Source organism: Agromyces sp. NPDC127015 (assembly GCF_042725165.1).
GTDB classification, from domain to species: domain Bacteria; phylum Actinomycetota; class Actinomycetes; order Actinomycetales; family Microbacteriaceae; genus Agromyces; species Agromyces chromiiresistens.
Genome location: NZ_JBHXDI010000001.1, coordinates 396,823 through 508,553, shown reverse-complemented (window position 1 = coordinate 508,553; position 111,731 = coordinate 396,823). Strand labels below are relative to the sequence as shown.

General features: G+C 69.4%; 115 protein-coding genes (2 of these 115 only partly in view). 39 read left to right on the top strand and 76 right to left on the bottom strand.

Going from position 1 to position 111,731, the window contains the following annotated elements:
* From ACFWGP_RS02345 to ACFWGP_RS02325, 5 genes are all read left to right on the top strand, one after another.
* A protein-coding gene (locus ACFWGP_RS02345) for a DUF1048 domain-containing protein (protein WP_231429344.1) crosses the window boundary here: on the top strand, positions 1–352 show its 3' portion. 14 nt of this gene lie to the left of the window's left edge; the window shows 352 of its 366 coding nt (coding positions 15–366); the start codon falls outside the window, past its left edge; the stop codon is at positions 350–352.
* On the top strand, positions 349–1,194 hold the full coding sequence (locus ACFWGP_RS02340) for an ABC transporter ATP-binding protein (RefSeq protein ID WP_376930039.1): 846 nt from the start codon (positions 349–351) through the stop codon (positions 1,192–1,194). The genes ACFWGP_RS02345 and ACFWGP_RS02340 overlap by 4 nt, the downstream gene beginning before the upstream one ends.
* Positions 1,191–1,955, top strand: a complete 765-nt coding sequence (locus tag ACFWGP_RS02335; protein ID WP_231429343.1) for an ABC transporter permease — start codon at positions 1,191–1,193, stop codon at positions 1,953–1,955. Before ACFWGP_RS02340 ends, ACFWGP_RS02335 begins: the two co-directional genes overlap by 4 nt.
* Before the next feature lie 83 nt (positions 1,956–2,038).
* Positions 2,039–2,395 (top strand): DUF1048 domain-containing protein, encoded by a 357-nt coding sequence (locus tag ACFWGP_RS02330; RefSeq protein ID WP_231429342.1) that lies wholly within the window; start codon positions 2,039–2,041, stop codon positions 2,393–2,395.
* 1 nt (position 2,396) lies between these two features.
* On the top strand, positions 2,397–2,723 hold the full coding sequence (locus ACFWGP_RS02325) for a DUF1048 domain-containing protein (protein ID WP_231429341.1): 327 nt from the start codon (positions 2,397–2,399) through the stop codon (positions 2,721–2,723).
* Between the two features lie 85 nt (positions 2,724–2,808).
* Here ACFWGP_RS02325 and ACFWGP_RS02320 read toward each other — a convergent pair whose 3' ends face one another.
* The 3 genes from ACFWGP_RS02320 to ACFWGP_RS02310 form a co-directional block, all read right to left on the bottom strand.
* Positions 2,809–3,291 (bottom strand): ferritin-like domain-containing protein, encoded by a 483-nt coding sequence (locus tag ACFWGP_RS02320; RefSeq protein ID WP_231429340.1) that lies wholly within the window; start codon positions 3,289–3,291, stop codon positions 2,809–2,811.
* Between the two features lie 10 nt (positions 3,292–3,301).
* Complete coding sequence (locus ACFWGP_RS02315; protein ID WP_231429339.1) at positions 3,302–3,502, bottom strand: CsbD family protein; 201 nt, start codon at positions 3,500–3,502, stop codon at positions 3,302–3,304.
* Positions 3,503–3,679: 177 nt separating this feature from the next.
* Positions 3,680–5,155: an FAD-dependent oxidoreductase gene (locus ACFWGP_RS02310; RefSeq protein WP_376930038.1), complete on the bottom strand. Its 1,476-nt coding sequence runs from the start codon at positions 5,153–5,155 to the stop codon at positions 3,680–3,682.
* 233 nt (positions 5,156–5,388) lie between these two features.
* Here ACFWGP_RS02310 and ACFWGP_RS02305 point away from each other — a divergent pair, with 233 nt between their 5' ends.
* Positions 5,389–5,556 (top strand): hypothetical protein, encoded by a 168-nt coding sequence (locus ACFWGP_RS02305; RefSeq protein WP_231429337.1) that lies wholly within the window; start codon positions 5,389–5,391, stop codon positions 5,554–5,556.
* A 171-nt stretch (positions 5,557–5,727) separates the two neighbouring features.
* Here ACFWGP_RS02305 and ACFWGP_RS02300 read toward each other — a convergent pair whose 3' ends face one another.
* The 4 genes from ACFWGP_RS02300 to ACFWGP_RS02285 all read right to left on the bottom strand — a co-directional run bounded on the left by ACFWGP_RS02300 (position 5,728) and on the right by ACFWGP_RS02285 (position 10,039).
* Positions 5,728–6,570 (bottom strand): class II glutamine amidotransferase, encoded by an 843-nt coding sequence (locus tag ACFWGP_RS02300; protein WP_376930037.1) that lies wholly within the window; start codon positions 6,568–6,570, stop codon positions 5,728–5,730.
* A gap of 122 nt (positions 6,571–6,692) precedes the next feature.
* Entirely contained in the window at positions 6,693–7,250 is a 558-nt protein-coding gene (locus ACFWGP_RS02295) for a dihydrofolate reductase family protein (protein WP_376930036.1), read from the bottom strand.
* Positions 7,251–7,255: 5 nt separating this feature from the next.
* Complete coding sequence (locus ACFWGP_RS02290) at positions 7,256–8,581, bottom strand: serine hydrolase domain-containing protein (RefSeq protein ID WP_376930035.1); 1,326 nt, start codon at positions 8,579–8,581, stop codon at positions 7,256–7,258.
* Positions 8,582–8,731: 150 nt separating this feature from the next.
* On the bottom strand, positions 8,732–10,039 hold the full coding sequence (locus ACFWGP_RS02285; protein WP_275507027.1) for an ATP-dependent RecD-like DNA helicase: 1,308 nt from the start codon (positions 10,037–10,039) through the stop codon (positions 8,732–8,734).
* Between the two features lie 234 nt (positions 10,040–10,273).
* On the opposite strand from ACFWGP_RS02285, the gene ACFWGP_RS02280 reads away from it, so the two are divergent.
* Entirely contained in the window at positions 10,274–11,320 is a 1,047-nt protein-coding gene (locus ACFWGP_RS02280) for a hypothetical protein (protein WP_231429332.1), read from the top strand.
* Between the two features lie 21 nt (positions 11,321–11,341).
* Here ACFWGP_RS02280 and ACFWGP_RS02275 read toward each other — a convergent pair whose 3' ends face one another.
* The 18 genes from ACFWGP_RS02275 to ACFWGP_RS02190 form a co-directional block, all read right to left on the bottom strand.
* Entirely contained in the window at positions 11,342–13,321 is a 1,980-nt protein-coding gene (locus ACFWGP_RS02275; protein ID WP_376930034.1) for a cytochrome c oxidase assembly protein, read from the bottom strand.
* Positions 13,322–13,444: 123 nt separating this feature from the next.
* Entirely contained in the window at positions 13,445–13,732 is a 288-nt protein-coding gene (locus ACFWGP_RS02270; RefSeq protein WP_231429330.1) for an HU family DNA-binding protein, read from the bottom strand.
* A 187-nt stretch (positions 13,733–13,919) separates the two neighbouring features.
* Complete coding sequence (locus tag ACFWGP_RS02265) at positions 13,920–15,305, bottom strand: PxKF domain-containing protein (RefSeq protein ID WP_376930033.1); 1,386 nt, start codon at positions 15,303–15,305, stop codon at positions 13,920–13,922.
* Positions 15,306–15,534: 229 nt separating this feature from the next.
* Positions 15,535–15,840, bottom strand: coding sequence for a 30S ribosomal protein S14 (gene rpsN, locus ACFWGP_RS02260; RefSeq protein ID WP_231045429.1), 306 nt, complete (start codon positions 15,838–15,840; stop codon positions 15,535–15,537).
* Between the two features lie 3 nt (positions 15,841–15,843).
* A complete protein-coding gene (gene rpmG, locus ACFWGP_RS02255; protein WP_021760158.1) occupies positions 15,844–16,011 on the bottom strand; it encodes a 50S ribosomal protein L33 in 168 nt (55 codons plus the stop codon).
* Positions 16,011–16,247, bottom strand: coding sequence for a 50S ribosomal protein L28 (gene rpmB / locus ACFWGP_RS02250; RefSeq protein WP_231429328.1), 237 nt, complete (start codon positions 16,245–16,247; stop codon positions 16,011–16,013). Before rpmB ends, rpmG begins: the two co-directional genes overlap by 1 nt.
* A 240-nt stretch (positions 16,248–16,487) precedes the next feature.
* Positions 16,488–17,180 carry a hypothetical protein gene (locus ACFWGP_RS02245; protein ID WP_231429327.1) on the bottom strand — a complete coding sequence of 231 codons (693 nt, stop codon included), beginning with the start codon at positions 17,178–17,180 and terminating at the stop codon, positions 16,488–16,490.
* A gap of 43 nt (positions 17,181–17,223) precedes the next feature.
* Positions 17,224–18,036 carry a trimeric intracellular cation channel family protein gene (locus ACFWGP_RS02240; protein ID WP_231429326.1) on the bottom strand — a complete coding sequence of 271 codons (813 nt, stop codon included), beginning with the start codon at positions 18,034–18,036 and terminating at the stop codon, positions 17,224–17,226.
* A 100-nt stretch (positions 18,037–18,136) separates the two neighbouring features.
* On the bottom strand, positions 18,137–19,678 hold the full coding sequence (locus tag ACFWGP_RS02235; RefSeq protein WP_275507025.1) for an amino acid permease: 1,542 nt from the start codon (positions 19,676–19,678) through the stop codon (positions 18,137–18,139).
* Between the two features lie 12 nt (positions 19,679–19,690).
* Positions 19,691–21,064 (bottom strand): glutamate decarboxylase, encoded by a 1,374-nt coding sequence (locus ACFWGP_RS02230; protein ID WP_275507024.1) that lies wholly within the window; start codon positions 21,062–21,064, stop codon positions 19,691–19,693.
* Positions 21,065–21,345: 281 nt separating this feature from the next.
* On the bottom strand, positions 21,346–22,239 hold the full coding sequence (locus ACFWGP_RS02225; RefSeq protein ID WP_275507023.1) for a glycine betaine ABC transporter substrate-binding protein: 894 nt from the start codon (positions 22,237–22,239) through the stop codon (positions 21,346–21,348).
* Between the two features lie 151 nt (positions 22,240–22,390).
* Positions 22,391–23,353, bottom strand: a complete 963-nt coding sequence (locus tag ACFWGP_RS02220) for a proline/glycine betaine ABC transporter permease (RefSeq protein WP_275507022.1) — start codon at positions 23,351–23,353, stop codon at positions 22,391–22,393.
* Positions 23,350–24,711, bottom strand: coding sequence for a glycine betaine/L-proline ABC transporter ATP-binding protein (locus ACFWGP_RS02215; protein WP_275507021.1), 1,362 nt, complete (start codon positions 24,709–24,711; stop codon positions 23,350–23,352). The genes ACFWGP_RS02220 and ACFWGP_RS02215 overlap by 4 nt, the downstream gene beginning before the upstream one ends.
* Positions 24,712–25,032: 321 nt before the next feature.
* Positions 25,033–25,455, bottom strand: a complete 423-nt coding sequence (locus ACFWGP_RS02210) for a Fur family transcriptional regulator (protein ID WP_275507020.1) — start codon at positions 25,453–25,455, stop codon at positions 25,033–25,035.
* Positions 25,452–26,294 (bottom strand): metal ABC transporter permease, encoded by an 843-nt coding sequence (locus ACFWGP_RS02205; protein WP_231429319.1) that lies wholly within the window; start codon positions 26,292–26,294, stop codon positions 25,452–25,454. The genes ACFWGP_RS02210 and ACFWGP_RS02205 overlap by 4 nt, the downstream gene beginning before the upstream one ends.
* Positions 26,294–27,283 carry a metal ABC transporter permease gene (locus ACFWGP_RS02200; protein ID WP_275507019.1) on the bottom strand — a complete coding sequence of 330 codons (990 nt, stop codon included), beginning with the start codon at positions 27,281–27,283 and terminating at the stop codon, positions 26,294–26,296. The genes ACFWGP_RS02205 and ACFWGP_RS02200 overlap by 1 nt, the downstream gene beginning before the upstream one ends.
* A gap of 46 nt (positions 27,284–27,329) precedes the next feature.
* Complete coding sequence (locus ACFWGP_RS02195; protein WP_231429317.1) at positions 27,330–28,112, bottom strand: metal ABC transporter ATP-binding protein; 783 nt, start codon at positions 28,110–28,112, stop codon at positions 27,330–27,332.
* Positions 28,113–28,116: 4 nt separating this feature from the next.
* On the bottom strand, positions 28,117–29,202 hold the full coding sequence (locus tag ACFWGP_RS02190; RefSeq protein WP_376930032.1) for a metal ABC transporter substrate-binding protein: 1,086 nt from the start codon (positions 29,200–29,202) through the stop codon (positions 28,117–28,119).
* 155 nt (positions 29,203–29,357) lie between these two features.
* On the opposite strand from ACFWGP_RS02190, the gene ACFWGP_RS02185 reads away from it, so the two are divergent.
* Complete coding sequence (locus tag ACFWGP_RS02185) at positions 29,358–29,846, top strand: GNAT family N-acetyltransferase (protein ID WP_231429315.1); 489 nt, start codon at positions 29,358–29,360, stop codon at positions 29,844–29,846.
* Positions 29,847–29,929: 83 nt separating this feature from the next.
* Here ACFWGP_RS02185 and ACFWGP_RS02180 read toward each other — a convergent pair whose 3' ends face one another.
* The 4 genes from ACFWGP_RS02180 to ACFWGP_RS02165 all read right to left on the bottom strand — a co-directional run bounded on the left by ACFWGP_RS02180 (position 29,930) and on the right by ACFWGP_RS02165 (position 34,740).
* Positions 29,930–31,333, bottom strand: coding sequence for a dihydrolipoamide acetyltransferase family protein (locus ACFWGP_RS02180; RefSeq protein WP_376930031.1), 1,404 nt, complete (start codon positions 31,331–31,333; stop codon positions 29,930–29,932).
* A 50-nt stretch (positions 31,334–31,383) separates the two neighbouring features.
* Positions 31,384–32,349: an alpha-ketoacid dehydrogenase subunit beta gene (locus ACFWGP_RS02175; protein WP_374201157.1), complete on the bottom strand. Its 966-nt coding sequence runs from the start codon at positions 32,347–32,349 to the stop codon at positions 31,384–31,386.
* Between the two features lie 113 nt (positions 32,350–32,462).
* Positions 32,463–33,596: a thiamine pyrophosphate-dependent dehydrogenase E1 component subunit alpha gene (locus ACFWGP_RS02170; protein ID WP_376930030.1), complete on the bottom strand. Its 1,134-nt coding sequence runs from the start codon at positions 33,594–33,596 to the stop codon at positions 32,463–32,465.
* A 16-nt stretch (positions 33,597–33,612) separates the two neighbouring features.
* Positions 33,613–34,740 carry a histidinol-phosphate transaminase gene (locus ACFWGP_RS02165; protein WP_376930029.1) on the bottom strand — a complete coding sequence of 376 codons (1,128 nt, stop codon included), beginning with the start codon at positions 34,738–34,740 and terminating at the stop codon, positions 33,613–33,615.
* An 86-nt stretch (positions 34,741–34,826) separates the two neighbouring features.
* On the opposite strand from ACFWGP_RS02165, the gene ACFWGP_RS02160 reads away from it, so the two are divergent.
* On the top strand, positions 34,827–35,210 hold the full coding sequence (locus tag ACFWGP_RS02160; RefSeq protein WP_231429311.1) for a phage holin family protein: 384 nt from the start codon (positions 34,827–34,829) through the stop codon (positions 35,208–35,210).
* Positions 35,211–35,219: 9 nt separating this feature from the next.
* Here the strand turns inward: ACFWGP_RS02160 and ACFWGP_RS02155 are convergent, their stop codons facing one another.
* The 3 genes from ACFWGP_RS02155 to ACFWGP_RS02145 all read right to left on the bottom strand — a co-directional run bounded on the left by ACFWGP_RS02155 (position 35,220) and on the right by ACFWGP_RS02145 (position 38,136).
* Positions 35,220–36,725 (bottom strand): hypothetical protein, encoded by a 1,506-nt coding sequence (locus tag ACFWGP_RS02155; protein WP_376930028.1) that lies wholly within the window; start codon positions 36,723–36,725, stop codon positions 35,220–35,222.
* On the bottom strand, positions 36,722–37,132 hold the full coding sequence (locus ACFWGP_RS02150) for a hypothetical protein (RefSeq protein ID WP_231429309.1): 411 nt from the start codon (positions 37,130–37,132) through the stop codon (positions 36,722–36,724). Before ACFWGP_RS02150 ends, ACFWGP_RS02155 begins: the two co-directional genes overlap by 4 nt.
* 101 nt (positions 37,133–37,233) lie before the next feature.
* Positions 37,234–38,136, bottom strand: a complete 903-nt coding sequence (locus ACFWGP_RS02145; RefSeq protein WP_376930027.1) for an aminoglycoside phosphotransferase family protein — start codon at positions 38,134–38,136, stop codon at positions 37,234–37,236.
* Between the two features lie 63 nt (positions 38,137–38,199).
* Between ACFWGP_RS02145 and ACFWGP_RS02140 the strand changes: the two genes are divergently transcribed.
* The 4 genes from ACFWGP_RS02140 to ACFWGP_RS02125 all read left to right on the top strand — a co-directional run bounded on the left by ACFWGP_RS02140 (position 38,200) and on the right by ACFWGP_RS02125 (position 41,627).
* Positions 38,200–38,727 carry a low molecular weight protein-tyrosine-phosphatase gene (locus ACFWGP_RS02140; protein WP_231429307.1) on the top strand — a complete coding sequence of 176 codons (528 nt, stop codon included), beginning with the start codon at positions 38,200–38,202 and terminating at the stop codon, positions 38,725–38,727.
* On the top strand, positions 38,724–40,106 hold the full coding sequence (gene purB / locus ACFWGP_RS02135; RefSeq protein WP_275507009.1) for an adenylosuccinate lyase: 1,383 nt from the start codon (positions 38,724–38,726) through the stop codon (positions 40,104–40,106). Before ACFWGP_RS02140 ends, purB begins: the two co-directional genes overlap by 4 nt.
* A gap of 150 nt (positions 40,107–40,256) precedes the next feature.
* Positions 40,257–41,087 carry a hypothetical protein gene (locus ACFWGP_RS02130; RefSeq protein WP_376930026.1) on the top strand — a complete coding sequence of 277 codons (831 nt, stop codon included), beginning with the start codon at positions 40,257–40,259 and terminating at the stop codon, positions 41,085–41,087.
* A gap of 33 nt (positions 41,088–41,120) precedes the next feature.
* Positions 41,121–41,627, top strand: a complete 507-nt coding sequence (locus ACFWGP_RS02125; RefSeq protein WP_231429305.1) for an Lrp/AsnC family transcriptional regulator — start codon at positions 41,121–41,123, stop codon at positions 41,625–41,627.
* On the opposite strand, the gene ACFWGP_RS02120 is transcribed toward ACFWGP_RS02125, so the two are convergent.
* From ACFWGP_RS02120 to ACFWGP_RS02075, 10 genes are all read right to left on the bottom strand, one after another.
* Entirely contained in the window at positions 41,628–42,101 is a 474-nt protein-coding gene (locus ACFWGP_RS02120) for an Lrp/AsnC family transcriptional regulator (protein ID WP_231429304.1), read from the bottom strand.
* A gap of 56 nt (positions 42,102–42,157) precedes the next feature.
* The gene (locus ACFWGP_RS02115; protein WP_231429303.1) at positions 42,158–42,883 is read right to left on the bottom strand and encodes a 3-keto-5-aminohexanoate cleavage protein; all 726 of its coding nucleotides are present in this window, start codon (positions 42,881–42,883) and stop codon (positions 42,158–42,160) included.
* Between the two features lie 85 nt (positions 42,884–42,968).
* Positions 42,969–43,655: an RraA family protein gene (locus ACFWGP_RS02110; RefSeq protein ID WP_275507007.1), complete on the bottom strand. Its 687-nt coding sequence runs from the start codon at positions 43,653–43,655 to the stop codon at positions 42,969–42,971.
* Between the two features lie 14 nt (positions 43,656–43,669).
* The gene (locus ACFWGP_RS02105) at positions 43,670–44,470 is read right to left on the bottom strand and encodes a carbon-nitrogen hydrolase family protein (RefSeq protein WP_231429301.1); all 801 of its coding nucleotides are present in this window, start codon (positions 44,468–44,470) and stop codon (positions 43,670–43,672) included.
* A gap of 35 nt (positions 44,471–44,505) precedes the next feature.
* Positions 44,506–45,603, bottom strand: a complete 1,098-nt coding sequence (locus ACFWGP_RS02100) for an ABC transporter ATP-binding protein (RefSeq protein WP_231429300.1) — start codon at positions 45,601–45,603, stop codon at positions 44,506–44,508.
* Between the two features lie 30 nt (positions 45,604–45,633).
* On the bottom strand, positions 45,634–46,692 hold the full coding sequence (locus ACFWGP_RS02095) for a PotD/PotF family extracellular solute-binding protein (protein WP_231429299.1): 1,059 nt from the start codon (positions 46,690–46,692) through the stop codon (positions 45,634–45,636).
* 41 nt (positions 46,693–46,733) lie between these two features.
* On the bottom strand, positions 46,734–47,522 hold the full coding sequence (locus ACFWGP_RS02090) for an ABC transporter permease (RefSeq protein WP_376930025.1): 789 nt from the start codon (positions 47,520–47,522) through the stop codon (positions 46,734–46,736).
* Positions 47,519–48,403, bottom strand: coding sequence for an ABC transporter permease (locus tag ACFWGP_RS02085; protein WP_376930024.1), 885 nt, complete (start codon positions 48,401–48,403; stop codon positions 47,519–47,521). Before ACFWGP_RS02085 ends, ACFWGP_RS02090 begins: the two co-directional genes overlap by 4 nt.
* Before the next feature lie 230 nt (positions 48,404–48,633).
* Positions 48,634–48,915, bottom strand: a complete 282-nt coding sequence (locus tag ACFWGP_RS02080) for a hypothetical protein (RefSeq protein WP_376930023.1) — start codon at positions 48,913–48,915, stop codon at positions 48,634–48,636.
* A complete protein-coding gene (locus ACFWGP_RS02075) occupies positions 48,912–49,505 on the bottom strand; it encodes a hypothetical protein (RefSeq protein ID WP_231429295.1) in 594 nt (197 codons plus the stop codon). Before ACFWGP_RS02075 ends, ACFWGP_RS02080 begins: the two co-directional genes overlap by 4 nt.
* A gap of 106 nt (positions 49,506–49,611) precedes the next feature.
* Here ACFWGP_RS02075 and ACFWGP_RS02070 point away from each other — a divergent pair, with 106 nt between their 5' ends.
* The gene (locus ACFWGP_RS02070) at positions 49,612–50,091 is read left to right on the top strand and encodes an ATP-binding protein (RefSeq protein WP_231429294.1); all 480 of its coding nucleotides are present in this window, start codon (positions 49,612–49,614) and stop codon (positions 50,089–50,091) included.
* A 64-nt stretch (positions 50,092–50,155) separates the two neighbouring features.
* Here the strand turns inward: ACFWGP_RS02070 and pntB are convergent, their stop codons facing one another.
* Both pntB and ACFWGP_RS02060 read right to left on the bottom strand, forming a co-directional pair.
* Positions 50,156–51,577, bottom strand: a complete 1,422-nt coding sequence (gene pntB, locus ACFWGP_RS02065; protein ID WP_275507003.1) for a Re/Si-specific NAD(P)(+) transhydrogenase subunit beta — start codon at positions 51,575–51,577, stop codon at positions 50,156–50,158.
* Positions 51,570–53,210 (bottom strand): Re/Si-specific NAD(P)(+) transhydrogenase subunit alpha, encoded by a 1,641-nt coding sequence (locus ACFWGP_RS02060; protein ID WP_376930022.1) that lies wholly within the window; start codon positions 53,208–53,210, stop codon positions 51,570–51,572. The genes pntB and ACFWGP_RS02060 overlap by 8 nt, the downstream gene beginning before the upstream one ends.
* 468 nt (positions 53,211–53,678) lie before the next feature.
* On the opposite strand from ACFWGP_RS02060, the gene ACFWGP_RS02055 reads away from it, so the two are divergent.
* From ACFWGP_RS02055 to ACFWGP_RS02045, 3 genes are all read left to right on the top strand, one after another.
* On the top strand, positions 53,679–53,945 hold the full coding sequence (locus ACFWGP_RS02055; RefSeq protein ID WP_376930021.1) for a nickel-binding protein: 267 nt from the start codon (positions 53,679–53,681) through the stop codon (positions 53,943–53,945).
* Between the two features lie 5 nt (positions 53,946–53,950).
* Complete coding sequence (locus tag ACFWGP_RS02050) at positions 53,951–54,199, top strand: hypothetical protein (RefSeq protein ID WP_376930020.1); 249 nt, start codon at positions 53,951–53,953, stop codon at positions 54,197–54,199.
* A 76-nt stretch (positions 54,200–54,275) separates the two neighbouring features.
* A complete protein-coding gene (locus ACFWGP_RS02045) occupies positions 54,276–56,897 on the top strand; it encodes an ATP-binding protein (RefSeq protein ID WP_376930019.1) in 2,622 nt (873 codons plus the stop codon).
* Between the two features lie 13 nt (positions 56,898–56,910).
* Here ACFWGP_RS02045 and ACFWGP_RS02040 read toward each other — a convergent pair whose 3' ends face one another.
* On the bottom strand, positions 56,911–57,483 hold the full coding sequence (locus ACFWGP_RS02040) for a hypothetical protein (protein ID WP_231429289.1): 573 nt from the start codon (positions 57,481–57,483) through the stop codon (positions 56,911–56,913).
* Between the two features lie 76 nt (positions 57,484–57,559).
* On the opposite strand from ACFWGP_RS02040, the gene ACFWGP_RS02035 reads away from it, so the two are divergent.
* Entirely contained in the window at positions 57,560–58,273 is a 714-nt protein-coding gene (locus ACFWGP_RS02035; protein ID WP_376930018.1) for an IclR family transcriptional regulator, read from the top strand.
* Positions 58,274–58,350: 77 nt separating this feature from the next.
* On the opposite strand, the gene ACFWGP_RS02030 is transcribed toward ACFWGP_RS02035, so the two are convergent.
* The 7 genes from ACFWGP_RS02030 to ACFWGP_RS02000 all read right to left on the bottom strand — a co-directional run bounded on the left by ACFWGP_RS02030 (position 58,351) and on the right by ACFWGP_RS02000 (position 64,817).
* A complete protein-coding gene (locus tag ACFWGP_RS02030; RefSeq protein ID WP_231429287.1) occupies positions 58,351–60,264 on the bottom strand; it encodes an FAD-binding monooxygenase in 1,914 nt (637 codons plus the stop codon).
* 247 nt (positions 60,265–60,511) lie between these two features.
* Complete coding sequence (locus ACFWGP_RS02025; protein ID WP_231429286.1) at positions 60,512–60,883, bottom strand: hypothetical protein; 372 nt, start codon at positions 60,881–60,883, stop codon at positions 60,512–60,514.
* A 71-nt stretch (positions 60,884–60,954) separates the two neighbouring features.
* Positions 60,955–62,448 carry an MATE family efflux transporter gene (locus ACFWGP_RS02020; protein ID WP_376930017.1) on the bottom strand — a complete coding sequence of 498 codons (1,494 nt, stop codon included), beginning with the start codon at positions 62,446–62,448 and terminating at the stop codon, positions 60,955–60,957.
* A gap of 175 nt (positions 62,449–62,623) precedes the next feature.
* A complete protein-coding gene (locus tag ACFWGP_RS02015; protein ID WP_376930016.1) occupies positions 62,624–63,547 on the bottom strand; it encodes a methyltransferase family protein in 924 nt (307 codons plus the stop codon).
* A complete protein-coding gene (locus ACFWGP_RS02010) occupies positions 63,540–64,067 on the bottom strand; it encodes a putative immunity protein (protein ID WP_376930015.1) in 528 nt (175 codons plus the stop codon). Before ACFWGP_RS02010 ends, ACFWGP_RS02015 begins: the two co-directional genes overlap by 8 nt.
* A gap of 68 nt (positions 64,068–64,135) precedes the next feature.
* Entirely contained in the window at positions 64,136–64,423 is a 288-nt protein-coding gene (locus tag ACFWGP_RS02005) for a DUF1905 domain-containing protein (RefSeq protein ID WP_231429282.1), read from the bottom strand.
* A 13-nt stretch (positions 64,424–64,436) separates the two neighbouring features.
* Complete coding sequence (locus tag ACFWGP_RS02000; RefSeq protein WP_376930014.1) at positions 64,437–64,817, bottom strand: DUF1761 family protein; 381 nt, start codon at positions 64,815–64,817, stop codon at positions 64,437–64,439.
* An 80-nt stretch (positions 64,818–64,897) separates the two neighbouring features.
* On the opposite strand from ACFWGP_RS02000, the gene ACFWGP_RS01995 reads away from it, so the two are divergent.
* The gene (locus ACFWGP_RS01995; protein WP_275506997.1) at positions 64,898–65,536 is read left to right on the top strand and encodes a TetR/AcrR family transcriptional regulator; all 639 of its coding nucleotides are present in this window, start codon (positions 64,898–64,900) and stop codon (positions 65,534–65,536) included.
* Between the two features lie 100 nt (positions 65,537–65,636).
* Here ACFWGP_RS01995 and ACFWGP_RS01990 read toward each other — a convergent pair whose 3' ends face one another.
* Positions 65,637–66,089, bottom strand: coding sequence for a YdeI/OmpD-associated family protein (locus tag ACFWGP_RS01990; protein ID WP_275506996.1), 453 nt, complete (start codon positions 66,087–66,089; stop codon positions 65,637–65,639).
* Positions 66,090–66,169: 80 nt separating this feature from the next.
* On the opposite strand from ACFWGP_RS01990, the gene ACFWGP_RS01985 reads away from it, so the two are divergent.
* Positions 66,170–66,535: a cupin domain-containing protein gene (locus tag ACFWGP_RS01985; protein WP_376930013.1), complete on the top strand. Its 366-nt coding sequence runs from the start codon at positions 66,170–66,172 to the stop codon at positions 66,533–66,535.
* A gap of 66 nt (positions 66,536–66,601) precedes the next feature.
* Here ACFWGP_RS01985 and ACFWGP_RS01980 read toward each other — a convergent pair whose 3' ends face one another.
* Complete coding sequence (locus ACFWGP_RS01980; RefSeq protein ID WP_231429277.1) at positions 66,602–67,171, bottom strand: dihydrofolate reductase family protein; 570 nt, start codon at positions 67,169–67,171, stop codon at positions 66,602–66,604.
* A 259-nt stretch (positions 67,172–67,430) separates the two neighbouring features.
* On the opposite strand from ACFWGP_RS01980, the gene ACFWGP_RS01975 reads away from it, so the two are divergent.
* Positions 67,431–67,868 (top strand): hypothetical protein, encoded by a 438-nt coding sequence (locus ACFWGP_RS01975; protein ID WP_231429276.1) that lies wholly within the window; start codon positions 67,431–67,433, stop codon positions 67,866–67,868.
* Between the two features lie 37 nt (positions 67,869–67,905).
* Here ACFWGP_RS01975 and ACFWGP_RS01970 read toward each other — a convergent pair whose 3' ends face one another.
* The 4 genes from ACFWGP_RS01970 to ACFWGP_RS01955 all read right to left on the bottom strand — a co-directional run bounded on the left by ACFWGP_RS01970 (position 67,906) and on the right by ACFWGP_RS01955 (position 72,139).
* Entirely contained in the window at positions 67,906–68,493 is a 588-nt protein-coding gene (locus ACFWGP_RS01970) for a GNAT family N-acetyltransferase (protein ID WP_376930012.1), read from the bottom strand.
* Between the two features lie 477 nt (positions 68,494–68,970).
* Positions 68,971–69,951 (bottom strand): formylglycine-generating enzyme family protein, encoded by a 981-nt coding sequence (locus tag ACFWGP_RS01965; protein ID WP_376930011.1) that lies wholly within the window; start codon positions 69,949–69,951, stop codon positions 68,971–68,973.
* Positions 69,941–71,455 (bottom strand): arylsulfatase, encoded by a 1,515-nt coding sequence (locus ACFWGP_RS01960; protein ID WP_376930010.1) that lies wholly within the window; start codon positions 71,453–71,455, stop codon positions 69,941–69,943. Before ACFWGP_RS01960 ends, ACFWGP_RS01965 begins: the two co-directional genes overlap by 11 nt.
* Positions 71,456–71,608: 153 nt before the next feature.
* Positions 71,609–72,139, bottom strand: coding sequence for a hypothetical protein (locus tag ACFWGP_RS01955; protein ID WP_376930009.1), 531 nt, complete (start codon positions 72,137–72,139; stop codon positions 71,609–71,611).
* 32 nt (positions 72,140–72,171) lie between these two features.
* On the opposite strand from ACFWGP_RS01955, the gene ACFWGP_RS01950 reads away from it, so the two are divergent.
* The 6 genes from ACFWGP_RS01950 (at position 72,172) to ACFWGP_RS01925 (ending at position 75,612) form a co-directional block, all read left to right on the top strand.
* A complete protein-coding gene (locus tag ACFWGP_RS01950; RefSeq protein ID WP_376930008.1) occupies positions 72,172–72,465 on the top strand; it encodes a hypothetical protein in 294 nt (97 codons plus the stop codon).
* A gap of 119 nt (positions 72,466–72,584) precedes the next feature.
* Complete coding sequence (locus ACFWGP_RS01945; protein WP_231429273.1) at positions 72,585–73,196, top strand: dihydrofolate reductase family protein; 612 nt, start codon at positions 72,585–72,587, stop codon at positions 73,194–73,196.
* A gap of 16 nt (positions 73,197–73,212) precedes the next feature.
* Positions 73,213–73,623, top strand: a complete 411-nt coding sequence (locus ACFWGP_RS01940; RefSeq protein ID WP_308191609.1) for an organic hydroperoxide resistance protein — start codon at positions 73,213–73,215, stop codon at positions 73,621–73,623.
* An 85-nt stretch (positions 73,624–73,708) separates the two neighbouring features.
* Positions 73,709–74,005, top strand: a complete 297-nt coding sequence (locus ACFWGP_RS01935; protein WP_376930007.1) for a hypothetical protein — start codon at positions 73,709–73,711, stop codon at positions 74,003–74,005.
* Between the two features lie 51 nt (positions 74,006–74,056).
* On the top strand, positions 74,057–74,380 hold the full coding sequence (locus ACFWGP_RS01930) for a YciI family protein (RefSeq protein ID WP_376930006.1): 324 nt from the start codon (positions 74,057–74,059) through the stop codon (positions 74,378–74,380).
* Positions 74,377–75,612: an RNA polymerase sigma factor gene (locus ACFWGP_RS01925; protein ID WP_376930005.1), complete on the top strand. Its 1,236-nt coding sequence runs from the start codon at positions 74,377–74,379 to the stop codon at positions 75,610–75,612. Before ACFWGP_RS01930 ends, ACFWGP_RS01925 begins: the two co-directional genes overlap by 4 nt.
* Before the next feature lie 1,497 nt (positions 75,613–77,109).
* Here ACFWGP_RS01925 and ACFWGP_RS01920 read toward each other — a convergent pair.
* The 3 genes from ACFWGP_RS01920 to ACFWGP_RS01910 all read right to left on the bottom strand — a co-directional run bounded on the left by ACFWGP_RS01920 (position 77,110) and on the right by ACFWGP_RS01910 (position 80,737).
* Positions 77,110–78,792 (bottom strand): MDR family MFS transporter, encoded by a 1,683-nt coding sequence (locus ACFWGP_RS01920; RefSeq protein WP_231429268.1) that lies wholly within the window; start codon positions 78,790–78,792, stop codon positions 77,110–77,112.
* 83 nt (positions 78,793–78,875) lie between these two features.
* Positions 78,876–79,541, bottom strand: coding sequence for a response regulator transcription factor (locus ACFWGP_RS01915; protein WP_231429267.1), 666 nt, complete (start codon positions 79,539–79,541; stop codon positions 78,876–78,878).
* Entirely contained in the window at positions 79,538–80,737 is a 1,200-nt protein-coding gene (locus tag ACFWGP_RS01910) for a sensor histidine kinase (protein ID WP_231429266.1), read from the bottom strand. Before ACFWGP_RS01910 ends, ACFWGP_RS01915 begins: the two co-directional genes overlap by 4 nt.
* A 176-nt stretch (positions 80,738–80,913) precedes the next feature.
* Here ACFWGP_RS01910 and ACFWGP_RS01905 point away from each other — a divergent pair, with 176 nt between their 5' ends.
* From ACFWGP_RS01905 to ACFWGP_RS01895, 3 genes are all read left to right on the top strand, one after another.
* On the top strand, positions 80,914–81,612 hold the full coding sequence (locus ACFWGP_RS01905) for an ABC transporter ATP-binding protein (protein ID WP_231429265.1): 699 nt from the start codon (positions 80,914–80,916) through the stop codon (positions 81,610–81,612).
* The gene (locus ACFWGP_RS01900; RefSeq protein WP_376930004.1) at positions 81,609–82,910 is read left to right on the top strand and encodes an ABC transporter permease; all 1,302 of its coding nucleotides are present in this window, start codon (positions 81,609–81,611) and stop codon (positions 82,908–82,910) included. Before ACFWGP_RS01905 ends, ACFWGP_RS01900 begins: the two co-directional genes overlap by 4 nt.
* A gap of 271 nt (positions 82,911–83,181) precedes the next feature.
* Positions 83,182–83,643, top strand: a complete 462-nt coding sequence (locus ACFWGP_RS01895) for a hypothetical protein (protein ID WP_231429263.1) — start codon at positions 83,182–83,184, stop codon at positions 83,641–83,643.
* Between the two features lie 357 nt (positions 83,644–84,000).
* Here ACFWGP_RS01895 and dnaB read toward each other — a convergent pair whose 3' ends face one another.
* The 7 genes from dnaB to ACFWGP_RS01860 form a co-directional block, all read right to left on the bottom strand.
* Positions 84,001–85,374, bottom strand: coding sequence for a replicative DNA helicase (dnaB, locus tag ACFWGP_RS01890; protein ID WP_231429262.1), 1,374 nt, complete (start codon positions 85,372–85,374; stop codon positions 84,001–84,003).
* Positions 85,375–85,921: 547 nt separating this feature from the next.
* Positions 85,922–86,374 (bottom strand): 50S ribosomal protein L9, encoded by a 453-nt coding sequence (gene rplI / locus ACFWGP_RS01885; protein ID WP_231429261.1) that lies wholly within the window; start codon positions 86,372–86,374, stop codon positions 85,922–85,924.
* An 11-nt stretch (positions 86,375–86,385) separates the two neighbouring features.
* The gene (gene rpsR, locus ACFWGP_RS01880) at positions 86,386–86,646 is read right to left on the bottom strand and encodes a 30S ribosomal protein S18 (protein WP_231429260.1); all 261 of its coding nucleotides are present in this window, start codon (positions 86,644–86,646) and stop codon (positions 86,386–86,388) included.
* 68 nt (positions 86,647–86,714) lie between these two features.
* Positions 86,715–87,233: a single-stranded DNA-binding protein gene (locus tag ACFWGP_RS01875; protein ID WP_376930003.1), complete on the bottom strand. Its 519-nt coding sequence runs from the start codon at positions 87,231–87,233 to the stop codon at positions 86,715–86,717.
* Between the two features lie 5 nt (positions 87,234–87,238).
* The gene (gene rpsF / locus ACFWGP_RS01870) at positions 87,239–87,610 is read right to left on the bottom strand and encodes a 30S ribosomal protein S6 (RefSeq protein ID WP_275506992.1); all 372 of its coding nucleotides are present in this window, start codon (positions 87,608–87,610) and stop codon (positions 87,239–87,241) included.
* Between the two features lie 268 nt (positions 87,611–87,878).
* Entirely contained in the window at positions 87,879–88,838 is a 960-nt protein-coding gene (locus ACFWGP_RS01865; protein ID WP_376930002.1) for a hypothetical protein, read from the bottom strand.
* A gap of 218 nt (positions 88,839–89,056) precedes the next feature.
* Positions 89,057–90,493, bottom strand: coding sequence for a CCA tRNA nucleotidyltransferase (locus ACFWGP_RS01860; protein WP_231429256.1), 1,437 nt, complete (start codon positions 90,491–90,493; stop codon positions 89,057–89,059).
* A gap of 76 nt (positions 90,494–90,569) precedes the next feature.
* Between ACFWGP_RS01860 and ACFWGP_RS01855 the strand changes: the two genes are divergently transcribed.
* From ACFWGP_RS01855 to ACFWGP_RS01830, 6 genes are all read left to right on the top strand, one after another.
* Positions 90,570–93,035, top strand: a complete 2,466-nt coding sequence (locus ACFWGP_RS01855; protein WP_376930001.1) for a DUF6049 family protein — start codon at positions 90,570–90,572, stop codon at positions 93,033–93,035.
* Positions 93,028–94,644 carry a murein biosynthesis integral membrane protein MurJ gene (gene murJ, locus ACFWGP_RS01850; protein ID WP_231429254.1) on the top strand — a complete coding sequence of 539 codons (1,617 nt, stop codon included), beginning with the start codon at positions 93,028–93,030 and terminating at the stop codon, positions 94,642–94,644. The genes ACFWGP_RS01855 and murJ overlap by 8 nt, the downstream gene beginning before the upstream one ends.
* Positions 94,645–94,786: 142 nt before the next feature.
* Positions 94,787–95,761 carry a thioredoxin-disulfide reductase gene (gene trxB / locus ACFWGP_RS01845; RefSeq protein WP_231429253.1) on the top strand — a complete coding sequence of 325 codons (975 nt, stop codon included), beginning with the start codon at positions 94,787–94,789 and terminating at the stop codon, positions 95,759–95,761.
* A 63-nt stretch (positions 95,762–95,824) separates the two neighbouring features.
* Positions 95,825–96,148 (top strand): thioredoxin, encoded by a 324-nt coding sequence (gene trxA, locus ACFWGP_RS01840; RefSeq protein WP_231429252.1) that lies wholly within the window; start codon positions 95,825–95,827, stop codon positions 96,146–96,148.
* A 142-nt stretch (positions 96,149–96,290) separates the two neighbouring features.
* On the top strand, positions 96,291–97,643 hold the full coding sequence (locus ACFWGP_RS01835) for a PLP-dependent aminotransferase family protein (protein ID WP_376930000.1): 1,353 nt from the start codon (positions 96,291–96,293) through the stop codon (positions 97,641–97,643).
* Positions 97,644–97,694: 51 nt separating this feature from the next.
* Positions 97,695–98,666: a D-alanine--D-alanine ligase gene (locus tag ACFWGP_RS01830; RefSeq protein ID WP_231429250.1), complete on the top strand. Its 972-nt coding sequence runs from the start codon at positions 97,695–97,697 to the stop codon at positions 98,664–98,666.
* 85 nt (positions 98,667–98,751) lie between these two features.
* On the opposite strand, the gene ACFWGP_RS01825 is transcribed toward ACFWGP_RS01830, so the two are convergent.
* The 8 genes from ACFWGP_RS01825 to rpmH form a co-directional block, all read right to left on the bottom strand.
* Complete coding sequence (locus ACFWGP_RS01825; protein WP_231429249.1) at positions 98,752–99,735, bottom strand: ParB/RepB/Spo0J family partition protein; 984 nt, start codon at positions 99,733–99,735, stop codon at positions 98,752–98,754.
* A complete protein-coding gene (locus ACFWGP_RS01820; protein WP_275507034.1) occupies positions 99,735–100,628 on the bottom strand; it encodes a ParA family protein in 894 nt (297 codons plus the stop codon). Before ACFWGP_RS01820 ends, ACFWGP_RS01825 begins: the two co-directional genes overlap by 1 nt.
* A gap of 4,014 nt (positions 100,629–104,642) precedes the next feature.
* Positions 104,643–105,278, bottom strand: coding sequence for a 16S rRNA (guanine(527)-N(7))-methyltransferase RsmG (gene rsmG, locus ACFWGP_RS01815; RefSeq protein WP_275506986.1), 636 nt, complete (start codon positions 105,276–105,278; stop codon positions 104,643–104,645).
* Between the two features lie 29 nt (positions 105,279–105,307).
* On the bottom strand, positions 105,308–105,805 hold the full coding sequence (locus ACFWGP_RS01810; protein WP_231429247.1) for a R3H domain-containing nucleic acid-binding protein: 498 nt from the start codon (positions 105,803–105,805) through the stop codon (positions 105,308–105,310).
* A 3-nt stretch (positions 105,806–105,808) separates the two neighbouring features.
* Complete coding sequence (yidC, locus tag ACFWGP_RS01805; protein WP_231429246.1) at positions 105,809–106,777, bottom strand: membrane protein insertase YidC; 969 nt, start codon at positions 106,775–106,777, stop codon at positions 105,809–105,811.
* 9 nt (positions 106,778–106,786) lie between these two features.
* Positions 106,787–107,233, bottom strand: coding sequence for a membrane protein insertion efficiency factor YidD (gene yidD / locus ACFWGP_RS01800; RefSeq protein ID WP_231429245.1), 447 nt, complete (start codon positions 107,231–107,233; stop codon positions 106,787–106,789).
* Positions 107,226–107,606, bottom strand: a complete 381-nt coding sequence (gene rnpA, locus ACFWGP_RS01795) for a ribonuclease P protein component (RefSeq protein WP_231429244.1) — start codon at positions 107,604–107,606, stop codon at positions 107,226–107,228. The genes yidD and rnpA overlap by 8 nt, the downstream gene beginning before the upstream one ends.
* Before the next feature lie 7 nt (positions 107,607–107,613).
* Positions 107,614–107,751 carry a 50S ribosomal protein L34 gene (gene rpmH, locus ACFWGP_RS01790; protein ID WP_022889115.1) on the bottom strand — a complete coding sequence of 46 codons (138 nt, stop codon included), beginning with the start codon at positions 107,749–107,751 and terminating at the stop codon, positions 107,614–107,616.
* A 438-nt stretch (positions 107,752–108,189) separates the two neighbouring features.
* Here rpmH and dnaA point away from each other — a divergent pair, with 438 nt between their 5' ends.
* From dnaA to recF, 3 genes are all read left to right on the top strand, one after another.
* Complete coding sequence (gene dnaA / locus ACFWGP_RS01785) at positions 108,190–109,611, top strand: chromosomal replication initiator protein DnaA (protein ID WP_231429243.1); 1,422 nt, start codon at positions 108,190–108,192, stop codon at positions 109,609–109,611.
* 460 nt (positions 109,612–110,071) lie between these two features.
* Positions 110,072–111,226, top strand: coding sequence for a DNA polymerase III subunit beta (gene dnaN, locus ACFWGP_RS01780; RefSeq protein ID WP_231429242.1), 1,155 nt, complete (start codon positions 110,072–110,074; stop codon positions 111,224–111,226).
* Between the two features lie 109 nt (positions 111,227–111,335).
* On the top strand, positions 111,336–111,731 hold the 5' portion of the coding sequence (recF, locus tag ACFWGP_RS01775; RefSeq protein ID WP_376929999.1) for a DNA replication/repair protein RecF. It continues 912 nt past the right edge of the window; the window shows 396 of its 1,308 coding nt (coding positions 1–396); the start codon lies at positions 111,336–111,338; the stop codon falls past the right edge of the window.

The window sequence follows — 111,731 nt, the reverse complement described above, 5'->3', positions numbered from 1 at the left end:
GATCGAGACCATCACCGGCTCGCTCGAGCAGAAGAAGCAGTACAAGCAGGCCAAGGCCCGCATGGAGGCCCTCCCCGAGCCGTACGCGGCCTCGGCGGGCGCCGTTCAGCGCTACCTCATGTACTCGGGCGACATCACCGACGGCGACACGATGGTGCAGATGCTCGTCGACCTCGCCGACCTCTGGGAGCGCGCGTCGATCGACGGCACCCCGGTCGGCGACATCGTCGGCGACGACCCCGTCGAGTTCGCCGAGTCGTTCGCCCAGGCCTACGGCGGCAAGCGCTGGATCGACAAGGAACGCGCTCGCCTGAACAAGGCGATCGACGAGGCCAAGAAGGAGCAGTCATGACCACCATCACCGAACCCGCCATCCGGGTGCAGGGCATCGAGAAGTCGTTCAAGGACCTGCACGTGCTGCGCGGCGTCGACTTCGACGTCGCCCGGGGCTCGATCTTCGCCCTGCTCGGCTCGAACGGAGCCGGCAAGACCACCCTCGTGCGCATCCTCTCCACCCTCCTGAAGGCCGACGCGGGCACCGCGACGGTCGGCGGGCAGGATGTCGCGGCGAATCCCGGCGAGGTGCGCGAAGCGATCAGCCTCACGGGCCAGTTCGCCGCCGTCGACGAGGTGCTCACGGGTCGGGAGAACCTCGTGCTCGTCGCGAAGCTGCGCCACATGAAGCAGCCCGGCAAGATCGCCGACGACCTGCTCGCCAGGTTCTCGCTCACCGAGGCCGGCGGCCGCAGGGCGGGCACCTACTCGGGCGGCATGCGCCGCCGGCTCGACATCGCGATGAGCCTGATCGGCAACCCGTCGATCATCTTCCTCGACGAGCCGACCACCGGGCTCGACCCGCAGGCCCGCATCGAGGTGTGGCAGACCGTCAAGCAGCTCGCCGACGGCGGCACCACGGTGCTGCTGACCACGCAGTACCTCGACGAGGCCGAGCAGCTCGCCGACCGCATCGCGATCCTGCACCGCGGCACCATCATCCAGAACGGCACCCTCGACGAGCTCAAGCGGCTGCTGCCCGCGGCCAAGGTCGAGTACGTCGAGAAGCAGCCCTCGCTCGAGGACGTCTTCCTCGCCCTCGTCGGCGAGACGGGCGAGACCGAGGGCGAAGAGACCGGCGAGCCCGCGACCGCGGGCACCCGCGCCGACAAGAAGAAGAAGAAGGAGGCCGCACGATGACCAGCCACGCCATCAGCGACACCGCCGTACTCACCGGCCGCTCGCTGCGCCACATCCTCCGCAGTCCCGACACGATCATCACGACCGCGGTCACGCCGATCGCCCTCATGCTGCTGTTCGTGTACGTGCTCGGCGGGGCGATCAACACCGGGTCGAACGAGTCGTACATCGACTACATGCTGCCCGGCATCCTGCTCATCACGATCGCGTCGGGCGTCGCGTACACCTCGTACCGGCTCTTCCTCGACCTGCAGGGCGGCATCTTCGACCGCTTCCAGTCGATGCCGATCGCGCGCTCGAGCGTGCTGTGGGGCCACGTGCTCACCTCGCTCGTCTCGAACCTCGTGTCGGTCGCGATCGTCACGGGCGTCGCGCTCATCATGGGCTTCCGCACCGGCGCCTCGTTCGGGGCATGGCTCGCGGTCGTGGGCATCCTCGTGCTGTTCACGCTCGCGCTCACCTGGCTCGCGGTGATCGCGGGACTCTCGGCGAAGACGGTCGACGGCGCGAGCGCCTTCGCCTACCCGCTGATCTTCCTGCCGTTCATCAGCTCGGCGTTCGTGCCGACCGAGTCGATGCCGGCCCCGGTGGCGTGGTTCGCCGAGAACCAGCCGGTCACGTCGATCGTCGACACGACGCGCGCACTGTTCGCCGGCGAGCCGGTCGGCAGCGACATCTGGGTCGCCCTCGCGTGGCTCGTCGGCATCATCGCCATCGGCTACGTCGGCGCCCTCGCGGCGTACCGCCGCAAGGTCAGTTGACGAACGGATGCCGCGGCGAGTCCCGCCGCGGCATCCCGTCGCCCGACCGACCGACCGACCGAACATGATCGAGGAGGACTGAGATGAACTTCTGGGACACCATCACCGGCAACGACCTCCGCAGGGAGCTGAAGGCGTTCGACGCCCGGGCCGAGGCGCTGCCGGCCGACTACCGTGCGGCCTTCGAGGAGATCAAGCTCCAGCTGTGGGGCTACGCCGACTTCACGGGCCGCAACCTGATGCCGATCCTCGACGGGGCCCTCGGGCTGCTGGAGGAGACGGCGGCCGAAGGACAGGGCATCGACGAGGTGCTCGGCGACGACATCCCCGGGTTCTGCCAGGCGCTCGCCGGCGGCGAGGGCGCAAAGGGCTTCCGCGACAAGTGGCGCGAACAGCTCAATCGGAACGTCGCGAAGAAGCTCGCAAGGCTGGGAGGCTGACATGGGAATCCACGACATCATCGAGGGCAAGCGCGAGTGGCGAGCCCACCTGGCACGCGTCCGGGCGCTGCCGAAGGACTACCAGGTCGTCTACGGCGAGATCCAGAAGTACTACTTCAAGATCGGACCGGTCGGCCTCGAGGACGGCACGCTCCTCTCGGGCATCGTCGACTTCTTCGAAGAGGGCGCGACGCAGGGCAAGGGCGCGATCGAGCTCATCGGCGACGACGTCGCAGCCTTCGCCGACGACCTCGTGAAGGACACGCCCACCTACGCCGACCGCTACCAGGCGTCGCTCATCGAGAAGGCCGGCTCGGCCGGCGAGTGACGACGACCACGGAGGGGCCGCACCACCCGGTGCGGCCCCTCCGTCGTGTCGCCTCGAGTTTCGTCGAGACGCCCGATCTCGCGCCTCAGCCCGCGATCGACTGCAGTTTCGTGCGGATCTCCTCGCTCGTGTGCGTCTCCTGGTCGAGGTTCGACTGCAGGAGGGCCGCCGCGTCGGAGGCGCCCATCGCGGTGACGGGCACGAGCAGCGCCTCGTACGCCGAGATCTCGTAGTGCTCGTTGCCGAGCGCGCTCGCGAGCGCCGCCCGGTCGCGCAGCTTCGGCGCGCTCCGCTCCAGCAAGGAGGCGGCCTGTCGGCTGATGCCCTTCGTGCTGGGCGACGGCGCGGTCGACTCGCGCAGCTCGAGCAGGCGGAAGACCTGCTGCAGGTTGGCGATCTGCTCGCGCGTCTCGTCCGCGTGATGGCGGAACAGCTTCTTGATCTCGGCGCTCTTCGCCGCCGAGGCGAGGTCGCCGAGCGCCGCCAGCGAGTCGTTCTCCATCGTCAGCGCGGTGCGCAGCTGGAAGTGCAGCAGGTCGCCCGGGCTCTCGAGGCTCTGCCTCACCACCGGTCGCTCCTCAGTCGCGATCCGTGAAGACGTCCTTGGCGCGTTCGCCGGCGTCCTTCACCTCGTCGCCGGCCTGCTTCATGTCGGCCTTGGCCTCGTCGACGTGGCCTTCGGCCTCCATCTCCTCGTTGCCGGTCACCTTGCCGACGCCCTGCTTGATCTTCGCGCCCGCTTCTTCGGCCTGGTGCTTCGCCTTGTCTCCGATACCCATCGTCCTCATCCTCCGTGTTCGAGTCTTGGATGCCGTGCCCGGCACCACGCGGTGTCGGGTCGGCACCGGTGCCGGGCGCGGCACCTGTGTTCCACGCTCGCACCGGCCCGCTGACCCCTCAAGGGATTGACAGCCTGGGAACGATGTGCCGACGCGTGCGCGCACGCGGTCGCGGACTCAGGGCTCCTGCGTCAGGTCGTCGCGTGCCGGACCCTCGAGCCGACGACCGTCGGCGGCGAACCGGCTGCCGTGCAGGGGGCAGTCCCACGTGCACTCCTCGTCGTTCCACGCGAGGATGCCGCCGAGGTGCGTGCAGACCGCCGACACCCGGCGCGTGACGCCGTCGACGGTGCTGATCGCGATCGGCGGCACGCCCCGGCCGACCCGGCCCTCGCCCTCCGCGGGCGGCTCGTCCTGTGAGCCGCCGATCGCGCGAGCCATGCCGCCGAGCAGGTGCCCCACGGCATCGGCGTTCCGTGCGACCGCGGCCGCGACGTCCGATGCCGTGCCGGGCCGGTCGTAGAGCCGCACGGCCCAGTCGGGGCGACGGCCGCTCGCGATCTCCTGCGCGAGGGCGATGCCCGAGGCGGCACCGGCGGCGAGCCCCCACTTGCCGAAACCGGTCGCGAACCACGGGCCGTCGCGACCGAGGCGACCGGCGTACGGCGCACCGTCGAGCGAGTCGTAGTCCTGCGCCGCCCACTGGTGCGCGAGCACCGCGCTCGGAAAGCGATCGGCGACCCAGCGGTGCAGCTCGCGTGCGCGCTCGGCCGTCGATCGCGCGTGCCCGACCGCATCGTCGTTGCCGGCGACGACGAGGTACTCCTGCCCGCCCCGGCGAGCGGGCCGCAGCGAACGGGTCTCGCCGTCGACCGAGAGGTGCATGCCCTCGACCAGTCGACGCCCCGTGCGGAACGCGGCGACGTGCGATCGCGACGGCGACGTGCGGGCGAACGTCAGCCCGCGGTCGACGACCGGCGTGCCCGTCGCGAGCACGAGCACGTCCGCGTGGAGCTCGCCCAGCTCGGTCTCGACCTCGTGGCCCGAATCCGACGATCGCACGTCGACCACGCGGCATCCCGCGACGACGGGCACGCCCGCCGCGCGGGCGGTGGCGACGAGGCGGCGTACCAGCACCATCGGGTCGAGCATGAACTGCCCGTCGAGCGCGACCGCCGCGCGGGCGGCGACCGGCGACTCGCGCGGAGCGGCCCATCGCACGTCGAGGCCGAGTTCGCGGGCCAGGGCGTGCTCCGCCTCGAGGCGCTCGGCACCGGCCGAGGTCGTCGCGAAGCTGTAGGCGGTCGCCTGCTCGCAGCCCTCGTCGTGCTCGGAGAGCTGGGCCCGCAGCCACGCGGCGCCGCTGCGGCACGCCTCCAGGTAGGCGGCGGCGACGTCGAGCGAGCTGCGGTCGCGCACGGCCGAGAGCCGCGTGCCCTGCAGCAGGGTCACCTTGCCGGTCGAGCTCCCCGTCGTGAGGGCGCCGGGCGCCGCGGCATCGAGCACCACCGCGCGCCGGCCCGCCTGGGCGAGCCGCACCGCGACGGTGAGGCCGACGAGCCCGGCGCAGACCACGAGGACCTCGTGCGAGGCGTCCTCGGGCAGCTCGTCGACGGCGTGCGCGTCGAGTCCGTCGCGCCAGAGCGATCCCATACCCACATCGTCGCGACGACCCGCGACGGGGGCGAGGGCTTGACACCCGGCGCGGGCGATGGCTCGGCCTGCGGATCACGTGAAGGGTTCCGCGGCTGTCGCGCGAAGTCAACCCCCTGCCGCTCGTCCGCTCGTGTCCCTAGTTTGGAAGCGTCGCGGCCCGACGGGTCGCGGCTCGACCGTACGGGGCCCGACCGAGAGGCCCCGGCGTTCCCCGAAGGAGGGACTCTCAGATGAACATCCTCTTGATCGTCATCGTCGTCATCGCCATCATTCTCGCCATCACCGGCGGGCTCGTGCAGTCGCTGAACTTCCTGCTCTGGGTCGGACTCGTACTGCTCGCGATCGCGGTGATCGCATGGCTGATCCGGGCGATCGCCGGCCGCAACAGCAGCGTCTGACGACCCGCGCGGCGGCTCGCGTGCCGTCGCGACACCGGTCGCTTTCCGACAGGGACGAGCCGGTCGGCACCCGCCACGAGCGGGCCAGCCGACCGGCTCATCCCTGTCCGGGCGGATCGACGACGGCGACGACGGGCGGCGTGCCGCCAGAGGCATCCGCCCTATTCGGGCCTATTCGGGCTCCGCGAAGAACGTCTCGTGCCGGTAGTGCCCCGCGTCGAGGATCGCGACCGTCGCCTCGGGTACCTCGACGAACACGCCGGGCATGTCGGTGAGCGGCTCCGACACGATGACTCTCGCCGCACGTCCGAAGCCCTGCAGCCGCTCGGAGTCGGGGTACATCTGCTGCAGCGTCGCCATGTCGACCGAGTGGAACAGCGTGCGGGTGCGTCCGGCGCTCGAGTACCGGAAGGCCCACACGGTCGCCCCGTCGGCGACCGCGACGGTGCCCTGCATCGGGAACTCGACGCCGTGCGCGTGGCCGACCTCCTCGACCTTGCGGATCGCCTTCGTCATGCCCGCGATCGGGTCGTCGCGAAGGCCCAGCGTGAGCGCGAGGTAGAACAGCACCTCGCTGTCGGTCGTGCCGCGGATGAGCGGGAAGAACGACTCGTCGATCGCGAGCATGAGGTCGCGCCGTACGCTCGCGAACCCCGCGAGCCCGCCGTTGTGCATGAAGAGCCAGTTCTCGTGCCGGAACGGGTGGCAGTTCGTCTGCTGGATGGGCGGACCGGCCGCGGCGCGCACGTGCGCGAAGAACAGCGGGCTCTCGATCGCCCGGGTCAGCTCGCGCAGGTTCTCGTCGTGCCACGCGGGCTCGATGCTGTGGAACAGCCACGGCTCGGTGCCGACGCTCGCCCCGGCGGGGTACCAGCCGACGCCGAATCCGTCGCCGTTGACCGTCTCGGCGCCGAGCGGCGAGTTCAGCGACTGGGCGACGAGCGAGTTCTCGGTGTCGAGGATCAGCCTTGCGGGCTGGATCGGCTCACCGGAGTAGGCCAGCCAACGGCACATGTCCCACACCTCCCCTGAGGGTTACGGATGCCTCGGGGCTGACGATACGCCGCTTCGCTTCGCCGCGACAGAGCACCTCGCGACCGGATCGGCCCCGATCGACCCGTGGGCCGGGGCCCGGCTCAGGCCAGGAGCCGATACCGCAGGTAGACGACCTCGTCGAATCGGCGCTCCTCGAGGAGCTGGAGGTCGAGGCGCACCCCGTCGGGCAGCAGCCGCGTGCCCCCGCCGACGACGACGGGGAACACGAAGACGAAGAGCTCGTCGACGAGCCCCGCGCGGACGGCCTCGGCGGCGAGGTGGGGGCCCGAGATCGACAGGTCGCGCTCCGCGGCCGCCTTGAGCCTCGCGACCTCGTCGGCATCGAATCGTCGCTCGAGCCGGGTGCGCGCGGTCGTCACCTGCTCGAGCTTCGACGAGTAGACGATCTTGTCGGTGTCGCCCCAGATCGAGGCGTAGTCGCGTTCGACGTCGGAGATCCGCGGGTCGTCGGCGAGTCGCTCCCACGCGGACATGACCTCGTACATGCGGCGACCGTAGAAATAGGTGCCGATCGGGCGCTCGAGGTCGTTCACGAACGCGTGCACCTCGGCACTCGGCATGGCCCAGTCGAATGCGCCGTCCGCGTCGACGATGTAGCCGTCGAGGGAGGCGAGCGCTCCCGTGATGAGCTTGGCCATGGCGATCAGCCCTCCGCCGTCTTCTCCGGCGTGTCGTCGCCCTGCTGCCCACGCGGGCATGCCGCGAGCGAGGTCATCTTCTCGGTCGCCTGATCGTACGACCAGGGCAGCTCGACGAGGGGCTGGTCGTGATCGGCGGTGGCCTTCGCCTTCGAGCCTGCGGACGCGAGCGCGAACGCCGCCTCGCGCACGAAGTCGGCGCCCGAGGTCGAGTTGTTGAGGGCGATCACGACCGTGAGCCCCGTCTCGGGGTCGGTGAACGCGGCGGTCAGCGCACCGGCCGACTCGCCTGCGGTGCCGCGGAGCGGGCCGTACTGGGCGCCGCCGAACCCGTACGAGTACCAGACGGGGGCGTCGCCGCCGATGGGCTGCGTCGTCCACTGCTCGCGGGCCTCGCGCTCGTCGAGCAGCGCGCCGGTGGCGAACGCCTCGCTGAGTCGGCGCGCGTCGGCGAGCGTCGACACGGCACCGGCAGCGCCGGCACCCATCGAACTCGACTGCGCCGAGTCGTCGTGGAGCGAGTCGCACACCGGCTCGTCACCCGCCCATTCCGACGCGTACGCCCCGAGCAGCCCTGCGTGGGTGGTGTCGTCGGGAGCGGGCAGCTCCGTGTCGTCGAGGCCGAGCGGCGCGAACACGTACTGCTCGGCGAGCTCGCTCCACGTGCGCCCCGTCGCCTCCTCGAGCGCGCGCGACAGCAGCAGCACGCCGGTGCGCGAGTACGACCAGTCGTCGCCGGGGGTGCCGGAGCGCTTCGTGGCCAGCCCGCCCGCCAGCAGTTCGTTCGGCGACCAGATGCGCTCGGGGTTCTGGACGAACTGGTGCTCGAGGTCGGGGTAGTAGTCGCCGAGGCCCGACGTGTGACGGCAGAGCTGTTCGAGGGTGATCCCCTCGAGCCCGGGCACGCGGTCGACGTACTCGGAGACCTGGTCGTCGAGCGAGACGGTTCCGGCCTCGGCGAGCCGCAGCAGCATCGTGCACGTGATCTCGCTCGTCACGGTCGCCAGGTGGAAACCGGTGTCGACGGTCACCGGGCGGGACTTCTCCGCGAAGTCGACGGTGCCGGAGGCGCCGCTCCACGACCCCGCCCACGGCGCCCAGACACCCGCGACCCCGCCGCTCGACCCGCTCAGCGCGACCGCCTGGTCGAGGGTCGACTGCAGCTTCTCGACGAGCGCCTCGTCGTACGAACCCTCGACCGGCTCGAACTGGCTCGATGGGTCGACACTGCCCCCGGTGCAGGCCGAAAGCGCGAGCGCCGCGGCGAGCGCGACGATCGATGCCGCGACGGCTCTCGCCGTTCGCCGCCTGCCCCCGGTACCGTCAGCCACCGTGCCCCCTCAAGCCGTGTGTCCGCAGAAATTGTAACCTGCGTAGGCGGCGGCGCCCGGGTCGACGGGCCCCGTCGGGGTGATGATGAGCGCACCCCTGTGCTACTGATATGTCCGGAGGGGGCCGAAAGGTTCCGGATCGGTCGCGATTCAGCGCGAGACGGCACCGATCTCGCGAGCCGCGCCCGCCATGAACCGCTCGACGTTGCGATCGACGATGATGTCGCTCGGCCGCAGCGGCCGCTGCAGGTAGAGCCCGTCGAGCGCGGTCAGGCGACTGAGCGCGACATACGTCTGGCCGGGGCTGAACGCGCGGGGGCCGAGGTCGACGATCGCGGCGTCGTAGCTCGCCCCCTGCGACTTGTGGATCGTGACGGCCCACGCGAGGCGCAGGGGGAACTGCGTGAACTCGGCGACGATCTCCTTCTCGAGCTTCTTGCGCACCGGGTCCCAGCTGTAGCGGTACTTCTCCCAGGTGACCGGTTCGACCTCGTGGATCTCGCCGCCGATCTCGACGTGCACCTCGCGCTTCAGCGAGGTGATGGTGCCGATCGTGCCGTTCACCCAGCGCTGCCCGTCGGGCCCGACGGCCGTGTCGTTGCGCAGGAACATCACCTGTGCGCCGACCTTGAGCTCGAGCCGTTCGTCGGCGGGGAACGCGCGGCCGCCGAAGTCGCCGTTCACCTCGGCCTCGTTGGCCTTCGACGTGCCGGGCAGCCGGTGCAGCGCCGTGGCGTTGATGCGGTTCACGGTGCTGTTGGTCGTCGCGAGCGTGATCGCACCCTGCTCCGGCACGGGGCGACGGGCACCGACCCCGTTGAGCACGCCGGCCATCTCGGCGGTCACCCGTCCGTGCCGTACGGCGTTGAGCAGCTGCTTGAACTCGTCGTCGTGCTGACGGTGGATCTCGCCGAGCTCGAAGATCTTCAGGTCGGCCTCGCGCCACACCCTCGCGTCGAAGAACCACATCGAGTCGTAGGTGTCGGCGAAGTACGCCCGCTCGTCGCCGTCGCCGGGGACGGGGGCGAGCTGGTAAGGGTCGCCGAACAGCACGACCTGGGCACCGCCGAAGGGTTCGAGCGGCCGCTGCCTGGCCTGCCGCAGCGACCGGTCCATCGCATCCATCAGGTCGGCGTTGACCATCGACACCTCGTCGATCACGAGCGTGTCCATCGCGTTGAGGATCTTGCGCACGGTGTCGTTCTGGTCGATGTCATGGTCGGCGATGACCCCGATCGGCAACCGGAACAGCGAGTGGATCGTCTGACCGCCGACGTTGAGCGCCGCGACACCGGTCGGCGCGCAGATCACGATCTGCTTCTTCGTGTGCCAGTTCAGGTGGTTCAGCAGGGTCGACTTGCCGGTGCCCGCGCGACCCGTCACGAACACGTGCTCGCGCGTGTCCTCGATCGCCTGGAACACCGCGGACTGCTCACGGGAGAGGGTCACGTTCTGCACGGCAGGTCTTTCGATGGGCGGGGCGGACGGCTCGGGGCGGGCGCCGCACGGGCGCATCGCCCGGCGCTCCCACTGTAACCACACCCAGGGGTTGACGAGGCAGTGCGGCCACCGTCGTATCCGAGGGTCGAAGAGGGGGCGGAGCGACCGTCTCGAGACCCCGCGCCCCGGCATCCCCGCGCGGCCTGTGGAGATCCTCAGGTTGGCGCGACGCGCGACCTTAGACTTGGGCGCGTGGGGAATGCGGGCGGTGAGCGGCGGCGCATCCCCGCGCGCGCGCTGATCGCATGGGGCGGGCTCACCGTCGTGCTCATCGGCGCGTTCCTCGCCGCACTCGGCGGCCTGAACCAGTCGCTGTACGGCGCGTCGAGCTTCGTCGAACGGTACCTCGAGGCGATCGCCGACGACGACATCGGCACGGCGGCCGCGACGCCCGGCGTCGCCCTCGATGCCGAGGAGCTCGAGGCCCTCGGCCTTCCGGCCGACATCTCGACGGCGATGCTGCGCTCGGGGGTCGTCGAATCGGGCCCCGAAGACGTCTCGATCGTGAGCGACGTGGCCAACGCCGACGGCAGCCATTCGGTGACGGCGAGCTACCGGCTCGACACCGAGATCGCCGAGTCGACGTTCGAGGTGCGCCCCATCGACCCGCTGTACGGGCTGCTCAACCGGTGGGAGTTCGCCGACAGCCCCCTCGCCGTCGTCGAGGTGACCGCGGCGCACAACCCGTTGTTCACGGTGGGAACGCTCACGCTCGACGCCCGGGCGACGAAGCCGCCCGAGGAGCTCGCGAGCTTCACGCAGGTCACGCCCTACCTCGCGATCGCACCGGCGGTGTACCAGTTCCACTACGAGTCGACGCTGCTCGCGGCCGCTCCCGTGCTCGTGCCGGTCGACGCGGGCGAGCAGGTCGCCGTGACGGTCGACGCCCAGCCGACGGCCGCGTTCGTCGAGCGGGTGCAGACGAAGGTCGACGAGTACCTCGCCGCGTGCGCCGAGCAGCCCGTGCTGCAGCCGGCCGACTGCCCGTTCGGCATCGAGGTCGACGACCGGGTCACGAGCGAGCCGCAGTGGAGCATCGTGACGACACCGCAGGTCACGCTCACCGCCGGCGAGACCTCGTTCGACATGCCTCCGACCGAGGGCGTCGCGCACATCTCCGTCGAGGTGCAGGACCTCTTCGACGGGCACTACTACACGCTCGAGGAGGACCGTTCGTTCAACCTCGCGCTCGCGGCGACGATCCGTCCCGACGGGTCGATCGCGATCCAGCTCAAGTAGGCTCCGCCCCGACCGCCGGCCTCAACCTGCGGAGCTCCTGTCGTGCTCGGCGATGGCCGCGAGCCGTGCGTTGTAGGCCTCGAGCTCGGCGTCGCCCGTGCGGTCGGCGTGGCGGTCTCGGCGCTTCGACTCCTTCTCGTCGCTGCGCGACCACTGGAACGCGACCGTGATCGCGAGCGCGACGGTCGGGATCTCGCCGATCGACCACGCGATGCCGCCGCCGAGCTGCTGATCGGTGAGCGCGTCGGTGCCCCAGCCCATCGCGCCGTACCAGTCGGCGAGCATGAGCCCGGTGCCCGACATGATCGCGAGTCCGAAGAACGCGTGGAAGGCCATCGTGCCGAGCAGCAGCAGCAGCCGGAACGGGTACGGCAGGCGGTAGGGCACGGGGTCGATGCCGATGAGCGACTGCACGAACAGGTAGCCGGTGATCAGGAAGTGCGCGACCATCCACTCGTGCCCGATGTGGTCGAGCATCGTCCAGCGGAACAGCGGCGAGTAGTAGAACACCCACAGCGACCCGGCGAAGAGCACGGCCGCGACGATCGGGTTCGCGATGATCGAGGCGAACTTCGAGTGCACCGCGAGCAGGATCCACTCGCGGCCGCCGCGCGAGCCGTCCTTGCGGGGCTTGATCGCCCTGGCCGCGAGCGTGACCGGGGCGCCCGGCACGAGCAGCACGGGCACCGCCATCGTCAGGGCCATGTGCCCGAGCATGTGCGCCGAGAACAGGTACTGCTCGTAGACGTTGACGCCGCCGTTCGTGACGTAGGCGAGCAGCAGCAGGCCCGACACCCAGAGCACCGCGCGGTAGACGGGCCACTTGTCGCCCCGCTTTCGCAGCCGGACGACGCCCGCGAGATAGAAGAAGATGCCGAACCCGCAGGCGAGGAGCCAGATGAGGTCGGGGTTCCACTCGGTGAAGTACCGGAAGGTCTCGGGCCACGGCGGCAACGGCGTGCCCGTGAGGATCTCGGCAGGCGTGCGGGCGAGCTCGCCCGCCTCCTCCGAAACCGGGGTCGCAGTGCGCGCGAGCGCCGCCGCGACGCCCGATGCGATGCCCATGAACGCCAGCTCGGCCACCACGAGCCACCAGAAGTTCCCCGTCGATCGAGCGGCATCGCCCCGCGACATCCGCCCGATCAGGAACCGGCGGTACATCGCGCCGAAGCACCCGAGGGCGATGAGCACCCCCACCTTCACGAGCACGAGCACGCCGTACTGCGTCATGAGCTGGTCCCACGTGCCGATGCGCAGCGCCGCGCTCGCGTAGCCCGAGATCGCGACGACGATGAAGCAGATGAGCGCGACGGTCGAGTACCGGGCGAGCACGACGGGCAGTCGCTTCGCACCGAGCTCGCGCCTCAGCAGCACGATCGTGAGCAGCCCGCCGAGCCACACCGCGACGAACACGAGGTGCAGGCCGAGGCTCGTGACCGCCGCGGCATGGCCGGCCGCGCCCGCCGCGTGGCCCTGCTGCGCCATCGGCACGAGCGACGCGACCGCGAGCACCGTCACGAAGACGAGGGCGGTGTGGTTGCGCACGGCGAAGCACAGCACTGTGACGGTCGCCGCGACGAGGGTCGTGATGAGCCACGCCTGGCCGAGTCCGATGGTCGTGACGAACTGCCCGAGCTTCTGACCGAACGCGTCGCTGAGGTCGAACGGCACGGCCGTGACGAGCACGAACGTGAACAGACCCGTCGCCGCGCTCGCGACCGTCATGACCGCGGCCGACGCTGCGGCGACGTCGAGCGCGAGGTCGAACTCGCGGCGCTTCGGGCTCAGCGCCCACACGGCGAGCGCGAGCGCGCCGATCATGCCCGCGGCACCGAGGTTCACGAACAGCTTCGCGACGGGCACCCCGTAGCGGGCGATCGGCCCGGGGTCCTGGATCAGCTGCTCGTCGGCGCCACCGCCGTAGGCGAGCGCGAGGAACGTCGCGGCGAGGGCGACGGCGATGAGCACGGCAGGGCCGAGCACGCGGACGGAGCGGGGCACCGAACCAGCCTAGACGGCGGTGACTGGATGCCTCGTGGATGCGCCGTCCGAGGCCTCCACGTGCCCCCGGAACGACGGAGGGGCGCACGGCTCTCGCCGTGCGCCCCTCCGGGAAGGCTCTGGTTACTTGGCAGCAGCCTTGAGCTTCGAACCGGCCGAGACCTTGACCGAGTAGCCGGCCGGGATCTCGATGGTCGCGCCCGTCTGCGGGTTGCGGCCGGTGCGCGCAGCGCGGTGCGTGCGCTCGACGGCGAGCCAGCCCGGGATGGAGACCTTGGTGCCCGAGCCCACGGAGTCGGCGAGCGCGTCGAACAGACCGCCGAGCACGGCGTCGACGGTGGCCTGGCTCTGGCCGGTCGACGCAGCGATCTTCGCGACGAGCTCGGTCTTGTTCAGCGACTTGTCAGCCATTGAATGTCCTCCTCGGACGTTCGCTGTATGCAACAGCATTGAGTTGAAGAACTCGGAGACGATCCTCTGATGCCCCCGTGGCCGATCAGGCCGCCTCGAATGTAACAGAGATCCGCGGAATCCCGCGGATTTCCGGCCCTCTCGGACGAATTCCCACGGCGTGTCGGGAGCTTGGAGGCTGTTCGGTCTACTTCAGGAACTTGAACTTCGCCGTGCGGGTCACCCCGTCGTCGAGCTTCAGCTCGAACGTGCCGCACCTGCCGGCCCAGCTCTTGTCGGTCTTCCAGACATAGACGTACTGCCCGGCGACCAGGTCGTAGGTCAGGCTGCTGCCGCCCGCGGTGACCGTCGACTCGACCGCGTCGACCAGTGCATTCGCGTCGCACGACGTGAACGTCGCCCTCGGGTAGCCGGCCGCGATGATGTCGAGGCCCTGGTCGCCGTCGAGGCTGAACTTCATCGGCACGGCGCTGCCCGCCTTGACCGAGTTGACCACGCCGCCCATGTCGACCGGGCGGAAGAACCCCGCGAAGTCGTAGATCACCGAGTACTCGCACGACACCGCGGCCGACGGGTTGCCGGCGTTGTCGCGGGCCGCGCCCTCGGCCGCCGTCGCCGTCTTCGTACCGACGCTCGAGGTGTCGAGCGCGATCGAACCGCTCTCGTAGCCCTCGGCCACGCCCGAACCGCCCGCCTCGTCGGTCGCCGTCCACGTCGCCTCGGCGACCGCGCCGAGCAGCACCGGACCGGTCGGGCAGGCCAACAGGACGACGGGCGGCGTCACGTCGACCACGGTGTACGTGCAGGATGCCTCGGCGGACGGGTTGCCCGCATTGTCGACCGCGGTGCCCGCTGGAGCGTTGAACGTGTGCTCGCCGAGCGTCGCCGTGTCGAGCGCGAACGTCCCGCCCTCGTAGCCCTCGGCCACGCCCGAACCGCCCGCCTCGTCGGTCGCCGTCCAGGTCGCCTCGGCGGCCGCACCACGTGGGATCGGATCGGTCGGGCACGTCAGCACCACGACCGGGCCCGTCACGTCGACGGGGTCGACGCCGCCGCAGTTCTCGACCGTCCAGCTCACCGACACGGTGGCGTCCCGGTGCTTCGTGTCCCCGTTGAGCACCTTCCCGGTCGCCCGGTAGCCGACCGATCCGGTGGCCGGGCCGTTCGTGTCGCCGGCCGCCACCGTGATCGTCGAACTGGTCTGCGCGCTGTCGACGGTCGAGTTCTGGTCGAGGGTCGCCCAGTCGCCGGGGAGCGTGATGGTCGTCGGCGACGGCTGCGACGCTTCGACGTTCGTCTGCGAGGTGCGCGAGAAGGCGATGTCGGCACCGTTCTCGAAGATCGTCGCGGCGCCGGCCCCGCCCCGGTCGAGGTTGAGCTTCACCACGATGTCCTTGCTCGCACCGCAGCCGAGCACGCCGAGGTCCACGACCGGCGTCGACACCACCAGGTCGTCGACGGTGACGACGGACTCGATGTCGTCGGCGTACGCGATCGCACCGCCGCCCAGTACGAGCACGGCGGCCGTGGCCGCCCCGGCGATCGATCCGCCCCATCCACTCCATCGCTTCATCGGGCTGCCCTCTCTCGTCGGTGATCGCATGCGCACGCATGCGTGCGGTCCGTCAACGCTAGGGGCCGGTCGGCTCGCCCCGGCAGGCCCCCGTGGTGGTGGCACCCGCACGGGGAGTCCCCCGTCGCCGGGCAACTCGTGTACCCCTCCCCGCGACGGCGGAGACGACAGAAGAGGGGCGCCCCGGAGAATCCGGAGCGCCCCTCTTCGTGAAGCGTGAAGCTACTGCTTACCAGCTCGACTTGGTGATGCCGGGCAGTTCGCCGCGGTGCGCCATGTCACGGAAGCGGACACGCGAGATGCCGAACTTCGAGAGGTTGCCGCGGGGGCGACCGTCGATGGCGTCACGCGAACGCACGCGCACCGGCGAGGCGTTGCGGGGAAGCTTCTGCAGGCCGACGCGGGCGGCCTCGCGGCTCTCGTCGGTGCCGTTGGGGTCGACGAGCGCCTTCTTCAGCTCGAGGCGCTTCGCCGCGTAACGGTCGACGATCACCTTGCGCTGCTCGTTGCGCGCGATCTTGCTCTTCTTCGCCATGTCTTAGCGCTCCTCTCGGAAGTCGACGTGCTTGCGCACCACGGGGTCGTACTTCTTGAGCACGAGGCGGTCGGGGTTGTTGCGACGGTTCTTGCGGGTCACGTAGGTGTACCCGGTGCCGGCCGTCGAACGGAGCTTGATGATGGGACGGATGTCCTGCTGCTTCGCCATTAGATCTTCACCCCACGAGCCTGCATGTCACGAACGACGGCCTCGATGCCACGGGCGTCGATGACCTTGATGCCCTTGGCGGACACGTTGATCGTGATGTTCCGACGAAGCGACGGCACGTAGTACGTCTTCTTCTGCACGTTCGGGTCGAAGCGGCGCTTCGTCCGGCGGTGCGAGTGCGAGATGTTGTGACCGAAGCCGGGAACGGCGCCGGTCACCTGGCACACTGCTGCCATTGGTTTCCTCCAATACCGAGGGGCGATGCCCCTCCCAAGGTCTCTTGTCTGCTGACGCTCACACGCCGAATCGCGCGATTTCTCGCGGTGATCTGCGTGGGATTGTCGCGGTCTGGGTAGTGGAAGTACCCAGCCAACGAGTCAGCTTACCAGACGCCCCGGTCGCGACCGAATTCCGGCCGGCGGATGCCTCGGCGCCGGCGCCCGTCGCACGTCGGCGCCGAAGCATCCAGAGCCGGATCAGGAGGCGGCGGCCGCCTCGTGCTCCTCGCGGAGCACCGTGCGTCGCGACAGCACGGCCGCGATGAAGAAGCAGAGCGCGCCGATCACCGTGCCGAGGTTCGTCCAGAACAGACTCACGAGATCGCCGGTCGTCGGGACGACGTAGGCGGCGACCGCCGAGACGCCGAAGGCGATCGAGCCGAGCAGGTTGAGGCCCGTGCCGTGCCAGGTGCGCGCGTCGCGGTCCCAGAGCCGCCCGCGGTCCCTCGTCGCGACGACCGCGAGGCCGCTCGAGACGAGGAACGCGATCGAGCCGAGTGCGTCGGGCCGCCAACCGACGCCGACCGCATCGGGATGCTGCACCGCCGCGACGAGCGCCGACCCGGTGCTCACGTTGAAGAAGAGCGTGCCGACGAACTGGATCGCCGCGGCGAACCAGTCGGCCCGGTCGGCGGCGTTCATGCCCCTCCGAGGCGGGCGGCGCCCGCTCAGGCTCAGCTGGATGAATCCCGCGGTCGTGAACAGCAGCGACCCGATGAAGAAGGTGACCGCGACGCCGACGTCGCCCGCCCACGCGGCGTACGCCGGGAGCGGGCCGACGAAGAAGCAGATCGACCCGAGCGCGAAGCCCCACGCCTCGCGGCGCAGGCGACGATCGCCCTGCGGGGTCGGGCGGGCCGGCCGATCCGGTGACGGCGCATCGCGTGCCATGCCCTCATCTTGGCCCATCCGCCCCGCCGGGGCGATCCTCGGGCTACTTCGCATCGCCCGGAGCACCGCCGTCGGCACCGGCCGGCGCCGCCGTCTCGACGACCAGGCCGAGGTCGCGCATCTCGCGCACCGACTTGCCCGCGAGCTTGCGGCCGAGCAGCGGTCGCCCGTTGCTGTGCTGGTAGACGCCCTTCGGCTCCCTCGCGAGCGGCTCCTCCCAGCCGAGGTAGAGCGCGAGCACGCGCAGGGTGAATCCGATGATGAAGGCGATCCCGGTCGCGAGCCACGTGTTCAGGCCGAACGCGTCGCAGACGATCCACACGAGCCCGGTGAGCGCCGCGATGCCGACGAACCACTCGCCGCGGATGAACTGCTTCGGCGGCACCCCGCTCGTGACGTCGATGAAGTAGCGCCCGGCGGTCGGGCCGACCACGGCGAGCGCGAGTGCGCCGAGGATGGGCAGCCCCGCCTCGACCGCCTTCTGCGCCCCGACGATCGCGTACCAGGGCAGCGAGAACGAGGTCATGAACTGGAACAGTCCCTCGCGGAACAGCTGCCCGCCCTTGAAGGCGAGCGCGTACCCGATGAGTCCCGCGACGAGGCAGAGCAGGATGTACGCCGGGTTGGTGAGCGCCGACGGCACGTCGCCGAGCAGCACGTCGCGAGCGACGCCGCCGCCGATGCCGCCTACGAGCGCCATCAGGAGGATGCCGACGATCGTGTAGTTGCGGTAGTGATCGGGACGGCGCGCGAGCAGCGCGCCGTTGAGGGCGTTCGTCGTCGCGGCGATCAGGTCGATCGTCGTGAAGTCACCGGTCCAGACGAAGTCGCCGAACGTGATCGGGGTGGCGCTCATGTCGAAGAGCATGACGGCCTTTCTGTCGCTGCGATGTTGTGATCGGGTGGGGTGCCGAACGGCCCACGGGATGCTCCCGTGGGCCGTTCGACGGGCGCGCTCAGCCGCTCGTCGCGGCGTCGCCCGGCGGTGCGGTCGAAGCGGCCGAGGCGGCCGGTGCCCCCTCGTCCTCCTGATGGGTGCCGCGCATGGCCTTCTCCTCGTCGGACCGCAGGTCCCAGGAGGGGCGGCGGAACGCGTAGAAGAGCAGCGGCGGCACTCCCAGCAGCAGGATGACGCCGAGCACCACCAGCGCGTACATGCCGGCCGACATCGAGTCGAAGCCGCTCGGCGGGATGAACGCGAGGCAGAAGGCGGCGAGGCATCCCAGGAACCCGACGCCCGCGATGAACCCCATCGCCGGCACGCGGTAGGCGCGCTTGACGTCGGGCTCCTTGCGGCGCAGCCGGATCGCGGCGGCGAACATGAGCATGTACATGATCAGGTAGAGCGCCGCGGCCATGTCGACGAGCGCGATGAACGCCGAGTTCACGTTGGGGATGAAGATGAACATCGCCGCGAGCAGCGTCACGATCGTGCCCTGCAGCATCAGGATGCCCGACTGCACCCCCTCCTTGTTGCGCTTCTGGAGTCCGCGCGGCAGCAGCCCCGACTCGGCGGCGGCGAGCAGGCCCTTCGACGGACCGGCGATCCAGGTGAGCACCGAGGCGAGCGCACCCGCCGCGATGAGCGCCGAGATGACGGGCGTCGCCCACGACATGCCGAACGTGTCGAAGTACTCCTGGAACGCGAGCATGATGCCGTTCGTGAGCCCCAGGTCCTTGTTCGGCACGGCGATCGCGATCGCGATCGTCGGCAGGATGAAGACCGCGAGGATCAGCACCGATGCGAGCAGGATCGACTTGGGGTAGCCGCGGCCGGGGTCCTTCATCTGGTTCACGTGCACGGCGTTCACCTCCATGCCCGCGTAGGCGAGGATGTTCGAGACGATCAGCACGATCGACGCGATGCCCGTGAACGGCGGGATCATGTTCGCCGCCCCGAGCGGCACCTCGCTCGGCTCGCCGGTTCCCAGCCAGATGAAGCCGAACACGATGAGCAGCGCGGCCGGGAAGAGCGTTCCGAGGATGCCGCCCCACGACCCGAGCTTCGCGAACAGGTTGCCGCCGCGGAGGGCGATGAGCGTCGACCCCCAGTACAGCACCAGGATGATGATCGCCGTGTAGAGGCCCGAGTTCGCGAGCGACGGGTCCATGAAGACGAACGCGATCGCCGCCGCGATGAAGGCGATCTGCGTCGGGTACCAGACGACGTTCTGGATCCATTGCAGCCAGACTGCGGTGAAGCCCCATCGATTGCCGAAGGCCTCCCGCACCCAGACGTAGACGCCGCCCTTCCACCCCGTCGCGAGCTCCGCCGCGACGAGCGCGGTGGGGATGAGGAAGAAGATCGCCGGGATGATGTACAGGGTCACGCTGCCGAGCCCGTAGACCGCCATCGCCGGCAGCGAGCGCAGGCTCGCGACCACGACGAGGGTGAGCAGGGCCAGCTGGCCGGCACCGAGGAATGCCGTGTGCGCCGTCTTCGGCGCAAGCGGGTGGTTCTTTCCGAGCCGTGGCGACTCGGTCGCCTGCTTGGTCATCTCAGTCGCCTCCTAGTGGTGGAACGCCGGACGGTTGCCCTCGACGGGCATCGGCGATTCGAGCTGGTCGAGGTAGGCGGTCTCGGACTGGATGTCGCGGAGCAGATCCGTGGCGAGGTCCATGCTGAGTCCGTTGCGGACGACGATGCGCTGCACCGTGCGGTCGGCCATGTTGTCGGGCAGCGGGTAGGCGGGCACGAGCCATCCCTTCTGCCGCAGGCGATCCTGCAGGTGGTACAGGTTCCAGTTGTCGGTGTGCCCCGGCTTGAGCCGCCAGGCGAAGACGGGGATGTCGGTGCCGTCGCTGATCAGGTCGAAGGCGCCGATCTCCGCGATGCCCTTGGAGAGGTACACGGCGACGTCCTGCGAGGCCTGTTGCACCGCGGCGTAGCCCTTGACGCCGAGCCGCAGGAAGAGGAAGTACTGCAGGAGCACCTGCGCCCCTGGACGCGAGAAGTTGAGCGCGAGCGTCGGCATCGAGCCGCCGAGGTAGCTCACCCGGAAGATGAGGTCGTCGGGCAGCACGTCGGCGGTGCGCCAGACGACCCAGCCGAGGCCGGGGTAGACGAGGCCGTACTTGTGACCCGAGGTGTTGATCGAGTGCACGCGCGGCAGCCGGAAGTCCCACTCGAGGTCGGGCTGGATGAACGGCGCGATCATCGCACCCGACGCGCCGTCGACGTGGATCGGCACGTCGAGCCCGGTCTTCGCCTGCAGCGCGTCGAGCGCCTCCGAGATCTGCTTGACCGGCTCGTACGCGCCCGTGTAGGTGACGCCCATGATCACGACGACGCCGATCGTGTTCTCGTCGACGTACTCCTCGAGCTGGGCGCCGTCGAGCATCGGGTACTCGTCGCTCACCGGCACGTAGCGCGGCTCGACGTCGAAGTAGTTGCAGAACTTCTCCCAGCAGACCTGCACGGCGCTCGACATGATCATGTTCGGCTTGGAGGCGTCCTTGCCGGCGGCGCGGCGGGCCTGCTGCCAGCGGCGCTTCATCGCGAGGCCGCCGAGCATCGCCGCCTCCGACGAGCCGATGGTCGACGTGCCGATCGTGCCGTCGGGGTCGGGCGAGTGCCAGAGGTCGGCGAGCATGCGCCAGCACTTCTCCTCGATCGCCGCGGTCTGCGGGTACTCGTCCTTGTCGATCATGTTCTTGTCGAACGCCTCGGTGTACAGCGCCTTGGCCTCGTCGTCCATCCACGTCGTGACGAAGGTCGCGAGGTTCAGCCGGGCGTTGCCGTCGAGCATGACCTCGTCGCGGATGATCTGGTACGCCGTCTGCGGCAGCGACTCGTTCTCGGGGATGCGGTGCCCCGTGGTGACCGTCGCCTCCCCCGGCCGTGCGAACCTCGGGGTGTACTCGTTGTCGGACTGCTCGGTCATCGTCATCCCTCCATGCGTTGCCGTGCGCGATGCCGTCGGGGCATCGCCGAGGTGCGCGAGCGAGAGGAGCCGTTCCCCCGAACGTCGCATCCGATCGCGATGCTAGACCTCGGCGGGCGGCGGCCGTGTCACGCAGATCGCATGAACCGCGCGACGGCGATGACCCTCGTTCGGGGGTGACGACGCTCCCGTCAGGATGACGCGGCGACATGACGACGGCGGGTGACGGACGCCGCGAGGCATCCACCACCCGCCGTGTCGTGTCGGCGGAGTCCGCTCCCTTACTCGGTGAGCCCGTCGACGTAGTCCTGGTTGTCGGCGATCCACTGCTCGACGACGGGCCCGTAGTCGTCGGTGTCGGCCTCGTTGAACATGGCGTTCTCGAGCGAGAAGAGCAGCTCGCTGTCCATCTCGAAGTCCTCGAGCCAGCCGCTCAGCGTCGGGAAGCTCGCCTCGAAGCTCTTGCCGCCGAACGCGTGGATGCCCTCGGCGTCGCCGAGCGCGCCCTCGGGGTCCTCGAGGTCCTTGAGCGGGAACGCGTCGTACGCCCAGTGCGGACGCCACAGGGTGACGGCGATGTTCTCGCCGGCCTTGGTCGCAGCCGTGAGCTCGGAGAGCATCGCAGGCGTCGAGCTCGTGAGGTACTCCACCTTCTCGAGGCCGTAGGTCGGGATGACCTCGTCCTCCGTCACCCGGTTGAGGCCCGACCCCGGCTCGATGCCGACGAGCCGGTTGCCGAACAGGTCGGCGTTCGCGGCGAGCTCGTCGAGCGAGTCGATCGGCGCGTCCTCGTTCACCGCGATGGTGAGCTTCGCGTCCTCGTTCCAGGCCCCGAGGTCGACGAGGTCGTCGCCGTACTGCTCGATGTAGTCGGCGTGCGTGATCGGCAGCCAGGTGTCGAGGGTGACGTCGTAGTCGTCCGACGTGAGGCCCGAGTAGACGGGAGCCGGGTCGGCGTACTCGAGCGTGACGTCGTAACCCTGCTCGGTGAGCACGGCCTTCCACAGCTCGCTCGCAGCGATGCCCTCGTCCCAGCCGTTGAACACGGCGATCGTGACGTCCTTGCGGTCGCCGTTCTCGAGGGTCTCGGCCGGTGCGCCGGCGGCGCAGCCGCTCAGGGCGAGCGTCGCGACGGCGCCGAGGGCGAGCGCCCCCGTGATGGTGCGGTGCTTCATGGTGCTTCCTTTCCTCCGCGAGCAGGGTCGCGGGTCGGGGTGAGGTCGATGCGAGCGCCGTCGGCCGGGCGGCGCTCGACGCAGGAGGACCTGTGTCGAGACGGCGGCCCGCCTCGATGCGACGCTTCGGTCATGGCGCGAGCGAGGCCGGTCAGCCGGTCGGGGCGGATGCCTCGGCGCGGGCGCCCGCCGCGACGGGCTCGGGCTGCCCGGGGCCGCGGCCCGCGTCGCCCGACCCGTGCCTCGTCGGCGCCGAGGCATCCCCTCGCTGTCGGCGCGGGCGCCGGGTCCGGGGGGCTCCGAGCGCTCCGGTGATGCGATCGAGGATGATCGCGAGGATCACGACGGAGATGCCCGCCTCGAATCCGAGTCCGACGTCGATGCGCGTGAGCGACTGCACGACGTCGCCGCCGAGTCCGCCCGCGCCGACCATGCCGGCGATGACGACCATCGACAGCGACAGCATGATGACCTGGTTGACGCCGGCCATGATGCTCGGCATCGCGAGCGGGAGCTGGATCTGGCGGAGGATGCGCCACGGCGACGAGCCGAAGGCGTGCCCCGCCTCGACCACCTCGCGGTCGACACCGCGGATGCCGAGCTCGGTGAGGCGCACCCCGGGGGCCATGGCGAAGATGATCGTCGCGACGATGCCCGGCACGACGCCGACGCGGAACAGGATGAGCGCCGGGATCAGGTACACCATCGCGGGCATCGTCTGCATGAAGTCGAGGATCGGCCGGATGACGCGCGACGCCCCGTCGGAACGGGCGGCGAGCACGCCCACCGGGATCGCCACGACGACCGCGATCGCGCTCGCGACGAGCACGAGGGCGAGGGTCGCCATCGCGTTGTCCCACTGGTCGACGCCGACGATCACGACGAGGCCGACGGCGGTGCCGACCGCGAGCTTCCAGCCCTTCGCGAACCAGGCGATCGCCGCGATCGCGAGGATGACGACCCAGAACGGCGGCGTCTGCAGCACGAACTCGACGAGGTCGTAGAAGCCGGCGAAGACATCGCGGACGACGCGGAAGAACCCGCCGAGCACCTCGGTGATGAAATCGATGAACGCGGCGACCCACTCGCCGAGCGGAAGGCGGAACTCGGTCATGCCAGGCTCCCCTCCCCCGCGACCACGGCGGGCGATGCGTCGGCCGGCACCGTCTCGACCGGCGGCGCGTCGGCGACCGCCGCCTCCGCACCCGCGGTGCGGTGCAGGGTCTCGGTGATGACGTCGACCGAGATCGTGGCCGGCGTGTCGATGATCACCTGCTCAGCGGTGTCCGTGCTGACGTTGCCGAGCGCGGCGAGCAGGGTCACCCTGGGCACGGCGCCGAGGAGGCGTCCCTCGCCGTCGACGACCGCGAGCGGGAGCTGGCTCTCGACGGCGCTGCCGAGCAGTTCGGCGAGGTGCTCGTCGACGCCCACGACCGGATGGTCGTCGCTGATCGCGAGGCCGAGATCCCGCTCGCCTCGCTGCACGAGGCGCAGCACGTCGCGGTCGTGCGCGACGCCGAGCAGGCGCCGGCCGTTGCCGACGACGAACACCATGGAGGTCTGCAGGTCGCGCATCGTGCGCAGTGCGGCACGCGGACCGGCCGAGGCGGTCGCGACCGCGCGCGGCGCCTCCATCACGTTGCCCGCGGTGAGCACGCGCGCCCGGTCGACGTCCTGCACGAAGTGGGCGACGTAGTCGTCGGCCGGATCGGTGAGGATCTCCTCGGCGGTGCCGATCTGCACCACCCGGCCGTCGCGCATCATCGCGATGCGGTCGCCGAGGAACATCGCCTCGTTCAGGTCGTGCGTGATGAACACGATGGTCTTGCCGAGCTCCTGCTGGAGTTCGACGAGCTGCTCCTGCATCTCGCGCCGGATGAGCGGGTCGAGCGCCGAGAACGCCTCGTCCATGAGCAGGATGTCCGTGTCGGCGGCGAGGGCGCGGGCGAGGCCGACGCGCTGCTGCATCCCGCCCGAGAGCGCCGAGGGAAGCGTGTCGCTCCAGCCGCCGAGGCCGACGCGCTCGAGGATGCGTTCGGCGCGGGCCCGGCGCTCGGCCGGCGGCACGCCCTGGATCTCGAGGCCGTAGGCGGCGTTCTCGAGCACCGTGCGATGCGGCAGCAGGGCGAAGTGCTGGAAGACCATCGACACCCGGCGGCGGCGCACGGCGCGCAGTCGCTTCGAGGCCACGCCGGTGATCTGCTCCCCCATCACGGTGACGGTGCCGTCGGTCGGCTCGACCAGCCCGTTGAGCATGCGGATGAGCGTCGACTTGCCCGAGCCCGAGAGGCCCATCACGACGAAGATCTCACCTCGCCGCACGTCGAAGTCGGCGTCGATGACCGCGGCGGTGCCGAGCGGCGCGAGTTCGTCGCGCCCGGCGCCCTGCCGCAGTCGCTGCAGTGCTTCGCGCGGCTTCCGGCCGAAGAACTTGGTGAGGTGGCGCACTTCGAGTGCGGTCGTGTCTGACATGGTCTGGCTCCCCGAGGGCGCGCGCCGATCACCGCGAACGCCGGGCGTTTCGCGGTCGAGTCCGGGCGCGCCGAACTCCTGGGTCACGGCCGGGTTGACGGCGAGTCGGAAGCCCGGCACTCAAGCCGGGCGCATCATGGGGGCGCCGGGCGAAACAGGGCTTCGTCGCAGCCGGCCATCGGGGCCGGATGCCTCGCCGCCGAACCATACGTTCCGATGATTCCCGTTCGGGAATATCGAACCGCGGACTGGGCGGACGGTCTTGCAGGACCGCACCCCACCGTAACGAGGTTCGTGGCGGAACCCAAACCGAGCACGGTTTTAACGGGCTCGATCAGGGCTTTCCGTCGTCGCCGCGAGTCGCGTGCAGTCGGCGCAGAGCCCGAACACGTCGACGACGTGCGCGGCCTCGGTGAACCCGTGCTCGGCGGCGATGCCCTTCGCCCAGGCCTCGACCTCGGTGGCTTCGATCTCGACCGTGAGCCCGCAGTTGCGGCAGATGAGGTGGTGATGGTGGCCCGCGGTCGAGCAGGCGCGGTACAGCGCCTCGCCGTCGGGCGACTGCAGCGAGTCGGCCTCGCCGCTCGAGGCGAGGTCGCCGAGCGCGCGATAGACCGTCGCGAGCCCGATCGGCGAACCGCTCGCGTGCAGCGCCGAATGCAGCGCCTGCGCGCTGATGAACCCCTCGGTCGTGTCGAGGGCCTCGCGCACGGCCTCGCGCTGCCAGGTGTTGCGTTTCATCATGCGATCCGTGCGCCCTCCGCGGTCTCGACGGGGATGTCGGTCCGCTTCAACGGTAGCGCGCGGAGCTTGGAGATCCCCAGCGCGAGCAGGAAGAACGCGGTCGCCGCGAGCGCGATCGCCGGGCCGGCCGCGACCGCGAACATGCGGGAGGCGAGGACGCCGATGACGCCCGACGCCGCGCCGATCACGGGCGCCGCCAGGAGCACGCCGCGGAACGAACCGGCCACGAGCCGCGCGGCCGCCGCGGGTGCCGCGATGAGCGCGATCGCGAGGATCGCCCCGACGGCGGGGAGCGAGCTCACGACCGAGGCCGCGGTGAGGCCGAGCACGACGAGCTCGATCGGCCATTCGCGGTAGCCCATCGCGCGGAACCCCGCCGGATCGAAGGTCGAGAACGCGATCTCCTTGCCGATGAGCGCGACCACCGCGATCGCGACCGCTGCCACACATGCCGCGAGCAGAATGTCTCCGTCGCTCACCGTCAGGATCGAGCCGACGAGCAGGCTCTCGGCGCGCACCGGGAGGCCCGGGAGGAGGGCCTGCAGCAGGGCGCCGGCCGCGAAACCGCCGGTGAGCACGATGCCGGCGGCGACTTGGGCACCCTGCCGGCGGACACGGGCGATGCCGGCCATGACCGCCACGAGCACGATCGAGGCCACGGCCGCACCGGCGGGCACGCTCACCCCGAGGGCCGCCGCGGCGACTGCGCCGGGATAGGTGCCGTGGGTGAGGGCCTGCGCGAAGAAGGTGCGCTTGCGCAGCACGACGAGCGCCCCGACGAATCCTGCGCCCACGCCGATGACGATGGCGGCGAGCAGCGCCCGCTCGAAGTAGCCCATCAGCGCTCCTCCCCGGCTCGCCTCGCACGCTCGGCGTGCTCGAGCGGCGCCGCAGGACGGCGCGCCCCTGTCCGCGCTGGCCGAGGAGCATCCGACGCCGGAGGAAGCGGCTCGAAGCCCGACCGCCCGACCCCGCTCCCCCGCACCCGTCCGGCCACTTGCGCGACCGCCAGTACGAGCGCGTACCCGAGCACGAACACGGCGACGATCGTCGCCCCGGCCGGCACGTCGACGCCGGCACCGACCGACACGGCGAATCCGGCCGCCAGCCCGAGCCATGCCGCCACTGCGGCGAAGCCGGCAGCGACGGGGAACAGCCACCACAGTCGCATCGTCACGAGCCGCGCCACCGCCCCCGGCACGATGAGCAGGGCGAGTACGAGCAGCGTGCCGACCGTGCTGGCTGCGGCCACGACCACGAGTGCGATCGCCGCGTTGAGCACGAGGTCGAGCACGAGCGCCGAATCTCCCGCAGCGCGACTCCCCCGGGCGTCGAAGGCCCTGAAGAGCTGCTGCTTGAGCGTGACCACGACCGCGACGAGCGCGACGCCGCTCACCGCGACCAGCGGCAGCACCTGGTCGGGCGGAATCGTGAGCACCCGACCGAACAGCAGCGCCTCGAGCTCACCCGCGTAGTCGCTGCTCTTCGAGACGACGATCACGCCGATGCTGAAGGCGGCCGTCAGCACGATGGCGATCGCGGCGTCCGACGTGATCCCGGCGCGGTCGAGCCAGGTGAGGGCGAGCGCACCGGCGAGGGCGGCGATCGCCGCGCCGGGGATCAGCCCGCTCGCACCGCCGACGGCGAGGCCGATCGCGAGTCCGGGGAAGACGGCGTGGGTCAGTCCGTCGCTGATGAACTCGAGCCCGCGCAGGTTCACGAGCACCCCGACGACGCCCGCGACGACGGCGAGCACGAGCATCACGACGAGGGCGCGCCCCATGAACGGGATCGCGAAGGCCGAGAACAGGGCGTCGACGATGGTCATCGGGCGCCGCTCCCCCGCCGCGACGGCTTATATGCCGATGCCCGCATCAATGTCCTTCGTGCCCGGGCACGACGAGGGTGTGCTCGTCGATCTCGACCTCGACGCCCTCGAAGCACTCCTGCACGTTGCCGAGGGTGAGCACGTCGTCGACCGGGCCGTGCGCGAGCTGGGTGCCGTTGACGAGCACCACCGAGTCGCAGACGAGCCGGGCGAGTTCGAGGTCGTGGGTCGAGACGAGCACGGCGACGCCGTCGGCCTTGAGCTGCCTGAGCGTCTCGACCAGCGCGTCGCGATTGGCCTGGTCGAGCCCGTTGAACGGCTCGTCGAGGAGGAGCAGCGCGGGTTGCGAGGCGAGCGCCCGGGCGAGCAGGCCGCGCTGCCGCTGGCCGCCGGAGAGCTCGCCGAACGGGCGCTTGGCGAGTTGCGCAAGGCCCACCCGGTCGAGCGCCTGTGCGACCGCTGCGCGGTCGGCGCGCCCCGGCCAGCGGAGGAGCCCAAGGCCGCGATACCGCCCCTGCATGACGACCTGCTCGAGGCTGATCGGGAAGTCGGCGTCGAGCTCGGCCGACTGCGGCAGGAACGCGACCATTCCGTTTCGGGAATGCGACGGGCGTTCCGACGCGCGGGCGCCGCCGAGCTCGAGCGTGCCGGCCGTTCGCGGCACCAGCCCGAGGATGCCCTTGAGCAGCGTCGACTTGCCCGCGCCGTTCGGCCCGATGAGCGCCACGGCCTCGCCGCGGCCGATCTCGAGGTCGAGGCCGGCGACGCCGGCGCCGCCCGGATGGGTGAACGCCGCACCGGTCAGCCGCAGCACGGGGGAGTGGGTCATGCCGTCATCCTTGCAGTGCCGCCGGCAGCGGGGAAGGCTCGACGCCCCACGACTCGAGGATGAGCCGCGCGTTGTGCACCTGGCTGCCGAGGTAGCTCTCGCCGTCGCTGCCGGCCGCGCCGAGCGAATCGCCGTAGAGCGCGTCGGGTCCGGAGTACACCGTCGCCCCCGACTCGGCCCCGATCGTCTCGGCCGCCTTCGGCGAGATCGACGCCTCCGAGAACACCGCCTTCACACCGGTGTCGCGGATCTTCGCGACGAGGTCGTCGATCTCGGCGGCGCTGGGCTCGGCGTTGTCGTCGAAGCTGGGGATGATGCTGCCGACGAAGGTGATGTCGTACGCGTCGACGAAGTAGGTGAACGCATCGTGGTTCGTCACGAGCAGCCGGTCGGCGACCGGAACCTGTTCGACGTTCTCGGCGATCCACTCGTCGAGCGCGTCGAGCTGCTCGAGATAGGCCGTCTCGTTCGCCTCGACCGCGTCGGCGTCGATGCCGGGCACCTCGGCGAGGCCGTGCGCGATGTTCTCGACCATGTGCTCTGCGAGCTCCGGGTCGGTCCAGATGTGCGGGTTGCCGTCGCCGTGATCGTGGCCGTCGTGATCGGCCGCCGACCCGGCCGCCGGGTCCTCGGACTCATGCTCGGACGACGACTCGTCGTCGTGCCCCGAGTCATCCGTCTCGTGCTCGTGGTCGTCGGTGCCGTACAGCTCGATGCCCGTGCTGGCGTCGATGAGCACGCCGTCGAAGCCCGAGGCCTCGACCGCGTCGTCGAGCCAGCTCTCGAGGCCGGCGCCGTTGACGACGAGCGCATCGGCATCGCTCAGCGCGAGCAGCTGCGCGGCCGAGGGGTCGAACCCGTGGGCGCTCTGGCCGGGGGAGAGCAGCTGGGTGACCTCAGCCTCGTCGCCGGCGAGCTCGCGCGCGAAGTCGCCGACCTGGGTCGTGGTGGCCACGACCCGCGGCGCGTCGGCGCTCGCGCCGGCCGCCCCGGGGCCTGCGCAGCCCGCGAGCGCCAGTGCGCCGACGGCACCGAGCCCAACGGCGGTCGTGGCGGTGAGCATGCGGCGAGGTCGGGGGAGCGTCGTCATGCCTCCACCCTAGGTGTTATTGATAATGATTGTCAAAACCATCTGGCGGCGCGAAGCGTCGAGGGGGAGCCCGGGTGATCTCGAAGCCCCGCGTCAGCCGCCGCGCTGTGGACAACCCTTGGCGTGTGTCGTCGGGTCGTGCAAGAGTGAAGTACGTGGATACGACGACGACACCCGCGCTCACGTTGCATCCGTTCACCGTCGCCGATGCCGAGCGCGTGCTCGCGGGCGAGGTCGATCCGCACGATGGCTGGGAGGGCGCCTACGCCTTCACCGACGAGCCCGAGCTCCTCGCCGAGTACGTGCAGGCGGTCCGTGAGAGCGGCGACCCCGCGCCGTTCGGACCGTACCTCGTGCATCGCGGCGAAGACGGACCGGCCATCGGGGGAGTGAACCTGTTCGGCCCGCCTGGCCCCGACGGGGCCGTCGACTTCGTGTTCGGGCTCGTCCCGGCGGTGCGCGGCCAGGGCCTGGCGCTGCACACGATCCACGCGGCCGTGGAGCTCGCCCGCTCGGCGGGCGCACGCATCGTGCGCGCCGAGGCCGAGGTCTCCAACCTGCCGGCCCGTCGCACGCTCGAGCGCGCCGGCTTCGCCGAGGCCGGCCGCACGCCCGACGCGATCACGTACGAGATCCGCCTGTAGCCGACCTGTCGCGCCCACGCTCCTCGGCCGGTCCGCGGCGCACGATAGCTGCGGCGACGCCGTGGAGCGGGGCGAGCGGCCCACTACTCGAGCAGCAGCGCCGGCTCCTCGATGATCGAGGCGACGTCGGCCACGAAGCGCGAGACGACGTCGCCGTCGACGACGCGGTGGTCGAACGAGCCGCCGATCGTCGTCACGAAGCGCGGGCGCACCTCGCCGTCGACGACCCACGGCTTCTGCTTGATCGTGCCGAGGGCGACGATGCCGACCTCGCCCGGGTTCAGGATCGGCGTGCCGGTGTCCATGCCGAAGACGCCGATGTTCGTGATCGTGATGGTGCCGCCCTGCATCTCGGCGGGCTGGGTCTTGCCCTCGCGGGCAGTGAGCGTCAGCTGCTCGAGGGCAGCCGCGAGCTCGACCATCGACATGTCCTGCGCGTTCTTGACGTTCGGCACGATGAGGCCGCGCGGCGTCGCCGCCGCGATGCCGAGGTTCACGTAGTGCTTGACGATGATCTCGTCGTCGGTCCACTGCGCGTTCACGGTGGGATTGCGCCGCACCGCCCAGAGCATCGCCTTCGCCATGATGAGCAGCGGTGAGATCTTGATGCCGGCGTAGTCGGGGGAGGCCTTGAGCCGCTTCAGGTACTCCATGGTGCGCGTGGCGTCGACGTCGACGAAGACCGACACGTGGGGCGCCGAGTACGCGCTCTGCACCATCGCGTTCGCGATCGCCTTGCGCACGCCCTTCACGGGGATGCGGGTCTCGCGGTCGGCCGGCGCCTCGGGCGTCTGGATGTTGCGGAAGACGCTCGCCTGGCTCGCCTCGCGGATGACGTCGTCGCGCGTCACGTCGCCGATCGGCCCCGTCGGTGCGACGCGCGAGAGATCGACGCCGAGATCCTTCGCGAGCTTGCGGATCGGCGGCTTCGCGATCACCGGAACGTGCGGCTCGGGCTTCGCCTCGGCACGGGCTGCGGGGGCGGGATGCGTCGTGGCGGGCGCCGCCGGCGGAGTGGGGGCCAGCACCGCGGGAGCCGCCGGCGGGGCCGGCGCGGGGTGCGGAGCGAGGTTCACGTGGGCGCCGTTCGGCGCCGGGTGGCGGCGACGACGGGTCGCTGCCGGGCCCGACGAACCGTGCCCGACGAGCACGGCGCCGCTGCCCTCCGCCTCGGGCGCGGGCGCAGGTTCGGCGGGAGCCGAGGTCGCACCGGCTTCGGGCGCCCCGGCGGGCGCCGTGCCCGCGGCATCCGTCTGGATCACGAGGATGGGCGTGCCGACGTCGACCGTCGCGCCCTCGTCGACGAGCAGCTCGGAGACGACGCCCTCGAACGCGCTCGGCAGCTCGACGAGCGACTTCGCGGTCTCGATCTCGACGAAGACCTGGTCGAGCGAGATGCGATCGCCCGGCGCGACGCGCCACTGCACGATCTCGGCCTCGGTGAGGCCCTCGCCGACATCGGGAAGGGGGAATCGGATCTCGCTCATCAGTCTTACCCTCGCAGTCGAGTCATGCCGTCAGCGTCATACGAGCCGGGTCAGTACGCCAGGGCGCGATCCACGGCTTCGAGCACCCGGTCGGGGCTCGGGAGGTACTCGGTCTCGAGTGCGGCCGGCGGGAACGGCGTGTCGAAGCCCGACACGCGCAGCACGGGCGCCTCGAGCGAGTAGAACGCCCGCTCGGCGACGGTCGCCGCGATCTCGGAGCCGACCGACACGTTGCCGTAGGCCTCCTGCGCGACGACGAGGCGACCGGTGCGGTGCACCGAGTCGAGCAGCGGGCCGTAGTCGATGGGGGAGAGCGAGCGCAGGTCGACGACCTCGACGCTCGTGCCCTCTTCGGCCGCGATGTCGGCGGCCTGCAGCAGCGTCGAGACCATCGCGCCGTGGCCGACGACGGTGACGTCGGTGCCCTGGCGCATCACTCGGCTCGCGTGCAGCGGCAGTCCCGCGTGATCGAGGTCGACCGGGCCCTTGGGCCAGTACCGGCTCTTCGGCTCGAGGAAGAGCACCGGGTCGTTCGACTCGATCGCCTCGCGCACCATCCAGTAGGCGTCGTGCGGGTTCGACGGGCTCACCACGCGCAGGCCGGGAGTGTGCGCGAAGTACGCCTCGGGGCTCTCCTGGTGGTGCTCGATCGAGCCGATGTGGCCGCCGTACGGCACGCGGATGACGACGGGCATCGTGACGCGGCCCTCGTGTCGCAGCGTCTGCCGCGCGAGTTGCGTCGTGATCTGGTCGAAGGCGGGGAAGATGAAGCCGTCGAACTGGATCTCGCACACCGGGCGGTAGCCGCGCATCGCGAGGCCGATCGCCGTGCCGACGATGCCCGACTCGGCGAGCGGCGTGTCGAGCACCCGCTTCTCGCCGAACTCGGCCGACAGCCCCTCGGTGACGCGGAACACGCCGCCGAGCGGTCCGATGTCCTCGCCCATGAGCAGCACCTTCTCGTCGGCGCGCATCGCGTCGGCGAGGCCGGCGTTGATGGCCTTCGCCATCGACATGGTGTGCACGCCGCGCACGGCGTCGGCCGGCGCGGCCGACTCCGTCGCGACATCCGTGAGGGATGCCTCGGCCGTCGTGTCGCTCGTCACGCGTACCTCCTCGTCGATGCCGCTCACGCCTCGCCTCCCTCGAACGAGGTCTCGAACGCGTCGAGCCAGGCGAGCTGCTCGGTCATGAGCGGGTGCGGCTCGCTGTAGACGTGGGAGAAGATCGTCTCCCGCGTCGGCGCCTCGAGCTCGAGCGTGCGCCGGCGCACGTCGGCCGAGAGGTCGGCGGCCTCCTGGTCGACCTCGTCGAAGAACGCGGCGGAGGCTCCGCGGCCCTCGAGCCACGTGCGGTAGCGGATGATCGGGTCGCGCTCGGCCCAGTAGGCCACCTCGTCGTCGGTGCGGTACTTCGTCGGGTCGTCGGCCGTCGTGTGCGCACCCATGCGGTAGGTGAGCGCCTCGATGAAGCTCGGGCCCTCGCCGGCGCGCGCTTCCTCGAGCGACTGGCGGGTGACCGCGTAGCTCACGAGGACGTCGTTGCCGTCGATGCGCACGCTCGGCATGCCGAAGCCGGCGCCGCGCAGCGACAGCGGGCTGCGCGACTGCCGCGAGACGGGCACCGAGATCGCCCACTGGTTGTTCTGCACGAAGAACACCTGCGGCGTCTGGTAGCTCGCGGCGAAGACGAGCGCCTCGCTCGCGTCGCCCTGCGAGGTCGAGCCGTCGCCGTAGTAGACGAGCACGGCCGCGTCGGTCTCGGGGTCGCCCGTCGCCGTCGCGCCGTCGAACTGCAGGCCCATCGCGTAGCCGGTGGCGTGCAGCGTCTGCGAGGCGAGCACGAGCGTGTAGAGGTGGAAGTTGCCGCTCTCGTCGGGGTTCCACCCGCCCTGGGTCACGCCGCGCAGCAGCGCGAGGATGCCCACCGGGTCGAGCCCGCGGATCATGCCGACGATGTGCTCGCGATACGAGGGGAAGAGATGGTCCTGCGGGCGCGCGGCATGCGCGGAGCCGACCTGCGCGGCCTCCTGGCCGTGGCTCGGCACCCACAGTGCGAGCTGGCCCTGCCGCTGCAGGTTGGCTCCCGTGAGGTCGAGCCGGCGCGACACCGCCATGTCGCGGTAGAAGCGCTGCAGGGTCTTGTCGTCGAGCGCCTCGACGAGGGGCAGGTACGGCTCGGCCTCGGGGGTCGGTCGCAACTGGCCCTCAGGGGTCAGGAGCTGGACCGTCGGCGCGGTGAAGTCTCTCTCGCGGGCTGCCACCGTTCCACGCTACCCGCTATGCGGGACGCCCTTCTTGTGAGGCCGGTACAAGCTCACTGAGAATCGTGAGGAGGGTTTCGACAGACTCCGGCTCGCCGATCGAGATCCGGATGCCGTCGGGGGCGAACGCCCGCGTCACGAGGCCGGCGTCGAAGAGGCGCTCGGCGACCTCGGCCGTCGCCTCGCCGCTCGGCAGCCAGATGAAGTTGCCCTGCGCCTGCGGAATCGGCCAGCCCTGTGCGATGAGCGCAGCCCGCACCCCGTCGCGGCGCGCGGCGATCACGCCGACCCGGTCGAGCAGCTCGGCCTCGGCCGCAGGCTCGAGCGAGGCGATGGCCGCCGCCGACGAGGCCGCCGTGACGCTCAGGGGGATGACCGTCGCGCGCGCGGCGTCGAGGATCGGCACGGGCCCGATCGCATACCCGACGCGCAGGCCCGCGAGACCGTACGCCTTCGAGAAGGTGCGCAGGATGACGAGGTTCGGGTACCGGCCGAGCAGGGTGCGGCCGTCGACGGCCTCATCGACCGAACCGGGGCCCTCGCGGTCGACGAACTCGATGTACGCCTCGTCGAGCAGCACGAGCAGGTCGGACGGCACCTTCGCCATGAACGCCTCGAACTCGGCGGCCGTGACGACGACACCGGTCGGGTTGTTGGGGGAGCACACGATCGCCACGCGCGTGCGCTCGTTGATCGCGGCGGCCATGGCATCGAGGTCGTGGCCGTGGTCGGGGCGATTCGGCACCTGCACGCTCGTCGCGCCGGACACCGTGACGAGGCCCGGGTACGCCTCGAACGAGCGCCACGAGTAGACGACCTCGTCGCCGGGCGCGGCCGCGGCCTGGATGAAGGCGGCGAGCAGCGCGACCGACCCGGCGCCGACGAGCACCTCGTCGGCGGTCACGCCGAAGCGGGCACCGAGTCGTTCGCGCAGCGCCAGCGCCGTGGCATCGGGATAGCGGTTGACCGTCGCACCGGTCGACGCGACCGCCGAGGCGACCGAGGGCAGCGGATCGAACGGGTTCTCGTTGCTCGACAGCTTGTAGCCGTCGGCCGGGGCAGGGCGGCCCTGCCGGTACGGGGGAAGGGCGGCGATCTCGGGGCGCAGGCGAACGCCTGCGCGCGAAGGCTCCGGTGCGGTCACGCGTTCAACCGTACCGCCTCGCCCCGCGGAACTCCTCGCCCGGCGGGGCTCTTCGCCCGGCGGGCGCGGTCTGACAGAGTGGGGGCATGCGCTTCATCGTCAAGGTCATCGTCATCGCCTTCGCGCTCTGGCTGACGACGCTCATCGTCTCGGGCGTGAACGTGGTGCCGTACGACGACACCGACATGGCACGGGTGCTGACGTACCTGCTCGTCGCGCTCATCTTCGGCCTCGTCAACGCGATCGTCGGCACGTTCATCAGGGTCGTCGCGTTCCCGATCTACGTGATCACGCTCGGCCTCATCTCGTTCATCGTGAACGGGCTGCTCCTGCTCATCGTCGACTGGATCAGCGACCTCATGGGCTTCGGCCTCGTCGTCGACAGCTTCTGGTGGGGCGTGCTCGGCGCGCTCGTGCTCGGACTCATCAGCTGGCTGATCGGGCTCGTCGTGCGACCCTCGAAGGACTGACCGCACGCCTCACTGCCGCCGGGCGACCCACTCGCTCACCGCGCCCTCGCCGCCGCCCGTGAACGCCAGCAGCTCGCGGAACTCCGCGAGCCGCGGGTCGTCGGACTCGTCCATCAGCGCCGCGGTCTGCCGATAGCGCTCGAGCGAGTGCGCCGGCAGGATCTCGCCGTCGTACGACCGGCCGGGTTCGAGCGCGTCGCGTGCGACCACGATGCGCTCGGGCGACGGGTGACCCGCCCCGCCCAGCGCGGGTACGAGGTCTTCGGTGTGCTCGACGGCGACGTTCGGCACGCCCGGCCGCGTCGGCGCCGAGTCGTTCGGCCCGCCGAGGTCGAGCGCCCCGATGACGCCCAGGGACGGGTCGCCCGCGAGCCTCGCCCCGATGATGCCGCCGCCCGAGTGCCCGGCCACGAGCACCGGGTCGTCGGGCGCGATGCCCGCGGCCGACATCGCCTCGCGCACCGCGCGTTCGCCCGCGCCTGATGAGGCACCCGCGCGCCGCAACGCGTCGAGCGGCGAGTCGTCGGCGATGCCGTGCAGGTTGTTCACCATGTCGAAGGGCTGCTCGCCCGCGACGACCCCGAGTTCGACGGTGCCGCTGACGTACACCACCCATCGCGGGTCGCCGGGCTCGCCGTAGCGCTCGATGCGGATCTGCGGCCCCTCACCGCCCGGAATGCGGCCCGCGAGGTCGCCGAAGCCGGCCGGCGCCCGCACCGTGCGTTCGGGGCCCTCGGACGGATGGCCGCCGGGCGCATGGCCGTCGCCCGCCCGGTCGTCGCGATCCGTGCGGCGAACGCGGACGGGTCCGTCGACGAGCGCCGGCGCACGGAGCGCCGCGGCGAGCGCGAGCAGCACCGACGCGCTCTCGGGCGCCCCGACATGCGGCCCGATCAGGGCGGCGAGCTTCTCACCGCCCGGCACGTGCAGGGCGCCGAGCACGAACTCGTCGACCGAGTCGACGGCAGCGCGGACCGCGCGCACGAACAGCGGGTCGGACAGCACGCCCCGGTTGGCCGCGAGCCACTCGTCGAGCGCGGTCGCGCCCCACACCTGCCGGGCCGACGTGTTCGCCCCCGCGGCGAGCGCGACCCCGCCGGCGAGGGCGGCACCACCGGGTGAGACCAGGAACGAGCCGAGCAGATACCCGGCGACGCCGCCGCCGACCCGCCAGGCGCCGTCGACCAGCTGTTCGGTCAGGCCGTAGCGCTCGGCGCTCGCGATCAGCGCACTGCGCAGCTCGTCACCCTCGGCCCGGCGGTCGCGCAGCGCGCACTCGAGACGGTGGGTGGCCCCGGCGGGGTGCGGCCCGTTCCAGAGCGTCTGCCGGCCGGCGAAGCCGCCGGCATCGCGGTCGGCGCCGAGCGCGTCGAGTTCGACCGCCAGTCCGGCGGCGTCGCCGGCGGCGGCTTCGAGCGCGGCGACGGCGGCGCCGAGGCGAGCTGCGTCGGCGAACAGGTCGTCGGTCGCGACGGCGGTCGTCCCCCCGCCCGAGATCGTGATGGCGTCGCTCATGCCGCACCCCGGCGCTCGTCGGCGACCCGCAGCATGCGTGCCTGCTCGGCGAGGTCGGCGGCGCGCCGGGCCTCTTCGGCGGCGCGCACGTCTCGCTCGGCCTGTTCGTACGCGGCGATCTCATCGCCCATGCGCCGGATGCGCTCGTCGAGCTCGACGACGGCCTGATCGAGCAGGCCGACCGCGGCGAGCGCACCCGACCTGAGCTCGTGCAGCCGTTCGGCGTAGCGGTCGGCCGCCTGCGAGCGCCACGATCCGCCGTCGGGCGGCAGCATCGCCGCGGCGTGCCCGATCGCGGTGCGCAGCGGCGCGAACCGCCCCCGCAGCATCGTCGCGCGATCGAGCTCGTCGCGGGTCGCGCAACCGCCGCCCGTGAGCGCGAGCAGCCATTCGTCCGAGGCATCCATGCCGGTCAGCCTGCCGGTGCGCCGCGGCCTCCACGATCGTGCGGGCCGCGCCTGTGCACCCGCGCACGCCGACGGCGAGTGTGGAGGACGGGTGGGCGGGCTCAGCCGACGAGCACCTGCGCGAGCGCGAAGCGCCCGAGGCGCCCGATCGGTCCCGATCCGTCGAGTTCGTCGACGACCGCGCTGCCCCAGACGAGCGCCCAGCCGCGGGCGCGCCGCCACGTCGCCGCGTCAACCTGCCGGCGCCGCTCGACCTCGCTCCGGAAGGCGGCCCGACCGGTGGCGCCGAACGTCAGCCAGGCCGTCGCGAGATCGGTGGCCGGGTCGCCCGCGGTCAGGTCGCCGAAGTCGATCACCGCGGCGAGATCACCGGATGCCTCGACCACGAGATTGCCGGGATGCAGGTCTCCGTGCAGCCAGGACGGCGGGCCGTGCCACGCGGGCGCCCCGAGCGCATCGCTCCAGAGGTCGCGCAGGGCCGCCACGTCGAGCCCGTCGAGATCACCGGTCGCCGCGCGCACCGCGAACCGGTCGAGCCGGGCGCGCACCGCCTCGTCGCGCACGCTGAGCGGTACGCCGCGATACGGGTTGCGGGGGGCGCCGTCGGGCGCCGGCACCGCCATCGCATCGACGAATCCGGCGAGCGCGGGCGCGAGGATCGCACGGCGTGCGGCCGACGCCTCGGCCGCCACGGTGCCCGTGAACCACGGCACGATGCTCCACGGCGCGTCGAACCCCAGGTCGGGGGCGGGGCGACCGATGCGAACCGGCGCGGGCACGGCGACCGGCAGCCGTGCGGCGAGCCCGGGCAGCCAGCGCTGCTCGTGCGCGATGAGCGGCACCGCCACCAGCCGCCGCGGCAGCCGCACCGCGAGCACGTCGCCCAGGCGGAGGATCGCGTTGTCCCACCCGTTCGCGACGAGTTCGAGCGGGCCCGCCAGGTCGGGATGCTGCCGCTGCACGAGCCGCGCCGCGAGCTCGGTGTCGACCTCGAAGTCCGGCACCGGGGCATCCATCGTCATCTCCACCCATTCCTGAAAGCCGCATTCTCCTCCACAATGGAACCCATGACGCGCGCGGAACCCGCGGGGGAGGCCGCGCAGCCCTTCCGGGTGTCCTTCGTGTGCACCGGCAACATCTGCCGCTCGCCGATGGCCGAGGTCGTGCTGCGCGCCCTCGCCGAACGTGCCGGACTGGCGTCGCGCATCGCGATCGAGTCGGCCGCCACGGGCGATTGGCACGTCGGCGAGCCGGCCGACCAGCGCACCGTCGACGCGCTCGCGCGCGCCGGCTACGACGGCACGCATCACCGTGCGCGGCAGTTCGACGCCGGCGACTTCCCCGACCTCGACCTCGTGGTCGCGTTCGATCGCGGGCAGGCGCGCATCCTGCGCAACTGGGCCGCCGGCCCCGTCGAGGAGCACAAGGTGCGCCTGCTGCTCGAGTTCGAGCCCTCGCTCAGCACGCTGCAGGACGTGCCCGACCCCTATTACTCCGACGATGCGATGTTCGATCGGGTACTTGAGATGATTGAACGGTCGACCACGGCGCTCTTCCGGCAACTCGCGCCGGCTCTCAGACAAGGAAACCGATGACTTCGCTGCCCCCCCAGCCGCTCAGCCCCCTCGACGGACGCTACCGCTCGGCGGTCGGCGAACTCGGCGAGCACCTCTCGGAGGCCGGCCTCAACCGGGCGCGTGTGCACGTCGAGATCGAGTGGCTCATCGCGCAGACCGACCGCGGCTTCTTCGGATCGTCGCCGCTCGGCGACCACCAGAAGGCGGCGCTGCGCCAGGTCGTCGCCGACTTCGGGCAGCCCGACATCGACGAGCTCGCGTCGCTCGAGGCGACGACGCGCCACGACGTGAAGGCCGTCGAGTACTACGTGCGCCGCCGGCTCTCCGACCTCGGGCTCGACGCGATCGCCGAGCTCACCCACTTCGCCTGCACCTCCGAGGACATCAACAACCTCTCCTACGCGATCACCGTGCGCGACGCGGTGCAGCAGGTCTGGCTGCCGAAGTACCGCGCGGTCATCGCCACCCTGCAGGCGCTGGCCGTCGAGCACCGGGATGCCTCGATGCTGAGCCGCACGCACGGCCAGCCGGCGACCCCCTCGACCATGGGCAAGGAGCTCGCAGTCTTCGTGCACCGCCTCTCGCGCATCGCCGCTCAGGTCGAGGCGACCGAGTACCTCGGCAAGTTCTCGGGTGCGACGGGCACGTTCTCGGCGCACGTCGTCGCCGCACCGGATGTCTCGTGGCCGACCGTCTCGCAGGAGTTCGTCGAGTCGCTCGGGCTCAGCTGGAACCCGCTCACGACGCAGATCGAGTCGCACGACTGGCAGGCCGAGCTCTACGGTCGGGTCTCGCACGCGAACCGCGTGCTGCACAACCTCGCGACCGACATCTGGACGTACATCTCGCTCGGCTACTTCCGGCAGATCCCGGCGGCCGGCGCGACGGGCTCGTCGACGATGCCGCACAAGGTCAACCCGATCCGCTTCGAGAACGCCGAGGCGAACCTCGAGCTCAGCTCGGCGGTGCTCGACTCGCTCGCCGCGACGCTCGTGACCTCGCGCCTGCAGCGCGACCTCACCGACTCGTCGGCCCAGCGCAACATCGGCGTCGGCTTCGGGCACTCGATGCTCGCGCTCGACAACATCCAGCGCGGGCTCGGCGAGATCGACCTCGACCGGGCGCTGCTGCTCGCGGACCTCGACGGCAACTGGGAGGTGCTCGGCGAGGCGATCCAGACGGTGATCCGCGCCGAGGTCGTGGCCGGCCGGTCGACGATCAGCGACCCCTACGCGCTGCTCAAGGAGCTCACGCGCGGCAAGCGGGTCGGCGCCTCGGACCTGGCGACCTTCGTCGAGTCGCTCGAGATCGGCGACGAGGCGAAGCAGCGCCTGCTCGCCCTGACGCCCGCATCGTACGTCGGCATCGCCGACGACCTCGTCGACCGGCTGCCGTAGGCGTTTCGCGACGCCTCCCGCTCGGCGGGCGAGCGCCTGGTGCAAGATCGCGCGACGCGCGCACATACTCGAAGATGAGTGCGCAAGGAGGCGGTGATGCGAACTGAGAGGGTGGGGGCCAGGCGGGCGCATCGGAGTCGCACCCTGGCGGTGGCGCTGGCATTCGCCGCGGCATCCACCACCTCGGGTTGCGCGACCGCGGAGGGTGCGACGGTCCGGACGGCCCCGGCGACCGCGGGGACGGCCGAGCCGATCGGGCTCGTCGGACTGTGGGACGTGTCCGACGCCGACGGAGAGCGGGAAGGCACCCGCCTCCGTCTCGGCGGCGGCGAACTCGAGCTTCTGCGCGAGTGCGGGACACTCGGCGGGTGGTGGCGTGCCGGCGAGCGTGCCGTCATCGCACACGTCGACTCCGCGAGCGGCGACTGCGTGACGAGCTCGTCCCACGAGGTCGGGTGGCTCGACGCCATGGCCGCCTACCGGGCCATCGACGACGGCTGGCAGCTGCTCGACGCCGACGGCGAGGTCGTCGCCTCGCTCACGGCCGCTCCCGTACCCGAAACGAACGACCCGCAGACGGGGTCCTTCGCCGCAGCGCCGGTCTCCGAGGAGACCGCCCACGTGCTCTTCGCCGACCCGCCGCCCCTGCCAGCGGCCCTCACGCCGGCCTCGAGCGGCGACCTGATCGGCCGGTGGGAGCCGGTCGGGATCTCCGCCCCGACCGAACCGCACGTGGTCTTCCTGGCCTCGGGCACCTGGGACGGGTCGGACGGCTGCAACAGCCTCCACGGCAGATGGATCTTCGAGGACGACGGCGACCTGCTGACGACCGCCGGCGGGTCGACCGACGCAGGGTGCGAGGGGTCCCTGGCGCCGTATTGGGTGATGGGAGCACGTCTCGCCGGATTCGACGGAGACGAACTCGTCCTCCTCGACGACGCGGGAGGCGAGTTCGGACGCCTCGTACGGGCCGACCCCTGACCGCTCGGCAGGTGCCTCCGGTACGCTGACCGGGTGGATGCCGCCCGTGAGTCGAGGGACCCCCTCCTCGACGATGTGGACCGCGAGATCATCGACCAGCTCCGGGTCGACGGCCGCCGGTCCTTCTCCGAGATCGGCCGTCGTATCGGCTTCTCGGAGCCGACGGTGCGCCAGCGGTACAACCGCCTCGTGTCGGTCGGGGTCATCTACGTCGCCGGCATGTACGACGAGACGAAGATCGGCGGCATCGCCGCCCACGTCGGCATCCGGGTGTCGGAGGTGCCGGTGGCGCGGGTCGCCGAGCAGCTCGCCGAGCACCCGCAGATCAAGTACGTCGCCTGCACCCTCGGCTACTACGACATCATCCTCGACGTGGTCGCCCCCGACGCGCAGGCCCTCGGCAAGATCGTGCTCCAGGACATCCGCCGCATCCGGGGCATCTCGGACCTCGAGACGCTCACCGTGCTCGAGGTCATGAAGGACACCTACCTCTGGCAGGGGTTCCGCGAACCGACGCCGCTGTCGCGCCTCGAGAACTGATCAGCGATTCGGGTCGCTGATGCTCTGCGCGGTGCCTCGCAGGCCGCCGCCGCTGTAGTCCTTCGCGAGGGAGGTCACGATGATCGGCTGGATCGCGGCCACCCCTGGGTGGCGACGGATCTCATCGAGCAGTGCGATGAGCTGCGGCTGGTCACGACAGGTCGCCTCGAGATAGAGATCGTGCGAACCGGCGACGAGCGCGACGTGGTTGATCTGGTTGATGCCGACGAGCCCGTCGGCCACTGATCGCGGCGTCAGGTTGCGGACGCTGAGCAGCAGCCGGACCACCTGGTGCCCGAGCAGCAGAGCGTTGCACAGGGCGACGATCATGACGACGTCGTCCTCCTGGAGCTTCGCCACGCGAGCACGCACCGTCGACTGCGAGACGCCGAGCTCCTCGGCGAGCGAGGCGAACGGACGTCGCCCGTCTCGGGCGAGCAGCTCGATGAGCCTGCGATCCAGGTCGTCAATCATTCGGCAGCGGTCTCCTCGGTTCGAGGGTATCGCCTCGCGCCGCGACGACGCCGGGGTCAGCCCCGCTCGAGCGCGCGCACCGCGGCGACGAGCTCGGCATTGCCCGCCGGCAGGCTCCCGTCGGGCAGGTGCACCCCGTCCTCGAATCCGATGCGGGTCTCGCAACGGTCTGCGATGGCAGCCTCGACGACCGGCCAGACCGTCGCGTCGTAGCCGTGGTACAGGATCGGCGCGGCCACGCCGGCCGCCCGGATGACGGCCGCGATCCTCCGGCACTCGGCGACGGCGTCATCGGCGTCCTCCGTCTCGGGCTCGATCAGGATCCGGACGTTGCGGTGCAGTGTCGGCGAGGCGAGGAGGGCCGGCACGTCCTCGATCGACCAGACCGCCGACTCGAGGACCATGCCGCGTTCGAGGACGAGCTCGGCCGCCTCGGCGGCACCCTCCTCGCAGAACGCGACGGAGGCGAAGTCCGGCAGTGCATCGCCGGGCCAGCCGGCGAGGTGCCGCATCCGCTCGGCGTGCGACTCGACGGTCCAGAGGCCGGTCGTCGTCCCGATCACGATCGCCGGGTCCGCCGCTCGCATGGCGCGCACCCACGCTCCGACCGCCTCGGGCTCGATCGTCTGCGCACCGTCCTCGGTGATCACGTGGGCGTGAACGACGTCGGCGCCGGCGGCGATCACGGCGCGACTCGCCTCCACGATCTGCTCGATGGTGCGGGGGACGGCCGGGTGCTCGGAGGTCGGTCGGCCCCCGTTGATCGCGGCTTTGAGGAGCATGGATGTGCCTTTCATGGGTGGATCCGGGCGCGTTCGATCGCAGCCGGACGAGCAGTCCGCCGGCTGTCGGTGATCGAGGCGGGTGCTATTGCGGGGTGGCGCTCTCGAGGAGGGCCGCGACGGTGTCGCTGGCGCCGGTCAGGCTGCCGAGCGGCGCTCCGCCGCGGAGCTCGTCGATGAGCGCCGGCTCCTCCGCGTCGTCTTCGAGCGCGAGGTCGACGAGGGCTTCGAGGCCCTCGAGCGGTACGACGAGGACTCCGTTCGCGTCGGCGAGGACGACGTCGCCGGGGTGCACGACCGCGCCACCGCACGTGACGGGCACGTTGACGCCGCCCGCGTCGATGCCTTGGAGCTTCGTCGTCAGCATGCTGGTGCCACGCGCGTGCACGGTGAGCCCGAGCTCCGCGATCTCGTCGACATCGGTGACGACCCCGTCGACGACGGCGCCGGCCGCGCCCCTCGCGACGAGCTGGGCGGCGACGACCTCGCCGAGGGGTGCGTGGCGCCGGTCCCCGCCGGTGTCGAGCACGAGCACCTGGCCCGGCTCGATGATCCCCGCCGCGTGGTGCAGCGCGGTCGAGTCCGTGGCCGTCGTGCGAACGGTGAACGCCGTGCCGATCACCCGGCCGCCTGCCTCGACCACCCGCCGGATCTCCGGGTCGGCGAAGCCCTCCTCGAGGTAGTGGCCGAGGGTCGGGAAGCTGAGCCGTTCGAGCTTCGCGCGGAGACTCGTCGGCAGTTGGGATGGGGCGTCCCCGGTGCGGAAGAACATGATCCTCTTTCCTGCTAGTTCACGTGGTAGGCGAGTGCGATGCGGCGGTTCTCGAGCGCCGGCAGCATGCGTCGCGCCGTCGCGGTGCGCTCGGGGTCGAGCTCGGCGACGACGATGCCCTCGTCGTGGGCGTTCAGTCCGGCGACGACCACACCGAGGGGGTCGATGATCCGGCTCAGCCCGGCCGAGTCGGGCCCGACGGTCGCCGAGGCGAGGAACCAGCTCACGTTCTCGATCGCGCGCGCCTGCGTGAGCACCGACCAGTGCTCCTCCTTGCCCTTGCCCGAGACCCATGCCGCCGAGAGCGCGATCGCGTCGACGCCGCGGTCGGAGAGGCTTCGGAACAGCTCCGGGAACCGGACGTCGTAGCAGTTCGCGAGGCCGACCCTGAGGCCGTCGACGTCGATGATCGGCGGCAGTCGGTCGCCGCGCGTCACGTAGGCGGACTCCCGGTACGCGAAGGCGTCGTACGTGTGCATCTTGTGGTACCTCGCGAGCTCCTCCCCGTCGGGGCCGAACGCGAGGATCGTGTTGAAGGGGCTGCCGTCGGGGTTCGGCTCGTAGCCGGCCGCGATGACGGTGAGCTCATGCTGGCGAGCCAGCTCGCGGATCAGCGCGACGAAACCCGGCCAGACCGCGGGCAGCAGGTCGGGGAAGTCCGGCTTGATCTCGTCGTCGGCGAGGAGCATCGCCTCCTCGGGGAACACGACGAGACGCGCGCCCTGCTCGGCGGCCTCGGCGGCGAAACGGCGGATGGTGGCGAAGTTCGCCTCGGGGTCGATGCCCGGTGACGTCTGGACGACGGCTACTCGCATGCGGGGCTCCTGGTTCGGTTCTGGCGGTGGTTCGGTCAGCGGACGACGATCCTGGCGTCCTGCGGGCGCCACGAGAGGCGGAGGGTGTCGCCGGTGGCGAGGCCCGGCAGGTCGCGCTCCTTGACGAGGCTCGACAGGGAGGCCTTGATGAGTCGGCCGCCCACGCTCAGGTGGAGATGCCACTCCTCGCCGAGGAAGGTGAGGGTCTCCACCGTGCCCTCGATGCCATCGCCGTCGCGGTGCACCTCGATCCGCTCGGGGCGGAGCAGCAGGGTTCCCGTGCGCTCGTGGGTGACCGTCTCGCCGAGCACTCCGCGCACCGCGCCGATGCCGTCGAGCGGCACCGTGACCACGTCACCTTCGACCCCCTCGGGAACGGTGACGTCGAGCAGGTTGCAGCTGCCGATGAAGCCGGCGACGAATCTCGTCTCGGGCTTGTTGTAGATGTCCTCGGGCCCGGCGACCTGCTGGACGACGCCCTCCGACATGACCGCGATGCGGTCCGACATGGTGAGGGCCTCCTCCTGGTCGTGCGTCACGTAGATGAACGTGATGCCGACCTCGCGCTGCATGCGCTTGAGCTCGTACTGCATCTCCTTGCGGAGCTGCTGGTCGAGCGCGCCGAGCGGCTCGTCGAGCAGCACGACCTTCGGACCGGAGACGACGGCGCGCGCCAACGCCACCCGCTGGCGCTGGCCGCCCGAGAGCTGGTCGGGCTTCCGGTCGCCGAGGTGTCCGAGCTTCACGAGCTCGAGCGCCTCCCGGGTGCGGCGGTTCGCCTCGCTCTTGGCGACGCGCCGCACCCGGAGCTCGAAGGCCACGTTCTCGAACACGGTCAGGTGGGGGAACAGCGCATAGCTCTGGAAGAGCATGTTGAGATCACGGTTGCGGGTCGGCACACCGGTCACGTCCTCGCCGCCGAGCAGCACACGTCCGGCGGACGGCGTCTCGAAGCCGGTGATCATCCGCATGAGCGTGGTCTTGCCGCACCCGGAGGGACCGAGGATCGAGAAGAACTCGTTCTCCCGGATCTCCAGGTCGAGCGGGTGCACCGCGAGATGGCCGGCGAACTCCTTCGAGAGCCCCTGGATCTCGACCGCGGAGGCGGCGGTCGACGTGGTCTGCGTGTTCATGATCCCAATCGCTGTTCGCTGGTGGCCGGCCTAGGAGGCCTTCACCCGGGTCCAACCGTCCTGGTAGTACTTCATCGCCTCACCCGGGTCGACGATGAAGTCGGCGTTCGCGACCTCCTCATCGGTCGCGTACACGGCGGAGTTGCTCAGCACACCCTGGTCGGTGACGTGCTCCTGGGCGGCCGCGTTCGCACTCGCCAGCCCGCCGTCGTTCGTCGCCATCGCGGCGATCTCGGGGCGGAGCAGGAAGTTGATGAACTCGTACGCGGCATCCTGGTGGGGCGCGCCCTTCGCGATGGAGAGACCGTCGACCCAGAGGCTGCCGCCCTCCTCGGGCAGCACGTAGTGCACGTCGGGGTTCTGCTCGATGATCTTCGCGGTGCTCGTGCCGCCCCACGCCTCGGAGATGCAGACGTCGCCGCTCGCGACCAGGTCGCCGTAGTTCGTCGAGTTGTAGCCCGAGAGGATCGGCTTCTGCTCGATGAGCGACTCGGTCGCCGCGTTGATCTCGTCCTCGTCGGTGCTGTCGGCGTCGTACCCGTTGACCTGCAGGCCGGCGATGTAGGCGGCGAGCATGTTGTCGAGCATGTTCACCTTGCCCTTCCACTTCGGGTCGAAGAGCGACTCCCAGCTCGTGATCTCCTCGCCGCCCGTGCAGGCGGAGTTGTACAGGAGGCCGGTCGTGCCCCACACCCACGGCACGGAGTGCTCGAGCCCGGGGTCGTAGCTCGGGTCGGCGAACTTCGGTGCGAGGTTCTCGATGCCCTCGATCTTCGACTTGTCGAGGGTCTCGATCAGGTCCTGGCCGACGAGCTGCTGCACCGCGTACTGGCTGGGCTCGACGATGTCGTAGCCCGAGTTGCCCGCTGCGAGCTTCGAGATCATCGTCTCGTTGCTGTCGAAGTTGTCGACGTTGACCTTGATGCCGGTCTCCTCGGTGAAGGCGTCGAAGACCGACTGGGGGATCTCGTCGGCCCACGCGTAGACGTTGAGCTCCGTCGACGCGCCGTCGCCGGATCCGCCGGTGCTGCACGAAGTGAGTGCCAGTACGGCGACGATGCCGACGGCTGCTGTGGTCAGCTTCTTCATTGCGGGGTTCCTTTCGGTGGGGGGATGTTGCAGTTCGGGGGCTAGCCGCGCGACTCGACGAGGATGCGTCGCATCTGCGTGACGCCGACGAGGAGCACGATCACGAGCGTGAGCAGGATGAGCAGTGCTCCGAGGGCGTTGATCGTGGGGGTGAGTCCGGTCTTGAGGCTCGAGTAGATCTTGAGCGGGAGCGTCGTCGACCCGACGCCGCTGAGGAACGTGGACATCACGATGTTGCTGAACGACGTCGTGAAGCTCAGCAGCCATGCGGCGACCACGGCGGGGCGCAGCAGCGGGAAGTACACGCGGGTGAACGTCTGCCACGGCGTGCAGCCGAGGTCGGTCGCCGCTTCGGGGAGGCTCGGGTCGAGCATCACCGCCGAGCTCATGAGCACGAGCGTCGCGAGCGGGAGCGACACGATGAGGTGGCCGAGCACGAGCGTGCCGATGCCGAGGGGGATCCTCGTCGTGCTGAACACGCTCAGCAGCGCGACGCCGAGCACGATCTCGGGCACGATCAGCGGGAGCGCGATGAGCGCGAGGAGACTGGCACGTCCGCGCCCGCGGTACCGGGCGATTCCGAGCGCGAACATGATGCCGATGATCGTGGCGACGGTCGCGGTGATGACCGCGACGATCGCGCTCGTCTGCAGGGTCTGCATGAGCGCGGCGTCCTGGAACAGCTCGACGTACCACTGCAGGGTGAGCCCCTCGAAGCGGGTGTTCGTGCCCGCCGCGTTGAACGAGTACACGATCACCGCGACGATCGGGAGGTAGAGGAAGACGAAGACGCCCCGGGCGATGCCGTTCACGACGCGATCCACGGTCACGCTCCCTTCTTGGCGGACGAGCGCTTCAGCCCGAGGCCGACGAGCACCATCGAGATGAGCATCAGCAGCAGGAGCACCATCGACGCCGCTGCGCCCATCGGCTGGTTGCGGAACTCCGTGTAGAGCGTGACGATGAGGTTGCCGACGAGCGGGTCCTTGCCACCGCCGAGCAGCACCGGGATGACGAAGACGCCCATGGTCGGGATGAACGTGAGCAGTGCGGCGCCCAGGATGCCCGGGCCCGTGAGCGGCAGGATCACCCGGCGGTGCACCCCCCACCACCCGCAGCCCAGGTCGGTGGCGGCCTCCTTCAGCGACGGGTCGATCGACCGCATCGACGCGTAGATCGGGAAGATCGCCGTCGGGAGGAACGAGTAGAGCAGGCCGAGCACCACGGCGACGTTGCTCGGGATGAGCGAGAAGCCGGCGACGCCGAAGATCCCCAGCACGCCGGCGATCGGGCCGCCCGATCCGAGGATCGTGATCCACGCGAACGTGCGCACCAGGAAGTCGGTCCAGAACGGGATGATGACGAGCAGCAGCAGGAACCCCTGCCGGTTCGGCGGTCGCGACACGATGTAGTACGACGTGATGTACCCGACGACGAGGCAGACGACGGTGTTCAGGACGCCGAGCCCGAGCGAGTAGAAGAGGGTCTTCGAGTAGACCGGGTCGAGCAGCTTCGCATAGTTGTCGAAGGTGAGCCCGTCGGTGATCCCGCCGTAGTTGTCGGCGACGGCGAAGCTGTTCCGCGCGACGATGAACAGGGGCAGGATGCCGAGCAGCACGACCGAGGCGATGCCCGGAACGAGCAGCAGGAGTGACCCGCGCTTCGGCCGCTCCTTGCGACCCAGCTGGATCGCCCGTGTCGTCGATGTCACTTCGCTCCTTCGCAGATCACCGCCCGGATGGGTGGAATCCCCATCCTGTTATGCGGGGCTGATGATCCGCCCGGGTTCGCGTCGCGGAATCCGTGGAAGTCGGCACCAATCCCGACGGAGTCCGCGTCGGCCGGCGATCGGGCGGTCTCACGAGCAGGCGGAATCGGGCGTGCGGCGGCCGTGAAACCGGTCGCGCGCTCCACCCGATCGGTGCGCGGAGTGCCGCTGTACTAGTGCGTCCGCCCCGTCGGTCCGCCGTCGGCGGGGTCGTCGCCGCCGAGCTCTGCCTGCTCGTCGGCGTTCGGCTTGATCGCCATCTGTAGCAGCGCGAGCACGACGAGCACGACGATGAACGCGCCGCCCGCTCCGATGAGCGCGATGGTCCAGTCGCGGGTCGTGAGGAGGGCGATGACGCCGACGAAGATCGCGGCGATCGCGGCGCCGGCGACGTACTCGGCCGGGCGCAGGCGATCGCGCCGACTCGGTTCGAACTGCCCGGGCGTCTGGCTCACGACTGCGGCTCCGTTCCTGCCGCGGGTGCCCCGTCGGCGGTCTGGTTCGCGGCCCACTTCAACGAGAGGCCGCCGATCACGAGGAAGACGCCCACGATCACGAGGTAGCCGCCGAGCAGGCCCACCGCGGTGACGGCGTCGGGCGGAAGGAGCAGGAACACGAGCGCGAGCAGTGCCGTGAACGCTCCGACCGCGATCCAGTCGCGCGCGACCGCCGAGCGACCGCGCGAGCGCAGCCCCGCGTAGAGCTCGACGAAGCCGGTGACGGCCGCCCACACGCTCACGAGGTAGAGCAGGAAGGGCAGCCCGCCCGGCACCGCGAGCGCGAGCAGGCCGGCGGCGACGGTGACGACGGCGGTGATGGCGAACAGCGAGCGGATGCCTCGGCCGCCGAGCAGGCGCAGGCTCAGCGCCCCGACGACGAGACCGGAGACGACCGCCCACACCCCGAAGACGACGAGGCCGAGGTCGGCCGAGTGGTCCTGCGAGAAGGTGATGACGGCGGCGGGAACGATCGCGAGAAGTCCGCGCACGACCGGGACGACCCAGTAGTGGGGGCGCTCCGGAACTGCATCGCGGGCGGTGGCCACGGCGACCTCTTTCACATCGGAGGGGAGTACCGATCCATCCTACGTGGGCGCGGCTGAGCGCGTGCCCGGGGCGATCGCAGACACGGCCGCCCAATAGGCTTGACGCATGAGCCGGGTCCTCTTCATGTGCGGCCCGGCGGGCTCCGGCAAGTCCACGATCGCCCGGCGGTTCGAGTCCGAAGGCATGGTCCGACTCTCGTTCGACGTCGAGGCATGGCGACGAGGCATCCGCAGCATGCCGCTCGCGCCCGACGTGCACGCCGAGATCGAGTCCGAACTGCAGTCCCGACTTCAGCGCGCGATCGAGCAGGGACGTGACGTCGTGCTCGACTTCTCGTTCTGGTCGCGTCAGGACCGCGATCGGTACCGGGCGCTCGTGCGAAGCGAGGGAATCGAGCCGGAGACCGTGTACGTGGCGGCACCTCGCGACGTCGTCGTGCGACGCGTGCTGGCGCGCGGTGCAGAGCACGCCGACGATTTCCCGCTCGACGAGGCGCTGGCCGGCGCGTATTTCGACGCTTTCGAGCCGCCGACCGCCGATGAGGGACCGCTCACGGTCGTCAGCCCGGACGACGACCGGCGGTGAACCCGGCCTGAGACGAAGGATGCCCCGCGCCGACGTGCGGCACGGGGCATCCGTTCGCTCACGCCTACAGCGCCCGCAGGATGTCCTCCACGCGCTGCTTCGCGTCACCGAACAGCATCTGCGCGTTGTCGCGGTAGAACAGCGGGTTGGCGACGCCGGCGTAGCCGGCCGACATCGAGCGCTTGAACACGACGACGTTCTTCGCCTCCCACACCCGCAGCACCGGCATGCCCGCGATCGGGCTGCCCGGGTCTTCGGCGGCGGCAGGGTTGACCGTGTCGTTGGCGCCGATGACGAGCACGACATCGGTCGCCGCGAGGTCGTCGTTGATCTCGTCCATCTCCTCGACGATGTCGTACGGCACCTTCGCCTCGGCGAGCAGCACGTTCATGTGCCCGGGCAGGCGACCGGCGACCGGGTGGATCCCGAACCGCACCTCGACGCCACGCTCGCGCAGCCGGCTCGTGAGCTCGGCCACGGGGTACTGCGCCTGGGCGACGGCCATGCCGTAGCCGGGGGTGATGATGACGGTCGAGGCGTCGCTCAGCAGTGCGGCGACGGCCTCGGCGTCGACCTCGTGCGTCTCGCCCTCGACCTCGCCGCTCGACGACGGCGCGGCGATGCCGAAGCCGCCCGCGATGACGGAGATGAACGACCGGTTCATCGCCTTGCACATGATGTACGAGAGGTAGGCACCCGACGAGCCGACGAGCGCACCGGTGACGATGAGCAGGTCGTTGTTGAGCAGGAAGCCCGCAGCGGCCGCCGCCCAGCCCGAGTAGCTGTTCAGCATCGAGATGACGACCGGCATGTCGCCGCCGCCGATCGAGGCGACGAGGTGCCAGCCGAGCGCGAGCGCGAGCAGCGTCACGACGACGAGCAGCCACAGCTCGGGCGTGACGACGTACCAGACGGTGAGCACGACGAAGGCGACGAGTGCGCCGAGGTTGAGCGCGTTCTTGCCGGGCAGCATGAGCGGCGCCGACTTCATGCGGGCCGAGAGCTTGAGGAACGCGACGATCGACCCGGTGAACGTGACGGCGCCGATGAAGACGCCGATGAAGACCTCGGCGTGGTGGATGTCGAGGAGCGCGCCGGTCATGCCGGTTTCATCGAGCGCCCCGTTCCAGCCGACGAGCACGGCTGCGAGGCCGACGAAGCTGTGCAGCAGGGCGATGAGCTCGGGCATGCCCGTCATCGCGACCACGCGGGCTCGCCACAGGCCGATCGCCGCGCCGACGATCACCGCGACGACGAGCAGGATGAGCCCGGTCGTCACCGCGGGTGTTCCCCACGCTCCCGCGAACGTCACCCATACGGTCGCGACGAGCGCGATCGCCATGCCGGCGATGCCGTAGCCGACCCCGGCTCGGGAGGTCTCGTGCCGGCTGAGCCCCGCGAGGCTCATGATGAACAGCAGCGCCGCGACGATGTAGGCGGCTCCGGCGATCGACGCCGGGGTCAGCAGGGTCGTGGTCTCAGGCACGGTCGGCTCCAGTCTCGGCCTTGGCGGCGGCGCGGGCGGCGGCACGGGCCGTCGGCGCAGCGGAAGGCGCGGTCGGCGCGGCGGCGGGCGCGGCACCCTTCGCGAACATCGCCAGCATGCGTCGGGTCACGGCGAATCCGCCGAAGATGTTGATGCTCGCGAGCAGCACGGCGACCGCCGCGAGGATCTGCACGACGGGCTGGTCGCTCGTGATCTGCACCATCGCGCCGACGACGATGATGCCCGAGATGGCGTTCGTCACGCTCATGAGCGGCGTGTGCAGCGCGTGCGCCACCTTGCCGATGACGTAGAAGCCGACGACGATCGCGAGCACGAGCACCGTGAAGTGCTGCGGCAGCGGCGGGGGAGCGACCGCGTTGACGAGGAAGAGCGCGGCGACGCCGACCGCGATGAGCGCGACCTTCCTGCCGGCCGACATGGGCTGCTTCTGCGTCGCGGATGCCTCGGCCGAGGCATCCGGCTTCGGCGATGCCGCGGCGGGCGCGGCCGAGACCTGCACGGGCGGCGGCGGCCAGGTGACCGCGCCGTCCTTCGCGACCGTCACCGAGCGCTGCACGATGTCGTCGAAGTCGAGCGACGGCTCGCCGTCCTTGCCCGGGGTGATGAGCTTCATCAGGTTGACGACGTTGGTGCCGTAGAGCTGCGAGGCCTGCGTGGGCAGGCGCGATGCGAGGTCGGTGTAGCCGAGGATGACGACGCCGTTCGGCGTGACGATGCGCTCGCCCGCCACCGAGCCCTCGACGTTGCCGCCCATGCCGGCCGCCATGTCGACGATGACGCTGCCCGACTTCATGCTCGCGACGTCGGCCGCGGTGATGAGCCGCGGGGCCGCGCGTCCGGGGATGAGCGCCGTCGTGATGACGATGTCGACATCGGCCGCCTGCTCGGAGTAGATCTCCGCGGCGCGGCGGTCGTAGGCCTCGCTCGTCGCCTTGGCGTAGCCGTCGGTCGACTGCTCGACCTCGACCTCGACCTTGAGGTACTCGCCGCCGATCGACCTGACCTGGTCGGCGACCTCGGGGCGCGGGTCGGTCGCGCGCACGATGGCGCCGAGGCTGGAGGCGGCCCCGATCGCCGCGAGCCCCGCGACGCCGGCACCCGCGACGAGCACCTTCGCCGGCGGAACCTTGCCGGCGGCGGTGACCTGCCCCGTGAAGAATCGGCCGAACTCGTGCGCGGCCTCGACGACGGCGCGATAGCCGGCGATGTTCGCCATCGAGCTCAGCACGTCCATCGACTGGGCGCGCGAGATGCGCGGCACCGCGTCCATGGCGAGCGCGGTGACGCCGCGTCCGGCCAGCGCCTCGAGGAGTTCGGGCTTGAACGCCGGGGCCAGCAGGCCGACGACCGTCGCACCGGGCTGCAGGCCGGCGATCTCGGCCTCCGTCGGCGCGTTGACCTTGAGCACGACGCCGGCGGCGAGCGCCTCGGCGGTGCCGACGATCGTCGCACCGGCGTCGACGTAGGCCTCGTCGGGGAACGCGGAGGCGGCGCCCGCACCGGCCTCGACGATCACCTCGTAGCCGAGCGAGATCAACTGCTTCACGGTCGCCGGCGTCGCGGCGACCCTGGTCTCGGGCGGTTGCTCGGTGACGACCCCGATGCGCGTCATGCGGTGCTCCTTCTCGTCTGCCTCGTCGAGACGGTCGCCGGGTGCGACCGCCTCAGCGTGCGTCACCGTCGACGCGGGACGGGAGGACCCCGCTGCGGCGACGGTGCTGCATGCCGAGCACCCACTGTATGGTCACAGAACTTCCTTGATGTGAAAGTTACGTTCCGTTATGCGGAATCGTTGCGTGCCTGTGACCGTCGCAGCGAGGCTCGGCATCAGCGTAGACGCGCGAACGGCGGTGACGAAGGTTTTCCGCCCGATTCGCCTCGAAGGATCTGCACTTCTTTCACCGGACGGAAGTTCGACCCCGCTACTCGACCGCGTCGTCGGCGCGCTCGCGCACGGGACTCGTCGCGGGGAGTGCACCTCGGCCGAACATGGGGAGGTTCTCCCGATGCCCCGCAACGCCCGACGACCGGACCATTGTTTCATCCGGCAGCCGCCGGACGCACTCGAAGGAACGGAACCATGAAGACATTCATCATCGAACGCGAAGTGCCCGGCGCGGCTCGCCTGAGCCACGCCGAACTCGCAGAGATCTCGACGGTCTCGAACGCCGCCGTCGACTCGCTCGGCGTCGAGTACGACTGGGTCACCACCTACGTCGCCGGCGACAAGCTGTACGACGACGCCGAGACGGTGCGGGAGCACGCCCGGCGGGGCGGGTTCCCCGCGAACCTCGTCTCGGAGGTCGTCGCCGAGTTCGGCCCGCACACGGCCGCCGAGATGGCGTGATGGCCATGGACACCGCAACGACCGTGGTGTTCGCGTCGAGCGCCGCGGCGGCCGAGCACGTCGACGCGTTGAGGGGCCGCTTGACGGCGCACGTCGCACATGCGTTCGCCGTCGTCGGCGCGTTCGCCCGGCGACGCCGACGACGCGACCCGCTCAGCCATGAGACGGTTGCGCTCGCCCTCGAGAACCGACGGATCGCCGCCCGGCTTCGCGCGGACTCGCAGCGCGGCGCCGTCGGCGGCCGGCTGCTCTGAGCGAGTCGGCTCCCCAGCCGCCGGCATGCTCGAAACCGCCCACCCGAACCGGCCCCATGACACGTACGCTGCTGTCATGGGGCTGTTCGAGCGCGAGCCCGAGCTCGCGACGCTCCGCGACGGGGCGCGACGCATCGAAGAGGGCGGCCGCGTCGTCACGGTGACCGGTGATGCCGGCGCCGGCAAGACGAGCCTCATCCGCGCCGCGTTCGGCAGTGCACCGGCCTCGGGGCCGCGCCTGCTCCGCGGCCTCTGCGATCCGCTGACCACGCCCCGGCCGCTCGGCCCCATCGCCGACGCGCTGGGCGAACTCGATGCGATTTCGCGGCCCGGCGGCTCGAATGTCGCACCGGGCGGTGGCGCGACATCCCCGCTCGACGGCGAAGGCGCGTTCGTCGCGGCGGTCGCCGACCGCGCGACGGTACTCGTCATCGAGGACGCGCAGTGGATCGACGCCGCCTCGGTCGAGATGCTGCGCTACCTCGTGCGCCGCATCGACGCGCTGCCGGTGCTGCTCATCGTGAGCTACCGCGACACCGTCATCGGTGTCGGGCATCCGCTGCTCCCGCTCCTCGGCGACGTCGCTCGACTCGAGACGGCGTCGTCGATCACGATGCAGCCGCTGTCGGTCGCGTCGGTCGCAGCCGTGCTCGCCGGTACCGGGGTCGACCCGGGCCGCGCGCACGAGCTCACGGGCGGCAATCCCTTCTACGTCGGCGAGATCGCGCGACATCCCGACCAGCGGCTGCCGTCGACGATCCGCGACGCGGTGCTCGCGAGTACCACCGCGCTCGACGGTGACGACCTGGAGACCCTGCAGCTCATCGCCTCGGCACCCGACGCGCTCGACGACCGCCTGTTGCCCGGACTCGGCATCGGCCTGCCGCAGTTGCGTCGCCTCGAGGCGACCGGGCTCATCGTGCGAGCCCGGCGCGGCATCGCGTTCCGCCACGAACTCGCCCGGCTCGCAGTGCTCGACTCGGCCGGACCGGGCGGCGCGAGCCTGCTGCACCGACGGCTGCTCACGGCCCTCGAGGCGCTCGGCTCGAACGACTACGCGGTGCTGACGCACCACGCGGAGGCGGCCGGCGACGACGCCCGCACCCGGCGATACGCGGCCCTCGCCGCCGACGTCGCGACGCGCACCGGGTCGCACTCGGAGGCGGTCGCCTTCCTCGAGCTCGCACTCGCACACCTGGGCGACGAGCGCACTCACCGCCGCGAGCGCGCCGAGATGCTCGAGCTCCTCAGCACGGAGCAGTACATGGTGTCCCGATTGCCCGAGTCGATCGCGTCGATCGATGCGGCGCTGCGGCTCCGCGAGCAGCTCGGCGACCGCGAGGGCGCGGCAGCCGCGCACGACCGGCGCGCCGTGGTCGAGTACTACTCGGCGCGGCGTGCCGCCGCCGAGCACCATGCCGAGCTCGCGGTCGCGGCGAGCGACGGCACGCCGAACGGGCCGTCGGCGCGTGCCACGCTCGCCTATCTCGCCTACCGGCGCCACGACCTCGCCGCTGCCCGCGCCATCCTGCTCGAGGCCGAGCACGATGACGACGCGCCGGCCGGCCCGCACGACGACCCCGCCGCGATCCGCTTCGCCATCACCGAGGCGGCCGCCGCTCTCGTCGAGGGCGAGCCGTCCGGCCGTCCCCGGCTGCTGCTGCGTGCCGCGCAGGCACTCGATCGCTCGCTCGACGAGGTCGGCACGACGGCGTTCTCGAATCTGGCTGCGATCGACATCGAGTCGCGCCGCTTCCGCGAGGCCGAGGCCGTGCTCGCCCGTTCGATCCCGCTGACCGTCGAACGCGACATCCCGATCTGCTACCAGTGGCAGACGGGCATGCGGGCACGGCTCCACTTGCTTCGCGGACACTGGGCCGCGTCCGCCGAGGATGCCTCGAACATCCTCGACGAAGGCAGTGCGCCGCTCGCCTCGGTGTGGCCGAACCTCGTGCTCGGGCTCGTCGAGCTGCGAACGAGCGGTGACGACGCGACGGTCTCCGAGCACCTCGACACCGCATGGGAACTGGCGCTCGAGCTGGGGGAGTCGCTCATGATCCTCGGCGCCCTCGCCGCGATCGCCGAACGCCGGTGGATGAGCGGCGGCGCCGATGCGCGGCTCGACGAGGCGCCGGCCCACCTCGGCGCCGCCGCCTCACTGCCGGGCATGCAGTGGGCGATCGGAGAGCTCATGGTCTGGCTCGCCCGCGTCGGCCGGGCCGTCGATGCCGATGCGAGCGGGCTCGCCCGCATCGCCGAGCCGCACCGGCTCGAACTCGCCGGTCGCCACGCGGAGGCGGCCGCGGCCTGGTTCGCACTCGGTTCGCCGTTCGAGGCGTCGCTCGCCGAGCTGCACGGCACCGACCGGGAGGCGGCGATCGGCGCCCTGATCCGGCTCGAGGAGATGGGGCTGGATGCCTCGGCGGCACGCGCCCGCACCCTGCTCGCCGATCGAGGCATCGAGGGGCTGCCCGCGCAGCGCAGGGCGAGCACCCGGTCGAACCCCTCGGGCCTCACGAACCGCCAGCTCGACGTCGCCCGCCTCGTCGCGAAGGGGCTGACGAACGCCGAGCTCGCGACGAGCCTCTACATCTCGCCGAAGACGGCCGACCATCATGTCTCGGCGATCCTCGCGAAGCTCGGACTCTCGAGCCGGCGCGAGATCGCCCGACGGGCCGCCGAGTTCGGCATCGACTGAGCGACCGGCTCGTTCACCGCTCCACGTCGGGTCGGCGGCCCTTCCGGGCCGCCCGCCGGGCCGCGACGCGCCCGAGCGAGAGCGTCTCGGCCTTGCGCATCATCTCGGGCTCGAGCTTGACGTACCCGGCGCTCTGGACGCCGATGGCGACGGCCCCGCTGACGAGGATGACCACGCCCGCGATCCAGCTGATCTGCCAGAACGCCGCCACCGTGCCGACGCACGCGGCCGCCATCGCGACCCCCCGGGCGAAGCCGACGCTGCGCGCGCGGCTCACGCGGTGGCGGTACGCCTCCTGGCTGCCGAGCAGCATGAGCATCGCGAGCAGCGGAATGGCCAACGCGAACGAGATGACCGTCACGAGCCCGAGCGGGGGAAGGTCGTCGCTCCCGATGTACGGCTGGACGATCACGACGCCGAGGCCGATCAACCCGCCGTACATGAGCGTGTTCTGCCGGATCAATTCGTCGGCGAGGCCCGGCTCCTTGAGGAGTTCGCCCGTGATCGCCTCGTCGTCGCCCATGCCGAGCGGGTCGCCGGCCGCCGGCTGCCCGCTCGACGGGGACTCGTCACCGTGTTCGGTCATCGACGTCAGTCTCGCACCCGAGGGGTCGACGGCGCCATCGTCCGATGATCGAGCAGGTCGTTCTAGTATCGGACGCATGGCGGCAGACATGAAGGCGGCGCAGGCGGGGTCGCAGACCCTCAGCCGTGGCATCCGGATCCTCGAGGTCCTGGCCGATGCCGACCGCGCGCTCTCGATCGACGAGGTGGCCGCCGAACTGGGCGTGCACCGCTCGGTCGCCTACCGCTTGCTGCGTACGCTCGAGCACCACGGGCTCGCCTCGCGCGACGCCGGGGGGCGCATCGTGCTCGGGGCCGGGCTCGCCGCACTGGCCGCCGGGGTGCAGCGCGACCTGCAGCAGCTCGCCCTGCCCGAGCTCGCGGAGGTCGCCGAAGAACTCGGTATGACGTGCCTGCTCGCCGTGCTGCTCGACGGCGACGAGGCCGTGACGCTCGTGAGCGCGTCGCCGCGCCGGACGGCCGCCGTGTCGTACCGGCCGGGGCACCGGCACCCGATCACGCGCGGAGGCCCCGGCAAGGCGATCCTCATGGGCTTGCCGGAGTCGCGCTGGCCCGACGACGTGCCCGAGGCCCTGCGCGCCGAGATCGCCGAGAGCCGTGCCCGGGGGTACACCGTGAGCCACGACGAGGTGGTGCCGTCGCTGCGATCGGTCGCCGTGCCGCTCAACCTGCCCGGGCAGCCGCCGGCGGCGATCGCCGTCATCCACGTGTCGTTCCCCCGGCCCGAGGCCGAGCTCGCCCAGCGGCTGCTCGTCGCCTCGGCGAACCTGCGGCGCGCCTCGGGCGCCTGACGACTCGGCCTCCGCGCCCCGAGAGTGCACTCGCCGCCCGCATCCGGGCCACGAGTGCACCTTCGACGGGCCCGGGTTCAGCGCTCGAGCATCTGCCCCGCGAAGAACTCGCCCAGCTCGGCCGTCGCCGTGAGCGGCAGCACGTGCGCGACGTACCCGTCGGGGCGCACGACGACGACCGCACCGTCGCGCGAGATGCCGCGCTCCTCGAAGATGTCGGTCGGGCACCAGACGCTCGGGCCGGCGGCGAAGACCTTCTCCCAGTCCATCAGCGCGAGCGGACCGGTCTTCGGCCGGAACGCCTCGGGCGCCCGGGTGATGTCGAGCTCGTCGTGCCGCTGCTGGTAGATCGCCTTGACGTCGAACACCGCGTCGACGTCGGCACCCGCCGGCGTGAACCGCGACACCGGTGACTCTGGTGCGGTCGCCATCCACTCGGCCCAGTCGGTCAGGGCGGATGCCTCGCCCGCGGCCGGCGCGTCGGCGAAGGCGTAGACGCGCCAGCGGCCGTCGGCCTTGGCGTGGTGGCCGAGGTGCACGACGTTGCCGTCGCACACGAACGACACCTGCGACGACTTGAACCGCTTGCCGATCGGGAACCCGGTCGCGAGCTCCTGGTGCGCGGCGTCGCCCGTGATCATCGAGGGCCCGTACTGCGTCATGAACCCCGACGGGAACTCTGCCGTGCCGAGGTAGAACGTCGCGAGCTCCTGCGGGTCGGAGATCTCCTCGGGCTTGCGCGCCATGAGCGACGACCACTCGCGGTCGAAGTCGATGAGCTGCTGCGCGACGGGCTGCCGTTCGGCCGAGTAGGTCGAGAGCAGCGACGCCGGCGCGAGCCCCGAGACGACCGAACCGAGCTTCCAGCCCAGGTTGAAGCCGTCCTGCATCGAGACGTTCATGCCCTGGCCGGCCTTCGCGCTGTGGGTGTGGCAGGCGTCTCCGGTGAGGAACACCCGCGGCGAGGCATCCTCGTCGTCGTTCGCCCGGTCGTCGAAGTGGTCGGTCACCCGGTGGCCGACCTCGTAGACGCTGAACCACGCGACCTGGCGCACGTCGAGCGTGTACGGGTGCAGGATGTCGTTGGCCTTCGCGATGATGGCCTCGATCGGCGTCTTGCGCACCTCATGGTCGTCATCCTCGGCCACGGCCCCCAGGTCGATGTACATGCGGCTGAGGTACCCGCCCTCGCGAGGGATGTGCAGGATGTTGCCCGCCTCCGAGTTGATCGCGCACTTCGTGCGCCAGTCCGGGAAGTCGGTGTTCACGACGACGTCCATGACGCCCCACGCGTGCGACGCCATGGCGCCGATGTGCTTGCGGCCGATCGCCTCGCGCACGCCGCTGCGCGCGCCGTCGCAGCCCGCGACGTACTTCGCGCGCACGGTGCGCTCCTCGCCGGCGCGCTCGCCCGCGGTGTAGCGCACGCGCACCTCGACGGGGTAGCCCGACGCCGCGCCTTCGCTGCCTTCCTCGTGCACGGTGAGGCCCGTGAACTCGATGCCGTAGTCGGGCACGATGCGGCCGGGCCCGTGGGCTGCGGCCTCGGCGAAGTAGTCGAGCACGCGCGCCTGGTTCACGATGAGGTGCGGGAACTCGCTGATCTTGTAGCCGTAGTCCTCGGTGCGCGAGGTGCGGATGATGTTCTGCGGGTCGGCGGGGTCGGGGCCCCAGAAGTTCATGTAGCCGATGTTGTACGCCTCGGCGATGATGCGCTCGGCGAAGCCGAACGCCTGGAACGTCTCGACGCTGCGCGGCTGGATGCCGTCGGCCTGGCCCAGCACGAGCCGGCCGTCTCGGCGCTCGATGATGCGCGTGACGACGTCGGGGTACTGCGAGAGCTGCGCCGACAGCAGCATGCCCGCGGGCCCCGAGCCGACGATGAGCACGTCGATCTCGTCGGGCAGCTCCTCGGGGCGGTCGATGCCGACCCCTGCGGCCGGGAGCACCCGGGGGTCGCCGGACACGTAGCCGTGGTGGTGGAACTGCACGGTGGGCTCCTCACGTCGTCGTGACGAGGCACCCGGCGGTTTCGAGAGATGGATGCCTCGCATTGTTCGATATTCGAACGTGCTATTCGTTTATCGCGCGAGGCAATGGTAGATCGCGACGCGACGCAGCACAAGCCGGGTGGCGATCAGCGCCGGGCGACCGATGCGGTCGGGCTCGGCGACGTTCGTCACCTCAGTGGAGGAACCGGGTCGCGGCGGGTGGTCGGGCTTCCGTTCGGGCTTGCGGTCAGCGGGAGCGGGCGAACCGGCTCGCGCCGATGATCATCGCCAGGGCGGCGCCGACCGCCGACACGAGCGGCACCGCGACCACCGCGAGGGCGATCGTGTTGGGGCGGAATCGCAGTCCATCCGGTCCGCCGATGTACGCCCCGATCGGCACGGCGTAGCCACCGCCACCGCCACCGCTGCCCTCACCCCGGCCGGCCGGGGTCTTCTCGGTCTCCGGCATGTCGCCGGAGCCCTCACCCCCGCCGAACCCGAAGGCCACGAGCGCGACCGGAACGAACTCGCGCCCGTCGATCGTCGACTTCTCGCCGTACGCCACCTTCGCGCCCCACCTGGGCACCGAATCCGCCAGGTTCTCGATGAGCTTCGTCATGCGCTCGACGGTACGCGCGTTGCCCGCGCGCGGCTAGACCCACCGCGAGGTCCGGAACGCGATTGCGCTGGTCAGCGGGTCTCGACGTTCGACGCGAGGTCGGGATCCTGATCGTCCTCGGCGGGCCGATGGACCGGCACCGATCCGGTCACGACGGCGTCGACGGTCATCGACCCGTCCACGGGCCCGATGACCGCGACCGGCGTGGTCGGAGTGGCCGCGAGCGGCTCGACCGGCAGCCGACCCAGACGGCGATGCTCGCGGACGTAGGCGGGAATGAGCAGCGCGACCGAGCCCAGCCACGCGAGCGGGTTGCTCAGCACGACGCCGACGAAGCCGAATATCGACCCCAGCACGACCGCGGCCGCGACGCGCATCACGAGCTCGATCACCCCGGTCACCGTCGGCACGATGGTGTAACCGAGCCCCTGCAGCACTCCTCGCAGGATGAACAGCACGCCGAGCAGCGAGTAGGTGAAGCCGTCGATGGAGAGCATGAGCGCGGCGGCGTCCACCACGTCGTTCGACCCCTCGCCGACGAAGAACCGCACGAGTTGCTCGCCGAACATGATCAGCAGGGCCCCGATCGCCACGGCTGCCCCGATCGACATCCAGGTCGCCTGCACGACGCCGCGACGAACGCGGTCGGGGCGCTTGCCGCCGAGGTTCTGCGCGGCGAACATCGAAGCTGCGAGGCCCAACGACGAGAGCAGCGCGACCGCGATCGACTCGACCCGCGATCCCAGCGTGAACGCGGCGACCGCGTCGGCGCCGAGCTCGTTGAGCGCCACCTGCACGGTGAGCGTGCCGATCGCGATGATCGAGGTCTGCACGCCCATGGCCATGCCGATGCGCAGGTGCTCGCGCAGCTCGACGCGCGACACCCTCCAGTCGGAGCGGCGCAGGTGCAGCACGGGCAGGCGGCGGCGCACGTAGAGGAGGCAGAGGGCGACCGAGACGGCCTGCGCGACGACCGTCGCCCACGCCGCTCCCGCCACGCCCCAGCCGAGCGGGCCGACCATGACGACGACGAGGCCCACGTTCAGCACGCACGCGATCGTGAGGAACACGAGCGGCGTGCGCGAGTCGCCGAGCGCCCGGATCACAGCGGAGAGGTAGTTGAAGAACATGACCGCGGCAGCCCCGAGGAAGCTGACCTGCGTGAACACGGTCGCCTCGGCGAGCAGCTCCTCGGGGGTCTGCAGCAGGCGCAGCGTCGGTTCGGCGAGGAACGGGGCGGCGATCGTGAGGCACGCGCTCATCGCGGCGGTGAGCATCGTGCCCGTCGCCACCGAGCTGCGCACCGCGGCGGAGTCACCGGCGCCGAAGGCCTGCGCCGTCGGGATGGCGAATCCCGAGGTCAACCCCCAGGCGAATCCGAGCAGCAGGAAGAGCAGCGACCCCGTCGCACCGACCGCGGCCAACGAGTCGATGCCGAGGTAGCGCCCGACGACGATCGCGTCGGCGACCTGGTAGAGCTGCTGCACGACGTTGCCGATGAGCAACGGCGTCGCGAAGACGAGGATGACGCGCCAGGGGGCGCCGGTGGTGAGGGAGGTGGTCATGGGGCTCTCGGCGGGTCTCTGCGGGGGCTTCAGATGTTTGCGTTGCCAAGGAGCCTATCGAACCGATTCGATGCGGGTGGCCCGGGTCGGGAGATCACGACACGCGAATCGCACGGCCAGGTGCGCGGGTCACAGCCTCCCGGGAACGAGCGGATCGAACTCGGTGCGGTCGACGTCAGGTGCGGGAGACTTCGAGTGGCGTCGCCGAGAACCGCGGCACCCAGCACCGCACCGCCGCGCGGTACCGGCGGAACTCATCGCCGATTCTCGCTTCCATCTCGGCCTCCTCGAGCGGGCGCACGACGAAGTTCCAGAACAGCCCGCCCGCGACCGCGTAGGCGACGACCAGCCACGCGCCGAGCATGAGACCGACCGCGACCCCCTGCGTGATGCCCGCCAACGCCATCGGGTTGCGCACGAGGCGATACGGCCCGGTGATCACGAGCCGGTTCGCGGTCGCCGCGGGCAGCGGAGTGCCGGCGCCGCGGGTCGCCATCGCGACCGCCGACCAGATGCCGAGGCCGCTCGCGAGCGCGAACACGAAGGCACCGAACGGCAGCAGCCAGCCGGGCGTGGGCACGGCCAGCCCCCACCGCACTTCGAGCCAGGCGATCACCGCCGGCACGACTCCGAGCAGCAGCCCCCAGAAGACCACGATCTGCACGGCGGTCGCCGCGAGGTGTGCGACCGTCTTCGCCGACGCGTCCGCCCGGCGGAATCGGAACGGCCCGACGAGCATCCACTCGGTCGGCACGCGTCCCAGCACCATCAGGCAGAGAGCCACCACGGATGCCATGGACGCCGCGCCCATGAGCAGCACACCCCAGCCCGCCTCGGTGCTGAGCGTCGCGTACACCGTGAGACCCGCGGTGACGATCAATGTCCACCCTGTCGCGACGAACGCCGCCGCGCGCACGCCGCACGCAGCGACCGCCGAGGCCCCGACGAACAGCGGGAGGTCGAGCACGGCGACGACCATGGGGTCGAACCCGCCGAGCGTGGCGCCCCGCACGACGGGCACCGTGAACACCGCGAGCCACCACGCCAGTCCTGCGACCGCCTGCACCCCGAAGTACGCCCGGCCGAGCCGTTCATTCATCGAAGGCGTTCCAGCAGATCGCGCTGCGGCGACGCTGATCGTCGAGCACGAGATCGCGGATGGCCGGCGGCAGCCGGTCGCGCTGCCAGTCGCGCTCGGCGAGGCGCGCCCGCTCCGAGGCATCCCCGTCATCAACGGGTGCCGCGGCCGTGGCCGCACGGATCGCATACGCCGCCGCCCCGAGCTCGTGCTCGGCGACGTGCGCCACCGCGACCGCCTGCCCGACCGACAGCGCAGCGAACTTCACGGGATCGGGTCGGCCTCGGCCCGCGGCGTTCGCGTGGAACGCCGCATGATGCGCCTCGCGCATCGGCACCTCGCCGCGCACCCACCCGCGTGCGACCTCGAGCACCTCGCGCGGCCGCGGGTCGTCGGGCTGCGCGTCCTCGAAGAGGGGCAGCACGTGCTCGGCGCACGCGATCGCCCACTCCGCGAGCAGGTGGTGGTCGTCGTCGCTCAGGGTTCCGCCACGACGGATCGTGATGAGCCGCGGATCACGTTCTTTCGGCAGGATCGGCACCTGCCATTCCTACCATCGCGTCGGCGCGGCCGGCGGCGCACCGTCGCGGGCGCCGCGCCCCGCCGCGCTCAGCTGAGACGGCGGGTGAGGTGGACGGTGACCGAGTCGCCGTCGGTCTTGCCGATGCGCTTGCGGACGGCCGCGGAGACCGGCAGCTTGTGGGTGCCGTCGCCGAGCGCCATGAACGCGCCGCGGAACGGCTCGCCGTCGATCGTGCCCTCGACCTTGACGAGGCCGCGGGTGTCGAAGATCGTCGCCGAGTCGGGCAGCTGGGCACAGGTCCAGGTGTCACCCTCGCGCACCTTGCCGAGGGTCGAGGTGAAGGTGATGTCGAGCGGTCCGCTCGTGTCGGTCATGTCGTTGCTCCGATCAGGTGAAGGCGCCGACGAGGGCGCCGATGATGACGAGCTTGAGCAGCCAGTCGGTGAAGTGGACGAGCGCGACGGGGATCGGCGTGTTCTCGTGCACGACCGACCCCAGCAGGAGGACCGCCGGCAGTGAGGCCAACGCCAGTCCGAGCACCGCGCCGGCCGCCGCTCCGTGCCAACCGCCGGCGACCATCAGGCCGAGCACGAGCAGGGACATGACGAGGCTGCGGAGGACGACGAGCAGCATCTGGACGACGACCGGGATGCCTGGGCGAGGGGTGCTCCGCGCGCCGATGAGCCGGGAGACCGGCGGAATCGCGTAGAGCACCGCGCTTGCGATGAACGAGACGACCGTGGCGAGGGCGACGCCGAGGAGTGCCATGCGGTGCCCCTTTCAGTACTGGTGAGTACTCAGTACGGTACGCGCCTCGTTTTAGTCCTGTCAAGTACTAAACTGGAACCATGTCGGTTCCCACTTCTGCTCGCGGGCGTCCGCCCGGGCTCACCGGCTCGGCACTGCTCGCCGAGGCGCGGGCCGTCTTCCTCGAGCGCGGCTACTCCGCCGCGACGATGGACGAGGTGGCCGCGCGTGCGCGAATCTCGAAGAGCTCGTTGTATCGGGAGCATCCATCGAAGTCGGCGCTCTACCGCGCGGTGGTCTCCGACTGGGCGGCCTCGGGTCGCGGCGCGATGCGGCCGGCGCTCGACCGGCTCGCGCAGGCGCCCGATGTCGAGCACGGGCTCGTCGAGCTCGGTGAAACGCTCCTGCGCGCCATCCTCTCGCCCGACGTCGTCGCCATGCGACGACTGGTCATCAACGAGGCGAAGACGCAGCCCGAGGTCGCGGCCATCTACTTCGAGGAGAGCTGGCAGCGCAACGTCTCCGATCTCGCGGACACCTTCGACGACTTGCGCCGAGCGGGCGCGCTGAAGGCCGACGCCCCCCGGGCGGCTGCCGAGGAGTTCACGTGGCTCGTCGTCGGCGCCCCGCTGAACGCCGCTCTGCTCGGCGTCGAGGCCGAGCCGGCGGCGGATGCCTCGGCGAGAGCCGTCGCGCTCTTCCTGGCGCGCTACGGCGAGCCGGGCCGCCACGTGCCGTGAGCATCGAGCGCCCGGTTGCCGTCGGTGTCGCCGTCGACCGCCGGCCGCGGTGACCGCGTCAGTGCGTGGAGCCCTCATACACGCGGGGCGGGCGGACGGGTCAGTCGGTCGCGGAATCGCGCAGCTGCGCGAGGAGCTTCTCGACGCGGCGCGACCGGGTGTCGGCCCCCTTCGCCTGGCCGATCACCCGCGCCTGCTGACGACGCCGGCTCACGGTGAGAGCGTCGAACGCGGCTCGAGCGGTCGGGTCGGCATCGAGCGCCGCGGTGAGCTCCGGCGGCTCGTCGACGGTGATCGGCTCGTCGTCGAGCGCGAGGCCGATGGTGACCTCGTCGCCGACCTCGGCCCCGGTCGCCGCCCGGTTCGCGTTGCTGAAGCCGATGAGGTTGCGTCCGAGCATGATCGCGAGACGGGTTCGCCACGTGTGACCGTTGATCGTGACCACGACACGCGGTCGCTTGCCGCCTCCGAGCCCGTCGACCACCTCTGGCGGCACCTCGAGCCCGCGCATCTTCTCGTGCGGTTCGACGATCGAGGTGAACTGGAGTGCCATGCGGCCATCCTGCCGCAGGGCCTCGTTCAACGACAGGGATGTCTCCGCGACATCCCTGTCGCCGTCGTAGGCTCGTTGGAGTGAGCGATGAAGTGCGCAACCTCAGGGCGGCCCTCGCCGCCGTGCCCGAGCCGTGGCAGCCGCACCGGCTGACGAGCGTCAACGACTACGACGTGAAGGTCGTGAAGCTCCTCGGCGAGTTCGTGTGGCACAGCCACCCCGAGACCGATGAGCTCTTCATGGTGCTGAGCGGTGAGCTCACGATCCAATTGCGCGACCGCGACGTCGTGCTCGGCCCCGACGACGTGTTCGTCGTGCCGAAGGGGGTCGAACACTGCCCGCGCGCCGACGCCGAGGTGCACGCCGTGCTCTTCGAGCCGCGCGGCACGGTCAACACCGGCGATGCCGGCGGAGCGCTGACGTCACCGCTGCGCGAGCTCGACTGAGGCCATCGCCTCGGACCGCGACCGCGACCGCGCGCCGAGGTTCGCTGTGCTCTCGGATCGGGGTCGTCACGCCGTGACTCGCGCGGGCCGGTATCGCATGGCGACCACGCCCGACCGGAACTCGTGGCGATCGACGAGCTCGAGCCGGATGCGTTCGCGCAGGCCGGCGAGCAGCGTCGGCCCGTGCCCGGCGAGGACCGGCTGCACGACGAACACGTACTCGTCGATCAAGCCGAGGTCCGCCAGCGCCAGGGGGAGCGTCACGCCACCCACGAACAGGCCCTCGCCCGGCTCCTGCTTGAGCCGCTGAACCGCTCGCCCCACGTCGCCTCGCACGAGTTCAGCGTTCCAGTCGACGCCGCTCAGCGTGCTCGACACGACGTGCTTCTTCGCCCGGTCGATGGTCTCGGCGAACGGGATCTCCCACTCGTCCATCCAGTCGGGCCACGTGCCCGTGGCGGGCCGCCGCCACGCCGCCTCCATCATCTCGTAGGTCACCCGTCCGAAGAGCAGGGCGTCGGCCCGTTCCATCTCCTCGGTCCAGTAGCGCATCGACTCCTCGTCGGGAGGGAGCCCTGCCTCGTGATGGCAGCAGCCGTCGAGAGTCACGTTGATCGAGTATCGAAGGGGTCTCATCTCGTCGCTCTCCCTGATGCGTGCATCGCGCCGTCGCCGGACCGTGCTGAGACCATTGTCGGCGGTATTCCTCATCGGCGCCCGTTCCCCTCCTCCTTCCGTATGTCCGGCGCTGCGTTTCGGGCGCTTCCTGCACGGCTTCGTGCGCTGTCGGGCGATCGGGCCAGCTCGATCAGGATTCGAGAAGCGCCGCGGTGCTCGATTCCGTACCGTGAAGGCAGATCGAATTCGACCGGAAGACATCGAGAAGGAGCAACCCATGGCTACGACGAAGACCGACGGACTCTCCGCCGACGAACGCGCCGCCGTCAAGCAGCGCGCGGCAGAGCTGCGGGCCGAGGCGAAGGCCGGCAAGACGCGGGAGGCGGGCGAGAAGGCGATCCGCGAAGCGATCGCCGCGCTGCCCGACGACGACCGCGCGATCGCCGAGGGCATCGACCGCATCGTGAAGGATGTCGCGCCGCAGCTGTTCCCCAAGACCTGGTACGGGTTCCCGTCCTACGCCGACGCGAACGGCAAGATCGTGGTCTTCTTCAAGCCCGCGTCCAAGTTCGAGTCGCGCTACGCGACGCTCGGTTTCGAGGAGGCCGCCCAGCTCGACGACGGCGACATCTGGGTGACCTCGTTCGCGCTGCTCGCGCTCACCCCCGAGACGGAACGGCGCATCACCGAGCACATCCGCAAGGCCGCCGGCTGAGCCCGCCACTCGGCGAATCGACCGGGCGAGCCCGGCGTCAGCCGTGGGCCGGTGCGACCGTCTTGCGCATGACGGTCTTGCTCTTGCCGATGTGCCGCTCGAACGTGAATCCCGCCTTCTCGAACATGGCCCTCGTGCCGTTGTGGAGGAACGACGACGACGTCCGCTTGCCGGGGGCGAGCTCGTTGGGGAACGAGACCACCTCGCCCCCGCCGGCCTGGGCGATCAGCTCGAGCGCGCCGTCGAGCGCTTCTCGTGCCACTCCCGACCGTCGATGGTCGCGGTCGACGAAGAAGCAGGTGATGCGCCACGGCGCCGGCGTGGTCTCGCCGGCGTCGTACTGCTTGCGGTGGTAGATGTTCGACAGTTCGACCGGACTGCCGTACTCGCACCAGGCGATCGCGTCGTCGCCGTCGAAGACGAGCGCGGCGTGCGCGACGCCCTCCGCCACGAGTCGCTGCTTGAACGTCGGCCGGTCGTAATCGTCCTTGACGGTGCGCTCCGTGTCGCCGTGGAAATACGAGCAGTAGCACCCGCCCCAGACCCCGTTGTGCTTCTGCGCGAGCGCCAACCACGCCGGGAAGGTCTCGGGAGTGAGCGGCTTGATCACGTGCGACGTCGTCACTCCCGTCTCACCCGCCACACGTCTCGGCCCGTGCGGCGGCCCGCCGATCCGAGACTCGCCATCGCTCGCGGAAGATGGCTGGCGTGCCTCCGCTCGGGACGTCCTGATCGGCCATGGCAGACTCCTCGCGTCGTGGTGCCAGTCTGCCGACGACTGCGATGTTCGACAAGGTCGGCCGGCACGCCGATCTGCGGGCGTGCGAGTCGGATCGGGCTGCCATTGTCGATGCGGCCGGCAACGCCGCGACGACAGGTTGCGCGAGAACCGGCGAAACGGCCCTGTAGGTTCCGCGCCGAAATGGCATCAGGGTCCGAGATTCCACGGCAAATGTCATCGGTTTGAGCGCTCGGATTCCACAGAAGATGGCATTTTCCTACACGCCCCGCGACTCACCGAATGGTGCCGCCTCGCTGGGCGTCCGCAAACGAATCCTCACCGGGCACAGAGCTGATCACATCTCGCGGCCCCGGCGAAACTTCATTGCAGGAGCGTCAGCGGTATGGCGGGGCGGCCGCCAGGATCTTCCGATACGCGGCGGAGGATGCATCGGAATCCGAGATGGGATGTCGACGTATCGACGTGCTGCGGCATCCGAGCTGCCGGCCGGTAGCGCTGACAGTAATTCGGAGCGCAGAGATGCGAGCCGCCCTTCATGACCTTGCGCGGGATCGCCACGCCCTGCAGCCCCGGGTCCAAGCTGTCCTCCCGCTGGCCTCCGCGTGGGTCGACCACGGTGCAGCACGTGTGCGCCAGCTGCTCGTGCCGGATGTACCAGTCGGTGGTCCACTCCCAGACGTTGCCGATCATGTCATGGAGCCCGTACCCGTTCGCCGGGAACGAGCCGACCGGAGCGGTGCCTTCGAAGCCGTCTTCCATCGTGTTCTCGATCGGAAACTCGCCCTGCCAGGTGTTCGCCATCCACGAGCCGCCCGGAGTGAACTCGTCGCCCCACGCATACGGTGCTCCATCCAAGCCGCCACGAGCGGCGAACTCCCATTCGGCCTCCGTGGGGAGTTGCTTGCCCACCCAGCTGGCGTATGCCTCGACATCCTCCCAGGCCACGTGCACCACCGGGTGATTCGCCAACCCGGCGATCGAGCTGCCCGCGCCCTGCGGGTGACGCCATTGCGCGCCGGGAACGTAAGTCCACCAGTTGTACGAATTGCTCAGGTCGACCCGATGCGGCGGCTTCACGAAGACGGTCGACGCGGGCTGGAGCTTCTCCTCGGTCGCACCCGGGTACTCGGCCGGGTCTGGTCGGCGTTCGGCCACGGTGACGTAGCCGGTGTCGTCGACGAACGCGGCGAACCGCTCGTTGGTCACGGTGAACGTATCCATCCAGAATCCGTTCACCGTGACCTGATGAGCCGGCGCTTCCTCCGGGTAATGCCGGTCGGATCCCATCAGGAACGTGCCGCCCGGCACCCACTGCATGCCGGTGGTGTCGTCAGTTGCCATGCCGCTCGGATGCCGCATGCAACACGGTGTCGACGACCGCTTGCGGGTTGAAATCGGGCGGCGCCTGGCTCGGGGGGAACTCCTTGAACGTGTTGGCGTGCTGTTGGATGATCGCGGCTGCCGGCAGCACGGTCCAGAGTTTCTCGCCGGCGTAGAGCGGGTAGTACGGAGCATCCATGTGCTGCTCGAACGGATCCACTCGCAAATTCACCGGCCGAGGCACCGTGGCCTTCACCAGAGCTCCTGCGAACCAGTCGTCCTTCGTCTGGAAATGGACCTTCCAGTTGTTGTAGCGCAACGCGAACAGGTCGTGTTCGCCGTAGTAGAAGAACTCATGCCGGGGCGATTCCTCCACCTCGCCGCTCAGGTACGGCAGCTGGTTGTACCCGTCGAGGTGCACCCGGAAGTGCTTGTCGCCGAAGTCCGCGCCCTCGAGGAGCTGCTCCTTCACATCGGGCACGCCGACTGCGGCCATGATGGTGGGCACGATGTCCTCGAGGGACATGATGCCGTTCAGCACCTGACCAGCCGGGATCTTCCCGGGCCACCGGATGACCAGCGGGGCGCGGAAGCCGCCCTCCCAGCCCAGGCCCTTCTCGCCGCGGAACGGCGTCGTGCCGCCGTCGGGCCAGGTGAACTTCTCTGCGCCGTTGTCGGTCGCGAAGACGACGACCGTGTTGTCGGCGATCCCGAGCTCATCGAGCTTGCCGAGCAGCTCACCGACCACCCAGTCGAGCTCCTGCATCCCGTCGGCGTAGACGCCCAGCCCGGTCTTGTCCTTCCACCGCTCCGAGAGGTGGGTCCAGACGTGCATCCGGGTGGTGTTGTGCCACAGCAGGAACGGCTCGCCCGCCTGGTGGGCGCGGTCGATGAAGTCGAATGAGTGCTCGAGCAGGTCGTCTTCGATGATCTCCATCCGCTTCCGCGTCAGAGGTCCGGTGTCCTCGATCTTCTGCTTCCCGATCGGCCCGAACCGCGCGTCGACCGTGGGGTCGTCGACATCGGTCGCGGTGCAGTGCAGGACGCCGCGTGGCATGAAGAGCTGCTGCATGATCGGCAGGTGCTTCGGGTACTCCGGTTGCTCGGGCTCCTCCTCCGCGTTCAGGTGGTAGAGGTTGCCGTAGAACTCGTCGAACCCGTGAACCGTCGGGAGGAACTCGTTGCGGTCGCCGAGGTGGTTCTTGCCGATCTGGGCGGTCCGGTATCCCTCGGGCTTGATCAGCTCCGCCAGAGTCGGGTCCTCGGGTTGGATGCCCTTCTCCGCCCCGGGCAGACCAACCGTCGTCAGGCCGGTGCGCATCGGGATCTGCCCCGTGATGAAAGCCGCTCGACCGGCCGTGCAGCTCGCCTGAGCGTAGTTGTCGGTCATCATCGCGCCCTCAGCGGCGATCCGATCGATGTTCGGTGTCCTCGTGCCCATGATCCCCCGGTGATAGGCGCCGACATCGAACCAGCCGACGTCATCGGCCATGATCAACAGGACATTCGGCTTCTCAGTAGCCATGGCGGAACCTTTCCCCGTGCCGCACGCCTGGGATTCCAAGTACCGAGCTGAAGGCGCCCCCCAGCGGGCGCCGACAGGGCAAACGTACTCCCGCACAGACGAGACGGATAGTGCCACATCGCGGACGCCACCAGATGCCGCAACGGTCGCCGATCACTTGATGAAGATCCTCAACAGAATGATCAGCAGCCCAAGAGCAGCGGTGGCACACGCACCACCCAGCCGCCAGTACCAGGCGGCCCGCCGGCTGGCGAAGGCAATCCACCCGAGGACGGCCAGAACGAGGACGCCCATCCACAGGGCGGACCAGTACGCGACCTCCGCGTCGAGAACTCCGAGGACGCCGAGGCCGAGTGGTATCAACGGCGGGATCGTCGCGTAGAGCAAGCCAACCGCTCTCCCGAATGCGAATCGGATCGACTCGCGCACGCGGATCGGCTCACTCTCCGCGCGAGTTCCCTGGACGGCGATCGCGACGATGTACACCTGCGAGAGCCAAAGGACGAGCATGCTGACGATCGTGATGCCCATCGTGTCCAGCGAACGACCACTCACGTCAGACACGGCGATGACCACGCTGACGAGCACCGTGCCGGAGACAAGCTCCGGCGTCACAAGCCCGCGCCGCAAGCGAGGCATCGACCACGGACCGTCGAAGCGAGGGGGGTCCGCTCGATCAGCCATCCTCATTCACCCCGACCGAGAGACTCACTGCGGTGGCGCGCGACCTCGAAGCGTTCGACGCATCCCGCAGCGAAGTCGAAGCAGCCCTGGACGAGGCGGCGCCCGTGCTCGACGAGCTCGACGCCGCGATCCACGCCGCAGCAACAGCCGGCATCAGCGACGTGGGAATCGCGCTCGAATCCCGCATCGAGTCTGGCTCGCGAGGTTGTCAGCGGCGGAACGAGCCTCGGCTATTTCCGTTCGAAGTACGAGCGCCTGAAGCGCCCTCGCTCGAGGTAATCGCTCATTCGCGGCGTGGAGGGATCCTTCTGCGGCATCTCGTCTAGCGGTCTGTGGTGGCGCTTAAAGGCGGCGTGCTGGTGATGTCGGATTCGTGCGGGGCCGTTCGTTGATCTAGTGAGAGGCGTCCGATGGGCGGGCGCCGAAGCCAGGGAGAACCAGGTCAATGAAACTTACGACGATCACGCAGCTCACGCTCGACGGAGTGACGCAGGGAAACGGCGGCCCGACCGTGGAAGACCGCGAGTGCGGGTTCGAGCGCGGTGGTTGGGCGCGGGGCGCGGGTGACGACTCGACCCGCGATCATATCGCCGCGACCTTCGAGCGCGCCGATGCGTTTCTTCTCGGCCGCCGAACCTACGACATCCTGCTCGAATTCTGGGGAACCATCGAGGACCTGAAACTGCAACCGATCGGCGTGGCCCTGAACACGAGGCCGAAGTACGTGGCATCCAGAACGCTGAGGGAACCGGCGTGGGCGAACACGGCAGTCCTCGGTGATGACCTCTTCGCCGCCGTCACGGAACTGAAAGCCAGCGGGCGTGGAGAGCTGCAAGTGCACGGCAGTAGTCGCCTCATCCAGTGGCTCCTGGAGAAGGACCTCGTCGACGAAATGGAACTCATCATCGTGCCCGTGGTGCTGGGGCAGGGTGCCCGACTTTTCGCGGATTCAGGTCGGGATATCGCGATGAATCTGGTCGACTCACGTACGGATTCGAAGGGCGTGATGATTCAGACCTATCGCCCCGCTGGCCGCCCCGACTATGCAACGTTCTGATCGACAGGAGTCAGTCGTGAGTCTTTACACTGCTGTTGCTACTTCGACCGGTCGCAACGGCCGCGCCTTCAGTTCTGACGGCAAGTTGGATGTGGACTTGGCGTTGCAGCAGGAGCTGGGCGGTACGGGCGATGGCACCAACCCCGAGCAGCTGTTCGCGGCAGGATATGCCGCCTGTTTTGCAACCTCGTTGCAGCTCGTGGCAGGCCAGCGGAGAATCGACGTTTCAGGGCTATCGGTGACAGCCGAGGTCAGCCTGCTTCCCAACGGTGCAGGTGGCTTCACGCTCGAAGTCACGTTGCGGACAGCACTGCCCGAGGGCCTGCCCCCAGAAGTCGCTCAAGAGCTCATCCGGACCACACACGACGTCTGCCCGTATTCGAATGCGACGCGGGGCAACATTCCTGTCCACCTTCTCGCCGAATAATCTAGGGAAACGGAATCTGGTCATGGCGGTCCTCGACGACGTTCGAGCGCTGGGCGCGGAGCTGGAGCGCTCCTATCATGCATACGTGCGCGGGCGATTGAAGTTCCGGGTCGGTCAGATGGTCTACGTCGCGTTCTCACTCGACGAGGCCGTGATGGGGTTCGCCTTCCCGAAGGAGGAGCGGGCAGCGCTCGTCGCGGGAAACCCACGCAAGTTCCAGATGCCCTCGGAGTCAGAACTGCGCTTCAACTGGGTCCACGCCGATCTCGCTGTGCTGAAGCCTTCCGAGGCCCGCGAACTCGTCGTCGATGCCTGGCGCATGGTCGTGCCCGCGAAGCTCGCTCGCGCGTACGATCTCGCGCATCCCACGGGCCCGCACTGAAGACCCGAGCGGGCGTCGCACCAATGACATGAACCAGAGAGAGGACTTCCGATGCACTACCTGATTTCCGTGATCGATGACAAGCGCAATCCCGGCAGCTTGGACAGGCGACCCGCGATCAGCCAGTTCAACGAGCGCCTGATCGCCGATGGCTACTGGGTGTTCGCGGGCGGGCTCGCGGACACGGACGCAGCCACGGTCATCGACAATCGGGGCGAGCACCCGATGATCAGCGATGGGCCGTTCCTGGAGTCGAAGGAGTACCTCGCCGGTGTCTGGGTATGGGAGGCGCCAGATCTGGATGTTGCGCTCACCCTGGCGGCCGAGGCGTCGAAGGTCTGCGACCGGAAGATCGAGGTGCGGCCGTTCCAGTGAGCGACGTCGAGGGCGCGATCAGCCAGGCGTACCGTGACGAGTGGGCCCGGCTTGTCGCCGGCCTGACCAGGCGCTTCGGCAACCTCGACCTGGCGGAGGAGGCTGCGGCCGAGGCGTTCGCGACCGCCGTCACCCGGTGGCCTGTCGACGGCTTACCACCCAACCCGGGCGCCTGGCTCACCACCACGGCGACCCGCAAGGGCATCGATCGACTGCGGCGCGAAAGCCAACGCGACAGCAAACACGAGGAGGCCCGGATGGTGTTCGGCCACGCACCGACCGAGTCGATCGGTGCCATCGACGACGACCGGCTCCGGTTACTCTTCACCTGCTGTCATCCGGCGTTGGCGATGGAGAATCGAGTGGCGCTGACCTTGCGCATGATCGGCGGTCTGACCGTGCCCGAGATCGCCCACGCGTTCCTGGTCCCCGAGAACACGATGGGACAGCGGATAACCCGCGCGAAGGCCAAGATCAAAGCGGCTCGCATCCCGTATCGAATGCCTTCTAAGGCAGATCTCCCGGACCGCGTCGCCGGGGTCCTCGCGGTGCTCTTCCTGATCTTCAATGAGGGCTATCTGGCGACCAGTCCAGAAAGCAGCCCGGTACGTGCCGACCTCACCGCCGAGGCGATCCGCCTCACACGCCTGATCCGTCAGCTCATACCCGAGAGCGGCGAGGTCGCCGGGCTGCTGGCGTTCATGCTCCTCACGGAGGCCCGCCGCACCGCCCGGATCTCCGAACACGGCGAGCTGGTCCCGCTCGACGAACAGGACCGTGCGGCCTGGGAGCCGGAACTCATCGCCGAGGGCCATCAGCTGGTGCGTGAGCGCCTCATTGCCGCCGCCGCCGGTGAGGCTCCCGGCCGATACCAGATCCTCGCCGCCATCGGGGCCGTGCACACCTCCGCCCGCGACTTCCGCGAGACGGACTGGTCACAGATCCTCGCGCTCTACGACCAGCTCGCCAACGCAGACCCGTCACCGATCATCGCCCTGAACCGGGCCATCGCGGTCGCCGAGATCGACGGCCCGGCAGTTGCCCTTACGACGGTCGATCGGCTCGAAAAGGCGTTGAACGGCTATCACGCCTTCCACGCAACGCGTGCCGATCTGCTGCGGAGGCTCGGCCGTAACCAAGACGCCCGCGCAGCGTACGACACGGCCCTCGACCTGGCGGGCAATACCGCAGAGACCGCTCACCTCGCCCGTCGCCGCGACCGGCTCCGATAGCGCGGATGCTCAGCCAATCAGAACCCGCACGAGCGAGCGACCGGTGAGGTTCAGTATCGTCCCGATGGCGGATCCACTCATGGACCACTCTCACGTGATGCCCTTTTGCCCGATCCGGCACCTGATGAAAAGGGCGTCACGCGGCGAAAGGGCGTCACGTCCGTTGGCCCATCCGCCCGCAAAGCCGGTCCGTCACCGCGCCCACAGAACCGATGGGCTAACCCGGGAGGCGACCAACCATGATGGGGGCGATCTCCTTCGAGTACATCTGAATGTCGCTGTTGGACGGCGCATGGAGAATTGTCTGAACCTCAGGAACGCCATTTGGTGCGAGCCATCGCAGATCGTGAGAGTCCCGGGCGTCTTCGTACAGGAGCCACTCCGTCGCATCGACCCAGCCGCGACCCGCAAGCACGGCATCAGAGTCGGACGTCGCCAGCGCCCATGAGAATGGCCGGAATGTCACTGCGGCGAGAGTATGGATCGCCCGGCCACTTCCGTCCGTTAGACCAGTCAGCATCGGCCCGGTGAGCTGGGCTGCGGTCCCCATGTAGGTCGCAACTCGCAGAGTGATTTCACCGGGGAGCCTAACCGGCCCGCCTTCGTGCACCTGCTCCGCGAGTGTCGGATGTAATACCCGCGTGTGGGGACTGATCCCTAACATTCCGGAAAGCACCGATCGCGAGACTCGGCCGGGAGCGACAGTAACCGCCTGAGCGTTTGGTGTCGCGATGCGACTTCGAGAAGTTAGCCTGAGCCGAGTCTCCACTCGACGAGCGAAGTCGGCGTATGCCGTGTCATAGCGTGAGCCGGCGAAGTTGTTGCAGTCGACGCAAAGCCCACGCACCCACATCCCACCCTTGTTCCAAGTCCCTGGCGTCAGTCCGACCCCCGGTGATGCCATCACATTCGCTCGCTCAACATCACGGGTGTTGCCAGCCGCCTGTGGGGGCACGTGGGTCTTACTCAGCCTTCGGAAGACCCCGCACACACCGCATTGACGTGGGTGGTTGTCAAGGAGCAACCCTGCGGGCTCTGGGCCAGAACGGATCACGCATCCCCCATCTCCGGCGCCAGCTTCGTAAAGATACGACCGTCATCCGGGAGCGGGCGACCCGATCGTCGAATGAGTTCGCCGTGCCCAGCGAGCGAATTGTCCGTCTACCTGACCCGATGGTATTCGCCCGCCCAGATACGTCTACCGCAACACAGATCGAATCCCAAACACATGTCCTTTTGGACACCTCGATGACAAGTCCAGTGGGAATTGGACATTTACCACGGGAACCTACATGTAGGTTCCGCGCGGAGATGTCGCTGTGGCGCAGAATCCGCGGTATTTGTCCGGGTCTGAGCGGACGGGATTCCACGGAAGATGGCAAATTCCTACACACCGACATCTGCCGCCACGCCCCGCAAGGGATCTCTCAAAGGGCGCGAGTGGCGCCGGCTAGGGCAAATTGCTTGGCCGGATCCCACAGACCGCGATCGATCGGGTCATTCGTGTTTGTCGCCCGTACCGGTCTGACCTGTCCTTGGCGTGGTGCCTGCGTCTGTGGGTCCAGTGTGAAGCGCATCGGTGTCGACGCTGACGAGGCCGGGCGCGGCCAACCCGCCGGTGACGGCTTCGCGCACAGGGTGTGCGTCAGCGTCTTCATCGAGTGAGGCGCGCAGCGGAACTTCCTTGATGAAGAGCACGAGCACGAGGCCAACGAGGACCATCGGGATGAGCGTTGCGAACACTGGGGTGAGGGCGTCGTTGTAGGAGCCGACGATGACCTCTCTGATCTGGTCGGGGAGATCGCGTACGGCCGCGGGGGTGAGGGAGTTGAGGTCTCCGGCATCGCCACCGCCGGCGGGCATGTTCTCGGTGAGCAGGTTCGTCAGGTTCGCGGTGAAGAGGGCACCGACGATCGCGCCGCCGAGGGATGCGCCGATTTCGCGGAAGAAGTTGTTCGCGGCGGTGGCGGTTCCGACTTGCCGGTCTGGGAAGGAGTTCTGGACGATTAGGACGAGGATCTGCATGCCCAGGCCGACGCCGAGGCCGAGGATGAACAGGTAGCTCATCAGCACCCAGAGCGGTGTGTCGACGGTGAGGGTGGAGAGGAGCCACAGCCCGATGCCGAGGCCGACCATGCTGCCGATCGGCATCCACTTGTACCGGCCGGTCTTTGCCGCGAGCTGCCCGGTGGTGATCGCCCCGGCCATGAGACCGACGATCATCGGGATCAGCATCAATCCGGACACGGTTGCGTTCACCCCGGTGACCATCTGCAGGTAGGTGGGCAGGTAGGCGATCGCCCCGAACATTGCAATGCCGATGAAGAGACCAGCGATGGTGGCGAGCACGAAGTTGCGGGACTTGAACAGGGAGAGCGGAATGATCGGTTCCTCGGCCTTGTGCTCGGCGAGGACGAACAGTGCCGAGAAGACGGCCGCGATCACGATCAGCCAGATGATGATCGGAGAGTTCCACTCGTACTCGGTGCCGCCCCACGACGCTACGAGGATGATCGAGGTGACCGCGATGGCCATGGTGAGCACCCCCCACACATCGAACCGGACTTTGGTGTCGTGCTTAGGGAGTTTCAGGAAGAATGCGGCGAGAGCGATGGCGGCGATGCCGAGGGGGATGTTGATCCAGAACGCCCATCGCCAGCCGACGGACTCGGTGAACCAGCCGCCCAGGAGCGGGCCGACAACGGCGGACAGTCCGAAGACGGCGCCCATGATGCCCATGTACTTGGAGCGCTCGCGGACGGGAGCGACGTCGGCGATGATCGCCTGCGAGAGGATCATGAGTCCGCCCCCGCCGAGGCCCTGGATCGCGCGGGCGATGATCAGCCAGGTCATGTCCTGGGCAAACCCTCCAACGATCGACCCGACCAGGAAGATCGATAGCGCCCCGATGAATAGGCCCTTACGGCCGATGAGGTCGCCCAGTTTGCCGTAGATCGGCATCATGATCGTCGACGCCACCAAGTAGGCGGTGGTCACCCACAGCATGTGGTTCACTCCACCGAGCTCACCCACGATGGTCGGCAGTGCGGTAGAGAAGATGGTCTGGTCCAGGGAGGCCAGCAGCATCGCGACCAGCAAGCCGGCGAAGATCGGGAGGATGTGGCGGGAACCGCCGGCCTGGTCAACAGTGTTCGCGTCGGGTCGGGAAGAGTGAGTCACCCGTCTATGCTCTGACGGAGCTCTCGGGTGCACGTCCCCCAGGTGCGGCATCTTGACGTACTGCGTTCGCAGTATGCGGGTATCTATCCACCCGGGGTCAGTAGACCGGTCTCGTAACCGATAATCACCAACTGGGCGCGATCATGAGCGTGAAGCTTGGTCATCACTCGGTTCACATGAGTCTTCGCAGTGTGCGGGGAGATGAAGAGCTCCTCTGCGATCTCGAGGTTCGACCGGCCCCGAGCGACCAGGAGCAGCACCTCGCGTTCCCGATCGGTCAGTTCGGCCAGCTCTGGGATGGTTTCAAGGTTGGGCTGCGCTGGAACATTCACGTACCGCGTGATCAGGGAACGGGTAGCGGTCGGCGACAGCAACGCGTCGCCCGCGTGCACGGCGAGAACCGCCCGGACGATGTCGTCGGGCTCTGACCCTTTGCCGATGAACCCGCTCGCGCCGGCGCGCAGCGCCGCGACGAGGTACTCATCTTCCTCGAACGTGGTGAGAATCAGCACCCGGGTGTCGGCTAGGTCGGGGTTCGCGCAGATCTGGGCAGTCGCGGCGATGCCGTCCATGCCGGGCATCCGGATATCCATCACGATCACGTCGGGCCGCAGCCGGGCGGCCTGGTCGACGGCATCGACGCCGTTCACTGCCTGCCCGGTGACGGTGATGCCGTCTTGGCCCGTGAGAATGTCGGTGACGGCCTGCCGGATCAGGGCTTGGTCATCGACGATCAGCACATCGATCACGTCGCGTCCTCCTTCTTCAGCGGCAGAGTAGCGCTGATCTTCCAGCCGCCGAGTATGGGACCGGCCTCAACGGTTCCGCGCACCGACGCGACTCGTTCCCGCAACCCGATCAGCCCTACTCCAGTACCGGTCAAGGGGGCGCTGGGCTGGTCGCCGGCGGGGTTGGTAACCACGATCCGCAGGTTGTCCGGTCCAACCTCCAACAGCAGGTGGGCACGGTGCTCGGTGCCGTGCTTGTGGGCGTTCGTGAGTGCTTCCTGAATCACCCGATACGCCACAAGTCCCACAACACCAGTGACGTGCGTGGTCGCTCCGTCGATGCGAGTGTTCACCTCCAGGCCGGTGCTGCGGAACTGGTCTAGGAGGTCGGGAAGCTGCTCGAGCCCGTATTGAGGAGCCGGGACGCCATCGGCCGGGTCGTCGGCACGGAGCATAGTGAGCAGACTACCGATCTCGCCGAGAACGGTCCGAGCGGCTCCGCGGATCGTGCCGAGCGCCGTTGCCGCCCGGGCGGGGTCATCTCGCAGCGCGGAAGAAGCGACTCCCGCGTTCAGGCTGATGACTGCGATCTGGTGGGCGACCGCGTCATGCAGATCACGGGCCAGGCGCAGCCGCTCCTCGGTGACGCGGCGGCGGGCCTCTGCATCCCGGGTCTGTTCGGCGCGTTCGGCGCGCTCCGTGATCGCCGCAATATATGCCCGACGTGACCGGGCACCGTCTCCAGCGGCGGAGGCGAACGCGACCGCGAACACGAACTGGAACACCCGCGGGTCAAAGACACTCCCGGGGGCGGCCGGAATGCTCAACACGAACACCACCAGCACGGTGAGCCCCCCGATGAGGACCGTGGCTCGTCGGGTGGACCGGTTCGCTACTCCAAACATCGCGATCGCCACGCTCAGCCCAATGCCCGGCGACAGCAGCCCGATCCACGCCGCCGTCCCGTACAAGACGAGGCACACGATGAGCACGGCGAGTGGCCATCTACGCCGGAATGGCAACACAACCGCCGGCAGGATCACCAAGACCGTCGCCGCCCAGTTGTCGGGTTGGAACTCATCACCCGGGAAGGGTGCGAACGCGGCGGCGACGATCAGCGCTGCGGCGATCAGATCCCCCGCCCACGCCGGCATCGCCGGATGCGGTGAAGCCGGCACCTCCGCCACCGTCACGGGGCGATCCGGATCTCTGGTCACCCTCCCAGTGTGGCGCGACCAGACCCCACAGACGTCACCTTCTCAGGGGATCCGGAAATACCGCATCCGCGGTATGAGAGTGTCCGCGTCAGAGTGACGCGCGTATCGGGTGTGCCCGGAAGGCTGGAGATACCCAGACCATCCGACGGCCCCGCGGGGCATCACAGGAGCGATTCATGAGTATCCCGATCATCCTCGCCGACGACGTGCACAAGTCGTACGGGCGCGGCCAAACCCGTTTCGACGCCCTCAAGGGGGTGAGCTTCGCCATCTCCGAAGGTGAATCCATCGCGATCCTCGGCAAATCCGGCTCCGGGAAATCCACCTTGATGCACATCATGGCCCTCCTCGACGCCCCGTCCAGCGGTCGCATCAAGCTCGAGAACGTCGACACCCGTACTTTGAAGGGCCGCCGGCTCAACCGCACCCGCAACAAGACCTTCGGGTTCGTGTTCCAGCAGTTCTTCCTCATCCCCAACGCATCAGTGCTCGACAACGTCACACTGCCGCTGAAGATCGCCGGCGTCGGTGCGGCAGAACGCAAGCGCCGCGGCATGGCAGCGCTCGAGCAATTGGAACTCGCCGACAAGGCCAAGAACAAGGCCATCAACCTATCGGGCGGGCAGAAGCAACGCGTCGTGATCGCCCGCGCCCTGGTGAACAACCCCCGGATCATCTTCGCCGACGAACCCACCGGCAACCTCGACTCCAAGACCGGAGCCGTCGTCGAAGACATCCTCTTCGAGCTGAACCGGGAACACGGCATCACCCTCATCGTCGTCACCCACGACGAAGACCTCGCCGCCCGCTGCGACCGGCAGCTGCGCATCCGCGACGGCCTCCTCATCGACGACACTACGGAGGTAGCGGCATGAAGGCCCTCGACCTGATCGGCTCCGCGGTCTCCAACACGTTCCGATCCAAGACCCGCACCATCCTGACGATTTTGTCGATCTTCATCGGCGCATTCACCCTGGCTATCACCAGCGGCCTTGGCACAGGTATCAACAACTACATCGACGACACCGTCTCCGGAGTCGGAGCCTCCGACGCGATGACTGTCACGAAGACCACCGAAAACGCTGGCGACCCCCTCGCCGGAGGCGGCGAACCGGCCGAATACGACCCCGACGCCGTCTCCGCCGGCATCCCTGGGATGACCGTCACCGCCCTCACCCCCGACGACATCGAAACCATCGAGGGCATCGACGGGGTCCTTTCCGTCGACGCGCAGCGGAACATCAACCCTGACTTCATCCAATTCGATGACGGCACTCAGTACGTCGCGAGCGTCGGCGCCCTCGTTGCCGGGCAGACCACCGTCCTCGCGGATGGCTCCGCACCCGATGACGACGCGACGGAGTACGAAGTCGCGTTGCCGCAGGCGTACGTGGAACCGCTCGGATTCGACAGTGACGCTGACGCGATCGGACAGACCGTGACGATCGCGATCACCGACGCGGTGCGCACCCAGCACACCATCGACGCGACCGTCGTCGGTGTCACGGAAGAGGCCCTCGCGTCCCCGACGGGCTCCAGCATCCTCATCAACACCGCGCTCACCGACACCCTGTTCGACGCACAGTCCACCGGCATCCCCGCAGACGAAGCGGACCGGTACTCATCCGCGACCGTCTGGTTCGACCCAGACGCAAGCGCGGACGACATCGAAGCGCTCAAGGAGCGACTCGCCGACGCCGGCTTCACCGGCACGACCATCGATGACCAGCTCGGCACAATCACCACCGTCATCGACGGGATCGTGCTCGTCCTCAACGCGTTCGCGATCATCGCACTGCTAGCCGCGGCGTTCGGGATCGTGAACACCCTCTACATGTCCGTTCAGGAACGGACCCGGGAGATCGGACTCATGAAAGCCATGGGCATGGGCAGCGGCAAGGTCTTCGGCCTGTTCAGCCTCGAAGCTACCTTCATCGGCTTCCTCGGCTCCGCGATCGGCGCGGTCATCGCGATCGCAGCCGGCACCGGGCTCAGCTCCGTACTCTCGCAGACACTACTCGCCGACCTGCCAGGGCTCACGCTGATCGCGTTCGACCCGGCATCGATCGTGGGAATCATCCTGCTGGTCATGGCGATCGCGTTCCTCGCTGGCACTCTGCCCGCCGCACGGGCCGCGAAAGCCGACCCCGTCGACTCACTTCGCTACGAATAGCCGCTATGGGGTGCTCGGCAAACCCCGAGCACCCCACCAGCTCCGCAATCGATCACGTCCCGAGGAGGTGATGTCAGCATCAACTCACTAGAAGAGCACGCGGCGTCGGTCTGAGAATCGAAGGATAATCACGACTTTTCGTTGCAGTCCAGCTCCTCCATGACACCACCCGAAACCCGAGCGATCCGCACCCGCAGCAACAGATCTGACTCCGATTTCCCTCGACACCGCAGACCGCCCTCACCCACATCGAACAGATCGGACTGGAAACATGAAACACAAGACCGCTACGTTCCTCCTCGCATCCGTGGTCGGCGCAGTCGCAGTGTTCGGGCTTACCCTGCTCATCTACGGAACCTTCTTCCAGGACTTCCTCGAAGGTTTCAGCGAGCTATCCCCCGAAACCACGGAGCTGATCTCCAGAGACAGCATCAACATCGTCGCGATCATCATCGCCAACCTCGCTCACGGCGTATTGCTGGCGACCGTCATCACCTGGGGCAAGTTCTACACACCGCTACGCGGTGCGACCGCAGCCGCCGTCGTCGCATTCCTCACTGAGGTGTACTTCCTGTTCACCCAGTACGCGATCTTCAAAACCATGGACCTTGTCTCCGCGATCGCCGACACCATCATGTGGACCATCGTCAACGCCATCGTCGGCGCCCTCCTCGGCTGGATCCTCGCCACCTCAGCTCGCAAACGAGCCGCGCCCGCAGCCATACAGGAGTAGCCGCCGAGGACAGGATCGCGTGATAGGCAGGGGCACGCGCCACGCGCCGGCGAGGGTGCGCTCGGGCACACTCAACGCGATCACCCCGCAGCCAGCCCGCCACACCGCCGTTCAAGCCCCTGGAGAATGAGGGCCCGTTCACCCTGACTGGTGAAAAACGCCCGCACAGATGCGTCTACTGCAAAGGCACGGTCGACTCATCTATGGGACCCACGGAAGGTGGCAGAAATGCCATCTTCGTGTGGAACCCTAGGACGGGCCGGAATCCGCGGTAGTTGTCACTAATGACAGGTAGGTGACAAGTACTCGCGGAAAATGACATCTTCCTGCGGAACCTACACCAGCGAAACGGCCCGGCTACACCTGCACCATGTCGGCGAACCGCGAGAAGTGCCCGTGGAAGGCGACCGTGATCGTACGCGTCGGACCGTTTCGGTGCTTCGCCACGATCAGGTCGGCCTCGCCGGCACGGGGGCTGTCTCGCTCGTAGGCGGCCTCGCGGTGCAGCAGGATGACCATGTCGGCGTCCTGCTCGATCGAACCCGACTCGCGCAGGTCGCTGATCGCGGGCATCTTGTCGGCGCGCTGCTCGGGGCCACGGTTCAGCTGCGACAGCGCGATGACCGGCACCTGCAGCTCCTTCGCGAGCAGCTTCAGCGCACGCGAGAACTCCGACACCTCTTGCTGGCGGCTCTCGACGCGCTTGCCGCTCGTCATGAGCTGCAGGTAGTCGATGACCACCATCTTGAGTCCGACGCGCTGCTTGAGCCTGCGGCACTTCGCGCGGATCTCGACGAGCGTCATGTTCGGCGAGTCGTCGATGTAGAGCGGGGCATCGTTGATGCGACCGCGGGTCGAGGCGATGGTGGTCCAGTCGCGCGAGTCGACGGTGCCCTTGCGCATGTTCTGCAGCGGCACGGATGCCTCGGCCGACAGCAGGCGCATCGCGATCTCGCTCTTGCCCATCTCGAGGGAGAAGAACACGGCAGGCAGGTCGTTCGTGATCGCCGCAGCCCGAGCGAAGTCGAGCGCGAGCGTCGACTTTCCCATCGCGGGTCGGGCGGCGACGATGATCATCTGCCCGGGGTGGAAGCCGTTGGTCAGGTCGTCGAGATCGGCGAAGCCGGTCGGCACGCCGACCATCTTGCCGTCGGTGTGCTTCGCGGCCTCGATCTCGTCGATCGCGACGCCGATCGCGTCGGAGAGGGGCACGTAGTCTTCGGTCTCGACCGAACCGGTGACCGAGTAGATCTCGGCCTGCGCGTTGTTGACGAGGTCGACGACCTCGCCCTCGCCCTGGTAGCCCATCTGCACGATGCGCGTGCCCGCCTCGACGAGGCGGCGCAGCAGCGCGCGTTCGGCGACGATCGAGGCGTAGAAGCCGGCGTTCGCCGCGGTCGGCACGAGGCTCGTGAGCGTGTGCAGGTACTCGACGCCGCCGGCGCGCTGCAGGTCGCCCGTCTTCGTGAGCTCGTCGGTCACGGCGATGACGTCGGTCGGCTCGCCGTGCGAATAGAGCGTCAGCAGGGCGTTGAAGATGACCTCGTGCTTGGGCACGTAGAAGTCGACGCCGCGGATCGTCTCGATGACGTCGGCGACCGCGTCTTTCGAGAGCATCATGCCGCCGAGCGCGCTCTGTTCGGCGAGCAGGTCATGCGGCGGAACGCGTTCGCCCCGTCGGGCTCCCTCGTCGTCGACCGGTTCGGCGAGCCCGATGTGCGCGATCGACAACTTGGTGACCTCCGATTCGGCTCGGGCGGGCGAGCGACCCGCGCCCGCTCTTCAGCCTCGCCGTGACCACTGACATGGACTCGGCGACCGCGAGAGAACCATCTGATCGAGGGACGCTGCTTCACGATATGGAAGGCTCGTCCACAGCACAAGCCAGCCTGTGGATAACTCTGGGGAGAATCTGGGCGAAACGCCGACCAACATGTGCACTCAGCCTGTGGACAACTGTGGAATTCTTGTGAATTACACGGGTTGAATTCTGACTTGATCAGGGATTCAAGAATTCCACACCTGTGGGGGAGAACTTCTTTTCGAGTTCTTCACACACGGTTCTCCACCTGTGTACAACCATCTCAGGAAACCCGCATGCGGGGTTGCGGCCGACCATCGAACGGGTGTAGAAAACGCGACCCTTCCGACGGTCTCCGAGCGCCCCGCCACGGGGGACGCCGACGCCGTGCCGCGCCCGCCCGAGGCATCCCCGAAAACGACGAAGCGGCGGCCGGGAGCCGAAGCTCCCGACCGCCGCTCGCGATCGTTGCGAAGGCTACTTCGCGGCGACCACCTGGAGGGTGATCGTCGCGGTGAGCTCGTCGTGCAGACGAACCGTCGCCTCGTGGTCGCCGACCGACTTGATCGGCGACGGGATCTGGATCTTGCGCTTGTCGACCGTGCCGAGGCCGGCGGCCTCGACCGCAGCCGCGACGTCCGACGTCTTGACCGAGCCGAAGAGACGGCCGCCGAGGCCGGCCTTGACGGCCAGCCGGACCTTGCCCTCTTCGAGCTTGGCCTTGAGGGCCTGAGCGTCTTCGAGCGAGTGCAGCTCGCGAGCGGCACGCGCCGCCTTGATCTGCTCGACCTGCTTCTCGCCACCGCGGGTCCACGGCGTGGCGAAGCCCTGGGGAACCAGGTAGTTGCGCGCGTAGCCGTTCTTGACCTCGACGACGTCGCCGGCCGTGCCGAGGCCGGTGACCTCGTGCGTGAGAATAACCTTTGCCATTGTCGTGCTCCTTAGCGGCCGGAGCCCGAGTAGGGCAGGAGGGCCATCTCGCGCGCGTTCTTCACGGCGCGGGCGATGAGGCGCTGTTCCTGCACGGAGACGCCGGTGATGCGACGGGCACGGATCTTGCCGCGCTCCGAGATGAACTTGCGAAGGGTGGCGACATCCTTGTAGTCGATGACGCCGACCTTGATGGACTTCGCGGGGGCGGCGTTCTTCGCGCCCTTGCCGCCGCGAGGCTTGCGGCGGTCGCCGCTGCTCTTTCCAGCCATTTCTGATCCTGTCTAGATGTTGCGGGTGTCGGTGGGCGGCCCGGCCGCCTCACTCACCCGCGTGAGTGTTAGAAGGGCGTCTCGTCGCCGTAGTTGGTGCCGGGGGTGTTCCACACGTCGCCGCTGCCGCCCTGAGGGGCGGAAGCGGGCGCGCTGGGAGCCCACGCGTCGTCGGACTGGCCGCCCCCGAAGGAGCCGCCGCCGCCGACCGCACCGCGGTTCGACTGCGCTCGAGTGACCTGGGCGGTCGCGTACCGGAGCGAGGGGCCGATCTCGTCGACCTCCAGCTCGATGGTGGTGCGCTTCTCGCCTTCCTTCGTCTCGTAGGAACGCTGCTTGAGACGCCCGGAAGCGATGACCCGAGAACCCTTGGTGAGCGATCCGGCGACGTGCTCGGCGAATTCACGCCAGCAGCTCGCGCGCAGGAACAGCGCTTCACCGTCCTTCCACTCGTTCGCCTGACGGTCGAACGTACGAGGAGTGGAGGCGATGGTGAAGTTGGCAACCGCCAGACCGTTCTGCGTGTAGCGCAGCTCGGGATCTGCAGTGAGGTTGCCCACCACGGTGATGATGGTCTCGCCGGCCATGGGGACTAGGCGTCCTTCTTCGCAGCGGCGGCGGCCTTCTTGGCGGCCTTCGCCTCCTGCGCCTTGGCGTACGCGGCGACCTGGGCGATCGCCTCTTCGGCGCGGAGCACCTTCGTGCGCATGACGGCCTCGCTGAGGTTCAGCTGGCGGTCGAGCTCGTTGGTGGTCGCCGACTCGGCGGTGAAGTCGACGACGGCGTAGATGCCCTCGGACTTCTTGTTGATCTCGTAGGCCAGGCGACGACGTCCCCAGATGTCGACCTTGTCGACGGTGCCGCCATCGTTACGGATGACGTTGAGGAACTTGTCAAGGCTGGGAGCAACGGTGCGCTCGTCGATCTCGGGATCGAGGATGACCATCAGCTCGTACTGGTGCATGACTAACCCACCTCCTTCGGACTCAGCGGCTACAGGATCTCTGCAGCAGGAGGGTTGTGCATACGTCGCGTCGTGGAGGCCGCGCAATGCGGCACACGGGCAACCTGTCAATGGTAACGGATGCCTCGCGCTCGCGCCATTCGAGCCCGCACCCGCACCCGCACCCGCACCCGCGAATGTTCCCGTTTCGACCGAGCGTCGCCGCGAGGGGGGTACTTCTCGGCTGGAGCGGCCACACTCGTGCGGTGCGAGCGGAAGAGCAACACCGTCACCGCCGCTCGCGGAGCGGGCGCAGCCCGGCACGGCGGAGTTCGGCGTCGAGCAGTGGGGGCCGTACGGCCGCTGTCCAGTCCCAACGGGCTCCGAACGGGCGATGATGACGCACGCGGTTCTCACGCTCCTTCTCGAGCAGCACCGCCTCGGCCGTCGTGCGCCCCTTCAGGTACTCGGGCCGAACGTACTTGCCGCGTCCGTCGAATTCGCCGAACACCCCGAACTCCGGCCAGTCGAAGTCGACGATGTCGCGACCGCCTCCCGGTCGTGGGAATGCGACCTGCAGCTCGGGTGCCGGGTAGCCGAGCAGATGCATGTTCGCGCGACTGACCGATTCACCGGGCGAGCCCGACCTGGGGTCGCCGAACGCCACGGCGATGCGCGCCGAGCGCACCCCGCGCCGCCCGGGAATCGCCTCGATCGCCTCGAGCAGGTGCTCGCGCGAGACGCCCGCGAGCGCCGGATGATGCGGATGCATCGTCGCCGCGCCGAGCGCCACGTCGACGACCGCGACCGCCGCGGCGAACGGGAGCGCCCGTACGAGGTCCACGACGGTTCGCCGGAAGCTCGTCACGAGGAACCCGTCGTGCTCGACGGTCTCCTCGTCGGCGACCGGCTCGTGGTGCCACGTGACGCCGTTCTTGCTGCGGACCCCGGAGCGCTCCGGTGCGACGAGATGGACGGCGCCGTGGTGCGGGCCGACGATCGGCAGGCCCCAGACGACGCCGGCCGACACGTTGCAGAGCACCGCATCGACTCGCCGCGTCTCGAGCACGGCGCTCACCCTCATCAGGTATCGCTCGTCGTGTCCCGCCGACCGCCACGTCTCCGAGTTCACGAAGACACCGCGGCGCAGGCGCGTGAGCTCGCCCGAACTCGCTCGCGGGTCGCGTCCTTCGAGCGCGAGCGCCCGCGTCGTGACGAGCTCTGCCCGGCGCCGGTCCGTTGAATCCACGCCGCAACGCTGGCACGAATCGCCACCTCCGCCCGCGACTGAACCCGCTCCGTGCACCGTCTGGCCGAAGCATCCGGTGTGGAGGACCAGTGACGACGACGCGTGCGCGGCGAGCGTTGCCGGGCCCGCCGAAGGTTGCCGGTCTCGCCGCCACGCTCGGTCGAAACGGTCACACTCGCGTGGCCGCCGCGCGGCGCGCGCTGCGCGCCCGGCGCGCGCTACTGCTCGCGCGCGGCCCACCAGGCGAGCAGGCGTTCGCGCGCGGCCTCCTCGCCGATCGGACCCTCGTCGAGCCGCACGTCGAGCAGGTACTTGTACGCCTCGCCGACCACCGGGCCCGGCCGGATGCCGAGCGCGGCCATGATCTGCTGGCCGTCGAGTTCGGGCCGTACCGAGGCGAGCTCCTCCTCCTCGGCGAGCCGGGCGATGCGCTCCTCGAGGTCGTCGTACGCGAATGCGAGCTGGTCGGCCTTGCGGCGATTGCGGGTCGTCACATCGGCCCGCGACAGGATGTGCAGGCGCTCGAGCTGCTCGTCCGACCCCGCGTCGCGCACGTAGCGGCGCACGGCCGAGTCCGACCACGAGGCATCCGCGTAGCCGAAGAATCGCAGGTGCAGCTCGACGAGCCGCCCGACCGCCGCAACGGTGTCGTTGTCGAACCGCAGCGCCCGCAGGCGCTTCTTCGCGAGCTTCGAGCCGACGACGTCGTGGTGGTGGAAGCTCACCGCCCCGCCCGACTCGTACCGGCGGGTGGCGGGCTTGCCGATGTCGTGCAGCAGCGCGGCGAGGCGGACGACGAGGTCGGGCGATTCGAGCACGCCGCGCGAGATCTCGTAGTCGATGGCCTGCTCGAGCACGGTGAGGCTGTGCTCGTAGACGTCCTTGTGGCGGTGGTGCTCGTCGCGTTCGAGGCGCAGCGCCGGCACCTCTGGCAGCACGCGATCGGCGAGCCCGGTGTCGACGAGCAGGCGGATGCCTCGGGCCGGCGACCTCGTCGACAGCAGTTTCGACAGCTCGTCGCGAACGCGCTCGGCCGAGATGCGGTCGATCTCGGGTGCGAGCGCCGACATCGCCGCGAGCGTGCCCTCTTCGACGTCGAAGCCGAGCTGGGCGGCGAACCGCGCGGCGCGCATCATGCGGAGCGGGTCGTCGCCGAACGACTGCTCGGGCGCGGAGGGCGTGCGCAGCACCCCGGCGAGGAGGTCTTCGATGCCGCCCGACGGGTCGACGAGCTCGAGCCGGGGCAGGCGCAGCGCGAGCGAGTTGACGGTGAAGTCGCGGCGGGTGAGGTCGCCCTCGAGCGAGTCGCCGAAGACGACCTCGGGCTTGCGCGACTCGCCGTCGTACGAGTCGGCCCGGTACGTCGTGATCTCGACGGTCTCGCCGGCGATCTTCGCGCCGATCGTGCCGAACTGGCGGCCGATGTCCCAGTGCGCCTCGGCGATCGGCTTGACGATCGCGAGGATCTCGTCGGGCGTCGCATCCGTCGTGAAGTCGAGGTCGTTCGTGGACCGCCCGAGGAAGGCGTCGCGCACTGGCCCGCCGACGAGCGCGAGTTCCCGTCCGGCGCGCTCGAAGGCGGCCGCGAGCGGTGCGACGGTCGGCGAGGCCGCCGACTCGGCCAAACGGTCGAGGGCTGTCGCGACACTCTGCATGCCCCCTATGTTAAGCGGGCGTCGTGCGCCGCCGTTCCGAGCGGATGCCCCGCCCCCGACCCGTAGAATCGCCTGCATGGCAGCCGACTCGACCCCTGCGCGCGCGCGCGGCGATCGGCTCACCCACCGTCGGGGCGTCGTGCTCGGCGTCGCCGCCGCCTCGGTGATCGCGGTGATCGCCGCCCCCCTCGGCGCGCTCGCCCTCTCCGGCGGAGCCTCGTCGGCCGGGGTCGGCGACGCCGCCTCAGCGCAGGCACGTGCGCAGGCCGAAGCCGTTGCGTCCGCCGAGGCGGAGGGCGTCAGGCTGCACCTCGCGCCCGCGACGTCGACAACGATCGACCCCCGCAGTCCGCTCACCGTGCAGGTCGAGCTCGACAACGCCACGGCCGAGCAGCTCGCCGCCGGCACGCTGCGGCTGACCCGGGCCGAGGAGCCGATCGACGACGCCGACGAACTCGACGCCTGGTTCGGGGTCGGCGACGGCACGCCGCCGTCCGCCGTCGAGCTCGGCACGGCCGAGTCCCGCGCGACGAGTGCCGGCGGATCGACCACGGTCACGTTCACGGTCCCGTCGAGCGCGCTCGGTGACCCCACAGCGCCCGTCATCGGGCTCGGCGCGGAGCTCGTCGTCGACGGCACGGTCGTCGCGACCGGCGCCGACGCGTTCGCGACGCCCACGGGCACCGCCGGCGCGAAGACCACGGTCGCGTTCGCGTATCCGCTCACCATCCCCGAGCAGACGACGGGCATGATCGACGCCGCGACCCTCGAGGAGTGGACGGCGCCGCTCGGCCTCCTCAGCCGGCAGCTCGACGCCGTCGCCGACCGGCCCGTCGCCATCGGCGTCGACCCGCGCATCATCGCGTCGATCCGTGCGCTCGGCAGCGCCGCTCCCGAGTCGGCGACCGCGTGGCTCGCACGGCTGGGCACGGTCACGAACGAGATCTTCCCCCTGGCCTACGCCGACGCGGATGTCGCGCTGCAGGCGCAGCTCGGACTGACCACGATGCTCGCGCCCACGAGTTTCAGCGACGTGCTCGACCCGTCGGCGTTCACGACGCCGATCGAACCCGAGCCCGGCACGGATGAAGGCGAACAGGCGCCGATCGACGAACCGACGCCCACGGCCGACGCGACCGTGCCGGCCACGCTCCCGCCGACGACGACACCCACCGACGGCCCGGCCGACACCCCCTCGCCGACGCCGACCGAGACGCCGCCGGTGCCCGGCGAGGTGCCATCGACCGAGGCGCTGCTCGAGTGGCCGTACACCCGCACCGATCTCGCCTGGCCGGCCGACGACACCGTCGCCACCGGCGACCTCGGCCGACTCGACGCCGCCGGCCTGACGACGACGATCCTCGCTCCCGGCAACGTCGCGCCCACCGACTCGGCCGTCTCCGCGACGGCCTCGATCGACGGCTCGACGGCACTCGTCGCCGACGCGAGGATCACCGCGCCGTTGCGCGAGGCATCCGCTGCCGGAAGTGACACGGCGTGGCGCTCGGCGACGGGGCAGCTGCTCGCCGAGTTCGCCGTCGCGCCGGCCGCGGGCGGGCCGGCCCTGCTCGCGACCTTCGACCGCGATGCGGGCGAGCACTCCGTGCGGGTGGCCGCGACGCTCGGGCAGCTGACGAACGACGCGTCAGTGCAGCCGACCGGCCTCGCCGGAGCGATCGGGGCTCCGCCGGTGGCGCGCACGCTGGTCGACGAACCGGAGGACCCGCAGCGCACGACGACCGCTCAGCGCATGCTCGACCTCGAGGCCGAGGTGGGCCAGTTCTCGACCGTGCTCGACGATCCGCGCCTCCTCACCGGCCCGGTGCGCCGCGACCTGCTCGCGCTGTTCGACGTCGCCTGGCTCGCCGACCCCGCTGCCTGGGACGCGGCGGCCGCCCAGTGGCTGGCCGACCGCCGAGCGACGCTCGCGGGCGTCTCGGTCGTGCCGTCGTCGAGCGTCAACATCTTCGCCCGTGAGTCGCCGTTGCCGATCACCGTGCTCAACGCGCTGCCGTACCCGGTGACGGTCGTCGTGTCGGCCGACCCGTCGAACGGTCGCCTGGTGGTCGAGGAGAGCGTCACCGAGACGATCCCCGCCGAGTCGCGCAGCACGGTGCAGGTCCCGATCGCCGCCGGCGTCGGCCGCGGCGAGGTCACCATCGCGATCTCGCTGGCCTCCCCGACCGGGGTCGCCATCGGCCGTACCGTCTACATCAGCGGCAACGTCCAGGCCGACTGGGAGGGCCTCGGCGCCGTCATCCTGGCCACCGCCGTCGTGCTCTTCTTCGGGTTCGGCATCTGGCGCAACATCCGCCGCCGGCGCAAGCAGCGCGCGGCCGAGGCGAGCAGTGCGATTGCGGAGAGCGGGGTAGCGAAGTCTGCGGAGGCCGGCGGTGCCGCCGACGCGGCGGAGATCGCGGATGCCGCGGCTGCGGTCGAAGCCGGCGACGATGCCGGAGAACGCGAAACCGCCCGAGCCGGTGTCGACACCGCAGAGCGCGCCGACGAGACCCAGGACGACGAGGACCCGAAGCGTGACTGACGACCATATCGGCAAGGCGAGCCTGTTCCTGGCCTCGGGAACGCTCGTCTCCCGCATCCTCGGGTTCGTCAAGGCGATCGTGCTCGCGGGCACCATCGGTGTCGTCAGCTCGGTCAGCGGTGACGCGTTCGCCGTGGCGAACGGGCTGCCGAACACCGTCTATGTCATCGTCGCGGGCGGCGTCCTGAGCGCCGTGCTCGTTCCGCAGATCGTCCGTGCTTCGGCTCACGCCGACGGCGGAAGCGGCTACATCAACAAGCTGCTGACCCTCGCGATGGTGATCCTGCTCGGTGCGACGGTCGTCGCCACGGCACTGGCCCCGCTGCTCACCACGCTCTACGCCGGCACGAACAAGACGATGCTGCCGCTTGCCATCGCCTTCGCGTGGTGGTGCATGCCGCAGATCTTCTTCTACGGCCTCTACACGCTGCTCGGCGAGGTGCTCAACGCCCGCCGCAGCTTCGGCCCGTTCACCTGGGTACCGGTGCTCAACAACGTCGTGGCCATCGCCGGCCTCCTCGTCTTCGGCCTGATCTACGGCTTCGACCCCGATGGCCAGCGCGAGGTCGCGGACTGGACGAGCGGCATGGTCGCGCTGCTCGCCGGCTCTGCGACGCTCGGCATCGCCGTGCAGGCGCTCGTGCTGTTCTGGTTCTGGCGTCGCGTGGGCCTCCGCTTCCGGCCCGACTTCGCCTGGCGGGGCGCTGGCCTGCGCGCGGCCGGCAAGCTCGCCGGCTGGACCTTCGGCATGCTGCTGCTCACGACCTTCGCCGGCATCGTGCAGTCGCGCGTGCTGTCCATCGCGTCCGGCTACGGCGCATCGGTCGCAGCAGTCGACACCGCCTGGCTCGTCTTCATGCTGCCGCACTCGGTCATCACGGTCTCGATCGCGACCGCCTACTTCACGCGCATGAGCGAGCACGCCGCCCGCGACGATCTCGGTGAGGTCCGCTCCGATCTCTCCAGTGCGATTCGCGGCGTCCTCGTCATCCTCATGCTCGCGGCAGCAGGACTCATGGTCGTCGCGTACCCGTTCGGCGCGGTGTTCCAGACCGGACTGGCCGCGGCATCCGCGATCGGCAACATCCTCATCGCCTTCGCCCTCGGACTCGTGCCGTTCAGCCTCCTGTTCGTCGTGCAGCGCACGTTCTACGCGCTCAACGACACCCGCACGCCCTTCTTCTTCACGCTCTTCCAAGTGGTCGTGTTCACGATCGCCGCGTTCACCTGCCTCATCCTGCCGCTCCCCTGGATCGGCGTCGGCGTCGCGCTCGCGACCACCGTCGCCGTCATCGCGCAGTTCATCCTCGCGACACTGCTGCTGCGTCGTCGGCTGACCACCCTCGACGGTCGACGGATCGGGGTGGCGATCGTCCGCTCGCTCATCGCGCTCGTCCTCCCGGTCGCCGCGGGCCTCGTGCTGCTCGTCGTGCTCGGCGGAACCAGCCAAGGCGGTTTCGCCGTGTCCGGCAGGTTCGGCGCCATCGTCTCGATGGTCGTCATCGGTGCCGTGATGTCGGCGCTGTACTTCGGCGGCCTCTGGCTGCTGCGCTCGCCCGAGTTCCGCGGCTTCGCCGAACCGGCACTCGCCCGACTCCGTCGACGCTGACGTCCGGGATCGCGCGTCGGCCGCGGCATCCGTCACACGGGCGTCGCGTTCGGGCCGCCGGAATACGCGACGCCTAGACTGTGTTGACCATGGCGTGACATCCGGATGCCTCGGATGCCACTTGCACGAGAGGGAGCACCCGTTGCGCGACATCATCATCATCGGTTCGGGCCCGGCCGGGTTCACCGCCGCGATCTATGCGGCCCGCGCGCAGCTGAAACCCCTGCTCATCGCGAGTTCCGTCGAGATCGGCGGTGAGCTCATGAACACCACCGAGGTCGAGAACTACCCCGGCTTCCCCGAGGGCATCATGGGCCCCGACCTCATGACGGCGTTCCAGCAGCAGGCCGAGCGCTTCGGCACCGAGGTCGTGTACGACGACGTGGTCGAGCTCGAGCTCGAGGGTCCCGTCAAGCGCGTCAAGCTCGGCAACGGCGGCGTCGAAGAGGCGCGCACGATCATCTACGCCACGGGCTCGGCCTATCGCAAGCTCGGCCTGCCCGAGGAAGACGTGCTCTCCGGCCACGGCCTGTCGTGGTGCGCGACCTGCGACGGCTTCTTCTTCCGCCAGAAGACGATCGCGGTCGTCGGCGGCGGCGACTCGGCGATGGAGGAGGCGACGTTCCTCACCCGCTTCGCCGACAAGGTCTACGTGATCCACCGCCGCGACTCGCTCAAGGCGTCGAAGATCATGCAGCAGCGGGCCTTCGACAACGAGAAGATCGAGTTCATCTGGAATGCCGAGGTCGCCCGCCTGCTCGGTGAAACCGCCGTGACCGGTGTCACGCTGCGCGACACCGAGACCGGCGCGGAGCGCGACCTGCCGCTCGACGGCCTGTTCGTCGCGATCGGCAACGACCCCCGCACGCACCTCGTGCACGGCAAGCTCGACCTGACGCCCGAAGGCACGGTCGCGGTCGCCGGCCGCAGCTCCAAGACGAGCATCGAGGGCGTGTTCGCCGCCGGCGACGTCATCGACCCGCACTACCGCCAGGCGATCACCGCCGCCGGTTCGGGCGCGGCCGCCGCGCTCGACGCCGAGCACTACCTCGCCTCGATCGGCAACGAGAACGCGGCCGAGGCCGTGCTCGAGAGCGAGTTCGCCGTCGTCGACTGACACTCGGCATCCCATCGACACCGGATCAGCCGGTATCACGACGTTTCAACCAAGGAGAACGCAATGAGCGCACGCGCTGTGACCGAGGCCACCTTCGAGCAGGAGGTGCTCAAGAACGACAAGCCCGTGATCGTCGACTTCTGGGCCGAGTGGTGCGGCCCGTGCCGCGCGGTCAGCCCGATCCTCGACCAGATCGCGACCGAGCACGCCGACAAGATCGACATCGTCAAGCTCAACGTCGACGAGCACCCGAGCCTCGCCATGAAGTACCAGATCACCGCGATCCCCGCGTTCAAGGTGTTCCAGGGCGGCGAGGTCGTCAAGAGCTTCGTCGGCGCCAAGCCCAAGCCGGCCCTCGAGGCCGACCTCGCCGCCTACATCTCGTAGTCGGCGGTCGCATCGTACGAAGGACCCGTCCGGCACCAGCCGGGCGGGTCCTTCGTCGTAGCGGGATGCCTCGTGCCGCGTGCACCGCGCTCGGACACGGGCTCCCGTAACCCGTCGATCCGCCGGTTCTCCGGCAACTAGCATGGAACTCCTGAGCAGAACGGATAGCGCAGTGACCTCTGACGGCGTCCCCCAGCGGACCGGCAACAATCTCGACCCCTGGTACGCGAATTACGCCGAGAGAGCCGCCGGGTTCGCCGCCTCAGAAGTCCGGGCCCTCTTCGCCGTCGCCTCGCGCCCCGAGGTCGTCTCGCTCGCCGGCGGCATGCCGTTCGTCTCGGCGCTGCCGCAGGACCTGATCACGTCGTCGATGGACAAGGTCATGCGCGAGCAGGGCCCCGTCGCCCTCCAGTACGGCGGGGGAGCGGGCGTCCCGGTGCTCCGCGAGCAGATCCTCGAGGTGATGGCGATCGAGGGCATCGACGGCACGGTCGACAACGTCGTGACGTCGACCGGGTCCCAGCAGGCGCTCGACTTCGTCGCGAAGCTGTTCCTCGATCCTGGCGACGTCGTGCTCGCCGAGGCGCCGTCGTACGTCGGCGCGATGGGGGTGTTCCGCTCCTACCAGGCGTCGGTGGTGCACGTCGCGATGGACGAGAACGGGCTCATCCCCGAGGCGCTGCGCCAGACCATCGCGCACCTGCGCGGGCAGGGTCGGCGCATCAAGTTCCTGTACACGATCCCGAACTTCCACAACCCGGCCGGGGTGACGCTGTCGGCCGAGCGCCGGCCCGAGATCCTCGAGATCTGCCGGGCGAACGAGATCCTGGTGCTCGAGGACAACCCCTACGGGCTGCTGCACTTCGACGAGCCGGCACCGAACGCGCTCCGTTCGCTCGACCCCGAGGGGGTCATCTACCTGGGTTCGTTCTCGAAGACGCTCGCGCCCGGGTTCCGTGTCGGCTGGGCACTCGCGCCGCACGCGATCCGCGAGAAGCTCATCCTCGCGGCCGAGTCGGCCGTGCTGTCACCGTCGTCGTTCAGCCAGCTCGTCGTCTCGGAGTACCTCGCCACCGCCGACTGGCGGGGCCAGATCGACACCTTCCGCGGCGTGTACCGCGAACGCAAGGACGCGATGATCGAGGCGCTGGGGGAGTACCTGCCGCAGTTGTCGTGGACGAACCCGAACGGCGGGTTCTACGTGTGGGTCACGATGCCCGATGTCCTCGACTCGAAGCAGATGCTGCCGCGCGCGGTCAAGGAACTCGTCGCGTATACGCCCGGAACGGCATTCTTCGCCGACGGCCGCGGTCGTCACGCCATGCGCCTGTCGTTCTGCTACCCGACGCCCGAGGCCATCCGCCTCGGCGTCCGCCGCCTCGCGACGGTCGTCAACGGCGAACTCGACCTGCTCGACACCTTCGCTGGAACGGGCACGCTGCAGCTGCCGCTGACCCCAGGCGTCGAACAGGCGCCCCCATCCGACCTCAAGTAGCCCGCGAACCAAACCGTCACGTCGATTCGAGCACTGGAGAAACCCCTGATCATGAGCGAATCTGCTGGTCTTCTCGTCGTCGTCCTCGCCGGCGGCATCTCGCATGAGCGCGACGTCTCACTTCGTTCCGGGCGACGCGTCGCCGATGCGCTCACGGCGGCCGGGCACCGCGTGGTCCTGCGCGATCCCGATGCCGGGCTCCTGCCGTACCTCGCGGCCGAGCGTCCCGATGTCGTATTCCCCGCGCTGCATGGATCGAGCGGAGAGGACGGCTCGCTGCTCGACCTGCTCGCCGCGCTCGACCTCGCGACCGTGGGCTCGACCGGTGCAGCCGCCCGGCGCGCCTGGTCGAAGCCGGTCGCGAGCTCACTGGTCGCGGGCGCCGACGTCGCGGTCCCCGAGTCGATCGTGCTCTCGCACGAGGCCTTCCGCGAACTCGGTGCGGCGAGCGTGCTGCGGGTCGTGCGCGAAAGGCTCGACGGCGACCTGGTCGTGAAGCCCGGCTCCGGCGGATCGGCGCAGGGCGTCTCGATCGTCGACCACCCCGACGCGCTCGCTCGCGCGATGGTCGAAGCCTTCACGTACGACGACATCGCCGTCGTCGAGCGCCGCATCGTCGGCACCGAGATCGCGATCACGGTCGTCGACACCGGCGACGGGCCGGCGACGCTGCCCGCGGTCGAGATCGAACCGACGGCCGGGGTGTACGGATTCGACGCGCGGTACAACGCGGGGGAGACCACGTTCTACGCACCGTCGCGACTCGGCGACGACGCACTCGCGAACGCGACGGCGGCCGCGATCACCGCACACTCGACCCTCGGACTCCGCGACCTCTCGCGCGTCGACTTCATCGTGGATGCCGCGGGCACACCCTGGTTCCTCGAGGCGAACGTGCTTCCGGGGCTGACCGAGACCTCCCTCGTTCCACTCGCGATCGAGGCATCGGGATCGACGGCCTCGACGTTGTACAGCGAACTCGTGCGGGCGGCGCACACGCGTCAGGCGGCTCGGCGAGCGTGACGAACGAGGGCCCGTTCCACTGGAACGAGCCCTCGAAATCGACGGTTTTCAGTTCGTCAGGAGCCATTCTCCCGACGAGTCGTGATCACACGCCGTCGAGTTCCTCGCCCAGCTCCGTGAGAATTCGACGAAGGTCCTGAACGGTCGCGAAATCGATGCTGATCTGGCCTTTTCTGGCGCCCAAAGCGATCTTGACCCGCGTGTTGAGCCGATCGCCGAGTCGGGTCGCCAGATCGTCCAGGAAGTCCTGTCGCTTGCCGGCGGATGGCTTCACTCGCGCGGCCGCCTTCGGCTCCTGCGAGGCGATCGACTCGGCGGCGCGCACCGAGAGCTCCTCGTTCACGATCTTGTCGGCGAAGCGCTGCATCTCGGCGGCGTCACCGACCGAGAGGATCGCGCGAGCGTGCCCGGCGGTGAGCACGCCGGCTGCCACGCGGAGCTGCACGGGCTCGGGGAGCTTCAGCAGGCGAAGCGTGTTCGAGATCTGGGGACGCGAACGCCCGATGCGGTTCGCCAGTTCCTCCTGCGTGATGCCGAAGTCGGCCAGCAGCTGCTGGTAGGCCGACGCCTCTTCGAGCGGGTTGAGCTGCGATCGATGCAGGTTCTCGAGCAGCGCATCGCGCAACATGTCCTCGTTGGCGGTGTCCTTGACGACCGCCGGGATGGTGTCGAGGCCGGCGGCCTTCGTCGCACGGAGCCGACGCTCGCCCATGACGAGCTCGTACTTGCCGGGCTGGTCGGGGTGCGGGCGCACGACGATCGGCTGCAGCACGCCGAACTCTCGCACGCTGTGCACGAGCTCGGCCAGATCGTCGGGGTCGAAGACACTCCGCGGCTGCACGGCATTCGGCACGATGTCGTTCGGGTCGAGGCGCGCAAGCCGCGCACCGGGAACGGTGACCAGCTCTTCGGCGGACGCCGCTTGCTCCACCGCAGCCACCGCCGTGGCCGGCGTCGAGTCGGCGTCGGGGAAGAACACATCGACCGGGCGATTCGCCCTCGTGCTCTCATCGACTGTCGGAATGAGCGCGCCGATGCCCCGCCCGAGTCCGGTTCGCTTGCTTGCCATCAGTTCGACTCCTCGGTCTTCGCAGCGCCACGTCGGGCGATCTCGGCTGCCGCCTCACGGTACGAGAGCGACCCGCTCGACGCGAAGTCGTAGCTGATCACGCTCTGGCCGTAGCTCGGTGCCTCCGACACACGAACCGATCGGGGAATGATCGTCTCGAGCGTCTGGGTGGGGAAGTGGTCGCGAACCTCCTGTGCCACCTGCTGTGCCAGGTTGGTGCGGGAGTCGTACATCGTGAGCAGGATCGTCGAGAGTCGCAGCTCGGGATTGAGGTGCTTCTCGATGAGCTCGATGTTGCTGAGCAGCTGCGAGAGCCCCTCGAGTGCGTAGTACTCGCACTGGATCGGGATGAGCACCTCACGAGCTGCCACGAACGCGTTGATCGTCAGGAGTCCGAGCGACGGCGGGCAGTCGATGAAGACGTAATGGTACGGCTCGTCCATCGAGGCGAGGTGGGCGTCGAGCGCACGGCGGAGTCGCTGTTCGCGGGCGACGAGCGAGACGAGCTCGATCTCGGCGCCGGCCAGGTGGATGGTCGCCGGCACGCAGTCGAGGTCGTCGTGCTCGGTCGACGGCTGGATGACCTCGGCGAGGGGAAGGTCGGAGACCAGCACCTCGTACACGCTCTTCTTCTCCGAGCGGTGGTCGACGCCGAGGGCCGTCGACGCGTTGCCCTGCGGGTCGAGGTCGATGACGAGCACTCGGGCTCCCGAACGCGCAAGCGCGGCCGCGAGATTCACCGCGGTCGTCGTCTTGCCGACGCCGCCCTTCTGATTCGAGATGGTGAGCACGCGAGTCTGCGCCGGACGGGGGAGCACAGCCTCCTCGAGCGCGATGCGCCGACGGGTCTCGTCGGCAAGTTCGTAGGCCAGGGGAGTTCCTCCGTGATCGATCGATGTTTCACGTGAAACATCGGTGGTGGCATTGGGCTGCGTTGCAGCAGGCGCTGCTTGCGCCTGAGCGGATGACTCGGTGGGCGCCGCGTCCTCGGCGGGAGTGGTCGGCTCGGCGGGAGCGCTGGTCTCAGCGAGCGCCACGTCAGGCGCGACCGCCACGGCCGGCACCTCTTCCTCGGGCGCGGGCTCCTCGAGCGCGGTCGCCGCTGCGACCTGCGACATCGGTGCCGCCGTGAGTTCGACCTCGGCGAGCGGCTGCTCACCGATTCGTGCAGTTCCGTCGCTCGCGGGAGCACGCTCGATGTCGTCGGTGCCCGCCTCGGCGACCGGCGATGGCGCACTTGCAGCGGCCGAACGCTCGTCGGGCTTCTCTTCCCGTACCGCGACAGGCTCGGCGTTGGGGTCAGCGTGCAGCGCCGTTGCGGTGTCGACCGCGGCGTCTCCGACGATTTCGCGGATGAGGTCCTCGAGCAGGCGGTCGGGCCCGTGATCGGCATCGAGAGGGTGCCCGCTCGAGCCGTCCGTCCGCTCGCCCTCGTCGGTCAGCGCGGCCGCGGTCGCGGCATCCCAATCGATCGCCGCTGACGGCCGCGGATCCGCTGGGTACGCATCGACACGCGATTCGGGAGCCGCCGGAACGGCCTGGTGCGGACCTGCACTGATTGGCGGCTCGGTCACCGACGCTGCGAGTCGTTCGATGCCGGACGTCTGCTGTTCGGGCGGCAGGTCAGCCGGGGGAGTCGAGCTGTTCGAACCGTTGCCCTCAGGGATCGGGTCGACAGGCGGTTCATTCTGGTGGGAACGTCGACGATGGAACCATCCTCGTCCTCCACCAGGTGTCATGCCGTCGTCTCCCAACCGCCGCCGATCGGCCGCAAGTGGATGTCGCGACCCGAGAGTCAAGCTTAACCGTCCCGACCGACCAGCGCCCGCGAAACCGCGGTTCGAGAGAAGACTGCGCTCACCGGTGCTGCCGTTTCACGTGAAACAGCGCGGCGGGTGCACTGGGTGCTCAATGTTTCACGTGAAACGCCACCAGATCGTCCCTCAGCTGCCGACGCTCGGAGTCCTCGATCCGGGGCAGGTCGCGTGGCCCGCTCACCCGAGTCACCCGCCGCCGGCGGCTTTGAGCGGAGCGGTGTCGAGGGCTCACCAAGACGAGTGGCAAGTGCGGCGATCGTCATCCCGCCTGGCCGGGCGGCATCGACGTCGGCGTGCCCGTGAGTCGCCGCGTGCCAACACGATGTCGCGAACCGGATCAGGCTCGGCTCTTCGCGTGAGGCGCTCGACCATTGGCTCACGTGGCGCCGGTTCGCCGGGCGGGCAGTCCGCCCCGAGGAGTGCTGTCCTCCCGCGACCTCCGTCCTGGTGAGCGCGGAGGCGAGTTCGCCGATCTCCCGGAACCAGGCCGAGCGAGCTCGCCGTTCAGTGATCGGGGGAATGACCACCACTGCCACGAGCGAGCGTGATGGCTCGGGTCGCCGAGTTGAGCTCTTCGGAGCGGAGACGATGTCCAGACTCGATCATCGTGCAGTCGCCGCGTGGTCAGGTTCGTCGGCAGGAGGTCATGACGGGATCGCGGTCACACGGATCGACCCTGCCGTGCGAGTCGGAACCACGGGGAGTCCGAACCCTCGCCGCAGACTGGAGCTCAGTTCGGCGCCCGGCCATCGCGCCGCTGCGCATGCGCGTGGGGGAGTGGCACTCGCATGTCAGGCGCCTGATGTTTCACGTGAAACGTCGCGAGTACCGTCCCGAGTTCCCGAAGCTCCCCGGCTGTCATGGCATCACGCCGATCGATGCCGGAGCACGCGAGCTCTCCACGCTCGCACCCGTCGATGTGGCGACGCCGGCCGAATCCGTGACTGCGTGCACCTCACCGGCCACGGCGCATTCGCCGTTTCACGTGAAACGAACTCCAACTGCTCACCATCAGCCACTCGCAACGGAGACAATACCTGGCGGAGTCGGGAGACTGTGTGCGCTCGGCGACGAACGCATTCGATCCTCGGTCACAGACTCCGCCAACCGACTGACACGAACGGCTCGCTGATCGATCCGAGGGGCGGTGGACGTGAACGGGGTCGCACAAATTGCCGCTGGAATCGAGATGTCGACCGACGAGCCCGGCCTCAATCGGCCCACAGGCGCTGCCGAGCACTCCCAGCGGCCAGCCCTTCGCGTCAGGTTCAGCAGTGCGCTCTGCCCTGCAGGGTTGAATGCCACGTGATGGCTCTCGAAGGCTGAGGCCACCCGCCGGCCATGGGGGAGCGGCCGATCAGCTCGGGATGCGCCAGACCCCAACCGCGGGGCACTCGCCCAAGGTGCCCGCCGTCGCTCTCACGAGGCGGTCAGACCGGCCGCACCCGAAGCTGACCCGCCTCACGGCGGCCCGGTCGAGCCACGAGCCGTTCCGACCATGTGAGCCATTTCAGCCGCAGAGCCTCCCAACTCGGGCCGCCGCTTTGGGCCGAACGGCCCGAGGGTCCGACATCCAAGGTGACGGCGCGGCCGCAACGCGCCCAGCAGAGCGAGCGGCATCCGGCGACCTCCCCACACGAGTTGCGACGTCCGCTCTCGGTACGAAGCCCTGACCGGCCGCATCCTGAACGAACGGCAACCACGATCGGCGCACTCGATCTGCCTCACTGTGCAGATCACCGTGCATCCACGACGCGCTCGGCGATCCAATCAGGCACGACCGACGGTGCAGCGAAGGATCGGGGGGCGCATCGAAGGAGTCAACCCACCGACCGTGCCGAGTCGCTCTCCGAACGGGTCGCACCGGGGAAGAGCCACATCGCTCCCATCACGCACCCGGACTCCCCAGCTCTCCCACGCGCCCGTCGCCCGTCCAGAGATGGACTCGATCGCCTTGGAACCCGGTGTCGCGCGACACTCAAGATTCGCCCCACACACCCCCCAATTCACCGACCCGCTCCAACGAAACGGAGGCCGGCTGGAGGAACTCCCGGGGCAGACACGCGTGGCCTTTGGGCCGCCAGTTCAGCCAAGCACCGTGCCACGTCCCCCTGACGTCTCGACCTCCCTGATGTGCCTCATCGCGGCTGCGCCCACCCGGATGCCGTCCGCGCGACCGAGCGATGGTCGCGTCGACGCCACCGTTTGACGTGAAGCACATGTGCGACCCATCAGGACGACCAACCCGTTCTGCTCACGCCGGCGACGCAGCATCCACCGGCCGGCCACCATCAGGTTCATGAAGTACCCGTGCCGTGGGACTCGTCGCGAACGTTCGCCCCGGGCGCTCGGCGCGACGACTCCGGCGGCATTGGTCCGTGCTGGAGCGGGCATCCAAGCCCCACTGCTGTGCTGGTCGACCCAGCACTGCGCCAACAGGGCTGGCGCATCCTCGCGTTCGACCGAGATCGCGCAATACGAGCGCTGCTGCACGGGTTCGTGGCCGCGGCGGTGACCGAGCTGTTCGATCGGGTGCGGGAACGCGTCGACTTCAGGTCGCGAAGCCCATCGGCCCGCACACCCCTCCCGAACGCACGCGTGATCGCGCGCGGCGTCCTCGGCGCCTGGCTCACGCTGCCACTCGCAAGGCCCGTGATCATCGACACCTTGAACGGACGACCGAAGATCGTCTCGCCGCCGGTGGCACAGACGACTCCTCCTGGCCGCGGGGGAGCGCAGTGTGGCGACGGGTGCAGGCACGCTGACGATGGGCGGCGGCAGGCACAGTCCCGTCCGGCACGGGCGTGGCACGCGTCACCGCTCAGACACGGGAAGGTGATCGATATGGTCCCGCGCACGCGAAGCGCACGCGAAGCGGACGCGAACGTACATGCCCGCGACTGCTCACGACACGACACCGAAGGACCGCCGCCTGGGGGACTACACGACACCGCGGGAAGCGGCGAGTCTCCAGCCGAGGCCGCGATAGAACCCTGCGCTCGACAGCTCGCCGGCACCTGCCACGCGTTTCACGTGAAACGACAGGGTCCGCAGAGCACGGCGGTGCAGCCGACCGCTCGATTCACCCGATCAGTCGACTACGGCGCGGAACACGCGGGTGACTTCCGAGTCGGGCACGACGCCCTCACCCAGCAGAAGCACCTCGACGTCGCGCAACCGGTACTTGCGAATGACCTTCTCGGCCTTGCCGATCTCGCCGTCGACGCCTGCGCCCTTCATCAGCACGAGCTCGCCGCCGGGCCGAACCAGGGGAGCGGTCACGGGAATCAGCGTGCGCAGTGCGCTCACGGCTCGCGCGGTCACCTGGTCGAGCGACTCGAACAGCTTCGACTCCTCGGCTCGCGCGCGCACGACCGTCACGTTCGAGAGGTCGAGTTCCCTCGCCTGTCGCTCGAGCCACGCCACCCGACGCTCCATCGGCTCGATCAGCACGAATTCGACATCGGGGCGTGTGATCGCGAGCACGATGCCGGGCAGCCCGGCACCGGAGCCGACGTCACCGACGCGGCCGGGTCGCAGCAGCGGCGCCACCAGGGCGCTGTTGACGATGTGCCGGGTCCACAACCGGGGAAGTTCGAGCGGGCCGATCAGGCCGAGCTCTTCACCATGGCGCGCAAGGGCGGCGGTGAACGCACGGCCCTTCTCGAGATGCTCGCCGAACAAGCCTGCGGCGGCTGCGGGTTCGGGTTCGAGTCCGTCGGTCATCGTTTCACGTGAAACGTCGGGCGTCGGCGTCAGCCGACTCGGGTGATGACCGTGTGACGCTCGGAGCCCTCGCCGCGCGACTCCGAGTGGAAACCCTGCTCGGCGACGAGGTCGTGCACGAGCTTGCGCTCGTACGACGACATCGGGGGGAGCGAGGCCTCGGCCGCGCCGCCCTCGATCCGCTCGACCGCGCGCGTCACGAGCGTCGCGAGCTCGTCGCGGCGCGCGTCGCGCGAGCCGCCGATGTCGAGGATCAGACGTGAGAACGAGCCGGTCTTCGTCTGCACCGCCAGGCGAGTGAGCTCCTGGAGTGCGCTCACGGTCTCGGGCTTCGAGAGCAGGCGCAGGTTGGCACCGTCACCGGCGTTCACCGAGACGTACGCACGGCCGTTCCGGGCGTCGATGTCGATGTCGCCGTCGAGATCGGTGATGTCGAGCAGTTCCTCGATGTAGTCGGCCGCGATGTCGCCCTCTTCTTCGAGCTGGGCGGTCGAACGCTCTTCGGCCTCGTGCTGCACGTCGGTCATGGTCTACTTCCCCTGCTTCTTGGCGCGCGACTTGCTCATCGGCTGCTGGCGCTGAGTCTTCTTCTCTTCGACGACGATCGTCGTTCCCTCGTCCTTGTCCTCGACGACGAGCTTGCCCTTCTTGGCAAGGCGGGCCTCGCGCGCCTTCGCCGCCTCGCTGCCGGGAGTCGGCATGTTGCGGATGACGACGAACTGCTGACCCATGGTCCAGAAGTTCGAGACGAGCCAGTAGAACATGACGCCGAGCGGGAACGCGACGCCCGAGAAGGCGAACACGAGGGGGAGGAGGTACAGCAGGATGCGCTGCTGACGGAACATGGGGCTCGCCTTGGTCTCGGGCGACATGTTCTTCGACACGATCTGCAGCTGCGTGATGAACTGCGACGCCGTCATGAGCACGATCATCGCGAGGGCGATGAGCATCGTGTTGATGCTGAACGGCTGGCCCGCGACCATGAGGTTCCACTCGCCGATGAAGGTCGAGTTGAGCGGGGCACCGAGGAACTCGGAGTTGGCGAACGAGTTCGCGAGCTCCTGGGTGAGCAGGCCGACACCGGCCTTGTCGTGCTGCGCGTCGTTGAGCACCGAGAACAGTGCGAAGAAGATCGGCATCTGCAGCAGCAGCGGCAGGCACGACGACAGCGGGTTGGTGCCCGTCTTCTTGTAGAGCTCCATGGTCTCGCGCGACATGGCCTCGCGCGAGAGCTGATCCTTCTTGCCCTTGTACTTGTCCTGGATCTTCTTGAGCTGCGGCGCGACCTCGAGCATGCGGCGCTGGCTCTTGATCTGACGCACGAAGATCGGGATGAGGGCCGCACGCACGACGAGCACGAGGCCGACGATCGACAGCACCCAGGTGACGCCGGCGTTCGGGTCCATCCCGATGAAGTCCCAGAACGAGTGGAAGGCGACGAGGATCAGCTCGACGGCCCACTTGATGGGCCAGAGGATCAGGCCGATGAGTTGGTCCATGGGTGGCGGTCAGTCCTTTCGGGACGGGCTGGGGGAGGAGATCATGGCGGCTGCGGCGGGCTGCACCCGCTGCGCCGAGAATTCGAAGGATGCCTCGTGGCCGGTGTGCGACGCACCGTGCACGTGAGCGGCCGGAGCCGAGGCATCCGCCTTCACGTAGCCCGCGGGGAGCACCCAGCCGAAGCGGGTCACGCGGTACCGGTCATGGCGAGCCGGGCGCACGTCGTCGATGCCGCCGGGCGACCACGGATTGCAGCGGAGGATGCGCCAGCCGGTGAGCAGCGACCCGATGACGAGACCTCGCTGCTGCACCGAACCGAGGCCGTACGCCGAGCACGACGGGTAGTAGCGGCAGACGTCGCCGTACAGGGGCGAGATCAGCTTGCGGTAGCCGCGGATGAGGAGCACCCCGAGGTTGCGGGGGATGAGTACGACGAAAAGGGCGAAGTCACGCATGCGACTCGCCCTGTTGCTGTTGCGCCGGCACCGACGTGCGCACGCGGCGCTTCTCGATCGCGCGGATCACGTCGGCCCGGAGCGAGGCCCAGTCGGCCTCGGCCGCCGACGGGAGTGCCCGCACCACGACGTCGGTGCCCGCGAAGCCGTCGCCGAGCACCTCGTGGCACGCCGCCTTCAAGCGGCGGCGGACGAGATTGCGACGCACGGCGCCGCCCACCTTCTTCGAGACGATGAAGCCGAAGCGCGCGTCGGTGCCCGACTCCCGTGAGCGCATGTAGCTCACGGTGTGGGCACCGGCGACCTTCGCACCCCGGCGCACGATGACTCGGTAGTCGTCGGCGCTCGTGATGCGATTGGCTTTGGCGAGCACCGACGAATTACGCGGACAGTTCGGTGCGGCCCTTGGCGCGGCGCGCCGACAGGATGGCACGGCCCGCGCGGGTGCGCATGCGAAGGCGGAAGCCGTGCTTCTTGGCACGACGACGGTTGTTCGGCTGGAACGTACGCTTGCTCATTCTTCTTCTCCGGCTGTCGAATCTCCTCGCCGGGAAGTGGCTGCGACAGGTGCTGCAGCGCGGCGGCGGGAAAACTGGGTGCCCGAAAGGGCTGGGGTCAACTGATTAAAACTACGGCCTCGACGGCCGCCGGTCAAACCGGCGGGAGCGCACGAGCGCGCAATTCGAACCCCACAGTATCGCTCGAACCTCGATGCATCCTGTGGAACGACACGCCCGCGATGTCGGATCCTCCGATCGGCATTTGTCGGGGGCGGCATCCTCGGATAGCGTTTGACACCAGTTATCCCCAGCTTCGTGCGCGGAATCCCGGGCGAGTTCCCGAATCTCCCCACAGGCAGTGGAAAACGCTGTGAACACACGCCTCGCGCCGCTCGCTTCGTCGATGGGGGATCGATGAGCGGCACACGAGAGCACCGAACTTGATTGCGGGGAACGATGACAGAACAGCCCATTTCCGAGACGTGGGCGACGATCCTCGATCGACTGTCTGACGACGACGCGATCACCCCGATGCTCCAGGGTTTCCTGAACCTGGTCGAGCCGAAGGGCATCGCGGCCGGCACGTTCTACCTCGAGGTGCCGAACGACTTCACCGCGAGCATGCTCAACCAGCGGATGCGCGTCTCCCTCCTCTCTGCGATGAGCGCGGTCGAGGCGCCGTCGCCGGTCACCTCCTTCTACGTCGTCGTGAACCCCGAGCTCGAAGAGGTGAGGGCCGCCGCCGAGCAGCAGGCCGGCTACGCGAACGAACCCGACCCCGTCGAGCTGCCGGCGTCGCCGCAGTCGGTGTTCGAGAACACGAGCCCGGTCTCGCCGCGCGACACCCGCCTCAACCCGAAGTACTCGTTCGACAGCTTCGTCATCGGCCAGTCGAACCGCTTCGCGCATGCCGCGGCCGTCGCCGTCGCGGAGGCGCCGGCGAAGGCCTACAACCCCCTCTTCATCTACGGCGACTCCGGCCTCGGCAAGACGCACCTCCTGCACGCCATCGGCCACTACGCGATGAGCCTGTATCCGGGCATCCGCGTGCGGTACGTCTCCTCCGAGGAGTTCACGAACGACTTCATCAACTCGATCGCGAACAACCGCGGCTCCCTCTTCCAGCAGCGCTACCGCAACATCGACATCCTGCTGATCGACGACATCCAGTTCCTGCAGGGCAAGGCGGAGACGCAGGAGGCGTTCTTCCACACCTTCAACACCCTGCACGACCACAACAAGCAGGTCGTGATCACGAGCGACGTGCCGCCCAAGCACCTCACCGGCTTCGAGGACCGCATGCGCAGCCGCTTCGAGTGGGGCCTCATCACCGACGTGCAGGCGCCCGACCTCGAGACGCGCATCGCGATCCTTCGCAAGAAGGCGCAGTCCGAGCGCCTCCAGGTGCCCGACGACATCCTCGAGTACATGGCGTCGAAGGTCTCGTCGAACATCCGCGAGCTCGAGGGCACGCTCATCCGCGTCACCGCCTTCGCGAGCCTCAACCGCACGCCCGTCGACATGCCGCTCGTGCAGACCGTGCTGAAGGACCTCATCACCGACGACAGCGACAACGTGGTCGCGCCGGTCGACATCATCACGGCGACGGCCGACTACTTCAAGCTCACCGTCGACGACCTGTACGGCTCGAGCCGTTCGCAGGCCGTCGCGACCGCCCGGCAGATCGCGATGTACCTCTGCCGCGAGCTCACGAACCTCTCGCTGCCGAAGATCGGCCAGCTCTTCGGCAATCGCGACCACACCACGGTGATGTACGCGAACAAGAAGATCTCGGAGCTCATGAAGGAGCGCCGCTCGATCTACAACCAGGTGACCGAGCTCACCGCGCGCATCAAGCAGACCGCGCGCTACCGCTGAGTCCGTTTCCACCCTTCTGCAGCGCCCCTGCAGACCATCTCCGAACGGTTCCCACAGTTGTGGAGAACCTGTGGATTGTTAACGAGCAACCGCGTCACGACTGTTGACACTGTTCGGTCGGCTGTGCAGAACACCGTTCGGCGTTCTGCGCGCACTCGAGGCATCCGCGCTCGAATCCACACGGTGTGCACAGATGCGATCGGCTGCGATCGGCACCGTTCCGCGGGTCTCCGAACACCATCCACAGTTTCCACAACGGTTAACACCGTTAAGAGAGAGTGGTTAAAGGGGTGATTCCCACAACCTCGAGGTCGAGGTGCGTCGAGCGCCGGGCGACCCGGTCGATGGTGGATGCCGCGCTGCGCCGTTCGATCGGACGGGTGAGCCGGATTCACCGGCATCACGATCGGCTCTGCGGATAGCATGGGAGCCACCAAGCGACATCCACGACGGGAGAACCGTGAAGTTCCAGGTCAATCGCGACGTCTTCAGTGAGGCCGTTTCCTTCGCCGTCAAGCTGCTGCCGCAGCGCACCACGCTGCCGATCCTCTCGGGCGTGCTGATCCAGGCGAACGCCGACGGCCTCGTGCTCTCCTCCTTCGACTACGAGGTGTCCTCCCAGACCGAGATCCAGGCCGACGTCGAAGAGCCGGGCACCGTCCTGGTGTCCGGCCGGCTCCTCGCCGAGATCGCCGGCCGCCTGCCGAACGCGCCCGTCCGCGTCGCCACCGAAGAGAGCCGCATCTCGGTGAGCTGCGGCTCGGCGAGCTTCACGCTCCTGTCGATGCCGGTCGAGGAGTACCCGTCGATCCCCGAGATCGGCGAGCAGTCGGGTCTCGTCCCGGCCGAGGAGTTCGCGGCCGCCGTCGCGCAAGTCGCCGTCGCCGCGTCGCGCGACGACGTCACCCCGGTCATCACGGGGGTGCAGCTCGAGGTGCGCGAGAACAGTCTCGGACTCGTCGCGACCGACCGCTACCGGGTCGCCGTGCGCGAGATCGACTGGGACGGCGGCAATGTCGGCGGCGGCGATGGCGACACGGTCACCGCGCTCGTCCCCGCGCGCACCCTGCAGGAGGTCGGCAAGACCTTCGGCCACTCCGGCAACATCTCGGTGGCCATCACGAACCGCGACGACCGCGAGCTCATCGCCTTCAGCGCCGACAAGAAGACCGTCACGTCGCTGCTCATCAAGGGCAACTTCCCGCCCGTGCGCCGACTCTTCCCCGACACGGTCGACAACTACGCCGTCATGAACACGGCCGACCTCATCGAGGCCACTCGCCGCGTCGCCCTCGTGCTCGAGCGCGAGGCCGCGCTGCGGTACAGCTTCACGGCCGACGGGCTCACCCTCGAGGCGATCGGTTCGGAGCAAGCCCAGGCCTCCGAGTCGATCGACGCGATCCTCACGGGTGACGACACGGTCGTCTCGCTGAAGCCGCAGTTCCTGCTCGACGGCCTCGGCGCCGTCCACTCCGAGTACGTGCGCATCTCGTTCACGAAGACCGAGAACCCGAACAAGCCGGGCCCCGTGCTCATCACGAGCCAGACCTCGCGCGAGCAGGCCGGCTCCGACAGCTACCGCTACCTGCTGCAGCCGAACCTGCTGCTGCGCTGAGCGCGCGCCACACCTTCAACCGGCCCTTCAACCGGCGCGGATGTCTCGGCGCCGGCGTGTCGGCGGCCGCGGGTAGCGTTGTCGTGGTCGATCGAGAGGAGTGGTGCCCGTGCACGTCGCACGCCTCTCATTGACCGACTACCGCAACTACGCCCGCGCCGAGCTCGAACTCGGCCCCGGTGCGACGGTGCTCGTGGGTCGCAACGGGCAGGGCAAGACCAACCTCGTCGAGGCGATCGGCTACCTCGCGACGCTCGGCTCGCACCGGGTCTCGAGCGACCAGGCCCTGATCCGGGCGGGTGCCGACGCGGCGATCGTGCGAGCTCAGCTCGCGCACGGCGACCGGCGCGTGCTCGTCGAGCTCCAGCTCAACCGGCAGGGTGCGAACCGTGCGCAGCTCAACCGCTCGCCGGTGAAGACGCGCGAACTGCCGCGCTACGCGCACAGCGTGCTGTTCGCTCCTGAAGACCTCGCGATCGTGCGCGGCGAGCCGGGGGTCCGTCGT

What these genes read in the sequence shown, in the direction of transcription:
- ACFWGP_RS01855 (WP_376930001.1), top strand. Translation starts at nt 90,570, where the DNA reads ATGGCAGCCGACTCGACCCCTGCGCGCGCGCGCGGCGATCGGCTCACC.
- ACFWGP_RS01860 (WP_231429256.1), bottom strand. Translation starts at nt 90,493, where the DNA reads ATGCAGAGTGTCGCGACAGCCCTCGACCGTTTGGCCGAGTCGGCGGCC.
- ACFWGP_RS02190 (WP_376930032.1), bottom strand. Translation starts at nt 29,202, where the DNA reads ATGACGACGCTCCCCCGACCTCGCCGCATGCTCACCGCCACGACCGCC.
- ACFWGP_RS01965 (WP_376930011.1), bottom strand. Translation starts at nt 69,951, where the DNA reads ATGGCAACTGACGACACCACCGGCATGCAGTGGGTGCCGGGCGGCACG.
- ACFWGP_RS02005 (WP_231429282.1), bottom strand. Translation starts at nt 64,423, where the DNA reads ATGACCGACACGAGCGGACCGCTCGACATCACCTTCACCTCGACCCTC.
- ACFWGP_RS02160 (WP_231429311.1), top strand. Translation starts at nt 34,827, where the DNA reads ATGCGCTTCATCGTCAAGGTCATCGTCATCGCCTTCGCGCTCTGGCTG.
- ACFWGP_RS02295 (WP_376930036.1), bottom strand. Translation starts at nt 7,250, where the DNA reads ATGGCCAAGCTCATCACGGGAGCGCTCGCCTCCCTCGACGGCTACATC.
- ACFWGP_RS01875 (WP_376930003.1), bottom strand. Translation starts at nt 87,233, where the DNA reads ATGGCCGGCGAGACCATCATCACCGTGGTGGGCAACCTCACTGCAGAT.
- ACFWGP_RS02300 (WP_376930037.1), bottom strand. Translation starts at nt 6,570, where the DNA reads ATGTGCCGTTGGCTGGCCTACTCCGGTGAGCCGATCCAGCCCGCAAGG.
- ACFWGP_RS01835 (WP_376930000.1), top strand. Translation starts at nt 96,291, where the DNA reads ATGGAACTCCTGAGCAGAACGGATAGCGCAGTGACCTCTGACGGCGTC.
- ACFWGP_RS02020 (WP_376930017.1), bottom strand. Translation starts at nt 62,448, where the DNA reads ATGACCACCTCCCTCACCACCGGCGCCCCCTGGCGCGTCATCCTCGTC.
- ACFWGP_RS02000 (WP_376930014.1), bottom strand. Translation starts at nt 64,817, where the DNA reads ATGGCACTCCTCGGCGTCGCCCTCGCCACGGTCGTCTCGTTCATCGCA.
- ACFWGP_RS02150 (WP_231429309.1), bottom strand. Translation starts at nt 37,132, where the DNA reads ATGGATGCCTCGGACGAATGGCTGCTCGCGCTCACGGGCGGCGGTTGC.
- ACFWGP_RS02015 (WP_376930016.1), bottom strand. Translation starts at nt 63,547, where the DNA reads ATGAATGAACGGCTCGGCCGGGCGTACTTCGGGGTGCAGGCGGTCGCA.
- ACFWGP_RS02195 (WP_231429317.1), bottom strand. Translation starts at nt 28,112, where the DNA reads ATGACCCACTCCCCCGTGCTGCGGCTGACCGGTGCGGCGTTCACCCAT.
- ACFWGP_RS02220 (WP_275507022.1), bottom strand. Translation starts at nt 23,353, where the DNA reads ATGACCGAGTTCCGCCTTCCGCTCGGCGAGTGGGTCGCCGCGTTCATC.
- rpmG (WP_021760158.1), bottom strand. Translation starts at nt 16,011, where the DNA reads ATGGCGAAGCAGCAGGACATCCGTCCCATCATCAAGCTCCGTTCGACG.
- rsmG (WP_275506986.1), bottom strand. Translation starts at nt 105,278, where the DNA reads ATGACCGACGGACTCGAACCCGAACCCGCAGCCGCCGCAGGCTTGTTC.
- ACFWGP_RS02060 (WP_376930022.1), bottom strand. Translation starts at nt 53,210, where the DNA reads ATGACGCGCATCGGGGTCGTCACCGAGCAACCGCCCGAGACCAGGGTC.
- ACFWGP_RS02245 (WP_231429327.1), bottom strand. Translation starts at nt 17,180, where the DNA reads ATGGCACGCGATGCGCCGTCACCGGATCGGCCGGCCCGCCCGACCCCG.
- ACFWGP_RS01905 (WP_231429265.1), top strand. Translation starts at nt 80,914, where the DNA reads ATGAGTATCCCGATCATCCTCGCCGACGACGTGCACAAGTCGTACGGG.
- ACFWGP_RS02205 (WP_231429319.1), bottom strand. Translation starts at nt 26,294, where the DNA reads ATGGGCTACTTCGAGCGGGCGCTGCTCGCCGCCATCGTCATCGGCGTG.
- yidC (WP_231429246.1), bottom strand. Translation starts at nt 106,777, where the DNA reads ATGGACCAACTCATCGGCCTGATCCTCTGGCCCATCAAGTGGGCCGTC.
- ACFWGP_RS02105 (WP_231429301.1), bottom strand. Translation starts at nt 44,470, where the DNA reads ATGCGAGTAGCCGTCGTCCAGACGTCACCGGGCATCGACCCCGAGGCG.
- ACFWGP_RS01930 (WP_376930006.1), top strand. Translation starts at nt 74,057, where the DNA reads ATGCACTACCTGATTTCCGTGATCGATGACAAGCGCAATCCCGGCAGC.
- ACFWGP_RS02200 (WP_275507019.1), bottom strand. Translation starts at nt 27,283, where the DNA reads ATGACCATCGTCGACGCCCTGTTCTCGGCCTTCGCGATCCCGTTCATG.
- ACFWGP_RS02240 (WP_231429326.1), bottom strand. Translation starts at nt 18,036, where the DNA reads ATGAGCGCCACCCCGATCACGTTCGGCGACTTCGTCTGGACCGGTGAC.
- ACFWGP_RS02265 (WP_376930033.1), bottom strand. Translation starts at nt 15,305, where the DNA reads ATGAAGCGATGGAGTGGATGGGGCGGATCGATCGCCGGGGCGGCCACG.
- ACFWGP_RS02305 (WP_231429337.1), top strand. Translation starts at nt 5,389, where the DNA reads ATGAACATCCTCTTGATCGTCATCGTCGTCATCGCCATCATTCTCGCC.
- trxA (WP_231429252.1), top strand. Translation starts at nt 95,825, where the DNA reads ATGAGCGCACGCGCTGTGACCGAGGCCACCTTCGAGCAGGAGGTGCTC.
- ACFWGP_RS02270 (WP_231429330.1), bottom strand. Translation starts at nt 13,732, where the DNA reads ATGGCTGACAAGTCGCTGAACAAGACCGAGCTCGTCGCGAAGATCGCT.
- ACFWGP_RS01810 (WP_231429247.1), bottom strand. Translation starts at nt 105,805, where the DNA reads ATGACCGACGTGCAGCACGAGGCCGAAGAGCGTTCGACCGCCCAGCTC.
- ACFWGP_RS01990 (WP_275506996.1), bottom strand. Translation starts at nt 66,089, where the DNA reads ATGGCACTCCAGTTCACCTCGATCGTCGAACCGCACGAGAAGATGCGC.
- rpsN (WP_231045429.1), bottom strand. Translation starts at nt 15,840, where the DNA reads ATGGCGAAGAAGAGCAAGATCGCGCGCAACGAGCAGCGCAAGGTGATC.
- ACFWGP_RS02040 (WP_231429289.1), bottom strand. Translation starts at nt 57,483, where the DNA reads ATGACCGAACACGGTGACGAGTCCCCGTCGAGCGGGCAGCCGGCGGCC.
- ACFWGP_RS02110 (WP_275507007.1), bottom strand. Translation starts at nt 43,655, where the DNA reads ATGTTCTTCCGCACCGGGGACGCCCCATCCCAACTGCCGACGAGTCTC.
- ACFWGP_RS02180 (WP_376930031.1), bottom strand. Translation starts at nt 31,333, where the DNA reads ATGAGCGAGATCCGATTCCCCCTTCCCGATGTCGGCGAGGGCCTCACC.
- rpsF (WP_275506992.1), bottom strand. Translation starts at nt 87,610, where the DNA reads ATGCACCAGTACGAGCTGATGGTCATCCTCGATCCCGAGATCGACGAG.
- rpmB (WP_231429328.1), bottom strand. Translation starts at nt 16,247, where the DNA reads ATGGCAGCAGTGTGCCAGGTGACCGGCGCCGTTCCCGGCTTCGGTCAC.
- ACFWGP_RS02025 (WP_231429286.1), bottom strand. Translation starts at nt 60,883, where the DNA reads ATGACGAAGCTCATCGAGAACCTGGCGGATTCGGTGCCCAGGTGGGGC.
- ACFWGP_RS02335 (WP_231429343.1), top strand. Translation starts at nt 1,191, where the DNA reads ATGACCAGCCACGCCATCAGCGACACCGCCGTACTCACCGGCCGCTCG.
- ACFWGP_RS02235 (WP_275507025.1), bottom strand. Translation starts at nt 19,678, where the DNA reads ATGACCAAGCAGGCGACCGAGTCGCCACGGCTCGGAAAGAACCACCCG.
- purB (WP_275507009.1), top strand. Translation starts at nt 38,724, where the DNA reads ATGACTTCGCTGCCCCCCCAGCCGCTCAGCCCCCTCGACGGACGCTAC.
- ACFWGP_RS02115 (WP_231429303.1), bottom strand. Translation starts at nt 42,883, where the DNA reads ATGCTCCTCAAAGCCGCGATCAACGGGGGCCGACCGACCTCCGAGCAC.
- ACFWGP_RS02175 (WP_374201157.1), bottom strand. Translation starts at nt 32,349, where the DNA reads ATGTCGATGGCGAAGGCCATCAACGCCGGCCTCGCCGACGCGATGCGC.
- ACFWGP_RS02095 (WP_231429299.1), bottom strand. Translation starts at nt 46,692, where the DNA reads ATGAAGAAGCTGACCACAGCAGCCGTCGGCATCGTCGCCGTACTGGCA.
- ACFWGP_RS01895 (WP_231429263.1), top strand. Translation starts at nt 83,182, where the DNA reads ATGAAACACAAGACCGCTACGTTCCTCCTCGCATCCGTGGTCGGCGCA.
- rpsR (WP_231429260.1), bottom strand. Translation starts at nt 86,646, where the DNA reads ATGGCTGGAAAGAGCAGCGGCGACCGCCGCAAGCCTCGCGGCGGCAAG.
- ACFWGP_RS02330 (WP_231429342.1), top strand. Translation starts at nt 2,039, where the DNA reads ATGAACTTCTGGGACACCATCACCGGCAACGACCTCCGCAGGGAGCTG.
- ACFWGP_RS01945 (WP_231429273.1), top strand. Translation starts at nt 72,585, where the DNA reads ATGAAACTTACGACGATCACGCAGCTCACGCTCGACGGAGTGACGCAG.
- ACFWGP_RS01830 (WP_231429250.1), top strand. Translation starts at nt 97,695, where the DNA reads ATGAGCGAATCTGCTGGTCTTCTCGTCGTCGTCCTCGCCGGCGGCATC.
- ACFWGP_RS01825 (WP_231429249.1), bottom strand. Translation starts at nt 99,735, where the DNA reads ATGGCAAGCAAGCGAACCGGACTCGGGCGGGGCATCGGCGCGCTCATT.
- ACFWGP_RS01900 (WP_376930004.1), top strand. Translation starts at nt 81,609, where the DNA reads ATGAAGGCCCTCGACCTGATCGGCTCCGCGGTCTCCAACACGTTCCGA.
- ACFWGP_RS02045 (WP_376930019.1), top strand. Translation starts at nt 54,276, where the DNA reads ATGGGGCTGTTCGAGCGCGAGCCCGAGCTCGCGACGCTCCGCGACGGG.
- ACFWGP_RS02055 (WP_376930021.1), top strand. Translation starts at nt 53,679, where the DNA reads ATGAAGACATTCATCATCGAACGCGAAGTGCCCGGCGCGGCTCGCCTG.
- ACFWGP_RS02050 (WP_376930020.1), top strand. Translation starts at nt 53,951, where the DNA reads ATGGACACCGCAACGACCGTGGTGTTCGCGTCGAGCGCCGCGGCGGCC.
- ACFWGP_RS01980 (WP_231429277.1), bottom strand. Translation starts at nt 67,171, where the DNA reads ATGAGACCCCTTCGATACTCGATCAACGTGACTCTCGACGGCTGCTGC.
- ACFWGP_RS02225 (WP_275507023.1), bottom strand. Translation starts at nt 22,239, where the DNA reads ATGAAGCACCGCACCATCACGGGGGCGCTCGCCCTCGGCGCCGTCGCG.
- ACFWGP_RS02215 (WP_275507021.1), bottom strand. Translation starts at nt 24,711, where the DNA reads ATGTCAGACACGACCGCACTCGAAGTGCGCCACCTCACCAAGTTCTTC.
- ACFWGP_RS02230 (WP_275507024.1), bottom strand. Translation starts at nt 21,064, where the DNA reads ATGACCGAGCAGTCCGACAACGAGTACACCCCGAGGTTCGCACGGCCG.
- ACFWGP_RS02035 (WP_376930018.1), top strand. Translation starts at nt 57,560, where the DNA reads ATGGCGGCAGACATGAAGGCGGCGCAGGCGGGGTCGCAGACCCTCAGC.
- ACFWGP_RS02315 (WP_231429339.1), bottom strand. Translation starts at nt 3,502, where the DNA reads ATGGGTATCGGAGACAAGGCGAAGCACCAGGCCGAAGAAGCGGGCGCG.
- ACFWGP_RS01975 (WP_231429276.1), top strand. Translation starts at nt 67,431, where the DNA reads ATGGCTACGACGAAGACCGACGGACTCTCCGCCGACGAACGCGCCGCC.
- ACFWGP_RS01960 (WP_376930010.1), bottom strand. Translation starts at nt 71,455, where the DNA reads ATGGCTACTGAGAAGCCGAATGTCCTGTTGATCATGGCCGATGACGTC.
- ACFWGP_RS02140 (WP_231429307.1), top strand. Translation starts at nt 38,200, where the DNA reads ATGACGCGCGCGGAACCCGCGGGGGAGGCCGCGCAGCCCTTCCGGGTG.
- ACFWGP_RS02210 (WP_275507020.1), bottom strand. Translation starts at nt 25,455, where the DNA reads ATGATGAAACGCAACACCTGGCAGCGCGAGGCCGTGCGCGAGGCCCTC.
- ACFWGP_RS02100 (WP_231429300.1), bottom strand. Translation starts at nt 45,603, where the DNA reads ATGAACACGCAGACCACGTCGACCGCCGCCTCCGCGGTCGAGATCCAG.
- ACFWGP_RS01995 (WP_275506997.1), top strand. Translation starts at nt 64,898, where the DNA reads ATGTCGGTTCCCACTTCTGCTCGCGGGCGTCCGCCCGGGCTCACCGGC.
- ACFWGP_RS01955 (WP_376930009.1), bottom strand. Translation starts at nt 72,139, where the DNA reads ATGGCTGATCGAGCGGACCCCCCTCGCTTCGACGGTCCGTGGTCGATG.
- ACFWGP_RS02325 (WP_231429341.1), top strand. Translation starts at nt 2,397, where the DNA reads ATGGGAATCCACGACATCATCGAGGGCAAGCGCGAGTGGCGAGCCCAC.
- ACFWGP_RS02340 (WP_376930039.1), top strand. Translation starts at nt 349, where the DNA reads ATGACCACCATCACCGAACCCGCCATCCGGGTGCAGGGCATCGAGAAG.
- ACFWGP_RS02310 (WP_376930038.1), bottom strand. Translation starts at nt 5,155, where the DNA reads ATGGGATCGCTCTGGCGCGACGGACTCGACGCGCACGCCGTCGACGAG.
- ACFWGP_RS02120 (WP_231429304.1), bottom strand. Translation starts at nt 42,101, where the DNA reads ATGATTGACGACCTGGATCGCAGGCTCATCGAGCTGCTCGCCCGAGAC.
- ACFWGP_RS02155 (WP_376930028.1), bottom strand. Translation starts at nt 36,725, where the DNA reads ATGAGCGACGCCATCACGATCTCGGGCGGGGGGACGACCGCCGTCGCG.
- rpmH (WP_022889115.1), bottom strand. Translation starts at nt 107,751, where the DNA reads ATGAGCAAGCGTACGTTCCAGCCGAACAACCGTCGTCGTGCCAAGAAG.
- yidD (WP_231429245.1), bottom strand. Translation starts at nt 107,233, where the DNA reads ATGCGTGACTTCGCCCTTTTCGTCGTACTCATCCCCCGCAACCTCGGG.
- rplI (WP_231429261.1), bottom strand. Translation starts at nt 86,374, where the DNA reads ATGGCAAAGGTTATTCTCACGCACGAGGTCACCGGCCTCGGCACGGCC.
- dnaA (WP_231429243.1), top strand. Translation starts at nt 108,190, where the DNA reads ATGACAGAACAGCCCATTTCCGAGACGTGGGCGACGATCCTCGATCGA.
- ACFWGP_RS02070 (WP_231429294.1), top strand. Translation starts at nt 49,612, where the DNA reads ATGAGCCGGGTCCTCTTCATGTGCGGCCCGGCGGGCTCCGGCAAGTCC.